The organism is Rhodococcus sp. H36-A4, assembly GCF_027158005.1.
Classification (GTDB): domain Bacteria; phylum Actinomycetota; class Actinomycetes; order Mycobacteriales; family Mycobacteriaceae; genus Rhodococcoides.
This window is the reverse complement of the sequence record NZ_JAPVLQ010000002.1, coordinates 287146-401660: the sequence shown is the minus strand read 5'-3', so window position 1 is coordinate 401660 and position 114515 is coordinate 287146. Positions and strand designations below refer to the sequence as shown.

The following is a 114515-nucleotide window of genomic DNA, read 5'->3' as shown; positions in this document are numbered from 1 at the left end:
GCCGAACAGATGCCCGCAGCCAGCACGGAGATCGCGGAGACGCAGAATGCGACGTTCATCAGCCACGAGGTGTCCGATGTCGTCGGCACCCCGAGATCGCTGACGGTGTCATAGGCGTACCGGTAGCCCTCGGATAGTGAGGCCGTCAACGCCTCGAGCAGCAGATACTGCAGCGAGGCGAAGGCGAAGAGCAGGCCTGCAGCGCGTGCGTTCCTACGTGGAATGTCGTACTCCTCAGGGCTGGGAAACGGTCGTCGTACAGGTGGGTACAGTCGGACCCGTTCGACACGCGGCTTGCATGCGGAACACGCCTTCGAGGAGCAACTGTGGCACGAGTACCTGCAGACCGCCGCGAGGTGGTGCGCTACGTCCGGCCCTCCCGAGTAGTCTGTCGGGTGGTTCGATGAGCAAGAGTCTCGCTCCGCCGCTGCGCCAGATCGGGATTCGTGAAGTTCTGCGTCTCGTCGTGATCGTTGCTGTTCTGCTCTCCTATCAAATTCTGGCGCTGGGCAAGTGGATCTTTCGGCCCCGCCGCGGCTGGGCAGCGCATGCCTCCGACGGGGTTGTCGACGCGTTTTTCGCACTCGGACCGACGTTCGTCAAGGTCGGTCAGCTGATGGGGTCCTCACCTGGACTCTTCCCGAAGGTACTGGCCAATACCTGTTTGCGCTGCCTCGACGAGGTACCTCCGTTCCCGGGGGCGCAGGCGAGAGCGATCATCGAAGCAGACCTCGGGCGTAGCGTCGAGGACCTGTTCGCCCGGTTCGACGACGTGCCGCTGTCGTCTGCTTCTGTCGCCCAGGTGCATCTCTGCGTGCTGAACGATGGCCGCGAAGCTGTCATGAAGGTTCAGCGCCGGGGCATCTACCACCGCATGAAGATCGATCTCCGCATCGCCTACGTCTTCGCTCGGGCATTGGAGAAGTACATCGCCTTCTTCGAGACTGCCAACGCCTCCGCCATCATCGTCGATCTACACGCCGCGACGTTCGCAGAGTTGGACAGCGTCGTCGAAGCACGGCGACAGGCGTCGTTTCGGGCCGCGATCTCAGCTTTCGGCGACAACACCTTCGTGACGGCGCCCGAGGTGATTGCGGAGTACTGCGGCGGCCGGGTCATCTGCATGGAACGTATGCGCGGATACCCGCTGGATCAGTGCACCCCCAGCGAGCAATCCGAGTTGATCGTCCGCAGGGCCGCCAAGGTATGGATGGAAGCCCTTGTCCTGCACGGGCTTTTCCATGGTGACGTCCATGCAGGAAACGTCTGGGTGCTCGACGACGGGCGGGTCTCGTTTCTCGATTTCGGCGTCATGGGCGAACTCGACGAGCAGTGGCGTTCGCTGCTGCAGGATCTCTTTCACGCCACCGTGATCGACGGAGACTTCACTCGGCTTGCCGGCAGTGTCAAACGGCTCGGCATCATCTCCGAGGATGTCGGCACGGACGCCGAGGTCGGCTCGATTCTGCAATCCGTGTTCGCACCGATGCTCTCGGATACGTTGGCGCACTTCAGCTTGACCGATTTCATCAGGGCGCTCGTGGGCATGGGGCAGCATTACCGAACCTCGAGCCCGGAGGAGTTGATCCTGGTGGGCAAACAACTCGGATACTTCGAGCGCTACGCGATCGAACTGGCCCCGAACTGGGCGCTCGGAACCGATCCGTTCGTCTTCAAGAACGTCTTCCCCGCAGAAGTGGCCGCGTTGGCGCACGCCCGCGAGGTCGATCTTCCTGACTAGCCGAGCGTCAGGACCACTTTGCCTGCAGCGGTTCGATTTTCGAGGGAGGCAATTGCCTCGCCCGCCTTCTCGAGCGGGGACACCGACGGCTCGGGCGCAGTCAGCTTGCCCGAGGCCAGCAATGGTTCGACCTCGGCCCACTGCTGCTTCAGGTAACCCGGTCTGCTCATCCACCATGCGCCCCAGCCCACACCCACGACGTCGACGTTGTTCAACAGAAGTCGGTTGACCTTGACCGTCGGGATCTCACCGCCGGTGAACCCGATCACCAGGATCCGACCCGACGGCGCAAGACTGCGAATGCTGTCGGTGAATCGATCACCGCCGACGGGATCGACGACGATGTCGACGCCTTTGCCTCCGGTGAGTTCCTTCACCGCGTCCTTCCATCCGTCCACGAGCACGACGTCGGTGGCGCCCGCGGCCCGCGCGGTCTCGGCCTTCGCATCCGAACTGACGACTGCAATGACCCGCGCAGCGCCCAGAACCGGAGCCATCCGCAGCACCGAGGTACCGATGCCGCCCGCGGCGCCGTGCACGAGAACCGTCTCGCCCTCGGCGAGACGTCCGCGCTCACGCAGCGCGAAATGCACCGTCAGATCGTTGAACAGCAGTCCGGCGCCTGCCGTCAACGAGACGGTGTCCGGGAGCGCGAAGACGGTCTCCGGGGACACGGCGGCAACCGAGGCCATACCGTCGGACAGTCCGGTCAGGGCGGCGACGCGATCACCTGCGGTGAACCCGGATCCCTCGGGTGCCGACCGAACGATGCCCGCTATCTCACTGCCCGGCACGAACGGCAACGCGGGCTTGTACTGGTAGAGCCCGCGAGTCAGCAGAGCGTCCGGGAAGGCGACCCCGGCGGCGTGTACGTCGATCAGCACAGACTTCCCGTCGTCGGCCGGTTCATCGACCTCGACGATCTCGACCGAATCCGGCCCATCCAGCTTCGTGATGTGCACCGCACGCATGAACTGTCCTCTCGTTGGGAAAAGTCCCTTTTCGGTCAGGGCGCGAAGCGCCGTGTGACCCACGGTACAAAACCGGCGTGAGGAGTGCCGACCCGGCTGGGGGAGGCCGGAGCGGAGATGGATCGGCCGAGGTGGTCCAATCGAGGTATGTCCACCCCCCTCACCACTGTCAAGCCTTCCGGAACCCCGCGCGGCGGTGTCGTCGTAGTTCAGGAAGCGTTCGGCGTCACCGACCACATCGTCGATATCTGCCAACGATTCGCCGAAGCCGGATGGGTCGCCACCGCGCCGCATCTGTTCCATCGACAACCAACCCAGATCATCGCGTACGACGACATGGACCCGGCCATGGCAGCCATCGGCGCATTGAAAGCAAGCGAGGTCGATTCCGATGTCGACGCCGGATTCTCGGCCTTGGCCGAACTCGGATTCGAGCCACGGCAGACTGCGATCGTCGGATTCTGCATGGGCGGATCGGTCACCTTCCAGACCGCTGCACGACGCGCTGTCGGTGCCGCAGCGACGTTCTACGGCGGCGGAATTTCGAAGGGACGCTTCGGATATCCAGCAATGTTGACGGTCGCCGATGCGTTGCAGACGCCCTGGTACGGGTTCTTCGGCGACCTGGACAAGGGAATTCCGATCGACGAGGTCGAACAATTGCGCACCGCGGTGGCGAAATCACAAGTGTCGACCGACATCACCCGATACGCCCAGGGAGAGCACGGGTTCAACTGCAACGATCGCCCCGCGGTCTACAATCCAGAGGCCGCAGTCGACGCCTGGACCAAGACGCTCGAATGGTTCGACGGCCATGTCGCCCACTGAAACCGAGCAGATTCGGTCTTTCTGGACAGGCCTCGGGTTGCCCGGACTCTTCGATGTACACACCCACTTCATGCCGAAGAACGTCATGGACAAGGTCTGGACGTATTTCGACTCCGCGGGCCCGCTCACCGGAATGGCCTGGCCGATCACCTACCGGGAGGATGAGGACACGCGTATCGAGATGATGCGCGAGTTCGGCGTACGGGGCTTCACCTCGATGATCTACCCACACAAGCCGGGCATGGCGGAGTGGCTGAACTCATGGGGCACGCAGTTCGCGCAGCGGGTGCCCGATTGCGTGCACACCGCAACGTTCTACCCCGAGGAAGGTGCCACGCAGTACGTCGAATCGGCGGTGGCATCCGGCGCAAAAATTTTCAAGTCACACATACAGGTCGGGAATTACCCGCCGAACGATCCGCTGCTCGACGGCGTGTGGGGGATCATCGAGGACGCGGCGATCCCCGTCGTGATCCATTGCGGTTCGGGGCCCGCTTCCGGACCACACACCGGACCGGAATCGATTGCCACGCTACTGCAACGCTTTCCGAGACTTCCGCTGATCATCGCGCACATGGGCATGCCCGAATATCTCCAGTTCCTTCAGATGGCGTTGCAGTATCCGAACGTGCGGCTCGATACGACCATGGCGTTCACCGATTTCTCGGAAGCGTCCTGGCCGTTCCCGAAATCGGGTCGATCGAAACTGATAGATCTTCAGGGCCGCATACTGTTCGGGAGCGACTTCCCCAACATCCCGTATCCGTATCTGGACGCACTGACCGCGGTGGCTCGCCTCGATCTGGGAGACGAGTGGGTATCGGACGTGTGCTACCGAAACGGGGCGAGCCTGTTCCTGTAGCGAAAAGGCTCGCCTGGCCGTGGGTAGAACCTACCGGCTCACGCGACTCTCGGCGACAGCCAGGCGATCAGGTCGTCGAGCACTCGATCTTGCTCCGGTTCGTTGAAGATCTCGTGGTACAGCCCGTCGTACACCTCGATGGTCAGGTCGGTCGATCCGGCGGATTCGGCGATCGAGCGACTGCCCGATACGTCGGCGAGCTTGTCGTCGCTGCCGTGCTGCAGAAGAACCGGGAGCGTGAGCGTATGCAGCCGCGCGGGGTAACTCTCCATGGCGCCGACCAATCCGCTGGCCAGCCCGGCTGGAATCTTGCCGTGGTAGACGAGCGGGTCGGCGTTGTACGCGGCCACGACGGCCGGATCCCGAGAGACCGCGGCCGAGTCGAGTTCCTGAACCGGCAAGCTCGGCGCGATCTTGCCCAGGATTTTGCCGATCGGAATCAGAATTTTCGGAGTGCTGTCACCGAGGACCACCGCGGGGGCGGACAGCATCAACCCATCGAGCTCGTTTTGGTACTCGAGCGCGTACGACAGGGCGATCGCACCACCCATGCTGTGGCCGAGCAGGAAACTCCGCATACCTGGGTACGCCGCATCGGCAATTCGAAAGACCTCGTGCAGGTCCGCGACGAAATCCGACCACTTCTTCAGTTCGAGCCGCTTGCCACCGGATCTTCCGTGCCCACGATGATCGGGCGCATAGACGACGAGACCGAGCGTCCCGAGACGTTCGATGACATGGTGGTAGCGGCCCGCGTGTTCACCTAGTCCATGCGAGAGCACCAGGATGGCCGACGGTTCGCGAACTTCCGGCGTCCAGACGTCGTACACGATCTTGGTTCCATGCACTCCACTGAACGATGCCTCGGTGCGTTTCACGTGTATATCTCCTCTGCTGCGACGCTGAACTTCAGCGATCTCGAAAGGCAGTCTTCTGCTCTGGGAAGACGGCGTACCCATCCGATCACGAAATGGCGCCGAATTATATGAGATCCGTCATGACATTTGCCGATAATTAGCTGTTACCGTTTTGTCGTCGATTGCTTCAAAGTTCGGTCGATCTATCGAGAGGGCGTGCTCCACCCCCTATGAATGCTCCCTCCGAGGCGATACCCGCTGCGCGGTGGCGAGACCCCAAGCGCTACCTCTGGCCGCTCGGTCTGGTCATTCCGCTGAGCCCGTTCATGGCCTGGGGGCTGGTCACGGTGCTGGGCCCAGGCGCATTCTGGCTCCTCGGCCTGTTGATCATGGGAATTGCCATCCCACTGATCGACGTCTTCGCCGGGGTCGACCGAAATAACCCACCGCTCGAAGCAGCGCGGGCCCTCGAGGACGACAAGTACTACCGCTGGTGCCTGTACCTACTGATACCGCTTCAATATGCGGGTTTGGTTGCAGCATGCTATCTCTGGGCCTACGGACCACTCGGGGTTCCCGAGCGACTCGCGCTCGCCGTCACCATCGGAATCGTCGGCGGCGTGGGCATCAATGCCGCTCACGAACTAGGACACAAGCGCGAGAACGTCGAACGCTGGTTGTCGAAGGTCACACTCGCACAAGCGTTTTATGGACACTTCTACGTCGAGCACAACCATGGTCACCATGTTCGCGTCGCAACCCCCGAAGACCCTGCCTCGGCGCGTTACGGGGAGAATTTCTGGAACTTTTTGCCCCGCAGCATAATCGGTGGCCTTACCTCTGCCTGGGCTCTCGAGCAACGTCGTCTACATCGGGTCGGTTCCGCGAAATGGTCCGCACACAACGACTTGTTCAATGCCGCCGCTATCTCGCTCGTTTTGTTCACGGTTCTCATCGGGGTTTTCGGCTGGCAGGTTGCGCCTTACCTCCTGATACAGGCCGTCATCGCCATCATTCTGTTCGAGGCCGCCAACTACCTCGAGCACTACGGCTTACTGCGGCAGAAGAAGAGCAACGGCAAGTACGAACGAACCGATCACCGGCACAGCTGGAACAGCGACCACCTATGGAGCAATCTTTTTCTGTACCACCTCCAGCGGCACAGCGATCACCACGCTCACCCGACCCGCCGCTACCAAGCCCTTCGGACCGTCGATGAATCACCGCAGCTCCCAGCCGGGTACGCGGTGATGATCTTCTGTGCATTGATCCCACCACTGTGGCGAAAAGTGATGGACCAGCGATTGATCGACTTCTACGACGGGGATATGACCCGGATCAACAGCTGACCCGTTACTCGTCGGTCTGAGCCCGCAGATACCGCCCGAAGTGCGGAACGGTGAACGCGATGGTCCCGCGCTCGGCGGAGTAGATCAGCCCCTTCTTGATCAATCCGTCACGAGCCGGCGACAACGACGCAGGCTTGCGCTTCAGCTCCGTCGCCACCGCTGATGTCGGTACCGAGGTGTCGTCGCTGGACAAATCGGCCATCGCTCGCATGTACTCACGCTCTGCAGGGGTGGCGCGCTCGTATCGAGACCCGAAGAATCCGACGGCAAGTTCCTCCTCGGCCGTCGGGGCTGCAACCCGCACGTCCTCGGCCGTGATCGGACTCTCGGGCGCCAAATCCCATGTCGCCTTGCCGTAAGCCTGAACGAAGTACGGATATCCGTCCGCTGCCTCGTAGAGCGCGTCGAGTGCCTCGGTCGTGAATTCCACGTCCTCGCGATCTGCAGGTGCGATCAACGCGAGGTCGGCGGCCTTCCGCTCGAGCCGCCCGATCCGGTGGTAGCTGAACAGTCTTTCGGAGTAGCTCTTCGACGCCGACAACACTGCGGGAAGATGCGGAAGACCTGCTCCGACGATGATGAGCGGCGCCGCATCTTGGCTGAGCTCATGGCAGGCCGCGCACAGCGCCGAGATGTCGGCCGGCCCCAGATCCTGCATTTCGTCGATGAAGATCGAGATGCCGACGCCGACATCACCAGCCAGCACCGATGCGTCCAACAGCAGTTCCACCAAATCGATCTCGATGTCCCCGGAATCTGCCCGGCCGCTGAGCGCGGGAACATCGATACCGGGCTGCCAACGTTCACGCATCCCCTTGTCGGCGGAGGCACGCAAGGCGAAGGCTTTGAGTACACCGAGGAATTCGTCGACTCTCTCTGGATCGCGATGCGCGGCAGCGATGCCGCGAACAGCCATGTGCAACGCAGACGACAACGGCCGACGCAATTCTTGATCCGGCCTTGCCTCGATCTTGCCGGTTCCCCAACCACGAGCGACCGCGGCCGAACGAAGATGATTGAGCAAAACGGTCTTACCCACGCCGCGCAACCCCGTCAGGACCACACTTCGCTCCGGTTTACCGCGAGTGATCCGCTCGAGCACGACGTCGAACGCGTCGAGTTGCTTCTCGCGGCCTGCCAGTTCGGGTGGGCGCTGGCCTGCGCCCGGGGCGTAGGGATTACGCACGGGGTCCATGGGGCCAAGATAACAACCGCGATAGCAAAGTATCGGCACATCTAGTGCGTGTCCTAGACGCCGGTATGGACGGCTAGCAACCCTCTCGGCATATATCGACAAGTCTTCACAATGTCCTAGATTTCGGTAGACTCGACTACACGGTTGCACGAGAGCGGAAACTGCGCCTACATTGGGCTCTGTGGAACACCTTCTCGTAGTACGCCGCCGTAGCGGGGTCTAATTCGGACCGACCCCTCGCTGCGGGTCGTCGTACTATCTCGGTCCTCCCTTCACTTTCGGAGAACCACCGACATGAACACTCTTACTTCCACCACCTTCCCCAACGACTGCTTCGCCGCCCGCTATGGCGCACCACTACCGCGTGACCTTCGTGACCAGGCCGCGAACATGAGCTGGGCCGCTTTCTTGCAGCGCTTCGGTGCACGTACCGGGCCCATCAGACTGGGCAGTTGGTCCGCCCGGCCCGGCCGCGGTGGACAGACGAGATTCGACGCGACCTTCGGCGTCGGGAACACAATCCACACGACAACGGCGACGTCACACGGCCCCATCGACGCCCTGACCTCGATGTTGTTCGACGCAGGCTTCCATATCGAAATCCTGGCCTTTCACCAGCAGAGCATTTCCGAAAACGGCACACACGACGCCAAGGTCGCCACCTTCGTCCTCTGCGAGTTCGATGGCCGCCGCGCGTGGTCCATGGCGATGGATGCGGACGGCACCAGCTCGTCGATCCGGGCCGTCATCGGTGCGGCCAACATGCTGTACGGGTGACTCTCGCGCCTTCTACCGCACTCTCGTCGACAAGCTAGATCTCGGTAGAAAGCGCTAGGGCATCTCGATGGTCTGCGAACGAGCTATCTCTTCGATCGCCCGCCGGACATACACCTCGCTCGACGTCGAGTCATGCCCATCTTTTCCGTCGGCCGTACGCCGGCCGGCACTGGACAGTGCGGCAATGATCAACAACGCATGACCAGCTCGGGGTCGCCGGCCTGCAGCCTCGGTATCCGCGACCCCGAGCGCACCCGTGAGCACTTCTACGAACCCCTCGACATCGAGCTCGCCGAACCATTCCGATGCCGAGCGCACGGTCAGCGCCAGTACTTCCTGAACATCTTCGCCGGTCAGCCCGTCGGGATGCAGTTCTTCGAGCAACGCTCGGATGATTTCGGCATGCACCAGACCGACTTGCGCCGCGTCCGCGGACTCCACGTCGGCCACGGCGTCGCGATAGGCATCCGCTGAGCGCGCACGAGCGGCAGCAAGCGCCTCCTCGGTAGAGGTCGCGATGGCTCGGGGTGTCGCAGGCCAGTCGTTGGGCCACATCTCGAGGGTTCCTTTTGTTCGGCGGAGAGGTTGTTCAATCCTCCCACCCCGCACCGACAATCCACTTACATGTAACCGAGGCTTATAGTAACCTTCGAGAAAGTGTGACGCCTCCGACCGAGACCGAAAAGGACGTACCACCCGATGCGTGAAGCCAGCACCCGCACAACCGTGGTCAACGAGGGAATGTCACTGGCGGTCTACGAGACCGGCAATCCGGACGGCGAGACCATCGTCCTCGTCCACGGCTGGCCGGACACACACGAAATGTGGAATCACATCGTTCCACGACTCACCGAGCGCTTCCGCGTCGTCAGCTACGACGCACGTGGCGCAGGGAAAAGTACAGTGCCACGCGAACGCTCCGCGTACCGACTCCACAATCTGGCATCGGACTTCTATGCCGTCGTCGATGCAGTCAGCCCGAACGCACCGGTCCACGTTCTCGCACACGACTGGGGCGCCGTCACAGTATGGGATGCAGCTGCCGAACCTCATGCAGTAGATCGAATCCGTTCGTACACTTCCATTTCGGGCCCGAACCTGGACCATCTCGGCAAATGGTCGCGGTCGCGGTTGACCAAGCCGAACTGGAGCAACGTCAAACAAGTGCTCGCCCAGACGCGCGCATCGTGGTACACCGTCACCTTCCACATTCCCGGTCTCTCGACTTTACGAATTCGACGCCAGTTCGCGAAAGGCTGGCCTGCGTTTCTGCAAGAATTCTCCGACGTCGACCCGTCGCTGGTCACCGAGAACCCCACACTGTTCTCCGACGCGACCAACGGGGTGAACCTGTATCGGGCAAACCTTCTTCCGCGCTTGATGAAGCCGCGGGAACGATTCATCGACATCCCAGTGCACTTGATCGTCAACACCGAGGATGTCGCGGTGCGGCCCGATCATTACGAAGACACCGGAAAATGGGTAAAAAATCTGACTCGCAACGATATTCACGCCGGTCATTGGTCACCGATCTCTCATGCTGTCGAGATCGCCGAGCTCACCGAGAAGTACATCGATTCGCTGAATATCTAGTTCGTCAGCTCCGCGTGCATCTGAAAGACGTTGTAGTCGGACCACGTCGAGATGTTGAAGTACAGATCGGTGCCGGTGGACCAGGGATGCATGAATCCTCCGTACAACTCGGGGTATTCGGCGACGCTGACCATCGGTGCTCCGTCGGACCACGCTCCTTGCGGAGAGTCGGACTCCCGCAGCGTGATAGCCGTTTTCGCGGTGTCGAGGTAGGTCATCTGCCATCTCTGTCGTGAATCGTCGTACCGCACCGAAAGTTCAGCTGCCGGGGCCGCCACGATCGTCGATGCTGCGCTATACCCTCCGACCGGTGTCCAGTTGCCCTCGCTCCAATACTGATACGCGGACTTGTTCAGCACCTGCCGCTTCGGGACGCGTGCGACGCCGACGTCGCCGAGTCTGGTGTTCGGGGTGCCGAACATGTACACGAAGTCACCCTGCGGGACCATCGACGTCACCTGGAACTTACTGATCCCGAAGATGTTGTCCCACTGCGCGTACGGATCCTTCGTCCAGGTGGAGCCGCCGTCGTCCGAGTAAGCGATCCCACCGTAGTTGGTCCACCAGGTTCCCGGGATGCTGTTCCACGTCCTGATGGACATGTAGCTCATGTATTGACGATCGTCGATCGCGAAGCCAGAGGTAGGAATCGTCGTGATCTCGACGTTGTCGAGCTTTCGACTGCTGAGGAGTTCGGGTGCGTGACAACGACTGTCCTGCACCATGCTGTCGTAGGTAACCCCGTCGGACAGATCGGTGTCGGAACTGAACGCGAGTACATTGCTGCGCCAATCCGGCCCCTGTCCTCCAGGTGGATGGAAGCCTTTGCCGACGGTATCGCCGAATACCGTCGCTATCTGTCCGGGGGCGCTCTCCCACATCATGCCCAGGTCCGTTCCGTAGACCTGCCACCGTTTGTCGGTGCGATTGATCGATCCCGCGCCTGTCTGTTTGGCAACACGGGTGACGTTGCCGATCTGCGGCATCGGCGGTGCAGAAGTTATGGCCGCCGGTTCGACGGGAGGTGACGCCGGATCGGGAGGAGGCGGAAGCTGCAATTCGCGACCGGGGATCGGGATCGGAATGGTGAACGGTTTGAACTCGAATCCGATCCGGGGAATGTCCAATTCACTCGAAAGCGTTGTGGGCTCGCGGGTCTCATCGGTCAGGTCCGGACACGGATCCAAGCAAGGGTCCGCCGGCAACGGTTCCGGGTCGATACGTGTCGGGGCCGTCGTCGGGGCTGGATACGGCACGGGTGCGAGTTGCGGAAATGGGATCGGAATCGAGAGATCCTCCGGGACCAGCGACCCGGTCTCGTTCGTCAGGTCGGCCGCGCATGCGCCGGGAGGGACGAGAGGTTCGGCGGTAGCCGGGACGCCATCCCCGAACACGATCACCACGGACCCGAGAACGACAACAGCTGTCACGACGGCCATTCGCTTCGACATACTCCCCCTTGTGCGGATGCACCACCCGTGCCAGCGCATCATGCCAGATTCTCGCGCAGTGAGCGCGAAGAATACTCCTTACGAAAGAGATCGCGTGACTGCAGAATTGGCACCACTTCGTCGACGAAGTCGTCGAGACTGTCCGGATACAGCGGTGGCATCAGATTGAAGCCGTCGGCAGCGCCTCTGCGCGCCCACTCGGAGATCTCGTCGGCGATCGATTCCGGCGTCCCGATCATTGTGGCATGCCCTCCACCCGCTGCGAGTGTCCCGAGAAGCTGGCGGACAGTCGGGGCGTCTTTGGCGATTATCCGCAGGATCGTCTCGTATCGACCGTGCGGTCCGGTGAACTCCTCGATCGGCGAAAGAGCAGGAACCGGTGCGTCGAGCTCCCAATCGCTGCAGTCCTGCTCCACGAACATCCCCAGTGTGCGCAACGACTGCTCGACGGGAAGCAGTGCATCGAGCTCGGCCTTCTTCGCACGCGCCTCGCTCATCGTCGACCCGACGTACGTCACCAAACCCGGCATGATTCCAACGGACGAGCTGTCGCGTCCGGCAGCATCTATGCGGCGCTTGACATCCGAAGAGTAGGCGGCGCCGGCCTCGGAATCGTAGGCAACGGCGTAGATCGCCTCCGCGTAACGAGCCGCAAGATCACGCCCCGGTCCCGACGCGCCTGCCTGGAACAGCACCGGACGTCCCTGCGGAGACCGGGGGACCGTCAACGGTCCGTCCACCCGAAAGTGCTTGCCGACGTGATCGATGGGATGCACCTTCGCCGGATCCGCATACATTCCCTCGCGATCCAGTACCAGCGCGTCCCGTTCCCAGCTGTCCCATAGCGCGAGGGCAACCTCGACGAATTCCTCTGCGCGTTCGTACCTTTCGACCCGTGCCGGAATGTCCTCGAATCCATGATTGCGCGCCTCGGCGTCGAACATCGAGGTCACGACGTTCCATCCTGCGCGGCCACCACTGATGTGATCGAGCGAGGCGAGCAACCGCGCAGCGTGAAACGGTGTGTAGAACGTCGTGGATATGGTGGTGACCAGGCCGATATGGGTGGTCGCTCCGGCCATCGCCGTCAGGGCTGTGATCGGTTCGAGAAACCAGGTGCCCGCGCCGGCCGGATCACGAACGGAGTGTCCGTCCGCGAAGAACACGGCGTCGAACTTGCCCCGCTCCGCGGTCTGCGCGAGTTCTTGGTAGTAGCTGATATCGCCGAGGTCCTCGACCCTCGAACTCGGGTGACGCCACGCTGCACTGTGATGCCCACAGCCGTAGAGGAATGCGTTGAGGTGCAGCATGTCAGTCCTTGACCAAGCCGCCGTCCACAACCAAATTCTGTCCGGTCACCGACCTCGACCACGGAGACGCGAAGAACAACAGGGCATCTGCGAACTCCTCTGGTGTCACCACTCGCTGCAACGGCGTCGACGCCGCGATGAGGTCGAATACTTCCTCTGGTGTAGCGGCACTGGCGTCGGTGGTCCGCAGTAGGCCACCCGACACCATGTTCACAGTGATACCGTCGCCGCCGAGATCCGCTGCGAGAGTTCGAGTCAGAGACAACAGCGCAGCCTTCGATGCCGTGTAGTCGTGGTACGGCACCACTGGGTTCTGGAAAAGATTGGTGCCCACGTTGATGATTCGGCCGAATCCTGCTGCGCGCATCCCCTTCAGCGCTCGCTGCGTAGTCGTCAGCGCACCACGCACAGTGCCACGGAACTGCGCGTCGAACTCGTCCCATGTGATCGAATCGGCCTTGCTGCGCGCGTCCCCGTTGAACGAGAAGTCGGCCAACGCGTTGTTGACCACCGTCGTCACGGAGGAACCGAAGTGCGCTTCGGCTTCGGTGAACAACGCGTCCACCTGCTCGGCGTCGGTGATGTCTGCTTGGATCGCTATCCCGCCGATCTCTGACGCCAGCGCCTCCGCCGAGACTCGGCTGTTGCGGTAGTTCACCACGACGCGAGCGCCTTCTCGCGCGAATGCCCTGGCCACCGCGGTGCCCAGACCTCTGCCCGCTCCGGTGACGACTACTGTCTGCTCGTCCAACTTTTTCGACTGGATGTTCATGTCAGGCCTTTCGCTCTTCCGGCCCACACCGCGCAGAGCATGCACGTATCCCACGTGCAGACATCCCTACGCTGGTGTTGACCAGATCAGGTTCGACGGGTGTGTTCTCAGCCGTTAGGCACCCCGTGTCGAAGAGGACTGTAACCTCTTGTCGAATATCCGTCTATCTAGGATCGATCGTAGAAAGCCTTATAGATACCGGACAAGTCGGGTTTGTACACGTCCGGACCCTTATTGACGCCCTGCGCCTAGCGCAGCACCACCCAGCCGTGGGGTGGAACCCTGGTGGATCCGCCGCCCACTTGTGCGTCGCCGGACAATATCTCACCGGCCACGCGGTACGTCACTTCCTCGTCGCCGAGGTTCAACGCCACGTGCAACTGCTCGTCACCCGAGTGGACGCGGTACAACATCGCGGTATTGGACAGCGCCACCGTCTCGGTGCGCGCCTCGACGAGCCAGGGATGCCTGCGGCGAAGCCCGATCAGCTGCTGATGCAGACGGAAGGTCGGCCAACCGTACGGGGCGAGTTCCTCTCTGCTGCTAGGAAACTCCGGCCGTACCTCGTCATCGCCACCGACACGTTCCTCTTTCGCGCCACGGAAGCCCTGTTCGTCGCCGTAGTAGATCATCGGCATGCCCCCGACCGTGAACAGGACCACGAGCGCATGCTCGAGATGGCGTTCGTCTGTGATGGTGCTGGCGATGCGGGCCACGTCGTGATTACCGACGAACGTAGCCGGAACGAACGTCTCGAGCCACTCGTTGTGACGCCCGAGCGCGTGCGACAACTCGAAGAAGTTCCTTTCCGAGATTGCACTCCACGACGCTTTCCACAGCTCGTACTGGGTCACCGAATCCAGTGAGCTCGCCTTCACGATGGCTGCATAATCACCGTGGATGACCTCACCGAGGAAGTAGGCGTCGGGGAACTTCTGTCGAACCTGCGGAATAACCGCGGCCCAGAACCGTGGCGGCACAGCGTATGCCGCGTCGAGACGCCATCCGTCTGCACCCCGTTCGAGCCAATGCGACATGACATCGACGACATACTGCTCGACCGCGGCGCTGTCATGGTTGAGCGTCACCAGTTCATCGTGGCCCTCGAAATTACGATGAATCGGTCCTGCACCGGACCAGTCGAGGTGGAACCACTCGGACTCCGGTGAATCCGGTCCTGCTTCGAGCGCCTGCACGAATCGCGGAAATGCCTGTGCCACATGGTTGAACACGCCGTCGAGCATGACTCGCAGTCCACGCGAACGCGCTTGGCCGATGACGTCGTCGAAGTCTGCTTCGGTGCCGAGCCGCGAATCGATGCGAAAATGATCGACGGTGTCGTATCCATGGCTTGCGGAGGCGAAGATCGGACCGAGGGCGATTCCCGACGCCCCGAGTTCCACGGCGTAGTCGAACCAGTCGACGATGCGGTGCAGTCGATGCTCGTCCTCGAGCGAACCGCCGTCCCAGCCATGGACCGGGGCACCGACGAATCCCAGAGGATAGATGTGCCACCAGATGGCGTGATCGACCCAGGCAGGTTGACCACTCATGCTCGGATCACCGACTCACGACCGAGCTCGGCGGCACCGGTATGACCCGACAAGCTGGTGACGAGATCGAATTCAGCGAGAAGGCAACGCAATACATGCGCCACACCGTCCTGGCCGCCGAGCGCCAAACCGTACAGAAACGGCCGCCCCAGCAGCACCGCGTCGGCCCCCAACGCTAGCGCCTTCGCCATGTCGGACCCGGTGCGCACACCGGAATCGAACAAGAGCGTCAGCTGATCACCGACGGCGTCCACGATATCCGGCAACGCGCTCAACGACGATCGAGCGCCGTCGATCTGGCGCCCACCGTGATTGGACACCACGATCCCGTCCACCCCGTGATCGACGGCTGCTCGGCCGTCGGCAACCGTGCAGATTCCCTTCAGTACGATCGGTCCGTCCCACTGCTCACGCAGGAACGCCAACTGGGACCAGTTCAAACCAGGGTTGGGGAACATCTGCGCCCAGTGCATAGCTGCAGCAACAGGATTCGCTTCGACCGATTGATCCAGACCCGCGAGAAATGCCGGGTCGGTCAGATAGTTCTCGATCCCGAGGTTCGCCAGGAACGGCAGGTATCCGCGGTCGAGGTCGGCCGGCCTCCAGCCGAGAAGCGTCGTGTCGAGCGTCAGTACAAGCGTCGTGAATCCCGATGCCTTGGCTCGCTCGAGAAAGCTGAGCAGAACGGATTTGTCTGTGGGCCAGTACAGCTGGTACCACCTGGGGGCGTCGCCACCAGCCTCGGCGATCTGCTCGAACGAATGGGAAGCTTGAGTGGAGTGAATGTAGGGCACCGAAAGCTCGGCGGCTGCCCGCACTGTCGCAAGCTCACCCTCCGGATGCGCGAGAGTCTGAACACCGACCGGCGCTATCAGCAGCGGCGCGGGCATGGAAGTGCCGAGCACTGTGACCGCGTGATCTCGCTCTGCTGAACTCCGCAACATGCGCGGGGCGATCCGCCACTCGTCGAACGCATTGCGGTTCGCGCGTGCCGTGGAACCGCTACCTGCGCTGGCGACGATGTACCCGAGAGCTTCCGGGCTGAGGGTGGCAGCGGCCTGCTCCTCCAGCCTGGCCAGGTTCGTGGTGATCTGCGGCCTCTGATCGGTGAACATGCCCTGGGCATATATACCGATTTGATGGTCACTGAAGTTCATGGTCACCACCGTAGTGCCGCCGCACACGATATGGCAGGACATCACCGAGCGCGCGGTCCGGAGAGCGTGCACCCTTGTTCGGAACCTCACCCCCGCGATCACGTCCTAGCGAGGGTGTTCGGTTTGCAAAAATGGTGCACGGTTCACACCGCCCAGGGATGTCGGTGCCGTCCTCTACGGTGTTTCGGACACCGTACGACAGACTGGATCCGATGCCACCTCGTAGACGCAAGCCCACAACCACCGCGAGAACCATCGGCGCAGGCAAGAGCGCCGCTGCGCGCAAGTTCAAGGAGTCGACGGCAGCACAGTCGACGACCAAGAAAGCCCCCGCGAAGAAGGCCGCTGCCAAGCGGACACCTGCCAAGCGGACCACGACGCGCAAGCGTGCACCCCGTAAGACCGTCGCGCCGGACCTACGGTTGCCGGACCCGGGTGAGCGAGTGTGGGTCCTCGACGTGCCGTTCGAGGATCGCGCTCTCGCGTCGGCCTCCGGCGCTCGGTGGCATCCGGGTCCGCGGGTGTTCGCGTTCTACGGGACCGAGCTGCCCGACGGTTTGGCGTCGTTCGAGTCGATGCCGTACAGCCTGCAGCGCTGGATCGAGGACGACGCCAACGAGGAGTGGCGGCCCGAGGAGATGCACGAGCGGTCGATGACGCCGCGGGAGACGCAGCTCGAGTCGGTGCGGAGGCATCTCGAAGCGTTGGACAACGGGTTCCCGTATTTCGCCCAAATGGACTCGACGGGACTGGGCAAGACTCTTGCCGTGTGCGAGGCCGTCCGCCAGATGGAGGATCCGAGCATCGGAACAGTGCTGGTGGTCGCCCCCAAAGGCGCTCTTCCCGGTTGGCGGCGCACCATCGCCGACACCGAGGCCGATGTTCATCCGTCCGAGCGTAAGCGCTGGCTACTGGTGACCTATCAGTCGACGAAGAAGCTGCTGACGGTCCCCGAGGATGTAGATCTGGGCAAACGCAAGCGAACACAGAACAAGAGGACCATCACGCTCGGCGAACTTCGATTCGACATCGACATCGTGGTGGCCGACGAGTCGCACGCGTTGATGAATATCGAGTCGCAGCAGTCGCAGATCCTCTGGCGTTACCAAGAGGCTGCACGCGCCGTCGTCTGGATGTCCGCCACCCCCGGTTATCAACCGATGCATTTCGCGTACATGGCCCGGGCGATCGAGCAGAGTCGTGCGCAGGAGCCGATCATCGGTGACGACGCAGGCCTCGGCCACGCAATCACCGCGCAATGGGCGACGTTCCTCGAGGAGTCGGGCTTCGCGCTCAAGGAAGGCAAGGCGACAACCGGACTGAAGACGTGGCGGTGGGAGCCCGAGGATGCTGCGCGACGCGAGCGCGACATCGGCACTATCCATCGGTGGCTGTCCGGTGGCGCTGTCCCGTGGTCGATTTCGCGACCGTCGCCGCCCACGCCGCGGGAGCCTCTCGGCCAGGAGCTGACGGCCGTGCAGAAGCGGCTCTATCACTCGGCATGGGTGGACTACCGCAAGGAGGTCGGGCTACCGAACTGGAAGACGGTGAGCGGTAGACGGGTGCTCCAGAAGAACCCGAGTACGCGAGCGGCCGCACTGCGATTACGCCAAAAGTGCTCGTACTTACGCATTCCCGCATCTGCTGACCAGGTCCGCGCATGGGTGCGTGACGGCAATCAGGTGTTCGTGTCGATGTTCTATCGCGAATCCGTCGCCGAGTTGTCGCAGTCCCTCCGGGAAGAAGGTCTCGATGTCGCAGTGGTCGACGGCAGTATGAGCAGCGCGGCCCAGGAGACCGAGATTCGCCGATTCCAAACCGGCGCTGCACGAGTCATCGTGTCGACGACGACCAGTGCGATCAACCTGCATTCCAACGAGTTGCTGCTGCCAGAGAAGACGGTGTCGACGGCCGCTCCTCGGATCACTCTCATTCACGACCCTCGGTGGACACCCATCGAGATCCGGCAGATCGAGGGGCGTGCGAATCGCATCGACAAGGACCACATCCACACCACTTCGACTTGCTATTACGGATATGCCGAGGGGACGGTCGAGGAGGAGATGGTCCTGACCGGCGTCGAACGCATAGCCGATCTGGGTTCGATCGTCGGTCAAGCGGATCTGATCGACCCTGAGGCGTTCCTGGCGGCACGAGCAGACGCCGATCAGTCCGTAGCACTGTTCGAGGTCGCCAGGGATGCCCTCTGAATCCGGAGGGCAGCCGCGTCAGCGCACGAAAGGCATGACCTGACGTACTTTCGGATCCCGGAGATACAGTGCACCCCACACCACGATCCCGACATACACCGCAAACAGCACGGTACTGATCAGCGGCTTGTCGACGCGCCAGTTGGTGAGGACCGCGCCACCGAGGTAACCGGTAAGCAGCACGGCACCGAGAAATGCTGTGCGCGGCAACAAGTACAGGATCAGCGATACGAGTAGAACGATGCCGACGACGGGCATCATCTCCTCCCGAAGGCCGAGATCCACGGTTGCGTCCTTCACCGCCTGCACGTTCATCAGCTTGGTGACTCCATCGAAAATCAGGAAGATCGCGATCAACGCGGTGAGCACCCAGCCGACACGAGCAGCCACGGGTGAGTTGGTGTGCGTTGCGGTGGTTGTGGTTGTGGTCATTGCATTCTCCGATGTTCGGCCCGGAAATTCGGTACTCACTTGTACCGACACCTCGGCACACGAAATTTCATCGCATACGCTCGTTACGAACATACGTTCGATTGCTGTGCTATTCTCATCGAGCCGTCCGGGAAGTCAACACTCGCGGACGGTCCAAAAACATTCGGCAAAAACGGGGCCTTCATGGCGATATCAGATCGACCCGACACTTCAGGAACGCTCCATCGATCGGGCGATCGATGGTCCGAGAATGCACCCTTGCGGTGCGCCCGCGGTCATGCCCTCGGCCCACGAACCGTGCTGGTCGGGTCGAGGGCATGCTCCTGCGGCCGCGGCCATCACCGCACTCATGCCTGTAGAACCTGCGGCGATGTCACCTTCACGCCGCCACTCGGAGATCGCTGCGGCGACGCGAGCTTCGATTCGCGGGCAGGCAGGCAAGACCCCAGCGCAGGGGCTTGACGCGTCGGTTCGGACATTGATGGACAATCGAGCTATGCAGAACAGCGATTCGGCCGCAGATACACTGGATACGACCGCCGCGCAGGTCGCTCAACTGCGGAACGACTTCACGCGGTTCATGATGGGGTACAAGTTCGGCACCGACGAACTGATGACCAAGATCAATATCCTCAAAGAGGAATTCACGCACATCCATCAGTATTCGCCGATCGAACATGTGACATCTCGACTCAAGACGCCGGAGAGCCTTCTCGAGAAGGCGCGGCGCAAAAATTGCCCGCTCACCTTCGAAGACATTCGCAAGAACATCTTCGACATTGCAGGCATCAGGATCACCTGCAGCTTCATCTCCGACACCTACCGCGTCGCCGACATGCTGACCGGGCAGAGCGACGTCGAGGTCATCGAGATCAAGGACTACATCGCCAATCCGAAACCCAACGGCTACAAGAGTCTTCACGTGATCGTCGAGATACCTGTATTCATGACGGACCGAGTCCAGCCCGTTCTCGTAGAGCTACAGATCCGCACCATCGCGATGGACTTCTGGGCAAGCCTCGAACACAAGATCTTCTACAAGTACCGGGGCGCTATCCCCGTCTCGCTGCTCGACGAGCTCACCGATGCTGCCGAAAGCGCGAACAGACTCGACGTGAAAATGGAACATCTGCACGACGAGATCGGTGAAATCAAGAACAGCAATCTCGATGCGCCGGACAGCATTCAGCTCAGCTCGATGCCGCCGCTGTCGTTGCCTCGCGAGCTGCTCGCGTCACTTCTCGAACGCGGCAGTATGGGACGGCTCTAGGCTCCTGCGGCAGAAAGCGCGTCGAACTCGTCGTCGGTGAGTTCTATGCTCGCGCCCGCGAGGTTGTCTTCCAGGTGCTCCACGCTCGAGGTTCCCGGGATCGGCAACACGACCGGCGAACGCTTCAGCAGCCAAGCCAGTGCAAGTTGCGACGGCGACGCGTTGTGCTGCTTCGCGAGCGTGGACAACGGGCTGCCCTCGCCGCTGAGCTTGCCTGTTGCCAGGGGGAACCACGGGATGAAGCCGACGCCGTTGGCTGTCGACCAATCCAACAGCTCCTCCGAAGATCGGTCGGAGAGGTTGTACAAGTTCTGAACGGAGACGATCGGCGCGATCTTCTGCGCGGCCTCCGCCTCGGCTACCGAAACCTGACTCAGCCCGATATGGCGGATCTTTCCCTCGTCCTGCAGTTTCTTCAGCTCGCCGACCTGGTCCTCCAGCGCCACCTCGGGGTCGATTCGGTGGAGCTGGAACAAATCGATCCGGTCCAACCCAAGACGTCGAAGACTCAACTCTGCCTGCTGGCGGAGGTAGGCGGGACGTCCGACAGGCGTCCAGATTCCGGGCCCCTGACGCGTCAGTCCAGCCTTGGTGGCGATGACGACGTCGTCACGGTAAGGATGCAGGGCCTCGCGCAGTAGGTCCTCGGCAACCTCGGGTCCATAGCTGTCGGCGGTGTCGAAGAAGTTCACGCCCAGCTCGACGGCCCGCTGAAGAACGCGAATGGCGGCGGCTCGGTCTTTCGGCTCTCCCCAGACACCTTCCCCCGGAAGCTGCATCGTCCCGTATCCGAGGCGGTTGATCTCGAGGTCGCCACCGAGACGGAACGTCCCGGAAGCGGCGGCGGGCGTGGCATTGTCCGAAGTAGTCATGCAGGTTCTGACGCTGCGCAGTCTCCGACTATTCCGTCTCGGTCGATCTACTAATATCTAGCCAGTATCCAATACGAGGGTAGAAACCGCTACAACCGCTCGATCAGCTTCATTGCATCGAACGGTGCGAACCCCTTCGCATCGTTGTCGAAGTACACGTGGACGTCGAGGCCCTGCTCAGTCCACTTTTTTATCTTCGCTGCCCAACCGTCGAGCGCTTCTTCGGTGTAGCCGCTCGCGTAGAGCTCGTCGGCGCCATGCAAACGTACGTACATCAATTCTGCAGTCGGCGTCTCGACGTACGGATACTTACCTGCACTGTCTGCAACGACGAAGGCAATACCGTTCTCCCTCGACAGCGAGACAGCTTCTTCCACCTGAAAGCTCGGGTGCCGAACTTCGAGTGCATGCCGCAGCGGGCGGTCTCCGTCGACGTCGAGATTCACTCGATCCTCGGCCAGCTTGTCGTCCCGTTGCTCGGCGAGTTCGATTGCTGCCGTTGTCGTTCGAGGAAGCACATCGAAGAATGCAGCGAGCTTGTCCGCATCGAACTGAAAATTGGGTGGAAGCTGCCACAGAATGGGACCAAGCTTGGAGCCCAGGCTCAACACCCCGGTGGCGAAGAAGTTCGCCAGCGCCACTTCGGCACCGACGAGACGCTTGACGTGGGTGATGTATCTGCCACCCTTGATGGCGAATACGAAATCTTCCGGCGTCTCCTCGCGCCACTTCACGAAACTCGACGGCTTCTGCATTGCATAGAAAGTGCCATTGATCTCGATCGAGGACAGGTGCGTCGACGCGTAGCCGAGCTCAGCGCGGTGCGGCAGGCCGGCTGGATAGAAGTCGCCTCGCCACGGCGCATACGTCCAGCCGGAGATTCCGATTCGAACCTCTGGCTCTCGCGTGCACCGTGGCATAGGAGGAGTATGCGCTTCGCTGCATTACACAGGAAGCGCGGCCTTTCCGGTCTCCCGGATTGTCAGCACGGTGGCTACGCCGATCGCACAGACGCCCATCACCCAATAGGCCGGGGACATACTGTTGCCGGTCGACTCCACCAACTGAGCCGCCACGTACGGTGCCGTTCCGCCGGCGGCGATGGTGCCGATGTTGAATCCGAGGGACACCCCGGTGTATCGAACCGATCGAGGAAAGAGTTCGGTGAACAATGGGAAAGCCGGAACCTGAACGACACCGTTGAGCACCATGTACACGAAGTAGACGCATCCAACAACGAAGATGCTTGCCGTCGCACCCAGAATCATGAACGCGGGCAACGCAATCACGATGTATCCTAGATAGCCGGCCAGTAGCACCGGTTTTCTGCCGTAGCGGTCGGTAAGCATCCCACTGACGGGGAATGTGGCGCACGCCAGCGCAATACTGATGGCCGACGTCCAATACACGGCATCCTTCGAGAACCCGAGATCATTGATCAGATAGACACTGAAGTAGGTGAGCCCGATGTATCCGGAACCGTTCATGGCGATCGCAATGCCGACCACGCGCAACACCGACTTCGGGTTCTTCTTCACCACGTCGGACAGCGGGCTCTTGGCAACCTGATTCTTCTCTGCCATCTCCTCGAACTCAGGTGTGTCCTCGAGCTTCAATCGGACGCGGAGACAGACGAATGCAAGCGGCAATGCCAGCAGGAACGGAATTCTCCAACCCCATGAGGACATCTGCTCGTCGGTGGTACCCAGTGCCACCAGGCCGACCACTGCGGCCGCGACGGCGAAGCCCAGGGTCGACCCGATAGGCGTGAAAGAGCCGAAGAATCCACGACGGTTCGGCGGTGCTGATTCGGCGATATACGTTGCTGCCCCGCCGATTTCACCTCCTGCCGAGAATCCCTGCGCAAGGCGGATGAAGACGAGGAGAATCGGGGCAAGCGCTCCGACCGAGGAATGCGTCGGCAGAAGCCCTAGAACTCCACATGCAATTCCCATGCACACGACGGTGATGACCAGCGCGGACCTGCGACCACGCCGGTCACCGAGACGCCCGAAGAAGATCCCACCCAGCGGACGGGCCACATAGGCAACTCCGAAGACGGCGAGGGTTGCCAGAATCGAGACCCCGGGGCTCGTCGACGGAAAGAACAGGGGCGCTATGACTACCGCCAGAAACCCGTAGACGGCAAAATCGTAGTACTCGATAAGCGTTCCGACGCCACCTGCGATCGCGGCGCGGCGCGCGGTTGTGGTCGACGCCGGCGGCGGGCCACCCGTGCCTGAGCGAGCGGGGGAATGTTCCACGTTCGTCATTGTGCCTGTCCTTGTGGTGTGAGGGAGCGTGAGTGTTCTTCGAGCAGAAGTTCGTACGACCCGCCTGCTTCGATGACCTGGACGGTTCGGGCGTTGGGTCGCGTACCGACGAGTTCGAGGCCGCCGACGGTCCGCAGCGTCGCCGCGCGCCAATCCAGCGTCACGGCATCCCCCGTCGTGACTGCGGCGGATATGCCGGGCACCGTGATGAGCGGCATCCCGTTGAACGTCTCGCCCCGCCAGAATCCGGGGGAGAAGGACTCGGCGACTATCGCGGCGATCCCGCAATTTCTGAGCGCGACCATGGGTGGATAGTGCGGGTGCCCGTATCCGAAGTTGCGGCCACCGACGATGATGTCGCCCTGCTGAACCCGGTCGACGAAATTACTGTCGTATGCCGTCATGCAGACCGAGCGAAGATGCACGGGATCATAGGATTTGATGTTGGATACTCCGACGACGAGGTCGATGTCGAAGTCGTCGCCGAACACCCAGGCGACCTCGCCGGTGATGACGTCGGAAGGTGGCGGGTAGGCGCTCATCGACCGACCTCCACCGGCTGCGCCGACTCCGTGATCGCACCGGCCAACGCGCTGGCGGCAACCGTGAAGGGCGACCCCATGTAGATGTTCGCGTCCGAGCTTCCCATCCGACCCGAGATGTTCAGCACGCCGGTAGAAATACAGTTCTCGCCGGCTTGGAGTGGCTTCTGGTATCCGAAACAGAAGTCACAACTCGACACCGCGATCGTGGCTCCGGCCGCGCGCAGCACGTCGAGGATGCCCTCACGTTCGGCCTGCTCGTGCACCTTCTGTGACGTCGGCACCACGTTGAGTTCGACGCCCGGAGCCACTCGACGCCCGTCGAGGACCAGTGCCGCCGCGCGGAGATCCTCGATTCGGCCGCTGGCGCACGAGCCGATGAAAGCCTTGGTGATCGGTGTACCGGTCAGCTCCTTGGCAGTCTTGGTATTGGCTGCCCGAGCCGAACCTGGCTGCACAACTTGGGGGACGACGGTGGCAAGATCGATCGTGTACCGCGCTGCGTAGGTCGCGTCGGCATCGGGATAGACCGGCTCGAATTCTCGCCGCGCAACATCTTTCGCGTAGGCCAACGAGATCTCGTCGGGTTCGAACACCGCGGACACGGCCCCGGTGAACATCGCCATACCGCACAGACCCTGACGATGATCGATCTTCATCGTCTTCGCACCCGGGCCGCCGAATTCCATGACCTGATGTGCGCAACCGTCGGCACCGACGAGATCGATGATGGTGTGCACCAGATCTCGGCTGTCGACGCCAGGGGCGAAGTCGCCGATCAGGTCGAACCTGGTGGTTGCCGGGATGTCGACGAACAGCTGGCCCGTCACCCAGGCTTCGATGAGGTCACGGCGAATTCCCCACCCGAGCGCACCGAATGCGCCGATGCCACTGATGTGTCCGTCGAAGTGCACGAGAAAGTCGCCGGGAATTGCGAGACCGAGTTCGGCGGTCAGCTGGTGACCGATACCGCGGCCTTCGTGGAGTTCGATCCCGTAGAACTCGCACCAATCGCGAGTGACCTTGTGAACTTCGGCTTCCTTGTCGTCGTTCCTGGTCAACATGTGGTCGATGAAGACGACGTAGCGGCTCGGATCCGACAGCTCGGTGATTCCGAAGTCCTCCCGCATTTGACGGAACATCACGTCGGTGTAGCCGGGGAAGTCGTAGGCGATCATGCGCGCTGGGCGCACGGCATGATTTTCCCCTGCGCGGACCGTCGGGCTGTCGCAGGTCCGCGCCAGTATCTTTTCCGTCATCGTGAATCCCACGTCGTTCACCGGTTCGATTCCGCGGGAAGGTACTTGCGTTGTTTCGCTTCCACCTCGGGAAAGCCGATCAGGTTCACGAAGTCGTGATGCGAGAGCGCGTCGGCACTCACCGCAGCCGGTGCTTCACCCCGAGCCAGCCGGCGCAACGCTTCCTGTGCTGCTCCCGTCGCAGCCATCAGGACCTGCGTCGGGAGCAGGGCAAGACGTACCCCGATTCGATCGAGGACTTCAGGCGTGAAGTCCCGTTCGGTCCACGTCGACGCCGTCAGGGTTGCCATGAGTGGTACTCCGACTTCCTGGTGACAGCGCTCCCACTCTTCGATGGTCTCGAATGTCTTGGTGACGGGCATGATCATGTCCGCACCGGCCTCGACGTAGGCCTGTGCTCGACGGATGGCGTCGTCGCCACGTGAATCCGTCCGTGCGATGAGCAGCACGTCGTCGGGAATCGAGTCTCGGACGGCATGAATCTTTCCGGTGGCCTCGGCGACGTCGATCAGATCTACGGGTTCGCCGACGCAGATCGGGCACGATTTCGGGGAAACTTGATCCTCCATGAACATGCCCTGTACGCCGGCGGAAACGAACTTCGATGCCGTCCGAGCTGCGTTCACCGCGTTGCCATATCCGGTGTCGATATCTGCGACCAGCGGAAGCTTCGAGGACTCGCGGATGGTGCGTACGGCGTTCAGATTCTCGGTCATCGTGTAAAGCTCGGCGTCGGGCAGCCCGAGCGCCGCGGATACCGCGAATCCCGACGCGCACAACGCGCTGAATCCAGCCTGGTCAGCGAGTCGCGCAGTCAGTCCGTCCCACACCCCTGGGGCGTAGACGAGGCCGCGCGAAGTGAGGTCTTTGAGAGTTGGAGCCGATTCAGTCATGTCACCGTCCGTTTCGTATTGCGGAACGCGTTCCGCAGATCACAATACCGAAGCTAGAGTGGTCGGAGTCACATGTCAAGGGATCGGCCCCGCACCATCTGTTCGTATGATGGCGATACCGACCACCCGCCGAAACGAAAGTGAGCACTTGTGGCTGCGCCTATCGAGTCCGAAGTACAGGTCGGCCGCGACATTGTCGGAGCCGTCCTCAAGGCGTGCAGTCTGCTCGAATATTTCGACGCCTCTCGGCCTGTCTGGACGCTCAACGAACTCACGTCCGCGAGCGGTATGAACAAGACGACCGTGCACCGACTGATGACGACCCTCATCCACGCGGGCTGGGTCGCTCGAACCGTCGAGGGCTCGTATCGAATTGCGATGCCGGTGTTCGAAATCGGCTCCGCCGCACTGGTGAATCTCGACATCCGCACCGCCGCAAGGCCGTTCATGATCGACCTGGCCGAGACGTTCGGCGACACCGCCTACCTCATGGTTCCCGCCGACGAGGGTGCAGTCTGTATCGATCGACTGGAAGGAAACAACCCCCTCGTCGTCGCGGGGATCAACATCGGATCGGTGATGCCCTACCACGCCGCGGCAGGACCGATCGTCATGCTGGCGTTCTCGGATATGTTGCGTAGCAGATGGATCGAGCGCGGGTTACCGTCGTTCACCGAACACACGTTGACCGATGCTGCCGCACTCGGCAAACACCTGGACTCGGTACGGGCCGCGGGGTACTCCGTAAGCAACTCCGACTACCTCCAAGGTGTTGCGGCAGTGGCGGCACCCATTCTCGGCCGAAACGGTTCGGTGATCGCGTCGATCAGCATCGGCGGTCGAGTCGAAGCCTTCACCGGGACAGCTCTCGAGAAGAAGATAGAGCAAGTTCGCGACGCGGCGAGCCGGCTCACCAGGGTCGCCGACGCCCTGCCGCAGTAACACTCGAGAAGTACCGACAATCACGCGGTAGTCTGGATGAAGTGAAGGCAGCGCCAACCATCGGATCTTTCGTTCTTGCCTGCCTACTCGTCGGAGCCGATGCAGTCGCCGTACCTTCGCGCATCCCCGTTCCCGCTGTTGCCGTGCCTGCGGTCGGGTTGACCGCCGACCCGCCACCGGTTGCCGCCGACATGGTCGCGGGCGTGAGCTCGATCGCCGAACCCACTGCACTGGTCGGCGGTGACGAGACTTCGGAGTCGACCGCCCGTACCTCCGGTTGGAACGACTATCCGTACGTGCGCTACACCGTCACATTCGCGTCGGATGTAGCAGTCGCCCAAATTGCCTGGCGGGGAACATCCGTCAACACCAATGATCTTGCATTGCACACTTGGAATCCAGATACGCGGTCCTGGGGGCAGTCGATCGCAACAGCGGCACCCACTGCTCCCGGCGGAACCATTGAGCTCACCGCGACAATCACCGCCATCGACGGCCCCGTGGAAGTCATGGTGATCGATACTCCGCGGGCGAATGATGCCTTTCAAGAGGACAACTTCGAACCCAACCGACAATTTGCAACGGCCGGCACTTACGACTTTGCCCTACAACACATCACAGACACGCAGTACATCACCCGGGACGACCCCGATGTGTACGACGAGATGACCCAATGGACGGTCGACAACGCGGAGAAGTACGGCATCGAATACAGCATGCACACCGGGGACATCATCCAGAGTTGGATCAGCCCCGGACGTCCGGATGCTCAGTCCCGCAAAGAATTCGAAGCAGCAAGCGAGTCGATGAAGGCCCTGGAAGATGCCGACATTCCACACGGAGTGCTACCGGGCAACCATGACAACATCTGGAACGTCGCAGGCAAGCTGGTCCCAGGCGAACACGAGAAGAACCACGCTCTGTACAACGAGTACTTCGGCCCGGACAGGTACCGGAACCAACCGTGGTGGGGTGACTCGTTCACCGAGGAGGATAATTCGGCGCACTACGACCTGATCGACCTCGCAGGCGCGAAGTTTCTGATGCTCTACATCGGCTACAACCCACCCGAAAAGGTCATGAAGTGGGCCGAACAGGTCCTCGTCGACAATCCCGACCGGAACGTAGTCATCGGCACCCATTACTACCTGGACGAGGATGGCGAACGAAAGATGATGGCCTTCGGCGATATCGGCGCCAGCTCCGGACAGCAGATATGGAATCGGTTGGTCGTCCCGAACGAATCGGTCTTCCTCGTCCTATCCGGTCATGTCGACGGTCAGGCAACGGTCGTGGACCGAGGAGTCGGCGATACGGACCGAACGGTCGTGCAGCTCCTCGCCGACTACCAATACTTCGAGGTCGACGGTGAACGAAGAGCCGGTTTCCAACGACTGCTGCAACTCGACCTCGACGGTGGAACCATGGCCGTAACCTCACACTCGCCGACGCTCGACGCCTTCGACGTCGAAAACTACGACCCCCGTCGACGCTTCCAGCCGAGCGACGGCGAGTTCGTCACCGACTTCACCTTGCGCGCCGATGTTCCAAGGGCCGTCAGCGCGCAGTAACCTGCCAACTTCCGACGAGACAGATCACAGCATTCCAGGGCCTCGCCCGAGCAGATCCGATAGCTTCGATGGCGTGCACACCTTTGAAGACCTTGTGGCAACGATCGAAGCATCCCCCGCCGCGGTCGCTGCCCACGACCGCGAAGCCTGGGTGAACCTGTACGCACGCGGAGGAGTGGTCAACGATCCCGTCGGCTCTCGACCGCATCAGGGCAGACAGGCGATAGAAAAGTTCTACGACACCTTCATCGCTCCCAACACGATCAACTTCCACGTCGAGAACGACGTGGTGGACGGAATGTCCGTCGTCCGGGACCTGTCGCTCGAGACCATCATGTCCACCGGAGCCACATTGAACGTCCCGATGCATATTCGGTACGACCTCGTCGACGAGGAAGGCGAGCTGAAGATCGCACGCCTCGCTGCGCACTGGGAGTTGGCATCGATGATCGGACAATTGCTGCGTGCGGGAACCAAAGGCTTGACTGCATCGGCGAAGCTGACACCTCAGCTGATCGGGAACCAAGGCCTCGGTGGCGTAGTTGGTTTCATGGGCGGCCTGCGTGGCGTCGGGAGCAAAGGTAAGCGAGCGGCAATCGAAGCGCTGGACGCGATCTCACAAGGACACGGCGCGGCCGTACGAACGGGCGCAGGCGACGACGTCGCTTCGGGTTCACTACGTGGAATGACATTCCGGAAGCTGATCGCCGCCGGCAATACCATCAGTGCCACAGTCGAACACCAGTCTCGACGCGGCGTCGTTCTCGTAGAGTTCGGCGACAAGTCGTTGCGAATCGATTCGATTACGGCATTCGGACTTCGACCGAACTCGTGAGCTAAAACACCGCCGGTCGACTACGGGAACATATGTTCGAGTTCTTGCCGGTGGCCGGGGTTACTCTGATTCCATGGTTTCGGGGGATGGTATTTCAGGGGTAGCCGGCTACCCGTCACCGCCGTCATCACGATGACTCTGTCCGACCTCGAAACAGCTACCGGCCACGCCGTCACTGCCACCGGATCCCTGATCCGCATGCGCGACGCCATCCGCATGGCCTCCCACGCGCACCGCTACCTTGCCCTCTTCGACGACCACGGACGACCCCTGCACCTTGGGCGAACCGAACGGATCGCCACCGCTGATCAACGCATCGTCCTCATCGCCGCCGACCGCGGTTGCACCTCCCTGGCTGTACCCGACCCGCGACCTGGTCACAGGTCCACCACATCGACGAATGGGCCACCGGCGGGAACACCGACATCGACACCCTCACCTACGGTTGCGACATGCGCCACCCACTCATCGGACCTGACGACACCGACTGGGCAACAACGAAAACCGGACCAGGCCACCCCTACCCTGGCCGCACCCTCTGGCATCCCCCGACCACACTCGACCCCACCCGAAAAGGCCACATCAACCACTACCACCACCCCAACGAATACATCTACCCAACGCCCGAAAACAGCACGCCCGAACACTCCACGCCCCCAACATAACCCGGGACACCGAGACGCGGCGGCCCCGATCCACACCCGCCACCCAGCTGACACCACCCGGGTAGCCGGCCACCAGTGACTGCCAGCGGCACAGAGCTCCACCTGTGCCGCCAACAGTCATGCCGCGCGCCGACAGCACCAGGCCCTCGACCGATGCGACTATCAGGCTCCACCGCACCCCGAAGCTCAGAGGGCACCCGTGCCCCCAGCCCGCGAATCGACCCATCCAGCGGGCACGCCGAGAAGACAGCCCCAGAACACCGCAGCCCAGAACACTGCATTCCGCAGCCATCGCAGCCATAATCTTTACTCATGCAGGCGGCAAGTCGGGCGGCGCTCCTCACGGTGCTGGTCGTCGCTGTCTCGGCTCTGCCGACGCCACTTGCACCCGGTGTGCGTGAGCCCCTCGTGGCTGCACCGGCCCCAGTGCTCACAGAGCCGCCACCTGCGCCGTTGACTCTGGAGGAGTTGTCCGCTCGAGTGAATCCGACGGTCGTGACCATATCGGCGGAATTCAGCTTCTACGGCGTCGCGGGCACCGGGTTCGTCGTCGATTCGGACGGCCTCGTGCTCACCAACTTCCATGTGGTCGAGGAAGCAACCGACGTCACTGCGGTCCATATGGGCAATGGGTTGATTTACGACGCGTCGGTTCTCGGTTATGACAAGACCCGTGATGTTGCGGTTCTCCGGTTGGCTTCTGCGGTCGACCTTCCGGTGGCCCCGATCGGGAGGTCTGCAGCCGTTGCCGTCGGTGATGGGGTTACCGCGGTAGGCAACGCGGACGGCGGGGGAGTTCTCGTCGCCGCGCCCGGACGTGTGGTTGCGCTGCAGGAATCCGTCATCGCCGAAAGCTCGGTCGATGGTTCGCGGAACGAACTGACAGACATGATTCGAATCGACGCCGACGTACGCGCAGGCGATTCGGGTGGCCCGCTGGTCGACGCGTGGGGCAACGTCATCGGCGTCGACGCGGCCGGGCTGTCCGAGAAGGCTCGGGCGGTATCCGCCCCCGAGGCATATGCCATTCCCATCGATACCGCGATGGCCGTGCTCGAACAGGTCCGTGACGGCAGATCCGGGGGCACTGTCCATGTCGGGCCGACGCCGTATCTGGGTATCGGCGTTCGCGATGTCTCGGCATTGCGTGACACGGGACCATCACAGGGTGCCGCGGTCACGTCCGTTCAATACGATTCTCCGGCCGAGCGGACCGGCTTGCTTCGCGGCGACGTCATCATGTCCTTCGATGGGAGGCCGGTGCGTACGTCGAAGGATCTGATCGAAGGGATGATCGAGAAGAGCCCGGGCGACGTCATCGAACTCGAGTGGGTCTCTGGACAGGGAGTCCGTCAACAACGATCGGTGACCCTCGAGCTGGGGACTCCGACTGCGTAGTCGCTCAGGCTTGCAGCACGGACAGGATGTTTCCAGCGGGATCGGTGAACCACGCGATCAGCGGGCCGCCGTGTCTGAAGATTCCACGCTCATCGGTCGCCATGTCGGGGTAGTGCTCGAACATCACACCTTTGGCGGTCAGGGCGTCGACAGCTGATTCGATGTCTGCGACGGGGAAGTTCAGGATGGTGTACGCCGCCGGCACATGATTCGGCCGGGGATAGATCAACACTTCGTTACTCTCGCTGAGCTGGAGATTGATCAGCCCCATCTCGCCTTCGACGATGGTGAGTCCCAGTACGTCGGAGTAGAAGATGCGGGCGGCCTCGATGTCGTCGACAGCGAATCCGGTGAAGGGTGCGCGGGTCAATTCGATAGTGGGCATACCTCATCGTGCCCCTTTCGAAGTCGGTGCGAGGCGGTATCGAAGCCCACGTCGCGCCTAGGAACGGGCCACCGACGGGAGTACCGTTGAGCGGGTGACTATCCGTCTCGGTTATCAGATGCCCAATTTCAGCTACTCAGGCTCCGTCGCAGAGCTGTTCCCCAAGGTCATCGCGCAAGCGCGCGAAGCCGAAGCAGCAGGATTCGACACCGCGTTCGTCATGGACCACTTTTATCAACTACCTGGAATCGGTAAGCCCGACGAGCCGATGCTCGAGGCGTACTCGGCGCTGTCGGCTCTAGCCACCGCTACCGAAACGATCCAGCTCTCGGCCCTCGTCACCGGAAACACGTACCGCAACCCGGCAATCTTGGCGAAGACCGTCACCACGCTAGACGTCGTGAGCGGAGGCCGCGCGATCCTGGGAATCGGAGCCGGCTGGTACGAGCTCGAACACCAGAGCTTCGGTCTGGAGTTCGGTACTTTCACCGATCGATTCGAGCGTCTCGACGAGGCACTGCAGATCATCGAGCCGATGCTCCGCGGGCAACGGCCGAGCTTCGACGGGTTGTGGTACCAGGTCGAGAACGCCATCAATGAGCCACGTATGCGCGACGATCTGCCCATCATGCTCGGTGGAGGCGGAGAAAAGAAGACCTTCGGTCTCGCTGCCCAATTCGCCGATCATCTCAACATCATCTGCGACGCAAGCGAATTGCCCCGCAAGATGAAGGCAGTCGAAGCTCGGTGCGAAGAGGTAGACCGTGATCCGAAGGATCTCGAGACAAGTTTCCTGGCCTTCGTCATCCTCGACGAGGACGGTGACAAAGCGCGCAAGCTGCAAAGCGACTACTTGTTGTCGAACGGAGTCGACTTGTCCAACCTCTCCGACACCGACAAGGCGGCAGCAACCGACCGCCAGTTCTGCGGCACACCCGACGACGTCGCCGAACAGGTGCAGACGCGTGTACTCGATCAGGGTATCGACGGCATCATCATCAACTTGATCACCAACGGTCACGAGCCCGGCATCGTCGAACTCGCAGGTAAGACACTGCGCCCGCTCGTGTAATTCGAACCGACTTCAGCTTTGGCACGGGGGAACGTTGCGTGGGATAGTTCCCCTGTGGCTCAGCTGACAATGAACGGGCACAGGGTGCTCGTTGCGAATCTACTTCAGGGATCACCGCAGGGCGATTCGTTACGTGCGATGTCCGGTTCCATGGTTGCGTACGAGGGTGACGTCGCCTTCAAGAGCGCAGGAATGGGCGGAGGCGGCGGACTACGCGCGGCTCTGAAGCAGAAGGCAACCGGTGAATCTCTTTCTCTCATGGAGGTTTCCGGCAAGGGCACGGTGTACTTCGCCGTCGACGCTCAGGACATCACGATCGTCGAACTCGCGAACGACACCATGCACGTAGAGGCATCGCAGTTGCTCGCGCTGACCGGCCAACTGAAGACCGAGGTCAAGTTCGCCGGCCTCCGCGGAGCATCCTCGGGCCAGGGCCTGTTCACGACCGTCGTCAGCGGTTCGGGTTCGGTGGCCTTACTCTCGGCAGGCGGACCCTTGATCGCGCTCGCCGTCGACCCGACGTATCCGCTCGTCGTCGATCCAGATTCCTTTGTGGCACATCGCGGCCAACTCAACCAGAGTTTCGTCACCGATGTCACCTGGCGATCCGCCGTCGGTGGTGGGAGCGGTGAAGCCTTCTCGCTCCGTTTCGACGGCCAAGGCGTCGTCTACATCCAACCCGAGGAACGCTGACATGCCGCTCGAGCTCGTCAACAGCAAAGTCGTCAAATCCTCTGTGGCGGCCGGGCAGAACGTCTTGGCTCGTAAGGGTTCGATGCTGTATTACACCGGTGACGTCCACTTCATTCCACATTCGATGGGTGGGAGCAGCGGCGTCGCAGGAATGGCCGGACGAATGATGTCGGGCGAGCATGTTGCCATGATGGCCGCCGAGGGCCAGGGCGAGGTGTTCTACGGCCACGCCGGCTTGTACGTGGAAGTGATTCACCTCGACGGATCGTCGATGCTCACCGTCGAGGCAGACCGACTGCTGGCCCATGACGGCTATTTGTCGAGTTCCATTGTTTCCCTTGGCTCTCAGGGCGGCGCAGTGCGGGGTGCCGTCCGGGGTGCGATGACCGGGCAGGGACTGTTCACGACGCAACTTACCGGCCAGGGCAGCGTCGCAGTTCTGTCGCACGGTGGAGCGATTGCGCTGCAGGTCGGTCCGGAGCACCCCCAGGTCGTCGTGGATCCACAGGCATACGTCTGCCACCTCGGCAACATCACCGTCGACATCTCGGCGAACGTCGGCTGGCGTGACGCGGTGGGGCGTGGCAGCGGCGAGGCCGTTCAGCTGAGGATGACCGGCACGGGCACCGTATGGGTCCAGGCCTCCGAGAAGAAGTTCTGAGGGCAAGTATGACCATCGAGATTCACACCCCCCATACGCTGCCCATCGATGACAACGTCCCCGGTAACGATTACGCGTTCTGCGTCGAACTCGCCGGCCAACCCTGGTTCACATCCAAGGGCGCGATGATTGCGTACTACGGCAATATTCGATTCGAGCCACTCGGTCAGACGTCGATGCCTGCCATCGTTGCCGCTCGATTCTCGTCGCCGCTGTATTCCAACGACTGGGTGCTCGCGCAGGGACAGGGCAAGTTGATCCTCGGCGACCGTGGATTCAACATCAATAGCTACGACCTCGACGACGGCAACCTGACCATCCGAGCCTCGAACCTCCTGGCCTTCGAACCAACGCTCGACCTGAAGCAGTCGATCGTCCCCGGGTTCCTGACGCTGCTGGGCACGGGCAAGTTCCTGGCGTCGTCCAACGGGCCTGTCATGTTCGCCGAGCCGCCGTTGCGCATCGACCCCGAAGCACTGGTCGGCTGGGCCGATTGCCCGTCGCCGTCGCACCACTTCGACGCCGGGTGGATGCAGAACTTTCTGGGCGCCGCTCGCGGATTCCTCGGGGCCAACACTGGCGAAGAGCGTCAGTTCGACTTCACGGGCGCAGGAACAGTGCTCATTCAATCCAGTGAGAAGGTTCTCGACGACGGCCACCTGCTGCGCCACATCGAGTCGCAGACCGTCTCGCTCGGACAGGACAGCTTGCGGACGCTGCACGGCACGATCGGTTCGCGATTGCAGTAGCACCGACTCGACTCGAAAGCGCACTATGGAGTGATGACAAACAACGGACCCTTCGGCGTCGACCCCGAGGACTTCGATCGCTTCGCCAAAGAAGCGAGCGAAGGACTCCGCGACGTCGTCGATCAGGTAGGCAAGTTCATCGGGCAATCCGGCGCAGGCGGTTCTTGGGGCGCGTTCTTCGGAGACACATCGGCACAGAAGAAGCCAGAGCAGGCTCCTGCTCCGGAAACCACCGGCGAGACCGGCGATGGGGTCTGGGCGATCTACACCGTCGACTCCGACGGCTCTGCGCACATCGACCAGCTGTACGCGACCGAGCTGGATGCTTTGCGCGCCCACAAGGACAATGTGGATCCGTCCAGACGCGTCCGCTTCCTGCCCTACGGTGTCAGCGTCAGCGTGCTGGAAGTCTAGATTCCACCGCAACGGCCGCACGCTTTCGGATTCACGAATGTGCACGAGCACCTCGCCCAGGTCTTCCTCGTATCCGTCCCAGGCGACGTAGGTCGGCGAAAGTTGCACGGCCGGAACGCTGTATCGCCTGCCCAGGACAGGCGCCGCTAACCCACCGATGTCGTAGAGCAGTAGATCCGGCCTGTTGTCGTCGTAGAAATCGGTCAGAACAGGGAAGGCATAGGTGGCGCCTCGTCGAGAAGTACCCGCATCGCCGACGCCGGGTCCTCGGGCCAATTCTCTTCCCCGTGAGGCAAGATCGAGGTGAATGAAACAAGCTCGACGCCAGCGGGTTCGGCGACGAGGCCGAGTGAGGGATAGATGCGACTAGTGGCCGTGCAACCGATCATGCCGATGTGCATGGGTGTCAGAATAGAACTGCAGTGCGCAGGCACGCCAACGGTTTTCTTTCGGATGGTCATTAATCGAATCGGGCCTCGATAATCTCAGTGCTCGGCGTCGGCCCGCTCGCGTATCGTCCCCAGTGTGAGTTTTCTGCAGCCGGTAACCCTGTCGAACGACATCGTGACGCTCGAGCCGCTGAGCCACGATCATCTCGAAGGATTGTGCGACGCCGCCCGTGACGGTGAGCTGTGGAACCTCTGGTACACCTCGGTTCCGCCCCCCGACGATATGGCCGCAGAGATCGATCGACGATTGGGCTTGCAGCAGACGGGGTCGATGTTGCCGTTCACCCTGCGACAAAACGACACTGGCCAGATCCTCGGGATGACGACGTACATGAATGCCGATGCGGCGCACCGACGGGTAGAGATCGGGTCCACCTGGAACGCTGCATCTGCGCACCGCAGCGGGACGAACGCGGCGAGCAAGCTTCTACTTCTCGGCCACGCGTTCGATGAATTGGATTGCATTGCAGTGGAATTCCGGACTCACTGGATGAATCTCCAGTCACGAACGGCGATTGCGCGACTCGGGGCCAAACAGGATGGGGTTCTCCGCAACCACACCCGCATGCCAGATGGGTCGCTCCGCGACACAGTGGTGTTCTCGATCATCGAGTCGGAGTGGCCCGCCGTACGAAACGAACTCGACCGCCGGCTCACGCACCGTCGCGGCCCCGCGCGGTAGGTTTGCCAATAGCGTCGGCCGGCGCGCACGGGTTCGATCGAAAGTACTGATAGCAGCATGCGGGTTGACGGGCGCGACATACCGGTGACGGGCAGCCTGCTGCAACCGCTGGTACGACGCACCAGCGACATCATGCGGGTCGTTCTGGCACTGCTCCTGCTGTCCACGGTCATCGCCGGTTCGCTCATCACTCGAAATCAATGGGACGCGCTGGAGAACTCGGTCTCGAACATCGTCGGGGTGCTCAGTCCGGACAAGTCGAATCTGGTGTACGTGCTGTACGGCGTGGCGATCTTGGCGCTGCCGTTCGGAATTCTGATCGGACTGATCGCCGGCCGGGAATGGAAGCTACTGGCCGGGTACGGCGCGGCTGGTCTGCTCGCCGGTCTGGCGTTGTCGATTACCGGGAGTGGAATCTCGACGCCCGCCTGGCACCTCGAAGTGCCCGATCGACTCGACACATTTCTTTCCCAGTTCCTGGACGATCCTCGCTGGATCGGCATGCTCGCCGCGGTGCTCACCGTGTCCGGGCCGTGGCTACCGAAGCGCTGGCGTCGCGTCTGGTGGTTCCTGCTCCTGGCATTCGTTCCGATCCACCTGTTCGTCAGCACTGTCGTGCCCGCCCGCTCGCTGCTGGGTCTGTCGGTGGGCTGGCTCATCGGCGCATTGATCGTGCTGGTCGTCGGAACACCAGCCCTCGAAGTGCCGCTCGACGATGCGGTACGTCTGTTGTCCAAGCGCGGGCACATCGTCAACTCATTGCGTGTGGTGAAACCTGCAGGTCCGGGGCCCCTCGTCCTGTCGGCGTCGACAGGGGGTACGGAACCAGATCTTATGGTCGAAATGTACGGGCAGAATCAGCGCAGTGGAGGTGCGTTGCGCCAACTGTGGAGATGGTTGTCCTTCCGCAGCGCAGAGTTCGTTCCATTGCATGGCTCACTGCACCGAGCCGTAGAGCACCGGGCGTTGATGGGCATAGCGATCGGGAACCTGTCCATCGCGAGCAGCCGCCCGCTGGCAGTATCTGCACTCGAACGTGGGTGGGCGATGTATGCACATACCGCGCCCATCGGAGTTCCCGTCGACGACACCTCCCCGGACACCCTGGTCAACAGCATCTGGAAGGGACTGCAGACTCTGCACGGGTTCCAGATCTCCCATGGCGACCTACGCACCGCAGAGATCAGAAACGACGACGGTAAAGCACTCTTCGGCGGATTCGCGAACGCCGAACTAGGCGCAACCGACGCGCAGATGCAGTCCGACATTGCGCAGTTGCTGATCACCACTGCGGCGCTGTTCGGTAAGGAACACGCCGTGCGCAGTGCCATCGAAGCCCTCGATGCCGACACTGTTCTCGCGGCATCGGGCAGGCTGACGAAATCGGCGGTACCCAAACGTGTCCGCGGATCGGTTCCCGACGGCAACGAGGTCATGAAGGCCGTACGTGACGAGGTCGCGAAACAGACGGGTGCCGACAAGATCAAGGCCGAGCAGGTCACCCGATTCTCGCGGAGTCAGATCATTCAGCTGGTCCTGCTGATCGGCCTCGTCTACGTCGCCTACCCGTTCATCAGCGCGGTGCCCACATTTCTGACAGAGCTGCAGTCGGTGAACTGGTGGTGGGCGCTACTCGGACTCGTTGTATCGGCGCTGACCTATGTCGGCGCTGCCGCAGCATTGTGGGCATGCGCTTCGGGCTTGGTGAGTTTCCGCAACCTGACGATCATGCAGCTCGCCAATACTTTTGCAGCGACGACGACCCCTGCAGGTGTCGGCGGCCTCGCACTGAGCGTGCGTTTCCTGCAGAAGGGTGGCCTCGGCGCCGTTCGAGCGACGGCCGCAGTTGCTCTGCAACAGTCCGTTCAGGTGATCACCCACGTCGGATTGTTGATCCTTTTCACCTTTGCTGCCGGGACGTCGGCGGATCTGGCGCATTTCGTGCCCGACCCGACTGTTCTGTACCTCATCGCCGGGGTGGCACTCGGCGCCGTGGGCACCTTGCTGTTCGTACCGAAACTACGCCGATGGCTGCGGAACGACGTACGCCCACAGCTCAAGGAACTGTTCGGCGAACTCGGCGAACTCGCGCGCGATCCGAAACGTTTTTCGATCATCGTACTCGGTTGTGCTGCAACTACTCTCGGAGCTGCACTGGCGCTATGGGCGAGCATCGAGGCATTCGGGGGTGGGACCACGTTCATCACGGTGACCGTCGTCACCATGATCGGGGGAACGTTGGCGTCGGCGGCCCCGACACCGGGCGGGGTCGGGGCCGTCGAAGCAGCCCTGATCGGCGGCCTCGCGGCATTCGGCCTTCCCGCCAGCATCGCCGTTCCATCCGTACTGCTCTACCGGGTGCTCACGTGTTGGCTACCGGTGTTCTGCGGTTGGCCGACCCTTCGATGGCTGACCGAAAAGGACATGGTCTGATACAGCGTCTCGTATGCACCATCCCGGCGGTCACTCACGATGCCTTGCCCCAGGGAAACCCGTCGTGCATTCACTTTCACGGGCCGTAACCAGCAGCCGGATTTGGTTTCGGCCGTCGAGCAGCCCACTCACTGGTACCGTTCCTTGGCAGGGTCGGGGACCTGAGAATACGAACGATCGGCCGTTACATGGACAAGAAAGTTCTCGAGTACCGGCAGGTCCCGCATGAAAGGCTGTCGATCGGTGACCGGCAAGCTCGCGTTCCACGAAGAGTCCCCTGACTACTGGGCTTTACGCACAAAGGACGCCAACCCAGCGGACGCCAACCCAGTAAATACCGATGCAGTGCACTCTCGTGCGCTCGAACCTCGGGCACTGAAGGCTACTGACTATTCGTTCCGGGTTCGCCCTCCGAACAGTGAGCGGTGGGCCAAGGCCCTCATCGGTTCACTGACATTGTCGTTCGGACTGTCCGGAATCCTGCTGGTTCCATCGGGGCAGTTGGCCCTTCCCGCAGCAATCTTCTTATCTCTCGCCTGTGCGAGCACGGTCCCCGTCGCACTCCGCTGGTTTCTCGGACCATGGCCTCGTCCGATCCTGATCAAAGCGTTCATCATCTGGGCCGACCTCGGGATCCTGGCGGTGATGCTGCTACCCAACTCGCCGTTGCTCGCGATGTCGAGTTCGGCTATGTTCGCCATCGTCGCTCTCTTCGCCATCATCGGGACGTCGTCGAGGGTGCTCGGCATCCATCTCACGTGTGCTGTCACAGCGCTGTTGCTCACCGCTGGAATGGCGATACTCGACGGGGCCGACCCCTGGGCGGTTTCCTCGCGCGCCGTCACCGTTGCTTCGATGTTCGTGATGCCGTTCGCTCTTCGTCCTTACATTCGCTATCTCCGCGAACGCGCAGCCGGAGCTTTGAGGGATCCGTTGACCGGGCTGTGGAACCGTCGTGGATTGTTCCATGCGGTGGGCTACCTCAACACCCTCAACGCCTCGCCGATACACGAGATGCGCTACATCGGCGTAGTAGTGATCGACATCGACAGGTTCAAGGCCATCAATGCCCGATTCGGGCATCCCTCGGGCGATGCGGTGTTGACGGAGGTTGCGAGCCGGTTGCTACACGCTGCGTCCGCAGATGCGGTGGTGTCACGGCTGGGCGGCGACCAGTTCGTGTGTGTACACATCGGCAGCCGCAACAAGGTCGACGATGCCGAGACTCGAATCCGCGCGAGACTCGAAGAATCGTTCAGCGGGCCGCCGTTCACCACCAGTATCGGATCGGCCGGCGACAGCCTGATCTGCGGAGACAGCACGGACGCACCCATGCGGCGGTTGATTGCACTGGCCGATATCGAGATGTACCGCGAGAAAGCAGATCCGGCTGCGGCGGCCAACCACCTTCGCTTGGATCCTCTCGGCATACGGGATCGAATCGACGCGCTCATCGACTCCGGTGGACCCTCGATCGTGTTCCAGCCGATCTGCGACACCGTCACCCGAGCCGTGGTGGGGTACGAGGCACTTTCCCGCTTCCCGTTCGGTCACGGTTCGCCGTACATCTGGTTTCGCGACGCGACATGTGCCGGTGTCGGTCCGCGTCTCGAACTCGCTGCGATCGATACGGCACTACGCGCAATGGCGGGCCTTCCCGCCGATGCGTTCGTCTCGGTCAACGCCTCGGCCGAAACCATCCGGACGACCGACATGCTGGCCCGCCTGCGACCGCACATAGGCACGCGCACAATATATTTGGAAATAACCGAGCATGAACGAGTCGACGACTACCGTGCTGTCGCCCGGTCCGTCGAAGACCTCAGGGCCGCCGGCGTCAAAATATCCGTCGACGATGTCGGAGCAGGATTCGCCGGACTCCGCCAAGTCGTCGAACTCAAACCTGACACGCTGAAACTGGACTATTCACTCGTCCACGGTGTGGACCTGGATCCGACTCGCAGGGCGGCCGTGGCGTCGCTCACCGCGTTCGCACGAGAAGTCGGCGCGACGCTGATCATGGAGGGTGTCGAGACCGACGGCGAACTGCGCGTCGCCGTCGAACTCGGCATCGACATGGTGCAGGGCTATCTCACCGGCCGACCGGCATCGGTCGAACCACCGGACTCGAGCAACTACCTAGACTGAGTCCGCGATCGTGTACTTCGTCAGACTCGGGGCGCCGGCAAGAAGTGGGGCCAGGTCGGCAATCTTGCCTGGACCGGCGCGGAAATCGCGGTACTTCGCGTCCGCTTCGGCGGAATCCCAGCGCTCGTACGCGATCCAGTGCGTCGGGTCGGCTTCGTCGACGAGAACGTCGACGCCTAGACATCCGTCGAATGCCCTCGTCTCGGCGAGCACACGGGTGAGAACGACCTTCGCGTCGTCGAGTGCTTCCGGCTTGAACTTCAGATCGAGCAGGGCGATGAGCGCCATTCGGTTCTCCCAAATCGACAGTAAAAACGTATGAGCTTCGAACTACTTCCCCAGCCTACCGATCGCTCATACGACATCCCGTAGGACTTTCGCGTCACCGCTGAAACTCCGCACCCTCTCATCGAGCCATACCTGCGCAGGCACTCCTCCGCCGAGCAGTTCACGAGCCAATGCCGGGTCCTCACCGATTGGTGCATCGCTACCGGCGATGACGACGTTCCCGTAACGGCGCCCCTTCAACATCGCCGGATCCGCGATGATCACCGTGTGCGGAAAGACCTGTCCGATAGTGGCCGCCTCGCGACGGGTTCTCGTCAGGTCACGGGTGTCGCCGCAGTTGACGACATAGATGCCGCTCGGGGCGAGTACGCGTCGCACATGCTCGGTGAATTCCAGAGTCGACAGCGGTTCCGGCGTCGCACTTCCGGCAAAAACGTCGCGGACGATCACATCTCGACTGTCCTCGGTCAGCGTCTCGGTCACCGCACGAGCCTCACCGACTCTGATACGCAGCATCGGCGCGCGGGGGAGGTCGAACCATTCGCGTACCAACTCGGCCAGCTTGCCGTCCAGCTCGACGACAACCTGTCTTGCATCGGGATACTCCGCAGCGAAATAGCGTGCGAGAGTGCAGGCGCCACCACCGAGATGCAAAGTGCGCAGCTTGGAGCTCGAAAATGTATGGTAGCGAACAAGTCCCGCCATCCAGCGCATGTACTCGAAATCTAGTTGCGACGGGTCGTCCATATCGATGTGCGAACTCGGCACACCGTTGACATGCACCATCCAACCGTCCGCGGTCAGAGTGTCGCGCACCAGTTCACAAGTGCCGGTGTCGATGTCGTAGACCCCAGCCTTCGGCCCTGTCTGTTTTTCCGGCCGTGTCTTCTTATTGGCCATGCCCTGCCTTCTTCTCGAAAATACTGCCTGCGATCACGTCGGCCACCACGCGTACCGCCCTGTCATGGATGCCCTCGATGTCACCGGGGAATCCGAGAACGCGGACCGCGGCGGTTGCAATGAGCGGAGCGTGATGCAGACCCGCCGAGCCTCGACCGTTTTCCGAATCGGCACGGCCGTTCACTATCGTCTCGACAAGTCGAAACGGTAGCTCTTCGGTGCCGGTGGGCACGTCGGACTCCAGCTCCAGCACGACCCCACCAGCGATGGTGGCATACAGATTCATCAGCGTGAAGCGGCTTTCCCTGAACGAGCCGAACCGATCGGTCCGAAGCTCGGGCAACAGATAGAGCGCACCGAGGTTCCAACGGGAACGGCTGAGCTGATCGGCATCGAACCAGGCCATCGCGTACATCTTCACTACCGCCGCCTCCTCCACACCCTGAATGCCCTGTCCGACGGCGAGTGGCTCGTCGACGGTCCCGCTGAGCAGCGAATCGAGGATGTCGTCCTTGTTCGAGAAGTGGTGATAGAGCGAGGCCTGCCGCAGTCCAACAGCGTCGGCGATCATGCGTGTCGAGGTGTTGGTGTACCCACGGGTGGTGAAGAGCTCGGCGGACGCGTCGAGTATTTCTTCACGGGCCGTGTCACCCGGACGTTTCTTGGTGGCAAGCCTCGGCCTCCCGGCACCGGTAACGGACATAGGTCCATCCTGTCAGCAATCCGCGCCCGTGAGATTCCTGTCATCTGATCGAAATAGACGAAACAAACTCGTTTCACAACGGTCACCAGCCGGGCACAACGGCGCGGAAAACTATCAACTGACAGAAACCGCACCGGCACTCCCGCACCTGTCGACGCAGACGGGCGGTCCTTCTCACCTCTTGTACGGAGACAAAGACATGAGCTCGACTACTCTGCCCTCGCCCGGGGAAAAGGCACCGCCGTTCGGCACCGACCACGTGGACCTCGCCGAACTCGGGTACGACCAGCAACTGCATCGCAGCCTCGGCAAGTACGCGTCGTTCGCCGCCGGTTTCTCGTTCGTGTCGATCCTGACCACAATCTTCCAGCTCTTCGGCCTCGGCTTCAGTTTCGGCGGCCCGGCATTCTTCTTCACCTGGCCGATGGTGTTTCTGGGCCAGTTCATGGTCGCACTCAACTTCGCCGAACTCGCTGCGCGATATCCCATTTCAGGTGCCATCTACCAATGGTCGAGGCGCATGGGCGGTGAAATCATCGGATGGTTCGCCGGATGGTTCATGATCATCGCGCAGATCGTCACGGCCTCGGCCGCCGCAATTGCGCTGCAAGTAGTCCTGCCCAGCATCTGGAGCGGATTCCAGTTCGTCGGGGAAGACACCGCACTGACCTCGGCCGACGGCGCCGCCAATGCCGTCATTCTCGGCTCGATACTTCTGGTCCTCACCACCACGATCAACTGCATCGGCGTCAATTGGATGTCGCGGATCAACAGCATCGGTGTCACCTGCGAGATCGTCGGCGTCATCGCGCTCGTTCTCGTCTTCTTCACGCACGCCGAGCGCGGACCTCAGGTCGTCTTCGACACCGGCGCTCCCGGCGCCGATCCCGGATACATCTGGGCCTGGATCGTCTCCGGGCTCATGGCTGCATACGTCATGGTCGGCTTCGGCTCGGCCGGCGAACTCGCCGAAGAGACACACAATCCACGACGCGTCGCACCTCGCACGATCCGGCTCGCACTCTCCGCATCCGCTCTCGGCGGAGGCTTGATGATCGTCGGTGCATTGATGGCCGCACCTTCTCTCACCGACGGCAACCTTGCGACGCAGGGACTTCCGTACGTCATCGACTCCATCCTCAGCTCCCCGTGGGGCACGGTACTGCTGATCGACGTGGCCATCGCCGTCTTCATCTGCACCCTCGCGATCCAGACAGCGGCATCGCGGCTGATGTTCTCGATGGCTCGCGACGGCCGCCTACCCGCGTCGACCATTCTGTCGAAAGTGAACTCCCGCACCGGCACCCCGATCGCACCCTCGGTCCTGATCGGATTCGCCTGTGTGGCAATCCTTGCCGTCAACGTAGGGAACTCAGCGATCTTCACCACCTTGTCGAGCGTCTGCATCGTCCTGATCTACCTGGCCTACTTGATGGTGACCGTGCCACTGCTGGTTCAACGCCTCAAAGGATGGCCGCACGTCGGTCGGCAAGCAACGCCCATCTCGGCAGAGGAGAAGCTCTTCACCCTCGGTAAGTTCGGCATCCCGGTGAATATCGCCGCCGTACTCTACGGCGGGCTGATGGTGATCAATCTTTCCTGGCCACGCGCCGAGATCTTCAACCCCACCGGCGAATTCCCGCTCCTGCAGTGGGCGGCACCACTCACGGTGATCGCGGTAGTGCTGGCCGGAATCGCCTGCCTTCCGCGCGGCAGAACACACCCCAAGCCAGTCACGATCGGAGCCTGAAGACATGAGCACCGCAACCACTCTCGCCGCCAGGAAACATGCTCGGAGCCAGGCAGCGAAAGTCTCCGCCCCGGTTGCCCCGGACGGCGTCACCGAACTCACCTGGGCCGAATCGGTACCCGGCGGTCGTTACACCACCAGAGTTCTCGCTCGCGGTACCCGAGTACGGCTGCGCGACGTCGACGGCGCCGCATGCGCCAACCTGCTGCTGTACCGCGCGGACGCCCCGTGGGAGCGATTGAATGCCGCGGACACCGTCAAAGTTCCGTGGAACGCATACCTCGGAATCGGGCACCCCCTGCTCTCGGATCAGGGACGAGTGCTCGCCACGATCGTCGCCGACAGTTCATCCCGGCACGACGCACTCTGCGGTACAACATCTCTGACCACCAATCGCACCAAGTACGGTGACGGATCGTTGCACGGGGCATCGCCTGCCGGTCGTGAACTGTTCACGGTGGCAGCTGCCAAGAACGGCCTCCGACCACGCGACCTACCACCGTCGATCTCGTTCTTCCACGGTGTACGCGTCGAAGCCGACGGACACCTGCACTCGACCGGCAATGCGGGATGCGGCACCGAAGTGGACCTGCTCATTCACCTGCCGGTAATCGTGCTGCTGGCCAACACCGCGCACCCGCTCGATCCGTCTCCGAGTTTCGACACAACGGCACTGGAGGTTCTCGCTTGGCAGGCACCGGGAGACCTCGACGACCTACCCAACACCGACCCTGAGTATCTGCGCGCCGTTCTCAACACCGAAGACGCTTGGAACGCCGAACACGCGAAAGGTGCACGATGACACTCACTCTCGAATCCGGCACGATCGTGCTGGACCAGATCGCCGAAGCCTTCGGCCCATGGTCCGCCGTCGTGAAGGCCGGAGACCTGCTGACCATCGTCGATCTGTACGGCAACCAAGCCGTCGACACACTGGTCTACGCGGCCCACGATCACACCATCCGCTATAGCGCGGCCGCAACCGTGGTCGCGCAGCAGAATCTCTTTCTTACCACTGGCAGCGTGCTGCGCAGCGATGATTCGACAGCGTTGATGACGATCGTCGCCGACGAAGTCGGCAATCACGACACGGTGGGCGGTGCCTGCTCACAGGAATCGAACACGCTGCGGTACGGGCATCACACGCAGCATCAACACGCTTGCGTCGAGAACTTCCTGGCCGAAGGATCCAAGTGGGGCCTCGGCAAGCGGGATCTGGTGTCCAACATCAACTTCTTCATGAATGTGCCCGTCGACGCCGATGGAACACTCGGAATCGTCGACGGACTATCGGCGCCAGGTAAGTCGCTGACGTTGCGAGCCGAGATCGACACCCTGGTACTCGTATCGAACTGCCCGCAAATCAACAACCCGTGCAACGGATTCGACCCCACCGCAGTCCGCATGATCGTGACCCGACCATGATGTCGACCGACACCACGCGAGCAAAGATGACGGTACTGCGGCCGGGGATGCTGACCACGGTTCAGGACTGGCCCGGACGCGTCGGATACTGGAAGGTCGGGGTGCCGCCGTCCGGGCCGATGGACGACCTCTCGTTCCGCCTCGGCAACGTCGCCCTCGGCAACCCGCAGGGCGCACCTGGACTCGAATCTGCCATGGCTGGACCAGCACTGACCTTCGACGCAGATACCTGGGTGTGCGTCACCGGTGCCGACGCTCGGGTCCGCGTCGACGGTGTCGACGTCGCGCAGTGGCGTCCGGTATTGGTGCCGGCCGATACGACGCTCGATGTGGGAACGACGACAGGGGCCGGCTTGCGCGTGTACGTGCTCATCCAAGGCGCCATCGACGTCGAGCCGTACCTGGGCAGTGCATCGACGTTCACACTCGGCAAATTCGGTGGACACCGAGGTGGAACTCTGTGCGAGGGAGACATTCTGGAGATCTCGACACCGCCCGATGCCGCCGACCGCATTACGTGCATTCCTTCCGAACACCGACCGGCATTGACGACGAGGTGGTGCATCGCCGTCACCGAGGGACCGCACGGGGCACCGGAATTCTTCACGCGCGCAGACATAAACACGTTGTTCGCCACCGACTACGAGGTGCACTTCAACTCCGACCGCACCGGCGTCCGTCTCATCGGGCCGAAACCGGAGTGGGCGCGCACGGACGGCGGCGAGGCGGGGCTTCACCCGTCGAACATCCATGACAATGCCTACTCGGTCGGCGCACTCGACTTCACCGGCGACACCCCTATTCTGCTCGGCCCGGACGGCCCCAGCCTGGGCGGATTCGTCTGCCCGGTCACCGTCGTCGCCGCCGAAAGATGGAAGCTCGGGCAGCTCAAAGCTGGAGACACGATCCGGTTCGTACCCGTGCGCGCGGCCCACGCGGCTCCGCTCGGGGCGCTCGGTGTCGCACGTCGCGCATCATTGCCGTTCGTCTTCTCGAGCGGAGGCGACGGCGACGACGGCGTCCTTGCCCGGCGTGAGGCAGAGACCTGCGTGACCTACCGCCGCTCGGGAGACGACAACGTGCTCGTGGAGTACGGCGATATGAAACTGGACCTCGCGCTCCGTGCCCGTGCACACGCACTGCATCAGCGCATCGAGGCGATCGCACCGAAGGGATTGCTGGACTTGACGCCCGGTATCCGCTCGCTGCAGGTCAAAGTCGATCCGGACGTTCTTTCGATCGACATGGTGATGGGTCTACTGGCCGAGGTGGAGGACGATCTACCTGCCGCTTCGGAGCTCGTGGTCCCGAGCCGTACCGTTCGGATGCCGTTGTCCTGGGACGACCCGTCGACCCGCGAAGCAATTGCGCGCTACATGCACGGAGTGCGAGCCGATGCACCGTGGTGCCCGTGGAACATCGAGTTCATCCGACGAATGAACGGACTCGATTCCGTCGCAGACGTTTTCGATACCGTCTTCGCGGCCGACTACATGGTTCTCGGTCTCGGCGACGTCTACCTGGGCGCGCCAGTTGCGACTCCGCTCGATCCGCGGCATCGGCTGGTCACCACCAAGTACAACCCGGCGCGGACCTGGACACCGGAGAACGCCGTCGGGATCGGTGGGGCATATCTGTGCATCTACGGCATGGAAGGGCCCGGCGGCTACCAGTTCGTCGGCCGGACGACGCAGGTGTGGAATCACCGCTATCCAGAGCAGTCCGGACCGTTCGAACGCGAGTCTCCCTGGTTGCTGCGTTTCTTCGATCGAATCTCCTGGTACCCAGTCGAACCCGAGGAGCTGCTGGACCTTCGCGCCGACACCGCAGCCGGACGCGGTGGAGGTGTCGAGATCGTCGACGGGGAATTCTCACTAGCCGAACACGAGCAATTCCTCGCGTCGAACAGTTCCTCGATCGAGAAGTTCCGGGCCTCGCAGGCAGTCGCCTTCGACGCAGAACGCACGGCATGGTCCGCGGCAGGCGAGTTCACGACAAGGGGCAATTCCGATGCAGCAGCATGACATCTCGGAGCGAGTACGGCAGGCGTACAAGCGCATTGCCGAGGTAGACCGTCCCGAAATCTGGATCACCCTACGCAAGGATGACGACGTACTGGCCGAAGCGGCAACCGTCGACACTGCCCTCCCGCTGGCCGGGTTGCTGGTGGCCGTCAAGGACAACGTCGATGTCGCAGGTATGCCCACCACCGCAGCGTGCCCGGAGTTCGCCTACATCCCCGATCGAACCGCGACGGCCGTAGCGCGACTGGTGGAGCAGGGCGCGCTGATCCTCGGCAAGACCAATTTGGATCAGTTCGCCACCGGTCTCGTCGGAACGAGGAGTCCGTACGGCGCGGTTCGGTGCGCCTGGGATCAGGATCGGGTGTCCGGTGGATCCAGTTCAGGATCGGCCGTCGCCGTCGCTCTCGGAATCGCAGACATCGGCATCGGTACCGACACAGCAGGTTCCGGCCGGGTTCCGGCTGCATTCCACGGCCTCGTCGGCGTCAAGACAAGCCCGGGAATCGTCCCGACGACCGGCGTCGTCCCAGCCTGTATCGACTTCGATTGCGTGACAGTACTCGCTGTCGACCTCGAGACCGCGACCCTGGCCACGCAGTTGATGGCCGGTTACGACGACGCCGACCCACGTAGCCGGCGTTGGCCCGCGGACGTGCGGTTGTCTGCAAACGCTGTTCCTCACATCGCCGTTCCGCGAGCAACTGATCTCGAGCAACTTTGCCCAGAGTACCGAGAGGCATTCGATCGCCAGGTGTCTCGTCTGGAAGCGAAGGGATTCACGCACTCCGAGATCGACATTTCACCGTTGCTCGATGCGGCCACCCTGCTGTACGACGGCGCCATCGTCGCGCAACGATTCTCGGCCGTCGGAAGTTTCGTCGAAAGGAACAAGTCCAGTTGCGATTCGACCGTTGCACAGATCATCCTGAACGCCGCCGAGCCGTCGGCACACCGCTACGTCGACGATATCTCGATTCTCCAACACACCAAGCGGCTCGCGGTAACGTTGCTCGACGGGTTCGACGGACTGCTACTGCCGACCACTACCGAGCATCCGACACTTGTTGCGGTTCAAACTGATCCAGTGTCCATCAACCGGCGAATGGGCACCTACACCAACTTTTGCAACCTGCTGAACATGGCCGCCGTCGCTGTTCCCGGCACCCCCACGAGCAGTGGCGAACCGTTCGGGGTCATGTTCGTCGTGCCCGAGTTTCAGGACCAGATCGCCATCGACCTTGCTGCGCGACTCATCGGAACACCCTCGCAGCCGCTCGTCATCGACGGCCATGACGTACTCGTTGTCGGTGCACATCTAGAGGGCTTTCCAGTTCACCATCAACTGACCGATCGCGGCGCACGATACCTCGGTGAGGTCCGCACGTCCGACGCGTACCGCATGGTCGACCTGGGAACTACGCCCGCGAAACCGGGCTTGGTGCGCCACCACCGGGGGAAGGGTTCGGCAATTGCCGGCGAGCTCTACCGAATGTCCGCCGCCGGACTCGGAACCTTCTTGGCCGCTCTGCCCGCACCGATGGGTCTGACGTCGGTCGAGCTGTCCGACGGGCGCTGGGTCACCGGATTCTGCTGCTCACACGAAGCGGGCGAAGCAGGCATCGACATCACCGAGTTCGGTGGTTGGCGGGCGTACATGGCTTCGGCAAGTGGTGGCTTGCCGGACCGCGCACCCTTTTTGTAAACCGAACGGCCGCGCTCGGACGCGAATGTAGCGCGCAGCTTTGGAAAAAGGGTGTGCGCTCTCAGCGTGGACGGCCAGGGTCGGCCTAAGGTTGCCAGCCCTCCTCGGACCGTATCGCCGTCATGATGCGCCGACTGATTCCGCCGAGCTGACGGGCCTGGACCTGCGTCAACGGGTCGAAGACGAGCCGGTTGACGACGTCCACGTGCCCGGGGGCTGCCTGGTCGACCTTCGCCGACCCCGACTCGGTCAGGGTGGCCAGGGTGTAGCGGCCGTCCGCAGCATCAGGAGCGCGTCGTACCCAGTCTTTCGTCTCGAGGCGCGCCACTGCACGCGAGAGCCGTGAGAGAGAGCTGTTGGAATAGCTTGCCAACGTGCTCATGCGGAGTGTGCGGTCGTCCGCTTCCGAGAGAGCGAAGAGGATGCCGTACTCGTAGTGGGTCAGGCCTGCGTCGCGTTGGAGTTGTGCGTCGAGAGCGGTGGGCAACCACTCCAGCAGGGTGGCCAGGGCGGCCCACGTCTGGAGGTCTTCGTCGCTGAGTGCTGCTCGCTCGCTGGGGTCCGACATTGGAGCAGACTACTCGATACTGCACCCGATGACTTGACTGAGAAAGTCAATCGTCATAGTTTTACTTGACTGAGAAAGTCATTTGATGCCCGATACGGCATCGATCGAGCACACCAGGAGAGACATGGATCTGCAGCTGCAAGGTAAGTCGGCTTTCGTCAGCGGTTCGACGCAAGGAATCGGCTACGCGATTGCACGAGCTCTCCTCCAGGAGGGAGCGTCGGTTGTCATCAACGGACGCAACGAGAGCAAGCTCGACGAGGCCGTCCGGCAATTGGGGCTGGAGGTTCCGGGCGCAACGATCTCCGGGGCCGTTGCAGACTTCGAAGATTCAACAGACGTCGGCAGGCTTCTGGAATCGTTCGGCGATATCGACATACTCGTCAACAACGTCGGTCTTTTCGAGCTCGCGCCGTTCGAGCAGATTTCCGACGAAGAGTGGCAACGCTACTTCGACATCAACGTCATGAGCGGGGTCCGATTGTCGCGACACGTCTTGGGCAAGATGCTCGCAACCGGGTGGGGCCGGATCATCTTCGTCGGCAGTGAATCGGGGGTGAACATTCCAGCCGACATGGTGCACTACGGGGTCACGAAGGCCGGGATGCTCGCGCTGAGCAATGGCCTCGCCAAGCTCACACGCGGAACCGCAGTGACCGTGAACACGATCCTCGGCGGGCCGACCTACTCCGACGGAGTCGCAGACACTGTCACCCAGATCGCGCGGGCTCAGGCAATGCCCACCGACGACCTCAAGGCTGCCATCATCGGCGGCAATGCGACCTCACTGCTACAGCGGTTCATCGAACCTACCGAGATCGCCAACCTTGCTGTCTACCTGGCAAGTCCACTGTCCGCCGCCACGAACGGTGCAGCACTGCGTGCCGACGGTGGTGTCCTGACGACCATGGTGTGAGGCCACCTCTCCACTCCGGGCCGCTGCATTCTCACGCAGGAACAGGTCGAGAGGGATCGGCTGCAAGCCGGACGGCCAACAGCCCGAGAACCGTGCCAATCACGTAACGCTGCAGCTTGATCCACGACGGCCGCGACGACAGAAACATCGCGATCGATCCTGCAGCAAGCACGATCAAAGCATTGACGGTCAGCGCGACCAGAATCTGTACGCCTCCGAGCGCCAGTCCTTGCATCAGGATCGATCCTGCTGCAGGGTCGATGAACTGCGGAATGATCGAGATGTACATGACCGCCATTTTCGGGTTCAGCAGGTTGGTCAGCAGCCCCATCGTGAACAGACGAGTATTCGAATCATGCTGCAGTCCTGTAACTTCGAACACCGATCGGCTTCCACGCAATGCCGTCCAGGCCAGCCAGGCGAGGTAGCAGGCGCCGGCGATCTTGATGACCGCGTACAGCGTCGGGACCGCAGCGAACATCGCTGCCAGCCCGAGATTGGTCGCCACCACATAGACGACCAACCCCACCCCGACGCCGCCGAGCGAGACCAGTCCAGCGACCTTGCCCTGAGAAATACTGCGCGACACCAAATACACCATGTTGGGACCGGGGGTCAGAACCATCGCCATAGCGACGGCGAACACCCCCGCAGCGGCCGTCATTGTCACCATGGTCCAACAATCGCACCGGGCAACGACGTTGTATCGGGCCAGTTCTCGAGTCCTGGACCTCCACCCGCACTACTTCTTTCCGCCCCCGAGCAATCCGCCGAGCAGATCGCCGATACCGCCACCGGAACCACCGGAGCCGCCGCCGAGAATGCCACCGAGGAGTCCGCCCAGTCCGCCGCCGGATCCCGAACCGCTGGTTGCCCCGCCGAGGACGCTGCCCAGTAGATCACCGAGACCGCCGCCACCCGAGCCACCCGCACTCTGACCGCCGGTGTATTTCTTTGCCAGATAAGCCAATACGATCGGCGCGAGGATCGGTAGCACTTTGCTCACGAGGCCGCTGTCCGCGCCGCCGCTGATTCCGCCTAGCGCGCTTGCTACGTCGTTCTTCTTGTCTCCGAACACGTTCGACACGATCTTCGCACCGTCTGTCTCGTCCACCTGGTCGATGTCGACGCCGCCATCGAGCAATCCTGAAGAACTGTGCTGCTGGAGCGCATTCTCCAAGGACGCAGCACCTGCTGGATCTCGAGCATTGGCTTCGAGGCCGCCGACCAATGTGGGCAGTGCACGAGTGACAGCGGATTTAGCCGTCTCCTCGTCGACACCGAGTTTCGATGCAATCTGACCGATGGGAATCTGTGCGAGAAGTTCGTCGAGCGATGCCATGAAGTCCACCTACCGAGCGTGGGCTCCCCCCGTTGGGAGCCGCGGTCAGTTCAGCGTAAGCGAATCCTCTATCACCTGGGCGAATGCCGCCATTCCTGCTGCAGTTGGGTGTAGTGGTGCCGCTCGGTTCAGTGGGAACACACCCTCGAGGTAGCGCTGATCGCCTGCTGCGCACGCGTCGTGGCCGACACTGACGGGCCTGGTGTCGACGAAACTCGCACCGTGCAGCTCGGCCTGCTCGGCGAGAGCGTCGTTCATCGTGTCGATGCTCTGCTGCAGGTAGTCGGCGTCTCGCGCCCACACCGGCTGTACGCCATAGCAACCGCCCGGTTGTACATAGGTTCCGTAGCCGACTACGACGACATCCGCGTTCGGGGCGCGTCCCTTGATGTCCTCGAAGACCTGCCCCCAGCGTGGGGCCGCCGCGGAGATCGCGTCGCCGAGCTTGTCCGTGCCGCCCTCGGTCAGAGCATCCTTACACGATCGCCCTGTCGGCTCAGATGAGAAGTTGATGCACTGACGCGCCGCCGACACCAGATCCACGTCGTTGCCGCCGATGGTGATGGTCACCAGATCCGTATCCGAAGAGAGTGCATCCAGCTGGACAGACACCGACCCGGTGTCGGTGATCTGCTCTACCGTCGTGATGTTCTCGGACTTCGCGCCCGAACACGACACATCGGCGAACGCCGCGGCCCCGATCAAGCCGGCCAGTACGTGCGGATAGTTCTCGTCGGATTGCAGGCAACCTGCGAATCCCACCTGGTCCGGGATCAGCGGTCCCGAAGCCGCAGAGTCGCCGAGTGCGACGTAGTCGATGGCCGGGGGCAGTTCGACAGCCTGGTCCAGATTCTGTTCGGTGGGGTTCTGGGCGCAGCTCACCAGCGCGAGAGCTGCCAACAGACCCACCGCCACTCGCCGCATTGGATCGAGGCTACGCCGGTTCGACGCCATAGCCGGGCTCGGTTCACACGGACCCCACAGCGTCGCCCTCTGCCGCTGGGACCGAATCACCGGTAGCCTCGACCGGGTTCATCGTCATCTCTATGGGAGGAAAGAACTCACATGATCACGAATTTCATCAATCTCATTCTCGGCGGCGTCAGCTCGGCCTCCGCCGGCAGCAGCGGCTTCGAACTGGCTCCGGGCGTGCTCCCTTTCGGTCTGTAACCGCGCAGACCTGTAGACCGGGAAGAAAAGATTGTCTCGTTCTTTCGGTGACGACTACCCGATCTGCGTGACCTGCGGCGTTCAGTACCCGCTGAACGCCGCAGCTTCGCTCGACACAGCGACTGATCAATGCTTCATCTGCGAGGACGAGCGCCAGTACGTGGGCTACGGCGGTCAGCAGTGGACAAGCCTCGGCGAACTCGGACTTCAGGGCTACACAGTCGAGATCCGGGAAGAAATACCCGGACTGTGGGGTATCGCGACGTCTCCGCATCTTGCCATCGGTCAAAGAGCGCTTCTGGTGCCGGGAGACGACGGCAACGTGCTGTGGGATTCCACCACGTACATCGACGATGCCGCCGTCGAGCGGGTCACCGAACTGGGAGGGATCGCGGCGATAGCACTGTCGCATCCGCATTACTACAGTTCGATGGTCGAGTGGAGCCGAGCATTCGGGGATGCGCCGATCTACGTGCACGAGCGCGATGCGCAGTGGGTCCCGAGGAACGACAACGTCGTCCTGTGGTCCGGTGACACACATGAGGTGCTTCCTGGACGCACCCTGATCAATGCCGGAGTTCATTTTGCCGGTGGCACGGTCATGCACTGGCGTGACGGCGTCGATGGCAGTGGCGCCCTGTTCGCCGGGGACATCTTCACTGTGGTGGCGGACCGTCGCTGGGTCGGATTCATGTACAGCTATCCCAATCTGATCCCCGAGCATCCCGAGACCATCAGGAAAGCTGTCGATCTGGTTCGGCCCTTCCCGTTCGGGTCTCTCTACGGTGCCTGGTGGGATCGAATCATCACCGCCGATGCCCACGATGCCGTCATCTGCTCGGCGCGAAGGTACTTCGAACACATCGGAGCACCGTTGGACGGTATGCACCTCTAGCTCCTGGTGGCAGGTGCTGATCGCTGTCGGGACGGCATCCGACACCGAGCGCCTGCGGGACATCGTGCCGAGCTGAGCAGCCGGGAGTTTCAACCTTTCTGACGCGGGTACGAACTCGTAATGACTGGAAAACACGCAAAGACGCCACATACCGAGACCACCGACAAGGGTGCCGAAGGCGCTCACACGGACGTGCAGTCGGATCCCGCGGCCGGCCTGGATTCAGGTGACTGGTCGGGTGAAGGTGGCGCAACCACCGACGGCCCCGCCACCGACACCGAATGAATTGACGTATCAGCCCCGGTGACGGTCGGCGCGTTGTACCAGCCGAACGTCGCCGGGCGCGACGACCTTCTCGACCTCGGTGGGTTCGGTGAACCAGCTACCGTCGACGTCGAATACCACGAAAAGGTCGGTGAGCCAGTCGACCTCGATGACCGTGCCCACCGATCCCGCAGGCACGCCGCTGCGCCACGCTCGTATCCCCAAGTCCTGCATCGCGACTACGGTGTCGCCTTGCATGAACTCACCCTGATTGTCCTCGCTGCGGTCTACCGAACTATTCATGGCCCCCCGACCCGAAATGCGCAGCCCCCGTTGGCAGTGACCGACTATGCCGATAAGTCAACAGCAACACCACACACTCTTTCAAGCAGTGAGCGCCCCGCCGAATCAGGCATTTACTTACGGCAAGCCCAGTTGATAGATGCAATCAAGTTCCATGCCGCTTATTTCGGATGTACCGTGCGTTGAGACTTGGCCCGTCCGCACGAGGGCACGCTCCCGCTGTTCGGGCGAGAACAAACTTGTGGCCATTACTTTCGATGCGACCAACTTCTTGCCATTTCAGCAAATTTACTTGCCGATCCGTGCCGAGCGCTACAACATGAGTGCATGACAACTCGACTGAAGTACGACGCACTCATCATCGGTGGGGGCGCTGCAGGCCTTGCCGCAGCGGTGGCACTAGGACGCTCACGTAGAACCGTCCTCGTCATCGATGCTGGTAAACCCCGTAATGCACCCTCCGCCCACGCCCACAATTACCTCGGCCGCGAGGGTGTCCCACCACTGCAACTACTCGAGATCGGGCGCACCGAAGCGCGTTCCTACGGCGCGGAAATCGTCTCGAACACCGCGGTCTCGGCGACGAAGGTAGAGGGAGGATTTACGGTGACGCTCGGCGACGGCACGTCGGTCACCGGCCGCAGCTTGCTGGTGACGACCGGGCTGACCGATACATTGCCGGACATCCCCGGCATAGCCGACCGTTGGGGCCGCGAGGTCCTGCATTGTCCCTATTGTCATGGCTGGGAAGTCCGCGACCAGGCCCTCGGAATCATCGGCGGCAAGTTCGGTGTCCACCAGGCACTGATGTGGCGTCAGTGGACCGACGACATCGTGCTGTTCACCCAGGATTTCGAGCCTTCCGAGGAAGACCAGGTGAAACTGGACGCGCGCGGCATCCGAGTGGAGACGGACAAGATCGTCGAGCTCGTGATCGAAAACGACACGCTCATCGGCGTTCACATGACGTCGGGTAGAACTGTGCCCGTTCAGGCGGTGGTCGTGAAACCGAAGTTCGAGGCAAATGCGGACATTCTCCTCCAACTTGGTCTCGAGACAACGGAACTGATGATGGGCGACGTTCCCGTCGGCGCCACATCGGTGGCAACCGACCCCACCGGAGCCACGTCCGTGGCGGGAATCTGGGCGGCCGGCAACGTGACCTCGCCGATGGAGATTCTGATTGGTTCGGCTGCAGGCGGTGTTCGTGCGGCAGGCGCCTTGAACGCGTACCTCATCGACGAAGACGTGCGCAGCGCAGTCCGGGCCGCGACCGACGAAGCCGGGGGAGGAACACAACGCTGACGCAAACCCTTCGTGACCGATGAAATTCGGTCGCAGCAGTAGTGTTCCGCGCGCTCTCGGGCGATCCTGGGCTAACCTCGCAGTCGGCGGAACGGCCGATTGCCTCCGCCGCGTCGGCGCCGCACACGAAAGGGGAAGCCTTCGCATGGACTCGAAGGTTCTTCCGATGCACCAACTGCTGGCCGGGGTACCCAAATTGGTGGGCATTTCTTCAGCGGTCGTCGCCAGTAGCGTTCTCTTCTTCCGCGGCGACTCCTCGGTTCGCTCGATCGTTCTCGCTACTTTCGCGTTGTCGGCGATCATCGCCATCAGTGTCGGTATTCGTCGATACAAACCTGCCGACGCCACGTCGTGGTGGTGCCTGTTCGGCGCATCTGCACTTTTTCTCGTCGGAGTCGGTCTCCGCGGCGACCCGACGGTCTATCCGGACGGTGTCACCGCACTGTCCAATTCACTGACGCTGGGTGGCTACTGCCTGATCGGGACGGCGCTGGCAAGATGGGTCCTCGAACGACGGTCCAGAGACGACATCACTCCGCTCATCGATGCCGGGCTCATCTCGGTCGGCACCCTCTTCGTGTCGTGGGTGGTGCTGATATCCCCGTTGCTCGACGGCACTGTCAGTACGGCTGCTGCGATCGGCAACGGCGTGTATCCCGCAATCGACGCAGGCATGATCACGCTCGTGACGTATCTGCTCGTCTCGTCGACGCATCGCAATCATGCGCTTCGCCTTCTTCTCGTAGCCTTGCTCGCAATATTGGTCGGCGACCTTGCATACGCCCAGTCCCTCTCTCGCACGGTTCCGTTGTCGCCGGGACTTCTGGACGGCATTTACCTCTTCGCCTACGCAGCACTGGCCCTTGCTGCTCTCAATCCGCAGATGGCGACGATGTCGCATCGACAGAATTCCCCTCCTCGGCACAGTCGCCGTCGGGTGCTGTTCGTCGTCGCACTCCTGGCGGTGTGCGCGGCCACGTTGGTGCTCGGATCCTCGATCTCGACAGTCGATCTCGTGGTGCGGTCGGCGTTGCTCTCGGTATTGCTGATCGGCACGTTCTTGCGCGGCGAGCGCGCCATGAGCCTCGTCGAACGCAGTGAAGACGACGCCCGATACCGCGCGGCCCACGACGTGCTCACAGGGCTACCGAACCGAACGATGCTCGACGAGCAGTTTGCGCGATTGGCTCTCGCAAGCGGACGCGGGCGAACCTTCGTCCTCTTCGTCGATCTCGACAACTTCAAGACCGTCAACGATTCCTACGGTCACCGGGTGGGTGACGAGATGATCGCTGCAGCTGCCCATCGGATCCGCGCGACAGTACGATCCTCGGACACCGTGGTGCGGTACGCGGGTGACGAGTTCATCGTCATCGGTCGCTGCACTCGTCCCGAGATGGAGGAGGTGGCGCGTTCGGTGATCGAGCGGATCTCCGAGCCGTTCGTACTCAGCGTTGCCACCACGTACATCACTGCGTCCGTCGGGATCGCTGCCGCCGACAACCGCCCGGGCGATCTGGACGATCTCCTCCGCGAGGCCGATATGGCGATGTATCACGCGAAGTCGCTGGGGGCCTCCCGCTTCTCCTTCTTCGACGAGTCGTTGCGCGCGTCCTCGATCGCGGCGATCGAAACGGCCACTGCCCTACGAGGGGCGACCCGACGCGGTGAATTGGTCGTCCACTATCAGCCGATCGTCTCGACCTCCTCACGGAGCACCGTCGTCTACGAGGCGCTGGTGCGATGGAACCGCGACGGCTGTTTACGGTCGCCCGTCGAGTTCGTTCCGATAGCGGAGTCCACGAATCTGATCGGTGAGATCGGGGCCTTCGTTCTGCGCACCGCCTTGCGGGATCTGAACGCGCTTCGGGCAGCCGGGCAGAACGTCACAATGTCGGTCAATATCTCTTCTGTTCAACTCCGCGACGACTCGTTGCCGAAATTGGTCTCCGACATGCTGGAAGAGTATGGCCTGTGCGGTGCTGACCTTGCTCTCGAAGTCACCGAAACTGCACTCATCGACGACGTCTTCGCTGCCAAGAAGATCCTCGACGAACTGGCGGCGATGGAAGTGTTGATCGTTCTCGACGACTTCGGCGTCGGATACTCCTCGCTGAGCCGACTCCGCGAACTTCCCATCGCCTTGCTCAAGATCGACCGTTCCTTCGTCGCCGAGATCGGCACCAGTGAGTCCGCGGACTCACTCGTCACTGCCATCGCGGCGATGGCGCGGGCGCTGCCTGTGTCCATCGTGGCGGAGGGCGTGGAAACCGAGGAGCAAGCGCGCGCGGTGGAGGCTCTGCATTGCCGGTTCGCGCAGGGATACCTCTATGGGCGGCCTGCGCCACTGGAGCACTGGCTGCAGACCACGCCCACCTCGGCGCACCCGGTCGATGTCGACTTGTCGAATAGCGTCGAATGAACCACCGCTGCGTGCGATGACCTTCAGACGAACCGGTAACCCATCCCGGTCTCGGTCATCAGGTGGCGCGGATGCGACGGGTCGTCCTCGAGCTTGTGTCGTAGCTGACCGAGATAGATTCGGAGATAGTGCGTTTCGCGCCCATGGTGCGGGCCCCACACGGTCTGCAGAATCTCCTTCTGGGAGACCAGTTTCCCCTGATTTCGGACGAGGAGTTCGAGCACACCCCATTCGGTCCGAGTGAGATGAATGTTCGCTCCGTGTCGCGTCACAGTTTTGGCGGACAAATCGACGGTGAACGAGTCGGTGACCACAACGGCCGCTTCCGCCACATGAGGTCCACGTCGCAGTGCCGCGCGCAGACGCGCGAGCAATTCGTCCATCCCGAACGGCTTGGTGACGAAATCGTCCGCACCAGCATCGAGTGCCTCGACAGTGTCGACGGAGTCGGTACGAGCCGAGAGAACGACGATCGGCACATCGGTCCATCCGCGCAAGCCGCCGATGACGTCGATCCCGTCGATGTCCGGCAAACCAAGGTCGAGGATCACGATCTCGGGATGGAAGTTGGCGGCCACTCGGAGCGCCTCGGCCCCCGATGCTGCCGTCACTACCTCGTAACCGCGCACGTTCAGATTGATTCGGAGTGCTCGCAGGATCTGCGGTTCGTCGTCCACGATGAGAACTCTGACCCGCGGCGTCGCCATCGAATCACCGCCTGCAGTGACCTCGACAGACACACCCTTGCGCATCCGTCGTTCCCCTCGTCGCTCGTTAGGCCAGCCGCTACGGATACACCGTACTTCGGGCCGGTGCTCAGCTGCACGCGCCTGTGCCGGACGACCCGAAAGTGAATGCTCTCCAATCATCCGACGGTGGTCGATTCTGAGATCGAAATGTGACTTTCGGGACACTGCTCTCAGGTTGACGCTCTACAGTCGGACCCAGAAATCAAGTCTGTGCCGACAGAGAGTTCCGCCATCAGCTATCCACACCACGCCGACACATCTCACCGAAGCCACAACCTGAGCCACGCCGCTGCAGGAACTGCATGGATTCTCTCGTTCGCATATTTGTTGGCGGAGGTGTTCACGGCTGCTGCGTGGAACACGCCCTACAGCTTTGCCCAGAATTCGATCAGCTCGCTGGGTGTGACGACCTGTGACGTAGATTCGTGCTCTCCGATGCACGACGTCATGAACTCGACGTTCGTAGCGCTCGGGGTATTGACCCTCATCGGCGCCCTCTTCTTGCATCGACACATCCGAAATGGTCGGTCGAAGAAGTGGATTCTCTCGCTGGCGGTTGTCATCGCAGTGAGCACTGCGGCCACCGGACTGTTCCCGGCGAACGACGGAGCGCTCATCCATTGGTCGGCGGTGATGCCGGGGTTCGTGGCAAGACATGTCGTGCTAGTCCTGATCGCATGGCATCTGTGGCACGAGAAGCGACTGGTGGCGATCTGGTCGGCGCTGTGCGCTTTCGTCGGAGTGCTCGGAGCAGTCCTCATGCTGGCGAAAGCACTGCATTTCGGTCTGGGCGAGCGCCTTGCGCTCTACCCCTTGCCGACGTGGATGGCAGTCACCGGCACCGCAGTGTTGCTGGCCTTGGCACGACGCACGGTCCTGCGAAACGTCGAGTTCTCGATGCGCGCGTTCGACCCGCGAATATGGCCACGCGTCTGGATCGCCCCCACTGTGGATTGCCGTCGTGACCCGCGTCCGGTGAGCGGCAAGCTCACGGTCCTGGCGCCACCCAGTCATTGACAAGTGCCTGTCGATTTCACGGCAGCTCGATCGTCATCTCTGTGCAAGACCGCGTAGTGCGGTGACAATCGAAGCAGACGTGGACTAGACGATCGGGAGCACACCATGAGATACGCACTTCTCCTCAGCAACGAAGAGCCCGGTGAGGGCGTCATTCCAGATGAAGCCAGAGTGCAGATGCAGGAGGCGTTCGGCACCTACGGCAAAGCCCTCGAATCAGCTGGAGTTCTCGTCGCGGCCGAAGTTTTGACCAGCGCATCGGCGACAACCACGGTCACACTTCGAGGCGGTTCGCTTCGGATTCAGGACGGACCGTTCGCGGACACCAAGGAAGCGCTCGCCGGTGTGTTCGTCCTCGACGTTCCCGACCTGGACGCTGCGCTGATGTGGGCCGAGCGTTGTCCGGGCGCACAGTACGGAGTGATCGAAGTACGGGCCGCCGCGACGTCGTTCATCGACGGATCGTGGACCTGAAGGCTCGAAATTCTGCCGAGAACTCTGCTCGTGGTTCGTACGGGCGGCTTCTCGCGCTCCTCGCGTCGGCGAGCAGGGACATCGCCGGCGCCGAGGATGCGCTTGCCGACGCGTTCGAACGAGCATTGACGACGTGGCCGAGGGACGGGGTCCCGGCGAACCCCGATGGGTGGCTACTGACCGTGGCGCGGAATCGGCAGCGGGACGTCTGGAAGTCCTCAGCCCACCGGATGCACGACCCACTGACATCGGCGCCGGACACCTACGGCCATCTCGCCGAACTCGATCCGGAAGCGATCGAAGACAAGCGGTTGCAATTGATGCTCGTCTGCGCGCACCCGGCGATCGACCCGGCGGTACACACGCCCCTGATGCTCGACGTCGTGCTGGGCTACACGGCGAGGGACATCGCTCGTGCATTCGCGCTGCCGTCGTCCACACTGGCCGCACGCCTCGGACGGGCCAAACGACGGATCCGCGAGGCCGGAATCTCCTTCGAGCTACCCGACAGATCGGTGTTACCCGAGCGGGTCGACGCGGTGCAGGCAGCCGTGTACGGCGCTTTCGCCATCGACTGGCACACCAGCGGGACCGAGATGCGCGACGGCCTTGCCAGTGAAGCCCTCCATCTCGCGGAGACGCTCTGCACACTTCTGCCCGAGGATCCGGAAGCGCATGGACTTGCGGCACTCGTTCTGCTGAGCACCTCACGCCTACCGGCACGCCAGCTCGACGGCGTCCTGATCCCGATTCAGGCCCAGGACGTGCAGAGATGGGACGAGGCGACTATTGCGCGCGGTGAGTCGCATCTACGCCGAGCACATGCGTTAGGTGCTCTCGGACGGTTCCAACTCGAGGCAACGATCCAGGCCGTGCACTGCGCGCGCCGACACACTGGATTCACCGACTGGGCCACGCTGCGAGCACTGCACACCACACTCGACGCACTGGCGCCGACGCTCGGCGGCAGCGTCGCGTTGGCCGCCGTCACTGCCGAAACCGACGGCCCCGAATCCGGGCTCCGCATGCTCGACGAGCTCGACGGTGCCGAGCGCTTCCAGCCTGCATGGGCGGTACGCGCCCACCTGCTCGACCGGTTGGGCCGCGTCGAGGAATCGGTAGTCGCCTACGAGAAGGCAATCTCACTGTCCGCCGATGCACCGACGCGGCGGTACCTCCGCGGGCGGGCCGACGCATTGCTGACGAGATGAGCATGTCCCGCTACGAAACCCGCGTCTGGTCGGTCGAATAGGTACCACGGACTCGATGCTCATACTTCGCTCGCAGCCGGTGGAATCAATGCTGCTCTGTCGACGATGAATCCCGAGGACTCGTGGCAGCAGCATGCTGCAGACACGGTGAAGGAAAGCTACTTTCTCGCCAATCCGCACACCGTCCACATCGTCGCCGAAGGCGCCGAGCGGGGTATCGCCGACCTGGTTCGCTACGGAATGCCCTTCGCCCGTGAGGAAGACAGCCGGATTCGACCTCACAACCTGTACGCGCTACCTCATTCACGCGGATGCCGTCATTCTCGCTGCCGGTGGTCACAATGCTTTCGACCTGAAGTCGGCAGCACTGGCTGCGCGGGCGACACTCGAAGCTGCGCAAGATCGCACGCGAGGCCATCCCGCCGATCCCTTCGGAGATCGGAGCTCTCATCCGCACGGTCGATTCCACCGGAAAGCTCGTCGAGTAACCCCGTCGTTGCGGGCGTCAGGCTGCCGCTCGCTCCACTTCGGGTTCGACCAGTTCGATCTGATCTATCCATTTGTCGGTGTACTGGAAATGTGGGCGTCGGTCGCCGATGTAGGAGCTGAGCCACGACACGACCGCCACATACCGGTTCCGAAAGCCCACCATGTACATCAGATGCACTGCCAGCCACAGAACCCAGGCGATCGGCCCCGCAATGTCCACCTTGCCGAACAGACGCGCGACGGCACTGAATCGACCGACGATCGACATACTGCCCTTGTCGACGTAGCGGAACGGTGTTCCTGCCTTCACCTTTCCGGTGATCATCTTGGCCGCATGCCTACCCTGCTGCATCGCGATAGGAGATTGACCGGGAAGGCTGTTCAGAGACGTGACGTCGCCGATGGCGAAGATGTCCGATGCCGAGCCGACAGTCAGGTCGTCGTGAATCAGTAGGCGTCCGGCGCGATCGGTTTCGCACCCTGTTCGCTCGGCGATCGTCGCGGCCAATGCGCTTGCCTGAACGCCTGCCGACCAAATGACAGTCTTGGCGGCGATGGTGCGTACGTCCTTGGTATCCACGTCTTTGATTGTGACGGTGTCATCGGCGATGTCGGTGACCATGGCACCGGTCACCACTTCCACCCCGGACCGTTCCAGTTTGGCGCGCGCATACTTGCTCAACCGCCCACCGTAGGCAGGCAATACATCTTTGACCCCGTCGACCAGCGTGACCGCGACGTCGTCCGGGGTGATGTCAGGGAACGAGGCGGCGAAATAGCGGTGTGCGAGATCGCGGATCTGACCGGCAAGTTCGACACCGGTCGCGCCGGCGCCGACAACGACAAAGCTCAGAAGCTCACGCTTGGCGTCGATGTCCGAGGTCAGATGCGCTTCTTCGTAGCAACTCAGGATCTGCTCGCGGAGGGCGATGGCGTCGTCCACGGTCTTGAGGGCGAAAGTGCGGTCCCTGAACTCGTCGTGACCGAAATATGCCTGCGTAGCGCCGGTAGCGACGATGAGGCGGCCGTACCGGATCGAACGGGTGGAGCCCGCTGCTGTGTAGGTGAGAACATGCCCCTCGGGATCTACGTCGACGACCCTGCCCAACCGGACATCGGCCGAGTCGTACTCGGCGAGGATGCGCCTGATCGGCGGGGCAATTTCTCCCGTCGAGATCATTCCGGTTGCTGCCTGATAGAGCAGCGGCTGGAACAGGTGCTCGGTAGTGCTGGAGATAAGCGAGAACTTCACGCCAGCCTTGCCCAGAGTCTTGGCGGCAGCCAAAGCTCCGAATCCTGATCCGACGATCACGACCTCGTACTCATCCACGACAAATCCTCCTACTCGAAAGCTGTTAGTTACATGCAACGCTTGTATTCGGTCGCTATCAACGCGAAAGATCGCATAGCATCAATGAGCAGAACTCATGGATGGAGAAAATATGGAACTACGACAGGTGAAATACTTCCTCGCCGTCGCCGAGGAGTTGAACTTTTCGCGGGCCGCCGAGCGCTTCTACATCTCCCAGTCCGCAGTCAGCCTGCAGATCGCCAAACTCGAACGCGAGATGGGCGAGCCCCTATTCGAACGGACATCACGGTCCGTCCGATTGACCACTGTCGGAGCACAATTGGTATCGATCGCCCGACACATGATCGAACTGGAACAGTCCGCACTCGCACTGACTGCGCGAAAACGCAACCAACTCAGACTGACCGGGAACATGACCTTCGCCGCGAACGCACTGGCCGCAATCGTTCGTGTGCGTGAGCAACACCCCGAGGCAGAAATCGACTTCGTACTCAAACGATTCGCCGAACAGATCGAAGCAGTCACGGCGGGGGATTGTCAGGTCGCACTCATCCGAGGCAGCGTCGAGAGGTCAGGATTGCAAGCAAAGGAGCTATGGACCGAAGACCTCGTAGTGGTCCTGTCGGAGCGGCACCCATTGGCCGACCGAATCGAACCGAGCCTGGAAGACCTCGCCGCGTACCCACTCCTGCTACCCAAGCGCAGCGAACAAATACTGCTGCACCGCGTCGTCGAAGGTGCGATGAAACGGAGCGGCCTGCGACTGACATTCGGCCCACCCGTAGCCCTCGACCACACCGCAAGCGCTGAACTGCTCAATCGCCCGGACTGCTGGTCGATCCTCTACGCCAGCACCGCCGCAGGCACCCCCACCAGCGGCCTCGTATTCCGACGGGAAGCAAAGCGTCGGTTACAACTCGCCGTATCTGCAGTCGTCGACGGCACAGTACCCGCCACCGATATTCAGCGAGACCTCGTTGCGGCACTGGCGGAAACGGCGCCCGAACCGCAGGAGAAGTGACCGGCACAGAATCACTGCGGTACAGCAATGACCACGCCCGAGGAGAGCGCTATCTGCTGCTCTGAAACTTCGGCCACGCTTTCACGCAACACCAGGTAAGCCTCGTCCAGCGATACGGCTGCGGACACGCTGGTTCGGTCGGAGAACTCGACGGTCGACTTGTCTCCCACTGTAATTCGGACGACCGTGGCTCCGACGGAAGGCAGCGCGATGACTGCAGGGATTGGTGCCGGGGGATCCGTAGGACCCGAGAGGACCTCGATGTCGCCACCCGCGAGACAGACCACCGTAGAACCGTCGGAACCTGTGTATTCCCAGGACTCGACCTCTTCGCGTGGGGCCGCTTCGACAACGGTTCCGTCGTCGAACAGGATCGTTAATTCACCGGAATCCGCGGACCCGACGCGCTCGCACAGACGACCGACGAGAGCAGCGGCAAGTCGCAGCCCTTCGAACTGATTGTCCTCGTCCACCAGCACGTCACCGATCACGAACTCGCTGAACGCAACGGTAGCGCCGCCGGCGAACTCGATACTCAGATCGAAGTCCAACAGAACGCGCGTGACGCGTCGGGACCGCAGTGCGAGTTCCATCGTTGCCAGTGTCATCACCGACGACTCCAATCCAGTGAGAGTTTCATTCGCCCGTTCGGTAGAGCCGCCAGAACCACACTGCCGTCACCGCCAACATGACAATGCCCGACCCCAGTGCGCCGACGACGAGAAGCATCGTTCCTAGAGCAGCGAGGCCGATGATCCCGGCCAGCTGAAGTCCGTCGCCGATGTGCACTAGAACCGTCCTCTGTCCTGGTCGGGGGTGCAACCCTATCGCTTGAACAATGCCGATGGCGGGAAGCGATGACCGTCAATTCTCGCAGGGAGCAGTTCGGCGGACCCGACGCGCTAGTGCGCTTTCGACCGCTTGGAAAGAACGCGGGTGATCCCGAGCTGGCCGCCGACGATTATCAGACCAACGATCAAACCGAGAATCGCGGACGCGATCGTATTGACGATCCATGCCAACACCCCTCCGATGCCGGCGATATCACCGACAGCGTCCTCGAGGTGGTGAACCAGCTGATAGATCGGATGAAAACCGAGATCGTCGATTCCGATGAGCAAAATGTGTCCACCGACCCACAACATGGCAGCGGTTCCCACGACGGACAGTACGGACATGACGTGTGGCATCCCACGCACCAGTCCGCGCCCAACCTTCTCCAACAACCCGGTCGAGTTCTCCGCAAGCTTCAGACCGATGTCATCCATTTTGACGATAAGCCCGACGACGCCATACACGACAATGGTAATCACGACTGCGACGACTGCAAGGACGACCAAGCGGTTCCAGAAACCCTCGCTCGCAATGGTATCGAGCGCAATGACCATGATCTCCGCGGACAGGATCAGATCGGTACGGACAGCCCCGGAGACGACGCTATCCTCATCGCGCGGCTCGTCTGCCGCCGCCTCATCATGCTCACCGTGGCCGAAGAGCACGCCCCAAATCTTGTGCACTGCTTCGTAACTGAGGTAACAACCGCCGAGCATCAGAATGGGGGTCAGCAGCCACGGAAGGAACTGACTGAGCAAAAGCGCGATGGGCAGAATGATGATGAGCTTGTTGCGCAGCGAACCGATGGCGATCCGCTTGATGATGGGCAGCTCACGCTCGGCGGCGAGGCCACGAACATACTGCGGCGTCACGGCCGCATCGTCGATGACTACACCGGCGGCCTTGGCTGTCGCTTTCGCGGTCGCCGCCCCGACGTCGTCGATCGATGCAGCGGCCAGACGAGCAAGCGCTGCGACGTCGTCGAGAAGAGCAACAAGTCCACCAGCCATCACAGACCTCCAAAAAATCAGCGCGTAGAGCATGTAGACGGTCGGCTCCATGAATGCGTCTGATCTCATGAACGTCGTCGTCGGCATCGGTCGTACAGCACAATACCGGCACCGGCCCGCCCCCTATGATCGGCGACTACCGGACAACACGGACACCCGGCTGCCCTTGATCCCTGAACAACCCGGGTACCCAGTCCAAGACCCCCCGATCAGGCTCCCGGGCTGTCTCCGAACATAAGCTCGCGGCCGCTGATCTCCGTAGGGACGATTTCGACGATGTTGTATTTGGTGGTGGGAACCCAGGAGACAAGGTCGAGAGCTTCGGCTTCGGCGATTTCCGCGGAGGTACTCAGGGTGCGGGCCGTGCCGTGCACGACAACGCTCCAACCGGAAACGCCGGGATTTATGTGATCGACTTCGAAGACGACGCGGTTCTCGATACTGAGCTCGACAAGTTTGGTGCCCTCCGCAGTCCGGAACAACAACCGACCGGCGTCGGCCAGGTAGTTGACAGGGACCACGTCGATACGACCGCCGACCGAGGTCACCAAGCGCCCCAGTCTCTCCGAACGCAGTGCATCCCAACTCTGCTCCTCGGTGAAGACACGAACCGGCCCAGCAGGGGTATGCGCATCAGGTGCGGTCATGACCCGATTCTCTCACTCCGGGAGCGTTATTGTCTGCCGTATCGGCAACACGTTCGGGGAGTGGCCGCCCGCGCGCCAACTGAGGTCAATGATGTTGTCGGCATGTCATTTTGGGTGTCGGTTCCGTTGCTCACACACTGCCCTTCGACGTCTGTTACACGTTGCTGTGGGGTTAGGGTCAAAGTGTCCGAGGAGTACGCGGCCGCCGTGTATCAGGGTTTTACGAGTGTCAATACGGCAGCAAACGGAAGAGGCAAGCAATGAAGGTTCGTGATCTGATGACCCGCGAAGTCGTGACCGCGCAACGCGACACACCGGTGCGGGAGGCGATCATGCTGTTGACCAGTAAGCGGTTCGCAGCGCTACCGGTCGTCGACCGGAAGGGCGCGCTGGTGGGGATCGTGTCGGAATCGGATCTGTTGGCGTTTCAGACATCGAATCCGAAAGCGGTGATCTCGCCGGCAGTGGTCAGCGAGGTCGAAACAGCAGAACCACAGTGGGAAGCGTCGACCGCCGCAGCGGTTATGTTGGATCGGCATGTGCGCTCGATGCCCGTCGTCGAGTCCGGGATTCTGGTTGGCGTCATCGCCCGCAGCGACGTATTACGAAGCCTGATCATCGGCGACAACGAGGTCATCGCCGCGAAAGTCCGCGCACTGCTCGACGACTACTCCGGCAGCACCCGTCGATGGGTGATCGCAGTCCGCAGCGGTGGTGTGGTGGAGATCGGAGGAGGGTTCGACGACGACACCGAACGGCATGTCGTGCATAGGTTGCTCTCGACCATCGACGGTGTCACCAAGGTGAACCTCGATACTCGTACTTCGGATTGAACTCGTGGCGTCGCACACGTCGGGCGGATGATTCGTGTGGCGTCTCGGAGTGGATGTGGGGAGCGTTCGGGCGGCCGTTGCCGTCCGAACGAGAAGACCATGGGGAAGAACCGACGAGGAGTGTTCTGGTTACCCAGTCTCGTTGCCCCTAAGCTGAATTCATGAAGTTGACGGACGATGCATCACGAAACTTCGACATCGGCCAGAAAAGTCTCTCACCTCGTCCGACACATCTGCGCCCTCGGCAACCATGAGACAGTATTCGCATGACCCAGTTTCAGATCGCCAAGACCGACCCGGCACGCACTCGGCTCATCGAGATGACTCCTGAGGACTATGCAGCGAGCATCGGTGAGGGCGATGTCCTGGTACGGGTCGATCGGTTCGGCCTGTCGTCGAACAACATCACCTACGTGGTGCTGGGTGATCGCTTCGGCTACTGGAAATTCTTTCCCGCCGCCCCCGGGCAGGACGACGGTGGTGGTGAGGGTCCCGAAGAGTGGGGCGTAATGCCGGTGTGGGGCTTCGGAGACGTGGTGGAGTCTCGTTGCGACAATGTCGAGGTGGGGGAGCGGCTGTTCGGCTACTTCCCGCCGGCCACGCATCTGGTGATGCACCCCGACCCTTCGAGACCGTCGGAGAGCCCGGTGCTGGACGCGTCTGCGCATCGCGAAAATCTTCCCCTCAGTTACAACACCTACGAGAGGGTGCTGCAGGAGCCGAATTACGACCCGGCCGACGACAACCTGCGGATGTTGCTCAACCCGCTGCAGATCACCGCTTGGGCGCTCTGGCAGGCAATGCGGGAAGCGGAATGGTTCGCCGCTGAACAAGTCGTCATCGTATCGGCGTCCTCCAAAACCGGCCTCGGCCTCGCCCAGGCGTTGAAGCGAGATCAGACTTCACCAGAGATCGTCGGGCTCACCTCGTCGAAAAACCGCGACTTCATCGTGAGCCTCGACCTCTACGACCGGGTCGTAACCTACGACGAGATCGAGGAGTCACTCCCCCCGCGGCCCAGCGTCGTCGTCGACATGGCGGGTAGCGGCGCAGTACTCGGACGAGTGCACCGTCATCTCGGACAGGCGATGCTCCGTTCGCTCAACGTCGGCCTGACCCACTGGGATGAGGCCGGTGGTGGGACAGACATCATCCGTGAGCGCAGCGAGATGTTCTTCGCACCCGGAGTCATCGAAGAACGAATGAAGCAGTGGGGCGCCGCAGAGTTCACTCGGCAGACCCGGGAATTCCTGACACGCGCCTTTGACGAAAGTCGAGGCTGGCTCACGATCGAGACCGTGCAGGGCCTCGATGGCATGGAAGCAAAGTATGCCGCCGTTCGCGACGGATCACTGGCCCCTGACCGCGGGATCATCGTTTCCCCTGACCAGGGCCTCGACGCAGCGCTACAGTAACGGCTCGATTCGAATCGAATACGGCCCCAATCTCGAACTCCGTTTCGCTGCAGCGAGTGACCACCCGTCGCGAGTCGTCAAGTCCAGATCCGCGGAAGTTGGACACTGCACCCAACTGAAGCGAAATCCGCAGATCTTCGACCTGGAGGTAAAGAGAACTACCCCCGCGCCATATCCACGAACCTGGACAGGTGAAGCTGATGCGCCACAGTGATTGTCGCGGTCGGACCGTTACGGTGCTTGCCTAGTATCAGGTCGGCCTCGCCGCCGCGGGGATCGTCACGCTCGATTGCATCTGGACGGTGCAGCAGGATGACCATGTCGGCGTCCTGCTCCAACGAACCGGACTCACGGAGGTCGGACACCATCGGCTTCTTGTCCGTTCGCTGTTCCGGGCCACGGTTGAGCTGACACACCGCAACCACGGGGCATTCGAGTTCCTTGGCCAGCAGCTTGAGCTGACGGGAGAAGTCCGAGACTTCCTGCTGCCTCGACTCGACCTTCTTGCCGGACGACATCAGCTGAAGGTAGTCCACCACAATGAGTTTCAGGCCGTTGCGCTGCTTGAGGCGACGCGCTTTGGCGCGGATCTCCATCATCGTGAGGTTCGGTGAGTCGTCGACGAACAACGGCGCTTCACTGATCTCGCTCATACGACGCGCTAGACGAGTCCAGTCTTCGTCGGTCATCTTTCCGGAGCGCATGTCGCCGAGCTTGATACCGGCCTCGGCCGACAGCAGTCGCATCACAATCTCGGTGCGGCTCATTTCCAGCGAAAAAATGACACTTGGCATGCCGTGCTTGATGGAGCACGAACGCATGAAATCCATCGAAATTGTTGAGTTGTGCGTCGGGATCATCGACTCACTGGCCAGGTAGAGGTGATCGGCATTGTCGACCTCGACGCAACGCACTGGAACGGAGTCGACCTTGCGGACGTCGACGATGAAGCGAGATCCGGAGCGTACAGACGAGCTCGCTGCGCGACGCTCCTTGTGCAGGATCTGCTTTCGATGCAAACCGAATACCACGTCATCAGTCGCGAAGGTCAAGGCATAGGCCGTCGACGCCTCGCTACGCCCCTTTACTCGTTTCGTCGACATCTGCACGCGATAACCGAGGCTGGCGACGAGTTCGCGAACACCCTGGACAAAACGCTCACTGGTCACGCAGAACTGAACCGACCCGCCACCCGTCACCGTCCCGTCGGTATCGAGCAGGCCCGCGAGGAGTGCTCGACGTTGACCTTCGGAGCCACGCAGGTACTCACTCGGGATGTGCTTGTCGCCGAGTACACCAATAGTCCGCAGGTAGAGATCAGCTTTCGTCACCTCTAAGCCTTCACCCTCGATACGAGTGATGATCTCGGGATCAGCGCTCGTGATTTGAGCGCACGCAGAGGTACCGTCGCCGAGCCAAGCGCCCAACGTATACGGCGGCACCATCAGTTCACGCTCGGGGAGCTGCAAGGCCTCGGCATTGACCACCGAGTGGTTGATGCGAGCGTCTTTGGTGTTGCAGCGAACCGTCCGCGCAATCTCTTCGGTCGTACGTACTTCAGCAAAAGTGCGCTGATTGCGAGTGCGGTTGTATCCGACTGCAGCGGCCTGGGCGGACTTCCGCGACGCGCGAGTATCTGTCAGCCACTGATGCTGCGCGTCCGCAACGATCACTGTGCCGTCGGAGAACTCGAGCTCGAAGCACGGGCGGTCGACCATGACGTCGGTGGCTGCAACAACGCGGGTGGGCCTGCCGTTGGCATCGATCAATTGGTCACCCACCATCACTTCACCCATGGTGGTCCAGCCATCGGGCGTAGGCAGGGGAGTATCGAGCGCCAGTGCCTTTCCCACACCAGGCCTGGCCGCAACGATGATCATCTGACCTGGGTGAAGACCGTTGGTGATCTCGTCGAGTTCCGCGAATCCGGTGGGGACACCGAGCGAAATTCCTCCGCGGCTGGCGATCGAGTCGATCTCGTCCATGGTCGGCTGGAGTAGCTCTTCGAGGGGGATGAAGTCTTCCGAAGTGCGACGCTCGGTGACCTCGTAGACCTCGGCCTGCGCCCGGTCGACCACTTCGGCCACATCTTGGCCGTCGGCGCCGGCGTAGCCGAACTGAACGATGCGAGTGCCGGCCTGAACGAGCCGCCGCAAAATCGACTTCTCCGCGACGATCTCCGCGTAGTAGCCGGCGTTGGCCGCCGTCGGCACGGTCTGAGTGAGCGTGATCAGGTACGGCGGGCCGCCGATCCTCTTCAGTTCGCCACGTCTGTCCAGTTCGGCCGAGACGGTGACGGGGTCGGCGGGCTCCCCGCGGCTGTAGAGGTCGAGAACGGCGTCGTAGATGTTCTGGTGAGCCGGACGGTAGAAGTCGCCGGGGCGCAGCACCTCGAGGACGTCAGCGATGGCGTCCTTGCTCAGGAGCATGCCGCCCAGTACCGACTGCTCTGCAGCCATGTCCTGCGGGGGCTGCCGACCGAAGTCCTCGCCTGGGGCCTCTCGTGGTGCCTCGGAGGAGTAATTCGATTGACCTCGATCATCTACAACAGCCACCGAATTCGACCGTCCTTCCTGTCGGAAATCACCATCGTCGTTTTGGCCCGGCGACGTACTGCAACAAGACGTACTGCAACAAGTTGTACCCCTCGACTACGACACCCCCGGGTACTGAGCGCCGCCACCGAACACACCCACCTTGTGCGGTGGAGAGACGCTCGAGGGACGTTAGGTGTTCTCGTCGTCAGTCACAACACGGCCTGTGGATGAACCTGTGGAGTAATTGTGGATAGTTCATACGAACCGTGTTGACCACCTGGGGATAACCTGGGTATAACTTTTCCAATTTTGGCCATATCACCAGCTCAGAGGATGTATATAAAGTTTCTCTCCTGTGCATGGATTATTTCGCGGCGTGTCGTCCGAGTTGACAACTCGGGCGTGTTGAATAAACAGCAAGTGAATTAAAAAGTGAATTAGGTCACAGTGACTGGGAACACTCACTAAAACCGGCAACAGGATTGGTCTGCGTCACTTTTGCCGATCTCACCCATGAATCCGGGCTCGAACGTTCAGCGACTCGGCTCTCCTGCGCGTCACCGAGGCCCTCGCCATTCGGCAAGATCCGCCGATCTCGACCCAGGCGTTACAGATTCCGACCGCCGCCTCGCCCGCCCAGTCGGGACCTCACGACACCAACCCCTCCGCAGCGATGAACCGGGCCGCGTCCGACTGCACAACGGCTCATGCGCAACCCCCGGCCCTTCCGCGTCCACGCCGCGATACAGCAGACCATCGGGACAAGAAAAGGCCCCACGAACCTAGAGTTCATGGGGCCTTTCTCAGCCGATACGGCCGAAGCTACGAATCAGCTTCCGACGACGTCCAGCTTGAACTTTGCGGTCACATCGGGGTGCAGGTTGACGACGATGTCGTGGCCACCCGTGCTCTTGATGTGGGCCTTCGGCAGATCGATGCTGCGCTTGTCGACGATCGGGCCGCCCGCTGCCTTGAGAGCAGAAGCAACGTCCGCAGCCGTAACCGAGCCGAACAGCTTGCCCGAATTGCCTGCAGTCTTCACTGCCAGCTTGACGGACTCGAGTCCTTCGATTGCCTGCTTGAGCTCGTTGGCGTGCTCGAGGCCGCGGACGGCACGAGCTTCCTGAGCGCGGCGAATGCCCTCTACCTGCTTTTCGGCTCCGCGAGTGGCCAGGATGGCCAACTTGCGGGGCAGCAGGAAGTTGCGGCCGTATCCGTCTTTGACCTCGACGGTGTCGCCGGGCGTACCGAGATTGTCAACATCAGCGGTGAGGATCAGCTTCATGAGTGATCTCCCTTTCTATCGTGCCGTCGCGGCGTAAGGAAGCAATGCAACCTCACGCGAATTCTTCACGGCAACGGCCACGTCGCGCTGATGCTGGACGCAGTTGCCGGTGACTCGACGCGCGCGGATCTTGCCGCGGTCGCTAACGTACTTACGCAGCAGCGTCGTGTCCTTGTAATCGATCGACGCGTCCTTTTCCTTGCAGAAGGAACACGCTTTCTTCTTGAGCACCTTGTCGCGCAATGGCGGTTTTGGCATGGTCTTTCTCCGTTACATCTGGGTGTTCTCGATCTTTCAAGGATCTAGAACGGGGGTTCGTCGTCTCCGCCGCGAGCTCCACCGAACGAACCCGACGCCTGAGGCGCACTGCCCCAAGGGTCATCTCCGCCGGTGGGTGCCGAGTTGGCGTTCGACGACGAGCGTCCGCCGCCTGATCCACCTGAGGAACCGGAGCCGCCGCCGCCGAAGCCGCCGCCTGCTCCACCACCACCGCGATTGGCCTTGTTGACCTTTGCGGTTGCGTAGCGCAGGGATGGGCCGATCTCATCGACCTCGAGCTCTACGACAGTCCGCTTTTCGCCCTCACGCGTTTCATATGAACGCTGCCTGAGCCGTCCGGTCACGACTACTCGCGCACCGCGGGTCAAGCTCTCGGCCACATTCTCCGCAGCTTCACGCCAGATGTTGCAGCGCATGAAGAGTGCGTCTCCGTCTTTCCATTCGTTGGACTGACGATCGAACGTGCGGGGAGTGGACGCAACGGTGAAGTTGGCCACGGCCGCGCCGGCCGGGGTGAAACGAAGCTCTGGATCTGCCGTCAAGTTCCCGACGACGGTGATGACGGTCTCGCCTGCCATGGTTCCTCTTTCAGTAGAAAGTCATTGTTGATGCCAGCCTAGAGGCGAGCAACGACAATTACTTGCCCTGTCGCAGGACCTTCGTGCGCAGCACGGACTCGTTGAGTCCGAGCTGGCGGTCGAGTTCCTTGACAGTCGCAGGCTCGGCGTTGATGTTCACAACGGCGTAGATGCCCTCGGCGTGCTTCAGGATCTCGTAGGCCAGACGACGCTTGCCCCAGACATCGACCTTGTCGACGCTGCCGCCGTCCTTGCGAACGACGTTGAGGAACGTATCGAGAGACGGAGCGACAGTGCGCTCGTCCAGGTTGGGGTCGAGAATGACCATCAATTCGTAATGACGCATAAGACCTCATCACCTCCTGTGGACTAGTGAAAACGGCCACGGACTATCCGTGGCAGGAGGGTCGTTGCGTCAGCAACCCTTGGAGGGTACACGGCTATACCCTGACCTGCGAAATCAAACGACGGTGCCAGAGCACTGTCGGTGGCGACATAGGCTTGTCTCCATGCGATCAGGGCAACGCACGTCGATGGCGACCATGGTCGCAGTGGTGGCGCTGTGTGCCGTGACCCTGGCGCTCGGCTACTTCAACAAGGCCCGCTGCGCCGTCGCTCCGTTCCTCGACAACGGTCGCAGTACCGCGTTCGACACAGTCAAGGACAGTTGGGTCTGCTATTCCGACATCCAGTTCTTGTGGCTCGGACGCGATATCGACAATCACGTCTTTCCCTATCTCAGCGGTGCCATCACGCCCAACGGAATTCTCACCGGCGGAACCGTCGAATATCCGGTCTTGAGCGGTCTTTTGATGTGGCTCGGTGCGATCCCATCACATACCGATGCAGAATTTTTGCTCTATTCGAGTGCGCTGCTCGCACCGTTCGGCCTGTTGACGGCGTGGATGCTCGGGCGTCTCGCGGGCAAGCCTGCACTGTTGTGGTCGGCTGGTCCTCCGTTGGTGCTCTACGCATTCCACAACTGGGAACTACCGGTGGTCGCAACGGCCGTCGGCGCCGTATTCGTCATGGCCTTCCGAATTCCGTTGCGCACGAGAGGGATGCTGGCCGCAGTTCTACTCGCGATCGGATTCTGCCTCAAGTTGTACCCGGGCGCATTCGTGCTGCCACTACTCCTCTACGTCGCCTACGGCGGGAACGGTGGTCGCGAACTGCCCCACACGGTTCGAGGTCGGTTCGACATTCAGGGTGCGATCGGCGTTGCCTTGGCAGCGATCGGCACCGTCGTCGCAATCAACCTTCCCTTCGCCGTACTGGGCTACGAGGGTTGGCGGGCCTCGTTCGCCTTCCAAACTCTGCGCCAAGCCGATATCACCACCAACTCCATTTGGTATTGGGGAGTACGTCACCTCTACATGAGCGATTCCATGACGCCGGAGGACTATCTGCGCGCCGAAGCGTCGTTCCAGGACACCGTCGATGTGTTGTCACCGCTGCTAGTTTTCGCAGCATTCGGGTTGGCACTGTGGCTCGGTCTGCGGAGGATGAAGGTCGAACACGCCTACCCCTGGATCGCCGTCAGTGGCTCGATGCTCTGCGGATTCCTACTCCTGCACAAGGTGCACTCACCGCAGTACACCCTCTGGCTTGTTCCGTTCTTCGTTCTTCTCCGCGTGCCATGGGCCCTGGTCGGTGCGTACTTGGTGGCAGACCTCTCGATGGGCATCGGGGTATTCAAGTACTTCGGAGCGCTGGCGGAGGGGTCGGACAGCACGACCGAGAAGTTCTTCGTCGAGGTGGGCGTGTGGGGACGCGCGGTGCTGCTCGTGGTCTTCTTCTTCGTCTTCCTCCGCGCCCGCCTACGAAACCCTGGCCAGACGCATCCAGCAAACGCCGATGACCTCGTCGGTGGCTCCGACACTGCGACGTCGACAACCGAAACACGACGCAACTCGCCGACCCGGTAACAAACCGACCCCTTGTTCCGACTAGTCGGTAGGCAGCCGAAGTAGTTGTCGTGAGGCTGGGCGGAGGCGGAGCATGACGCAGGGCTCGGGGGGATCGATGCCGACCGAAGGCAATGTTCGCCGCAGGATCGGTTTGGTCGAGGATCACGAGTCGGTTGCGCTTGGCCTTCGATCGATTCTCGCCGACCAATCGGATCTGGATCTGGTGGCTGTCGCTGCCACTGTCGACGAACTTCTGGTCTCGGGTCCGAAGCTGGACCTCGTCGTCCTCGATCTTCGTCTCGGCGACGGGTCTTCACCGCGTTCGAATGTCGAGAAGTTGCACGCCGCAGGTGCTCGGGTCCTGGTGTACACCGGTGCCGAGAATCCGTTTCTCGTTCGGTCCGCCGCGAGGGCGGGAGTTCTGGGCGTCGTCCGCAAGTCCGAGCCCGCCGCAGCGATCGTCTCGGCTATCCGACGCGCCGCCGCCGGGGGCCAGGTCGTCACCACTGATTGGGCTGCGGCTATCGACGGCGACCCGCAACTGCCCGATGTCGGCTTGAGTCCACGTCAACGCGAAGTACTGGCGTTGTATGCGTCGGGAGAGAAGGCCGGCCGCGTCGCGCGTCTGGCTGGGCTGTCGGAGCAAACCGTCAACGACTACCTGGTTCGGATCAGAAACAAGTATGCCCAGGCGGGGCGCCCTGCGCCGACGAAAACCGATCTCTACAAGCGAGCTGTCGAAGACGGATGGCTTCCGATGCCGGAAGTGCCGCCGGTGAACTGAGGGCGTTCGGGGTGAATTGCCCAGGTCGGTAAGGATTCAATGCCCCTAGTTTTGAGGGCAGACAACCTGCCCGCCACCTGTGAAACTCGAGTCAACGGTTAGTAAAGGCCACAGCCGCACCAGTACGGGGAGAACGCCATGTCAACAGGTTTCGATGCGACAGCTATCTGTATGTCCGGTCTTTCGGCACCGATCGTCGAGCGTCCTTCACGCCCACAGATCAGCCTCGCGCCGCCGGTTCAGGCTCGTCCTGTCGCCGGAATGTCGGGCTCGTTCCTGCCCAAACCGGCGTTGACCGGACGCGAAATCCAGGTGCTTACCGGTTGGATCCGCTGCGACTCCAAAACCGAGGTGGCCAAGTCTCTGTTCCTGTCATTGGGCACCGTCAACACACATCTGACGCGAATTCGGGCGAAATACGCGGCGGTCGGCCGCCCGGCCTCGACCAAAGCATCGCTGGTGGCGCGGGCTCTGCAGGACGGGATGATCGATATCGCGGAGCTGTAGGTACTTCAGCGCCGACCGACGTATTGATTGTGTACAGATTTCGGTACACCCCTTCTCAGATGCCGGTTGCGCGCGCAGTATCGACGGGGGCGGTCGGGCGCTCGGCATGGGGGGAAGAACGTCTCTGGTGCTGGATTTCTTACTGCAGGAGGTACACGTTGTCGAGTTCGCCACGTCCACCCACGATTGCGCGGGATACAGGAGCGGAGTCTGCACGTTATTCGGTGTCGACCAGCGAACTCGATGGATACCTGTATCGCAGACCCGCGCTCAGCGCCCGCGAAGTCGAAGTCATGCTTGCGTGGTTCTCATCGGATTCGAAAGCCGACGCCGCATCTACGGTCCGCATTTCTGTCGGCACCGTCAACACTCATCTCACTCGCATTCGCCACAAGTACGCGGCGGTAGGTAGGCCTGCATCGACGAAGGCCGCCCTGTTCGCTCGCGCGCTACAGGACGGCCACACCAAGCTCAACCATTGGTGACGGAGGGATTTCCCCTACTCGTTACACCGTGAGTTTCGTGTCCTCACCCTGCTCGACCAGCTTCTTGTTGCGCCTGATACTGCTGATCAGAGCAGCGCCGATGAACAGAATGCCGACGAAGCCGGTGATCAGCTCGTTGATCTCCACTCCGATCGATACCAGCAGAATTATCGCCAGTGCTCCGATGGCCCAGTGCGCACCATGCTCGAGGTAGACGTAATCGGACAGCGTGCCCTTGCGGACCAGGAACACCGTGATGGATCGGACGAACATCGCACCGATGAATCCGAGGCCGAGGGCGATGATGATCGGGTCCGCGGTGATCGCGAAAGCGCCGATGACACCGTCGAACGAGAACGAAGCGTCGAGGACCTCGAGGTAGAGGAACAGGAAGAACCCGGCCTTGCCGGTCGCCTTGGCCAGTTCGCTCGGACCACTCGATGCCTCTTCGCCCTCTTCGTCGGTATGGAACAACTCACCCAGTCCGTTGACGGCGATGTAGGTGATCATGCCGAGCACGCCGGCGACCATGACCGTGGAAATCTTGTCGTCGTCGGCGAGGAACTCCGCGCTGAGCACCAGCAGCAGACCAGCCACGACGACAGCGAGCTGATCGAGCTTGCCGATCTTGGCCAACGGCTTCTCGAGCCAGCTCAACCAGGTGATCTCACGGTCTTCGAAGATGAATCCGAGGAACAGCATCAACAGGAACATGCCACCGAACGCAGCAATCTGAGGATGCGCATCGGTGAGGAGGGTCTCGTAGCTGGGACTGCCGTCGGGGAATGTCGCAGCACCGTTCTCCGGCGGATTGAGTGCAAGTTGAATCGCTGCGACGGGTCCGAGACCGGATGCGGCCCAGACGATGACGAGCGGGAAGAGCAACCGCATACCGAACACTGCGATGACAATGCCGATGGTCAAGAATATCTTTTGCCAGAATTCGCTCATTCGGCGAAGCACGGTGGCATTGATGACCGCGTTGTCGAACGACAAAGACACTTCGAGGACACCAAGAATCAAGACGAGAATCATCGCCTCGAGGCCACCGTAGAGGAAGGCGACGATCACCGAAACAATCGTGACTCCGATGGACCATCCGAATATCCGTAGAACCACTGTCGGTGGCCTTTCTCTTGGCAGCAATAAAAACAAATAGGGGAGAACCCCGATACATCATGAATGATGCGGCGGGATTTTCCCCTATCGAAGTTCGACTTACGAACCTTAGACGTTCACGCCGAAGTCACGAGCGATTCCGGCGAGGCCGGAGGCGTAGCCCTGGCCCACGGCACGGAACTTCCACTCGGCACCGTTGCGGTACAGCTCACCGAAAACCATGGCGGTCTCGGTAGAGGCATCCTCGCTGAGGTCGTAGCGGGCGAGTTCGGAATTGTCGGCCTGGTTCAACACGCGGATGAACGCATTGCGCACCTGCCCGAACGACTGCGACCGCGCGTCGGCGTCGTAGATCGAGACGGGGAAGGTGATCGTTTCGATCTCCGGCGGGACGGCAGCAAGATCGACCTTGATCTGCTCGTCGTCGCCCTCGCCCTCACCTGTGGTGTTGTCGCCGGTGTGCTCGATCGAGCCGTCGGGGGACTTGAGGTTGTTGAAGAACACGAAGTGTCCGTCGCTCAATGCCTTCTTCGTCGAGTTCAGCGCGATGGCGCTGGCGTCGAGGTCGAAGTCCGTTCCGGTCGTCGTTCGAATGTCCCAACCGAGTCCGACCGTGACCGCGGTCAGGTTCGGAGCTGCCTTGGTGAGTGAAACATTGCCGCCCTTGCTGAGGCTGACGCCCATGTCTGTCCTTTCGTGTGGATTCCGCTACGACTTTCCACCGTAGTGGTCATCTGTCCGATTTGTGAGGAGCTCGCGGTCACACCGCAGGCCCGATCCTGTTTGTCGTAGTTGCACTACGGCAACGTGCACACCACGGCGGGAAGTTCCCGTCAGTACTATCGAGCGGGTGACAAGTCGCTGGCCTGGGACCTTCCGCCGCGGAGGTGGATCGGAGTCTGCTGCGCGCGCAGCACAGGAGAGCGCCGTCGCTGCCTTCCTCGACATGGACAAACGACAGTCGATCGCGTCCACGGGTGTCGACGCAATCCGGGCTCTCACTCCCGCACGCGACATCACGTCCTTGTGGCACGACACCGAAAAGAAGTGTTTCGAAGCCGGCGCTGCCTACTTGGCGGCGGTGGATCAGTTCGACGGCATCACCACCCCTGCGGCACAGCACGCATTCGACGCCGCGACGCAAGCGCTGGGCGAAGCATGTCGCGCCGTCGACGAGTTCTACCAAGCGCACCGAATCGACCTCGAACAAGCACGTTCCACGCTCGCCGCTACCCCGCGCCTGGCTCAGGATGCCAAGGCTCTTGCCGAGAAGGCCCAGTTGGCCGTCGCGGCCGCCGATGACAGCTTTACCGACTACCCGTCGATACGAGCTGCATGGCAGACACTCGACGCCGGCGTTGCCACCCTCGACGGCGCCACCGCGTCAGGTGACGCTCTGGGCGTCCGAAATGCCGCCGCCGCAGTTCGTGAGGCCGCAGCAGCGCTGGAGGCTGCTCTCGAAGCCGCTCCGGCCCGAGCGAAGGAAGCGCGCTCGGCCCTCTCGTCGGTCCGCACACGCCTCGAGGCTGTCCGCACGCGCTTCGAACGACTCGCACCTGCCTTCTCGACGTTGCTCCGCGAGTTCAATGTCGCCAGCTCCGCCGACCTCTCGGCCAACGAGCACATGAGCGCCCGCTACATCGAGCAGGCCTCGGAAGACCTCGCCGCCGCGCGGGCGGCCGCCGACGCGAGTAACCCCGAACAGGCTCTCGACTACATCGCACAAGCTCGCGCTCGCCTTGCCGACGCCGAGGCCCTCGTCGATGCCGTCACCGATCGAGTCGAACTGCTGCGTGCGGTGAAGGCAAACCCACGGGAGAAGGAACGGGCGGTACGTTTCACGTTACGAGACGCACAACAGTTGGCCGTGAACCGCGGCCTGGTTGCAGAGTGGGGATCGGTATTGGATGCTCAGCTGGCTCGAATCGAGAGAGCAAGCAATGCACTATCCGGAACTCACCCCGATTACTGGTCCTACCTGCAAGATCTGAATACCATTTCGGGCTTCATTTCCGGGGTTGTCGACAGGATGCGAGGCTCGGCTCGCTGATTGCCGAACTCCACAATTCATTTGCTCACGAACGCTAAGGACGCCCGGTGCAACACTTTCGACATCTCGACCCCGCAGTGCACGACGCACTGTTCTTCCGGCCACCCAAGAACATTGCCGTCGATGCGGACATCGTCAGTGTCGCAACGGCACTCGGCGCGACACTGTACATGCCTGCGACACGGACCGACCTGACCGCGACGTTGATCAAACGCAGCCGCATGGGCGTCTGCTCGTTGGTTATCGATCTCGAAGATGCCGTCGCCGATCACCATCTCGAAGAGGCCCTCGCCAACACCGTGCGGACACTCGACGAGCTGGCCACGGCCGAGGACTTCACCGCGCTGGCGTTCGTTCGGGCCCGTACTCCGGAGCACATTCGCAAGATCTGTTCCGAGATCGCTCACGGTGCCGCCGGCCTCGCCGGTTTCGTGGTGCCCAAGTTCACCGCCGCCAACGGCGCCTCCTTCCTCGACGCCATCGCCGCGGGTTCCAAAGATCACGGCAAGCGACTGTTCGCAATGCCTGTTCTCGAATCCGCCGAGGTCGTATTTCGAGAGACTCGCGACACCGAACTCGTCGCGGTACGCGAACTGCTTCTCGCACACAGTGACCTAGTACTCGCGGTGCGTATCGGCGCCACCGACATGTGCGGCATGTTCGGTATCCGCCGCGACCGAGATCTGACCATCTACGACGTCCGAGTCGTCGCCGACGTCATCAGTGCCATCGTCAACCACCTCGGGCGCAACAACGAAACCGGATTCGTCATCACAGGACCGGTATGGGAGTACTTCGCCGATCACGAACGCATGTTCCGGCCCATGCTCAGACAGACCCCGTTCGTCGAACCCGGGGCAGTTCGATTTCGGCAGCAGCTCGTAAGCAGTGACCTCGACGCCCTACTTCGCGAAGTCGCATTGGACCGCGCCAACGGGATTCAAGGAAAAACGGTAATTCATCCATCTCACGTTCCGGCCGTACATGCACTGTCTGCAGTCACACACGAGGAGTACCACGATGCGCTCGACATCTTGGAATCCGACGCAGGAGGCGTCCGGGCATCGGGCTACGGTAACAAGATGAACGAGCTTGGACCACATCGTAACTGGGCGAGCCAGACATTGCTGCGTGCCGATGCTTTCGGCGTCACCAATGAAAAGATCACGTTCGTGGACGTACTCACCGCTCTGGCGGACCGATGAACAACCCGACCGACGGCATCAAAGTCACCGGCACCGGCACGTCCTCGGAGTGGTCGGTAGAGCAACTCGTCCGCCCCGGGTTGCGTCGAAACCCCAGGCGTGCGCATCTGTTGGTGTCGGAGGTACTCGGAAAACACATACCGGTCGACCCCGAACTCGTGACCGCCGCAGCCGACCAGCTCGGGACGCTCGTACTCGACGCGGTCGGTGGATCGGACGTCGTCGTGCTCGGGTTCGCCGAAACAGCAACTGGTTTGGGACATGGCGTGGCGGCGCGACTCAACGCGTATTCCTACCTGCATTCGACGCGTCGCGACGTGCCCGGCCTGGAGGTGTACGGCGAGTTCCAAGAAGGTCATTCACACGCGACGGATCACAAACTGCTGCCGACGTCCGCGGACGTCATGGCCGTTCCGCTTCCCCTCGTCTTGGTCGACGACGAGATATCCACCGGGAAAACGGCACTCGAAGCAATCCGCTCCGTCCACGCCGTCACTCCGCGTGCACATTACGTGATCGCCTCGCTCGTCGACATGCGAAGCGAGAAGCACATTCTCGAGACAGAAGCCGTCGCGACCGAACTCGGCGTCACCATCGTCAGTGTCAGCCTCGCGCAGGGCAGCGTCGAACTGGCCGAAGGACTCGTCGGTGATGTGACCGGACTACCGGACCCGACATTCAATCCCGCCGCGGAGACTGCGGGCACCGTGGCCCGCCTCGATGTGGAGTGGCCCGCAACCGTTCCCGACGGCGGCCGTCACGGCTTCCTTTCCTTCGACACTCCGGCCTTCGAGAACGCGATCGCTCACGTTGCCGCCCGCGTCGAGACCGTCGTGCCCGTCGGCAGGCCCGTAGTGGTCCTCGGCCACGAAGAATTGATGTACTTGCCGCTTCGCCTCGCGTTGATTCTCCGTGCGGGTGGTCATCCGGCATTGTTCCAAACCACCACTCGGTCACCGGCTTACGTACTCGATACACCGAATTATCCGTTGCGTCGTGGCTTCCAGTTTCTGGCGCCGGAGAACGGCGAACTCGAGGCTCGGTACGTCTACAACGCGGACGGTCCCGAGAATGCGTTGCTGATTCTCGTGGTCGACGAGCCTGCGGACACCGACCGTCTGTTCGGCGAAGGTGGTGCCGCTCGCACTCTCGCCGCTTCCGGCTCCGATGTCCTCGTGGTCGTCATCACCGGTGCCGATCCGGTAGCCCTCGCGGTGTCGCGTCGCGCGGTGCCCCTCACCGGGCCCGCATTCGGCTCCTACGCCCCTGGCGAGGTGACGTGGCTGCTCAAGGACCTCTCGGGGGTAGAGCTCGAAGCCGATGTCGGTGAGCGAGAGAAACGAATTCAAGCCGGCACAGCGCACTACGCCGAATCGCTGCCCGTAGAGTTTCAGCCCGATCTCGCGTACCGAGAATTGTTCGAAGAAGTTCTGCAGGACAGTGCTTCTCGACTAGCAGTCGCAGTCGGTACCGTCACCGAACTCGTTCTGGCCGAGCGCGGGCACGACATCGTTCTCGCATCGTTGGCTCGAGCCGGCACACCGATCGGGATACTGATGCGCCGCTGGGCACACCACGCGCATGGACTCGAACTGCCGCACTACGCCCTCTCGATCGTCCGTGACCGTGGAATCGATACTGTCGCACTGAAATACCTCGCGGACAATCATGATCCCCGGTCGGTCGTCTTCGTAGACGGCTGGACGGGAAAGGGTGCCATCGCCAGCGAATTGACGGCTGCGCTAACAGCATTCGAGGGCGCAGAATTCAACAGCGATCTCGCAGTTCTGGCCGACCCTGGCCACTGCGCGCGGACCTACGGCACGCGTGATGACTTCCTCATCGCATCTGCTTGCCTCAATTCGACGGTCTCCGGTCTCGTCTCCCGGACGGTCCTCAACCGCGACCTGATCGACGACGGCGAATTTCACGGCGCCAAGTACTACGCCGACCTTGCACCGGACGACGTGTCCAATCATCTGCTCGACACCGTGTCAGCACAATTCGACTCGGTGCGCGAGGACGTTGCCCGCTCGGTCACCGCAGTATCGAACTCGGATCGCACCCCGACATGGACCGGATGGGCTTCGGTGGAGAAGGTCCGTGAAGAGTTCGGGATCTCACATGTAAATTTCGTCAAACCCGGTGTAGGGGAAACCACGCGAGTACTTCTCCGTCGAATTCCATGGCGGATTCTCGTGCGCGAACTCGATGCCCCCGAGCACCGACACATCCGAATGTTGGCTGCCGCCAGAGATGTTCCGGTGATCGAGGTGCCCGACCTGGCATATTCGTGCATGGGCCTGATCAAGGATGTCACATGAACAGCCTCGTAGCGGTCGACCTGGACCGTACGATGATCTTCTCCGCGGCCGCGCTGGGGTTCGAGGTCGACGACAGCGTGGTCTGCGTCGAAATGTTCGACGGAGCGCCACTGTCCTACATGACCACCACCGCCGCCGAGTCGCTGCGCACCCTCACCGCCGATGCCGTCGTGGTGCCGACGACGACACGCACGATCGAGCAATTCCAGCGAATCTCACTGCCCGGCGCGCCCTGGCGGTTCTCGATCACGAGCAACGGCGGCAACATCCTCGTCGACGGTGAACCCGACCGTGCATGGCGTTCCAGTTTCTCGGACATCGATCTCGACGGAGTCCGTGAGGAACTGACGCGTCGAACCCGCGGCGACTGGGTTCTCAAGCGTCGGACTGCGGACGACCTCTTCTGCTACCTCGTCGTCGAGCCCACAGCGGTTCCGCCTGAATTCCTCGCGGACTGGTCTTCGTGGTGCGCCGCGCGTGGATGGAACGTCTCGCAACAGGGCCGCAAGATTTACACGATGCCCGACGTCGTCTGCAAGAGTCGCGCCGTCGCCGAAGTTCTCACCCGCTGCATCGACGACGGCATTCTCGACGACGGGGCCCTCACGCTTGCTGCGGGTGACGGCGCACTCGATGCAGAGATGCTCATCGCCGCCGACCGGTCCATCAGGCCGCGGCACGGCGAGTTGGAGGCGAAAAACTTTCGGCACGACGGGTTGGTGGTCACGACGGCGGCGGGTGGGCTCGCGGGCGAGGAGATTCTCACCTGGCTGCATGCCGAGTCGGCTCGAGAAGTCGATGGAACCATCCGTGCGTCCGCTGCGTCGAACAAGGCAAGGGGTTGACGCACACACGGGGGTACAGGCATGGGCTGGGGAAGCACGGGCTCGCAAGGTAGGCCCTGGACGGGCGCAAATCGTGTCAGATCCGCAGAATCGGGTTCTACGCCGACTCATGATCCGGAGCATCAGGCATGAGCCCTGATCCCTCGCAAGAACTGCAGCAGACCCTGCGCTCACTCGAGAGCATCAGCGGGTTCGGCGACATGTCGGTGCAGGAGTTCGGCGACCTGACGCGCGCCGTCATCTACCAAGAGCGGGACAGTTACGCCTACGGCGGAGGCTACGAGCCCAAGGCAGTGTTCGACGACGACCCGTTCGAGGCAATGTCGCATGGAGAGATCTTCGGGAAAGTCGAACAGTTCCAACCTGAACGGGCCGAGGAGTCCTCCAAAAACTGGCGAGCGATCGGAGCCCATGCAGCCGAGGGCGCCGATCAGTTCGCTCAGGCAATGGCCGCGGTGAACAGCACCAGCTGGCAGGGCCCATCAGCCACCGCCGCAGTCGACGGTGTTCACGCGTACACGAAGTCGACCGCAGAGTTGAAAACGACTGCACATCTTGTGGCGAACAAGCTGCTCGAGGCATATACGGGGCTTCAGCAAACCAAGGCGAGCGTTCCGCCTCCGCTGGCTACCGGCCCGTTCGAGAAAGTGCTCGACGCCGTTCCGGGCTTTATCGTGCCCGGTGCGTTGAAGCAGGCCCAACACGCACGTGAAGAGGCGGAAGAAGCTGCGCGCCAGGTCATGCGCAGCGTGTACATGCCGGTCGTACATCAATCCGACGACCAAGTTCCGATTCTGCCGACCGCGCTCGACCCGGTCACCGACGGTGGCGCAGGCGATGCCGCCAGGCATCAACCGGGCACCAAGGGCCCCGGCTTCAACGCGCAACCTTTCCCCCGAGCAGACGCATCGGCCACTGGGCCCGAATCCGGCAATGATGCTTCGGGGCAGACCGGTTCACCTGCCTCCGACGGCGGCGCTCTTCGGTCTCCTGCATCGGATGCTCAGGACATCGGGACAGAGGCGTCGAATTGGGCGCCCGGTGAGGCACCACAGTCGCCGCAGCCGCCCACCGGTCCGGCCGGGGCACAGCAAGGGGCGAATGCCCCCTCCGGCTCACCACCAGCGGGGTCCTCACCCGGTGGCTCGGTGCTCGGCAGTCCACTCGGTGGTCCCGGCGGTTCAGGTGCCGGGGGTTCAGGTGCCGGGGGTTCAGGTTCCCGGAGCAGTGGTTCAGGCGGTACCGGTTCTCGGTTCGGCGGGGGCTCAGGTGGTTCTGGCTCGGGTAGTTCGGGCTCGGGTGGTTCGGGGTCGGGTGGTTCGGGGTCGGGCATCGGGGGGTTGAGTCGCCCCGGAGTCGGCGGCTCGGTTCTCGGAGCTCCTGGCCAGGGCGGTGCCTCGGCTGGGGGCCAAGGATCGACCGGAGGGACGGGTACGGCCGCAGGCCGTGCCGGTGCCCCTGGAATGGGCGGAATGTCGCCTGGCGCAGGTCGCGGTGGGCCGGGGGGTGCAGACGACATCCACAAGACGCCCGGCTACCTGGTCGATGCCGTCAATGGAGACGAATTGATCGGCACGCTCCCACTTGTCGTTCCACCGGTGCTAGGCGGGTGAACGAGCGCGAATGGAGCATGACCGGCCTCGAATTTCGGGTCATGATGGAACAGTTCGGGCGCGATCGATTGCCGTTCCCACTGCAAATTCGTGCGACCGCACGCTCGGCGGCCGAGTATCACCGTCAATGCCACGAGGCGTCCATCGGCGTCGCGACTAAGATGGACGAGGACCTGCGCGAGGCCGGACGGATCCTTCTCGACCCGCGGCTTCGAATCGAAGTCGTCGGCCATACGAGGAGCACGAGTGCAGCCGACGGCTCCGCCGACGTCAAGATCCGTGGCCATGCCGCGATCGGACACGACAGTGCAGTGGTGCTGATCCAACAACCCGGACTCGATGATTCCTCTGGCGGTCCGGTGACGGTTCGCTTGGCCGCCTCGTATCGAGCGGTGAATGGAGTGCTGGGCGCACTGCCCGAATCCCCGAAGGGCACCAACCCTCGCATCGACATTCCGCGGCCTTCTCCGATCGGCCGATCGACTGCGAATTCCGTCGTGTTCGACAGCGCCACAGGGTCGACCTCCAGGGAGCACTTCGACCGTCTCCTCGGCCGACGTCGAACCAGCGCTGGCGAAATCCTTCTCTGCCCTGGCAAGACCACCGACAATCGAGTGGAAAAGAACTTGGCTGGTTTTCACTGGGTGGACAACGCCGATGACGGTCGATACCTGGTCCGGTCAGGTTCCACTGTCAGCGTCATTCCCGCCTCCGATTCCGACGTGGACGCGGAAGTCCGAAGGCTCGCCGCAGAGTTGGCAGCCGAGAACTGAAGCCGGCGACCGGCACCGGTGGTGGAACTTCGTCCACAGCATTCGGACATTTCGACCCAGTACATTGGTGTTCGCACTTCACGACCCGCTCTCATCGAAAAGGACACACATTGTCTGCTCCAGCCGGTCAGCCCTTGGCGAAGGGACAAAACGGTCCGATCACCGTGAACAATGTGGTCGTATCCGTGCAGCTCAGCGCTCCTGCCGACCTGTCGGCACTCCTGGTAACCGGGGACGGCAAAGTCCGCACCGACGCGGACTTCGTCTTCTTCAATCAACCGACCGGGCCTGGTGTTTCTCTGGCTCCCGGCGCCACCGGACAACCCGGACAGTTATCGATCGCACTGACCGAAATCCCCGCCGATATCGAACAGATCCGCGCAGTCATCACCCTCGACGACGCGTCGAGCAGCTTCGGCCGAGGCGCACCGCCCACTGCTCGCATCGCCGACGCGCAGGGCAACGTGTTGTACAAGTACGTCATCGACGGCCTGAGCAGCGAGTCCATCGTGATCGCAATCGAGGTGTATCGACGCTCGGGCACCTGGAAAGTTCGCGCGGTAGGACAGGGCTACTCCGGCGGTTTCGCTGCACTCGTCACCGACCACGGTGTGTCCGTCGACGACGCTCCCGCCGCGCAACCGGCAACCCCGACTCCTCCTCCCGCACCGACTCCTCCTGCACCCACACCCCCGCCCGCACCGACACCACCGCCGTCCGGCCCATCCGAGGTCAGTTTGACGAAGGCCCGTCCGGTCAGCCTGACCAAGGGTCAAAAGGTCACACTGCGCAAGGACGGTGGCGTCGCGCTGACGAAGATCCGGATGGGTCTGGGATGGGACCCGGTGGCGGCGCCCAAGAAGACCGGCTTCTTCGGCGGTGGCGGACGCAGCGGGGACATCGACCTGGACGCGTCGGCGATCATGTTCGCCGGGCGCAACGTGGCAGATGTCGTGTATTACGGCCAGCTGAAGGCCAAGGATGGGTCGATCCTGCATCAGGGCGACAACCTGACCGGCGCCGGCGAAGGCGACGACGAGGTAGTGAACGTAGACCTCACGCGTGTTCCCGCGAATGTAACCGCGATCGTGTTCACGGTGACCTCGTACCGAGGGCAAACTTTCGAGCAGGTCGAGAACGCATTCTGCCGCCTCGTCGACGACACCAACAACACCGAGCTCGCCCGCTTCACTCTCCAGGGCGGGATGCCGTTCACCGGACTCGTCATGGCAAAGGTTTACCGCGAGGGTGGAAACTGGAAGCTTCAGGCCATCGGTGACGGCATCGCCGCCAAGCACGCAGGCGAAGCAGTTCCGCATCTCGGCAAGTACATCTAGTCCACGCGCATGGGCACGGAAACCGCCTGCGGTGCGGTGGTTTTCGTGACCCGATGCGCATCCGGCGCATGGTCGAGCACTCCTCCCACCGGATCGTCCACCCCGCCCAGTCTCACGAGATCCTCGTCCGGGCGATAGATCTGCCGAACTATCAACGCACACAGTGCGATCACGGCGATGTCACGCACGACGACGGCCGCGGTGAACCATTGCTCCGGGATGCCCTTGTCAGCGACACCGAGGTAGTAGTACATCCGGGGGAACCAGACGAAGGCGTCGATCACCATCCACGCCAACAACAATCTTCGATGCGGTAGTGCGAGCACAGCCAGGGGCACGAGCCACAGTGAGTACTGCGGACTCCACACCTTGTTGGTCAGTAGGAAACCGGCGACGACGAGGAAGCTCAACTGTGCCAATCGCGGACGCATCGGAGCATTCATCGCGATGTAGGCAATACCGGCGCACACGGCAACGAACAGCACCATCGTGACGGCGTTGAGGAACAGCGGTTTGTCACCCGGATACATGGTTCCGTCGAATCCAGTCCATCCGGTGAACGACGAGATGACGTTGTAGATCGAATCCGGGTCGGCAGCGCGCATGGAGTTGAGCCGAAAGAACTCCGACCATCCGCTCGGAAACAGGAGTGCAATAGGAAGATTGACGGCCAGCCACGCTCCGAGGGCGGCGGAAGCGGTCAGGAACCATTCGCGCATCTTCCCGGCGCGCCAACACAATACGAGGAGCGGGCCCAAGAGAAGCAGGGGATACAACTTGGTCGCGCCGCCGAGACCGAGCAGGACACCGGCCAGTACGGGTCGCTTCCTCCCCCAAGCCAAGATTCCCACGGCGGCGAAAGCTGTTGCCAGCGCGTCGAAGTTGGTAAAACCGTGCACGATGACCAGCGGTGAACCTGCCACGAGCGCCGCATCCCAGATGCGCCGGCCGGCCGACATCGCTGTCGCCCAGACGGTGACCAACCATGCAAGGGCCAACCCGATCGCGACGACGTTGAAGTAGATCACCACCGAGAGCGCCTGCGGCAGCCAGGAGATCGAACTCCACGCCTTGGCCACGACCATCGAGCCGTACTGATACATCCCCGACAGGACCGGATACTCCATGTAGCGAATCTGCGTGCTTCCGTCTGCGGCCACTTCTTCCCACGACTTCTTGTACGGGAAGGCGCCCTGGTCCAAGCGCTCTGCGCCGTACAACGGAACGGTGTCGGAATAGCACATTGCAACGTACTGACGGCTACCACTCCAGTCGAGACCCAGCGATCCCTCTGCTCCGTTGGGTGCCTGTTGAATACAGCCGGCCTTGGCGAACCAACCGAAGCTCAGGAACACTACGGCGAGGAGCAACACCACCCGAAGCGGCGTCAGAAATCGCTGGCGGCCGATCAGTGCGTGCTTGCCCGCCGACCCACCGATGACCGCAGCGAACTCTGCGGTCATCGGGTCGTTCGCGCCCGGGAGGTCTCGGGCCACGTTCGAGGATCGGTCGGGTGCCAACGGTCCCGGACTCGCGACGACTTTCCTCGCTCCGGGTTCGAAGGCTCCGGGTTCGATGGATCTGTCGTCGCTCACCCGGTCACGCTACCGAGCCGGAGCAGGTTCGAGCTCTTCTTCGGGCGTCTGTGGTGTGGCGGATTCGGGCGACTGCGCCGGCGCCGGAGCGAGGCCCGGTAGCGGAATCGTCACCCCCGGAAGGATCTCGACCTGGCGCGGTGTGATCACGACGGGCGGCGAAATCTCCGTTGGGATCGGCAACGTGATCGGTGGTGGTGGCGTCACCACTGCTGCTGCGCTGGGTGTCGTGGCCGGGGCTGCGGGAGCCGAGTACTGCGGCACACCAGCCTGACCGGCGATCGGCTCGGGAGTCGGGAAGTTCTCGTTGGACGTTCCTTCCAACGAGTCGTCCATCGTGTCCTTCCAGATATCCGACGGGAGTCCAGAACCGTAGATCGATCCGCCGTAGCTGTTTTGCAGAGGAAGTCCCTGCTCGGTTCCCACCCATACTGCCGTCGACAGCGAGGGGGTGTAACCGACCATCCAGGCGTCCTTGTTCTCGCCGGTATCGCCGAGCTGTGCAGTGCCCGTCTTCGCGGCGGATTGACGGCCGCCGGCCAGATTGTGGCCCTTGGAGTATCCGGCAATCGGCCGCATCGCAGCGGTGGTGTTGTCTGCAACAGCGGCGGAGGTGACCTGTTCGCCTGCCTCGGCACCCCGATCCAACAGGACCGTACCGTCGGCCGTGACGACGCGCTGCACGAAGTGCGGCGCGTGGTAGACACCCGACGCAGCGAGCGTCGCATAGGCGGAGGCCATGTCGATCACGCGAGACTGGTACTGGCCGAGCACGATTCCATTGTTGGGTCCGGCACCGTTCGGCTCGGTCAACGTGGGACCGACGCCCGGGATCTCCTCAGGGATTCCGAGCTTGTGTGCCATGTCTGCAATCGCCTGCGAACCGTTGTCCATCGACAACTGCAAGCGATAGAAGCTCGTGTTGAGCGAGCGTTTGAGCGCCTCTGCGATGGTGCAGGTTCCGCAGGATTCGCCCTCGACATTGCTGATGGGGATGCCGTTGACGGTAAGCGGCGAGCTGTCGAACATCTGCGAAAGCGGAATGCCCTGATCCAGTGCCGCCGCAAGGCCGAAGACCTTGAACGAGGACCCCGTCTGCAGACCCGACTGAGCGAAGTCGAATCCGCCGCCGTCCGAGCCGCCGTAGTAGGACTTGACCGCGCCGGTGCGTGGGTCGACCGAGACGGATGCCGCACGCAGCTCGGAGGGCTCGCCCTCCATGTTCGAGTCGACCGCATCGATCGCTGCGGCCTGCGCCACGGGATCGATCGTCGTGGTGATCTGCAACCCCTCGGTATTGAGGTCCTGTTCACTGACACCGGCAGCTGATAGTTCACGCAGAACCTGGGACTTGATCAGCCCGTTGGGGCCGGAGTCACTGTCGCCGGTTTCGGCTTGTGAGGCGGGAACCCAACGTGGGTACTGCATCGCTGCACGCTGCGCCTGCTCCAGATTTCCTTGCGAAACCATACCGTCGAGCACATAGTTCCACCGCGTCTGAGCACCGGTCGGATTGAACTCGGGGTCCAGGCCGGACGGCTGCTGAATGGTGGCCGCCAGCACGGCACCTTCTTCGACAGTCAACTGGTCGACCGGCTTGCCGAAATACGCCGTCGACGCGGCAGCGATCCCGTACGCACCTCGGCCGAAGTAGATCGTGTTCAGATATGCCGCCAGGATGTCGTCCTTGGACCACTGACGAGCCATCTTCGACGAGATGACGAGCTCGCGCATCTTTCGCGTCAAGGTGCGTTCGGATCCGACCAGGGCATTCTTGACGTACTGCTGGGTGATGGTCGAGCCACCACCTGCACTGTCGCGTCCGAGAACGTTGTCACGCAATGCGCGTCCGAAGCCGGTGACCGAGAAGCCGGGATTGGAATAAAAGTCCCTGTCCTCCGCTGACAGCACCGCGTTGCGCACGTGCAACGGCACCTGCTCGATCGACACATCGGTGCGATTGCCCTCGGGGGGCACGACCCTACCGAGCACACTCGAACCATCGGACGCCAGAATTGTGGCGACCTGGTTGGTCTTGATGTCGCCCGGGCGTGGGACGTCCTCGACCGTGTAGGCGACCATGAATGCGAGAATTGGAATGATCATCCCCAACGCGATCAGCGCATACAGCGTGCGACGGACGGGCCGCCACTTGGACTTCTTCTTCGTGTTCGCGGCGGAACCTCTCTCGGGCGGTTCGGGCGGTTCATTGCCCGAAGAACGTGGGGGCGGGTTGTCCGGCGGTCCGGTCGGCGGAAGCCCACCGGCACCGCGTGCAACCGGTGGGCCCGTTTCGGGGCCGCGGATGGGTAGCGGAGGGCGCCCGGGAGGTGGACCAGCCGGGCCGTTGCCTGCAGGCGGACGGCCTGCAGGCGGACCGCCTTGCATGGGTCGGCGGGTCTGCGGCGGGGGGCCCTGTGGTCGGAGCGGCGGATCGAGAGGACGTCCCGGCGGCGAACCCTGTTGGCCTCCTGCCGGTGGGCCTGGCCGACCCGGAGGCGGACCCTGCGGCCGACCCGTCGGTGGACCCTGCGGCCGACCCGTCGGTGGACCCTGCGGCCGTCCCGTCGGTGGACCCTGCGGCCGACCCGGAGGCGGACCCTGCGGTCGTCCTGGCGGGGGACCGAGAGGCCGACCTTGCGCGTCGCGTCGAACGCCCGGGGGTGGGCCCATCGGCGGACGACCGGGGGGCGGGCCGCCAGCGCCTGGGGTGTTGTCGCTGCCGCCTGGCGTGTTGTCGCGGCCACCAGGCGTGTTGTCGTAGGGGGAACTCACGTACAGGTCTCCAGTGGTTGCGGCAGGCACATCCGTATGCCGACCGGGATTGTCAGCGACGCGGTGTGTCTCACTCGCTCGCTGTTCGACGGTTCGGTTCGCGAGATCCCGATCGGAGCCGTCGCGGTTGCTTCGGGGCGGGAACTGCACCTAGTACATAGGATTGGACCAGGTGATTCCAACTGCAGGAACGGCAGACTTCGACAACGTGGACAGAGAACTCCTCCTGCGTTGCCGCGAGGCGAACGAGTTCGTCCGACGTCCGCGCCGAACCCGAGAGTGTCCCCAGCTTCTCGCCGAACACCCACGAGACGAGGGTGAGCTGCTCCTTGCGGCAGATCGGGCACGCCACGTCGCTACCGCGGCCGTGGAACTTGGCCGCACGTAGTAGATAGGGATCGGCATCACACACCGCAGCCACGCCGGTCCTGCCCGAATAAACTTCGGCGAGCAGTGACCGTCGCTGAAGGGCGTAGTCCACCACCTGTCGCTGAAGTCGCACGAGGACCAGAGTACGTGCGGCCGCAGACTTGCGAACCTGGCATCCCGACTCTGATGTGACAACGGCGCGCCACCTCTCGCTGAAATTGGCTCCGCCCACGGCGCTTCACCTCTGCCGGAGCGTTCACCACTTGCGAGCGCCTAGGTCTCGCACGCGAGCTTCGGACTGCATTTTCGGCTACCCGAAGGCCCAGATATGTCCAAACTTATATCGGGTCGATACATTTTGTGTATATGCTTGGCAATCGCATCAACAATTGCGGTACAGACATCAGAGGAGGAGGGTCGCATGCTCGAGCTCGCAATCCTCGGTTTGCTCCTCGAAGCGCCGATGCACGGATACGAACTCCGCAAGCGTCTGACCGGACTCCTCGGTGCATTTCGAGCCTTCTCGTACGGCTCGTTGTATCCAGCCTTACGCCGCCTACAGGCGGACGGGCTGATTGCCGAGGATGCGGGGCCGGACACCCTCGTGAAACGTCGGGCACGGCGTGTGTACGAGCTCACTCCGCAAGGTAAGAAGCGCTTTGCAGAGTTGGTTGCCGACACCGGACCACAGAACTACACCGACGACGGATTCGGCGTCCACCTCGCCTTCTTCAGTCGCACACCGGCAGAAGCCCGGGTGCGCATCCTCGAAGGCAGGCGACGCCAGGTCGAGGAGCGCCGTGAAGGACTCCGCGACGCCGTGGGGCGAGCCAACGGGACGCTCGACCGGTACACCAGTCAGCTTCACCAACTCGGCCTCGAATCGAGCGATCGCGAAGTGCGGTGGCTCAACGAAGTAATCGCAGCCGAGCAGGCGGGCCCGTCCGTCACCTCCACCACGAATCCGAACAATGTTTCCAAGACAGAAGGAGAACCCGACCATGGGTGAGAACAGCAACGCCATCCGCGTGGCCATTGTGGGTGTGGGCAACTGCGCCTCATCCCTGGTCCAGGGCGTGGAGTACTACCGGAACGCCGACGAGAACACCACCGTTCCCGGCCTCATGCACGTCAAGTTCGGCAAGTACCACGTCCGCGACGTCGAGTTCGTCGCCGCGTTCGACGTGGACGCCAAGAAGGTCGGCTTCGATCTCTCCGACGCGATCTTCTCCAGCGAGAACAACACGATCAAGATCGCCGACGTACCGCCGAAGAACGTCCAGGTACTCCGCGGACCGACCCTCGACGGACTCGGCAAGTACTACCGCGAGACCATCACCGAGGCCGACGCCGAAGCAGTCGACGTTGCCCAGGCCCTCCGCGACGCGAAGGTCGACGTCCTCGTCTCCTACCTTCCCGTCGGATCCGAAGAAGCCGACAAGTTCTACGCGCAGGCATCGATCGACGCAGGCGTCGCATTCGTCAACGCTCTGCCCGTCTTCATCGCCAGTGACCCGGTTTGGGCCAAGAAGTTCGAAGACGCAGGCGTCCCCATCGTCGGCGACGACATCAAGAGCCAGGTCGGCGCCACCATCACGCACCGCGTCATGGCGAAGCTGTTCGAAGATCGCGGCGTCCAGCTCGACCGGACCATGCAGCTCAACGTCGGTGGCAACATGGACTTCCTCAACATGCTCGAGCGCACCCGCCTCGAGTCGAAGAAGATCTCCAAGACCCAGGCAGTGACGTCGAACCTCCAGAAGGAGTTCAACGCCAAGGACGTTCACATCGGACCCTCGGATCACGTCGGTTGGCTCGACGACCGCAAGTGGGCCTACGTCCGGCTCGAAGGCCGCGCCTTCGGCGACGTGCCACTGAGCCTGGAATACAAGCTCGAGGTTTGGGACTCGCCCAACTCGGCCGGCGTCATCATCGATGCGGTTCGCGCAGCGAAGATCGCCCTCGATCGTGGCATCGGTGGACCGGTCATCCCGGCGTCTGCCTACCTGATGAAGAGCCCGCCCAAGCAGCTCGCCGACGACGTCGCGCGCACGCAGCTCGAAGCGTTCATCATCGACGCGTAGTCAACCCTGCAGGTGAGTGGAAATACGTCCTTCAGGACGTGTCTCCACTCACCTGGGCAAGTCGGTACCTTCTTTTGTGGCACATCCCTCCACGTCGGCGACGCGTGTGAGAAGGCACCCACCGTTCCAGTACCGTGGACCGACAACAAGATTCAGCAGATCCGTGCATTCGAGCCGGGGACCTGTCCGGTTCACATTGTGGCAGCGGTAAGCGGCAATTTTATGGAAAAGCTGTTCCGGTAGAAGTCGATCAGCCCTTCATGCTTCATTCGCATCAACTCGCGGGAGAGCGCCGTGCGGTCCACGTTGAGGTAGTCCGCCAATTCTGCGCGTGAGAAGATCACCGTGAACTGCGAGGACGCGGTTCTTTCTTGTTGATCGCCGAGAAAAAGAACGATTCGCTCGCGCAATGACTTTCGCGAAACCATCGACAGCTTCTCGTGCAGCATTCGATTCTTCGTCGACATGACACGAAACAGGTTTTCGACGACGCGACTCCTGAGGTGGCACAAAGGGCCCGGTGCGCGGACGATCTTGTCCATTCCGAGGAATAGCGCCCGGCCGGGGATTGCCCCGGTCACAGTATTTTCGGTGTGATGCAGCTCATGGGCAAGCATGTCCTCGGCGAACACGTCCTGAGCCTCGACGGCGCTGACAAGATTACGTACTCCCTTGCCGTCGATAGTGCTGGCGAAGACCGATCCATCGATTACGAGTCCTACGACGTTGGTTTGTGAGTTGCCGCGCATCAGAACTTGGCCGTGATCGAAAGAGATCAAACGGGCGCCCAAGCATTCGGTCACCATCGTGATTTCTTCCACCGTAAATCCTGCGAACAGCTCACTGCCCATGACATCCGGCAGCCAGGCGCGGTCTTCGATGCCTGAATCGAACATGAGATGTACCTCTCCCGTCGAACGTTGCCATGGCAACCGACATCGAGTGCCGATGATGCGAGTATTACTTCGCAAGTAAGGCAAGGCTAACAGTACCTAGGCTCCGATGTGCTGTTCAGCTGTATCGATTTGTTCCGCCGTTGCCAACGAGGACTGTCCTCCATGCACGGTGAACCCCGACGAGAGTGAAAACAATGTCCGATCGGTCATCAATTCTCGTTTCCCACGGTTTGGCCGCACTATCTGAACAGAACCCGATTCGAGAAGGTGGTGTTTCACCGCATCGAACCTTCGACGGTCCGGGTTTTCGCATTCGCCACCTCGCTTTCGACGAGGGCGCCGTGCTGGCGGAACACCAGGCACCGGTCCCGATCATCGTTCAGGTGGTGCAGGGATCGGTGAACTTCGCTGTCGACGGCGAAGTTCACACGTTGCTGACAGGTGCAATCCTGCACATTGCTGCAGAAAATCCGCATGAAGTCACGGCGATAGAACGCGCCCGGTTGATCATCACGCTGGTCGGTTAGAGCACGTGACGCTCCCATCATGCCGACCGGCACCCCCAGCGTTCCTGCTAGTTCGAAGGAAGTCCGCCCATGTCACGTAGGTTCCCCGATCTCATCCTCGCCGGCGCGACGACCCTCGCCGTGGTCATGGCCGTGGTCGGGTGCACGGCGAATACCGACTCCTCGACGCTCGACAACGACACCACAGCTGATGGTTCCGCAGCGGGCACCGTTTCGATCGTCGACCACACCGGAAACGAAGTAAGTATTCCCTCGGACATACAACGGGTGGCCTTCGACGAGATCCCCCTGGCCTCGACGTACGTGGCGTATCAGGAGGGCAGCGCCCCGCATCTCGTCGGAATGTCGGATGCGGTGGTTCGATCGCTGGAGAACACGGTAGTTGCGCAGATGGCGCCAGAAATTCTGGATGTGGACACCAGCTACTACGACAACGGCGAGCTCAATGTCGAGACACTGCTCACTCTCGAACCGGATGTGGTGTTCTACAACGCCAATAACACCGAACACGCTCAAATGTTTGCAGCCGCCGGAATTCCCGCAGTCGGATTTTCCACCAGCGGTAATCCCACTGTGGTGTACAAGGACTGGCTCGAGCTACTCGAGAAAGTGTTTCAAGAGCCGGGGAAGATGGACTCGGTCATCGCTCGAGGTGAACAGACGGTGGCCGACACGCTCAGTAGGACTTCCAATATCGCCGGCGGTGCGAAAAAAGACGCACTGATCGTGTACAACTATGCAGCTGGAACACTTCGGGTAGCGGGTGAAACTCCTTTCTTCGGCTACTACTGGCTTGAAACGGCCGGCGCAGACAATGCCGCAGTAGGTGCCCAAGGCGGGCTTGCTGCCGTGACCGCCGAGCAAATTCTGGCGTGGGATCCTGACGTGGTTCTGATCGGGGGATCGGGACCCGCCGGCATTACCCCCGATCAAGTTCTGTCCAATTCCGTTGACGGATTGAACCTTTCGTCCCTACGTGCGGTGCAGGAGAAGAAGGTCTATTCCACCGATCTGGGAATGTGGAGTTGGTTCACCCCGAACCCGGACGCGCCATTGGTGACCAGCTGGTTAGGTAAGGTCATCTACCCCGATGAGTTCAGCGACGTCGATTTGGTTGCCGAGACGCAGGACTACTACCGGCAGGTATACGGATACGAGTTGAGCGGGGACCAGGCGAACGCGATCTACCAGGGTCTCTTCTCGAATGAATGATTTTGTCGTCAGCGACGGGCGCCTGCGGTGGTGGGTGCCCGTGGCCCTCGTAGTCACACTGGTGATCTCTGCGACAGCATGTGTGGCGATGGGGCGCTTTCCACTGTCGCTACAGGAAGTCTTCGCGGCAATCGGATCGAGACTGGGTGGCGACGCGGTGAGCCCTGTCTTGGATTCCGTGGTTTTCGGGTTGAGGTTGCCGCGCATCGGACTTGCGATCATCGTTGGCGCTGGGCTTGCCTGCGCCGGCGCGGCATTTCAAAGTATCTTCTCGAATCCACTTGCTACACCAGACACTCTCGGCGTTACGGCAGGGGCCTCGGTAGGTGCTGTCCTTGCTCTCGTGGCAAGTCTTCCGATGATCGGTGTTCAGCTGGTCTCGTTGGTAGGTGGTTTGGCGGCCGTTGCCTTCACTACTGCGATCGCGAGAACGAACGGCCGAAGCAACGTGGTCATGCTGATTCTCTCGGGGGTAGTGGTTGCGGCAATCGCTAATGCGTTGCTCTCGATTCTCAAGTACACCGCCGATCCCAACGATAAACTGCCACAAATCACCTATTGGCTGATGGGAAGCCTCGCGGGTGCGAGTGCTCAGGGACTTATAGTCGGGGGCCCGCTGATACTTTTCGGCGTCGTCATCATCGTCCTACTTCGGTGGCGCCTGAATATTCTCGCTCTCAGTGACGATGAGGCACGGGCGTCGGGAATGAACATTCGTGGGACGCGCGGTGTCATCATCGTCGCAGCAACGCTCATCACAGCCTCATGCGTCTCGATGTGCGGTCAGGTGGGATGGGTCGGGCTGCTCATCCCACATTGCGCTCGGATGCTGTGCGGCAACAACAACCGTTTCGTCGTTCCCGTGAGTATTTTTCTGGGAGCCATCTTTCTGGTCGTCATCGATACTCTCGCACGCACCGTCTCAGCATCGGAGGTACCGATTTCGGTATTGACCGCAGTAGTCGGTGCCCCATTCTTCATCGTGCTCTTACGTAGGACAGGAGGAAAATGGGTATGAGACTGGCTATCGAATCCGGCACTTTCCGATACGGACCACAGCTGCCAATTCTCGACGGTATCTCGTTGGCCCTCGACCCAGGCCAGGTCCTGGCGATTCTCGGACCCAACGGTGTCGGGAAAACCACGCTCCTTCGGTGCATGGTCGGGTTACTGCGCTGGACGTCAGGATCGAGCACGCTCGATGGAACCGATATCAGCACGATGCGTCCAGCCGAACTGTGGCGGAACGTCGCTTATGTACCCCAGGCGCGCAATGCCGCCTCCGTGTCATTGACAGGAATCGACATGGTCACTATTGGGCGCAGCGCTCACCTTTCGACCTTCGCTCAGCCGAGCACGCGCGAGACGTCGATGGCCGAGCGGGTGATGGAGGAGATCGGCATCATCCATTTGCGCGACGTGCCCTGCGGACAAATGAGTGGGGGGCAATTTCAGATGGTGCTCATCGCGCGGGCTCTCGTTGCCGAACCGTCCGTGCTCGTGCTCGATGAACCCGAGACGGGACTGGATTTCAAGAATCAGCTAGTGGTGCTCGATCTACTCGATTCTCTCGCTCACACACACGGCATTGCAGTGGTCATGAACACGCACTACCCGACGCACGCTCTGCGTATCGCGGACACAGCGCTGCTCCTGAACGCACATCACGAACCGCGTCACGGACCGACCGACGAAGTCATCACCATCGATCACATGAGGGAGGTGTTCGGCGTGGACGTGCATCTTGCTCGCATCGAGATCGATGGCCGGAGCCACCAGAGCGTGCTGCCACTTCGCGTCGCAGCGCAGACCGACCGCTGAACATCCCAACCGTTGAAAACCAAGAAGGGACCACAAAAGAATGAACGCCGAAGAGCGCAGTGACAACCACGAGAATCGAAACGAGAGCAACACTCTTCCCTTTTCCGAACGCAAGATCGCAGACCTGCCGGGTCACTGGTTGCTCGCGCGGCTGGGCAAACGTGTACTGCGTCCCGGAGGTAAGAAACTCACCGAGCAGATGCTCGATGCTGCGTCCCTACAAGATTCCGATGTCGTGGAACTCGCCCCAGGACTGGGTAAGACGGCGAAGTCGATCCTTGCTCTGCACCCATCCAGTTACGTCGGTGTCGAATCAGACCCCGATGCGGCCGAACTGACGCGCTCCGCGATCGGCCACCAGGGTGATGTAGTCAGCGGCGACGCTAGCTGCACCGGACTCCCGGACAGCAGCGCCGATGTGGTCATCGGAGAAGCGATGCTTACCATGCAGACCGACCGCCACAAGATCGAGATAGCAGCCGAAGCCTTGCGCGTGCTGCGCCCGGGCGGCCGATACGCCATTCACGAACTTGCCATCGAGCCGAATGATCTCGATGACTCGATCAAGAACGAAATCCGAAAGGATCTTGCCCGGTCGATCAAGGTCAACGCTCGGCCGCTGACCCCGACGGAATGGACCAACCTTCTCAGAGCGGCCGGATTCGAGATCGAACACGTGGGCTTCGCGCCGATGGCCTTGCTCGAGCCACGGCGCATCTTCGCCGACGAGGGGCTGTTGCGAACGCTGAAATTCGTCGCGAATGTCGCGCGGGAGGGGGATGCCCGACGCCGGATCCTGTCTATGCGAACAACATTCACCAAATATCGTGACCATCTTTCAGCGATCGAAGTGATCGCCGTGAAGCCAGACAGTATCGACGCACTAGGTTCGGGAGACATCGAAAGGTCCTGAAGTCCAGAATCGAGAATTGGCCGTGCGAAAGGTCAGCTTTGGACCCTCAGCTTGCGGACGACGAAGGCAAGGGCGACAAGCAGTCCGAGCAGGACGACCGACGCCCATACGCTCGGATCGCCACCGACGATGCCTGCCACTGCAGCCACGAACGCCATCAGCGCGAAGAACCCCAGAATGCCCGCCAGCATCTGGAGGTGATCGCCCGCAGTCACGACTTGACTCCGCCTGCAGTCAGGCCCGAGATGATGCGACGCTGGAACAGCAGGACCATGATCACCAGCGGGATCGCGACGATGGTGCCCGCCGCCATGATCGCCGCGTACGGAACCACATGCGGGTCGTTGCCGGAGAACCGGGCGATAGCCACCGTCACTGGTTCGGTCTTGTCGCTGGAGAGCTGACTCGCCAGGAGATATTCGTTGACTGCCGCGATGAAGGCGAGGATGGCAGTGGTGAACAGCGCCGGTGCTGCGAGCGGCAACATGACCAGTCGGAACGCCTGGAAGCGTCCTGCGCCGTCGATACGGGCGGCTTCTTCCAGCTCCCAAGGCAATTCGGCGAAGAACGCGGCCAGGGTGTAAATGGTCAGCGGCAGTACGAACGAAATATTCGGGATGATCATCGCCTGGTAGGTACCGATCCACCCGATGTCGGTGAAGAATTGGAACAGCGGCGTCACCAATGCCACGACCGGGAACATCGAGGCGCCGAGCACGATACCGACGACGATGTACTTGAACCGAAAGTCGATCCGCGAGAGGGCATACGCGGAGAATATGCCTATGACGAGGGCAACGAGAGTGGTTGCGCCGCCGATGATCAGGCTGTTGATCACCGCTCGAACGAAGTTGTTGCCGTTACTCGTGGACAAGGCGTTGGAGAAGTTCTCCATCGTGACATGCGTCGGCCACGGCGTAGTGTCGAAGGTGTAGCGCGGATCTCGTAACGCGGTCACGACCATCCAGTAGAACGGTGCCAGGCCCCAGATCAGGATGATCGCAACGCCGAGATAGATGCGAGCAGTTTTCATCGCAGTACTTTTCATCGGACCACGCCCTTACGCTGATTCTCCTGCGTGGCAACAGCATTGGCCCCGAGAAACTTCACCAGAATGAACGCGACTATGAAGATCATGATGAACGAGATGGTCGAGAGCGATGCGGCACTGTTGAATCCTTGCCGTATCTGCTCCACCACCAGAATGGAAATGGTTCGGGTGGCCGGGTTGCCCTCGGTGAGAATGGCAGGCAGGTCGTACATTCTGAGCGCATCCATCGTGCGGAACAGGATCGCCACCATCAGGGCCGGCTTCACCAGCGGCAAGGTGATCTTCGTCAGCCGCTGCCACGCCGACGCACCGTCCACTCGGGCAGCCTCGTAGACGTCGGCCGGAATCATCTGCAAACCGGCAAGAATGAGTAGCGCCATGAACGGCGTCGTCTTCCAGACGTCGGCGATGATGACTGCGAAGCGCGCGGGCCAGGCATCACCGGTCCACAGAATGTCGGTTCCGAGAAGTTTGTTGGCGATACCGTCGTAAGCAAAGATGAAGTACCAGAGCTTCGCTGTCACAGCCGTCGGGATAGCCCACGGAATCAGGATCGCGGCGCGCAGCAGTGCGCGTCCGCCGAAAGTCTTACCCATGATGACAGCCATCCCGAAGCCGATGACGACCTCGATGGATACCGTCACCACCGTGAAGAAGGCGGTGTTGCCTACCGCTCCCCAGAACTGGGAGCCGAGCGTACCGGGCGGGCACGGAACCAGCGTCCCCGACGCGGAAGTGCACTGCTGCAGAATCCAATGCGTGTAGTTGGAGAACCCTGCGCTGCCTCCCTTGACGAACATGCCGGTCGCCGGGTCGAGGCCCGCGTCCTTCTGGAAGGACATGATGACGGCACGTACGACGGGGTACGCGATGACTATGGCCAGGATGACCAGCGTCGGCGCTATCAGTAGCCACGCTCGCCCACTGGAGAGCCCGAACTTTGCCTTCTTCTCGGTGCGTGTATGCCGACCGCGGCCGGGGGATTCTCCCCCGGCCGCGGTCGTGTCTACAGCCCCACTGGTTTGACCAGTAGGTACAGCCATCGTGTGTTCTCCTGTAGTGCTTCGAAAGAACGGTCGGGAACGGACGGGCTAGTTGGAACCGGCGGACTCGATGCCGGCCTGCATGTCCGCGATGGCCTGATCGACCGACTTCTCACCCTTGATCGCAGCAAACGTGTTGTCCTGCACGGCCTTCGAGACGGCCGGGTAGAACGGGCTGACGGGACGAGGAACAGCGTTCTCGATCGACAGCTTCAGCGCCGGCAGGTACGGCATCTCGGCGATGAGGGCCGGGTCGTCGTAGAGCGAGCCGAGCACGGGCGGAAGTGCACCCTCGGCGATGATGCGCTGGGCCTGCTCACCCTGAAGGAATCGCAAGAAGTCGGCGGAAGTTGCCTTGTTCTCGGAGAATTCGCTGATGGCAGCGTTGTAGCCACCGAGCGTCGAGGTTCCGACGCCGGTTGCGCCGGGCAGCGGCGCTACGGCGTACTTGCCTGCAACGGCGGAGCCTTCCTTGGCTGCAGTGCCGTAGACGTACGGCCAGTTACGCAGGAACAGGGCCTTTCCGTCCTCGAAGGCCTGCTGGCTCTCGGGCTCCTTGAACGTGGTGTCCTGCTCCGGGATTACTCCGGTCTCGAAAGCGGTGACGAGAGCCTGCAGACCCGCCTTTGCTTCCGGGCTGTCGACGGTCGGGGTCTTGCCGTCTTCGCCGACGAACGATCCGCCGTATGCATTGATGATCTCGGACGTGTTGACCGTCAGGCCCTCGTACGATGCGAACTGACCTGCGTAGCAATCGATGTTGTTGGTCTTGGCGACCGCACAGTCGTTGGTCAGCTCGGCCCACGTGGTGGGCGCCTTCGGCAGCAGGTCGCTGCGGTAGAACAGCAGACCGCCATTGGTGTTCTTCGGAGCGGCGTACTGCGTGCCGTTGTAGGTGGCACTCTTGACGGTCGAGGGCAGGATGCCCGCATTGTCGAGCGCGAACTCGCCTTCGAGCGGAACGAGCCATCCCTTGGCTGCGAACTCTGCGGTCCAGATGACATCGAGCGCCATCACGTCGTAGTCGCTCTGCTCAGCCTGAAGATGCTGGACCAGGTCGTCGTGAGCCTGGTCGGCGTCGTTGGACTGCTCCTTGAACGTGACCTGCTCGTCCGGATGGGTCGAGTTCCACTCGTCGATGATCTGCTTGACGACACCGGTTTCGGTGGTGTCCTTGCCTTCGACGTAGGTGATGGGGCCGCGGCCGTCGGTGTTCTCCGACGCGGAATCGCTGGAACCGCTGTCACTGGAACACGCGGTCAGCGTCAGTAGCGTTGCAGCTGTTGCCAGCACCGCCACCTTCGAGATCAAAGACGCCATTGTTTGTCTCTCCACTAACTTCGTACACGTTGGTATGCGTCGGGGAGATCACAGTGAGTTCGAACACAGTGACGTACCAACTGTGCTGCCCCCGACGCACATGTCGATACGCACTCTGGCACACAACTCACCCGATAGGTGTTATTTCGCCCCACCTGAATCGGTCAACTGAGTTGTCGGTGGGGCGTTGTAGCGTCCTACCGGTGAGTTCGGACAAAATGTTGACCCGCATCGGCGGACTGCTGCGCCAAGCTGAGTCCACCGACAATCCGCACGAGGCGGAGGCGTTCATGGAGGCCGCCCAGCGGTTGGCCACAGCGACGTCGATCGACCTTGCGGTGGCTCGGTCGCACAGTGCCTCGCGCGAGAAGCAAGCGGCACCGACGCAACGCGTCATCAGGATCGGCGAGCCGGGCAAGAAGGGGCTTCGCACGTTCGTGAAGCTGTTCCTCGTCATTGCGTGTGCGAACGACGTCAAATGTGACATCTCGCAATCCTCGACTCAGGTGTTCGCATACGGTTTCGACTCCGACATCGACACCTGTGAAGCGCTGTATTCGAGCCTGCTGATCCAGATGGTCCGCGCTTCGGACGCATACATCAAGTCAGGTTCTTACCGGAACGAAACAGCCGTACGCACTGTCACGGAAACCATCGGTCGTAAAAAGTACAAACGTCAAGAAGTTGTCGTCGTTGCCGGCGTCACCGCCCGGCTCAACTTTCACACTGCATTCGCCGAGCGCATCGGCAAGCGGCTCGCGAGCGTCAAGAAAGAGACCGAGGCAAAAGCGATCGAAGAGGAGAGTCGCGACGCCGGGACCGCAGTGGTGTTGCGTGACAAAGCAATCGAACTGAAGGACTTCTACACCTCGACGTCGAAGGCGCGAGGGTCGTGGCGTGGGCAGTCCGCTAATGCCGGATACTCCCGCGGTGCACGTGCCGCCGGAGACAGAGCGGGACGCGCAGCACGCTTGGGCGGCGAGCCCGAGTTGGGGCGCGGTTCGACACAACTCGGCAGGTGATGGAGCATCTCGTCGACGGCAAAGACACCGTGTGGGTCGTTGCGGACGGCGTTCGTGCGATCGGGCCCCACTCGATGGAAGAGCCTGCAACACTGGATGTTGCCACTCTCCTACCACCGGAGGATTGACGCCGATGTCCTACGACGAACAGCTCGCGGAACGGATTCGCTCGGCGCTGGCCTCGGTACCGGTCGTGGAAAAGAAGATGTTCGGTGGACTGCAGTTCATGATCGACGGAAAGATCGCCGTCGGCGCCACAGTAGACGGTGATCTACTGGTCAGATGCGACCCGTCGCGCACCGAGGAGCTCATCGCCCGTCCGGGAGCCCAGCGTGCAGACATGCGTGGCCGCAAGATGAGCACCGGGTGGATCACCGTCTCGCCAGAGGAAAGCCGGGGCGCCGACTTGCAGTTCTGGGTCGCGGTTGCGTTGGAGAACAGGGCACTGGACCACAGGGCATAAAATCGCATCGGTGAAGAACAGGGACTCACAACGATCGAAGGTCTACGACGCCGAGGCCATGGTTCGCGTCATGTTCGATCGTGCAGACGAGCGCGGACTACGCACCGTCGAGATGTTCGGATCGACCATCACCCTGCCGATCGAACGGAAGTTCGCGTCGATCGAGTCGGTGCAGATCTATGTCGACGCGGTCTTGATGCTTGACTGGGTTCGTGAAACCTGGCCGCATGCTGGATCGGTCGTGCAGGTCCGTGAACGTTCGGGCACCGGCGCTTCGCACTACGAGCGGGATACCCACACCATTGCGGTGCCTCTACACCGCAACAACGAGGCGTGGGCGCTGCGCGAACTGGTAGTCCTGCACGAACTTGCGCACCACTTGCAATCCGAAGGATCCGATCTTGCCTCCCATGGCGGGGAATTCGTCGATCGATTCGTCACCCTGGTCGGGGAAATCATCGGTCAGGAAGCTGGTTTCCTACTGCGCGCCACCATGGCCGAGAACGGTGTGAAGATCGGTTGAAGCGGGTTCGCTGCGAGGAAGCGCATCATGGAAGTCATGACTATCAAGATCGGCGTTCAACTCCAGCCCCAGCACGCACCCGACTACCAGATCATTCGCGACGCGGTTCTGCGCGCGGAGGACGCCGGCGTCGATATCGTCTTCAACTGGGATCACTTCTATCCGCTGTACGGCGACCTCGACGGTGCCCACTTCGAATGTTGGACGATGCTGGGCGCTTGGGCGGAGCAGACGTCCAACGTGGAGATCGGAGCACTGGTCACCGGCGGTGGTTACCGCAACCCGGATCTCCTCGCCGATATGGCCCGAACCGTCGACCACATCAGTGGCGGCAGGTTGATCCTCGGCATCGGCGGCGGCTGGAACCAGAAGGACTACGACAACTTCGGCTACGACTTCGGCACCGCAGGGTCGCGCCTGAAGTTGTTGAACGAGAACCTCGCTCGAATCAGCAATCGCCTGGCGGTAGGTAATCCCGCCCCTACCCGCGAGATCCCCATTCTCATCGGTGGGGGCGGGGAGAAGAAGACGCTCAAGATGGTCGCCAAGTATGCGCACATCTGGCACAGCTTCGCCGACCTCGACGAGCTGAAGCGTAAGTCCGGGATTCTCGCCGAGCACGGGGTCACCGTCGGGCGCGATACCTCGGTGATCACGAAGTCGGTGCCGTGGCCCGGAGCTGACAAAGCACCGGCGTTTCTCGATGCCGGAGCCACCTTGTTCACCGTCGGAATCGGCGGCCCGGACTACGACATGACGGATCTGCACGACGCCATCGGGTGGCGCAACAGCCAGCAGTGAGCACCGGTCGGGAATGGACTGCGCCGAGTGCTGGTTGAGCTTGGCGGCAATCTGATTTCCGGGTGCTCGCGGCTTCGCGATAGCCTCGGACGTCATTTCACTTGTTTTCCGCACCGAGGAGTTCACTCTTGACCAGTCGACGTTTACGCGGCCGCACCCTGGCCGCAGTAGCTGCCACGCTCGCTCTCACGCTCGGCGCCGTCGCATGTTCGAGTGACAACAGCTCGGGCGGAACGGGCGAGGACGCCCTTGCCGGCTCCGACCAGACTTCGCTCGACAAGTACACGACGGACGATGTCACCCCGCTCGATCAGATCGATACCTCGAACATCGGTCTGATCGAGCCGGGCAAGCTGTACGTCGGCACCTTGTCCGACGCTCCGCCGAACATCTTCATCGACCCGTCGGGCAAGTTCACCGGCTTCGACAACGAGCTGCTCCGGGCCGTCGCCGCCAAGTTGAACCTGACCGTCGAGTTCTCGGCCACCGAGTTCTCCAGCTTGCTCGCCGCGGTGAACAACAAGGTCTACGACGCTGGTTCCTCGTCGATCTCCACTACCGATGCGCGTCGTCAGACCGTCGGGTTCACCAACGGATACGACTTCGGCGAGATGGCGCTTGTCGCCAAGAACGACTACGCGATCAAGACCATCGCCGATTTGGACACCGAGCAGCGTATCGGCGTGGTTCAGGGCACCGTCCAGGACGACTACGTCACCAACACCCTCGGTATCGAGCCCGTGCGGTTCCCGGATTACAACACCGCGTACGCGAATGTGAAGTCCGGCCAGATCGACGCATGGGTCGCGCCGTCGCAGCAGGCTTCCGGTCAGGTCAAGGCCGAGGACGGCGTCGCAATCCTCGAGAAGACGATCAACACCACCAACTTCACGGCGTACGCGGTGAACAAGGACAATCAGCCGTTGATCGACGCTCTCAACTCCGGTCTCGACGCCGTCGTCGCCGACGGGACGTGGAATACCCTCGAGAACGAGTGGTACCCCGAACGCCAGGTTCCCGCCGACTGGAAGCCGGGCAGCAAGGCTTCCGTCCTGCCTGCAAGCTGATATGAGCACACTGTCGAATCTGTACGACACGTTCTTCGATTGGGACCTCATCTGGGACACCGTTCCCAAGCTGATCACCGTCGGATTGCCCAACACCCTGATTCTCGCTGCTTCGTCAGGGGTGATCGGCACGGTGATCGGGATCGGGTTGGCGGTAGCGGGCATCTCCCGCTCCCGCTGGCTCCGATGGCCGGCGCGAGTGTACACAGATATCTTTCGTGGCCTCCCTGCGGCGGTCGTCATTCTTCTCATCGGTCTCGGTTTCGGTCCGACGCTGACCCAATTGACCGGCAGCCGTAGCCCTTTCCCGCTGGGCATCGCGGCACTGGCGTTGATGTCGGCCGCGTACTTCGGTGAAATCTTCCGTTCCGGTATTCAAAGTGTCGATTCGGGTCAGATGGAGGCCTCACGCGCACTGGGCTTCAGCTATCGCCGTTCGATGGCCCTGGTAGTCATGCCTCAGGGCATCCGACGCGTCCTGCCTGCCACGGTCAATCAATTCATCTCGCTGATCAAAGACAGCTCACTGATCTACTTCCTCGGCCTGCTGGCCTCGCAACGCGAGTTGTTTCGAGTCGGGCAGGACACCGCAGCACAGACCGGTAATCTCTCACCGCTGCTGGCGGCGGGCGTGTTCTATCTGATCCTGACCATCCCGCTGACGCACCTCGTCAACTTCATCGACAAGCGCATGCGCTCCGGTAAGGCCGATACTTCGGGCACGCTCGATCCCTTGGAAGTATCAATCGTGGTGGAGAGGTAAGTAATGGCTGTTTCGTTGACCGGCACCGACATTCATCTCGCTTTCGGTACCAACAAGGTGCTCAGAGGCGTGAACATTCACGTCGATGCGGGCCGCACCACCACGGTGATCGGGCCTTCGGGGTCAGGCAAATCGACGTTGCTCCGTGCGCTCAACCGCCTCCACGAACCCGACCAGGGCGACATCCTGCTCGACGGCAAATCCGTGTTGAAGGACAATCCGGACGAATTGCGTCAGCGCATCGGCATGGTGTTCCAACAGTTCAACCTGTTCCCGCACAAGACGGTCGCGGACAATATCGCGCTCGGCCTACGCAAGCTCAAAGGGCAGTCGAAGGACGAGGCGCGCGCTGGAGCGATGGAGCAACTCGAGCTCGTCGGTCTGTCGAACAAGGCAGATTCGCGCCCAGGCAACCTCTCCGGTGGTCAACAGCAACGCGTCGCCATCGCTCGGGCACTCGCCATGAAACCCGAGGTGATGTTCTTCGACGAGGCCACATCGGCGCTGGACCCTGAGCTGGTCAAGGGTGTGCTCGCACTGATGGCCGACCTCGCCTCCGGTGGTATGACGATGGTCGTCGTCACGCACGAAATGGGTTTTGCGCGTTCGGTGTCGAACAAGGTGCTGTTCATGGATCACGGTAGTGCCATCGAAACCGGTACCCCGGAACAACTTTTCGACGACCCGCATACCGATCGCCTGAAGCAGTTCCTCTCGCAGGTCCTGTAGGCAACTGCGCGGCACTTCGATATCGCCTGCCGTTCACCTCGGCGTTTCCCCGCTTTCGTTTCGACCTGTCACCGTTCGCGGCATGAAGCTTCTTCCGATCCTTTCGGTCCACGACGGCAGCTCCGCGCGTTCTTCCTTGACGTGCAAGTACAAGTGTGGCGACGCCTGCTTCCACGAGATCCCGAACACCTCGAAGGGCCAGTACTTCGGCGACATCGTCAAGACTGCGATGACGCGCCGCGGCGTCCTCCGCGGAGGAGCGATGGCGGTCGTGGCGGTCGGGGCCGGAAGCATCCTTGCCGCGTGCAGCACGGACGAGGCAAGCCCGACAGCTTCGAGCGGCGAGATGAGCACACCACCGGTCGACGGTGTCGACTTCATCGCCGTCGAGCCCAACACCGAAGATGCCGTCGTGGTTCCTCAGGGCTACGAGCAGGGGGTCATCATTCGCTGGGGTGATCCGGTTCTAGAGGGTGCCCCCGCGTTCGATTTCGACAATCAGACCGCGGCCGCGCAGAACATGCAGTTCGGGTACAACAACGATTTTGCCGGGCTGTTGCCGATCGAGGGCACGCCGAATGCCTACCTTCTCGTGGTCAATCACGAGTACACCACCGAGCCGTTCCTGTTCAAGGGATACGACGCGGAGAACCCGACACGTGAGCAGTTCGATATCGCTCTTGCCGCACATGGGCTTTCCGTAGTCCAGGTGGCGGGTCGATCCGGTTCCGGAGCACTGACGCCGGGGCTCGGTAAGTACAACCGTCGCATCACCGGCACGACGGAGTTTCTGCTGACCGGTCCCGCAGCGGGCAGTGACTTTCTCAGGACGAGTGTTGATCCGACAGGCACCAAGGTCTTCGGAACGTTCAACAACTGTTCCGGGGGTCTCACCCCCTGGGGCACCGTGCTGTCCGGTGAAGAGAACATCAACCAATATTTCGGCAATGCCGAATCCGTCACCGATCCTGTTGCCGCGCAGCGACTTGCCCGCTACGGGATAGAGGGTGCGGCCAGTGATCGCAAGTGGGAGCGTTTCGACAAGCGGTTCGATCTGGCCCAGGAACCCAACGAGGTCAACCGGTTCGGCTATGTCGTCGAGGTCGACCCGTGGGATCCGACCGGGGTTCCGATCAAGCACACGGCACTGGGTCGGTTCAAGCACGAGGCCGCAACCATCTACGTCACCGCTGACGGCACCGTCGTCGCGTACAGCGGTGACGACGAGCGGTTCGACTACGTGTACAAGTTCGTCTCCAGCCGAAAGATGATGCCCGGCAACGGTCAAGCAGCGATGCGTCACAATCTGACGATTCTCGATGCGGGCACGTTGCATGTCGCTGTGCTCACCGGTGACGCCCCCGACGCGATCGACGGCACCGGCACGCGGCCGGAGGCCGGTAAGTTCGCCGGAAAAGGCGAGTGGATTCCGCTCCTTCGTACCGGCGACGACGGCCGTGGCGAATCGCTGGTCGACGGCATGTCCGCCGAAGAGGTGGCGGTGTTCACCCGCCAGGCCGGTGACAAGGTCGGCGCGACGAAGATGGACCGACCAGAGGATTTCGAGCCGAACCCGGTGACCGGGAAGGTGTACGTGGCCCTGACCAACAACACCAAGCGCGGCACCGATGGAAAAGCAGCCGCCGACGAGGCCAACCCACGCGAGAAGAACAAGAACGGCCAGATCCTCGAGATCGACGACGACCATGCAGGCACCACGTTCGTGTGGAACCTCCTCATCGTCGCCGGCGATCCGAACGAGGCCGACACCTATTTCGGCGGCTTCGACAAAACTCAGGTCAGTCCCATCTCGTGCCCGGACAACCTGGCGTTCGACTCCAAGGGCAACCTGTGGATCTCGACGGACGGCAACGCTCTTGAGTCGAACGACGGCTTGTTCGCGGTGGTTCTCGACGGCGAACGACGTGGAGAGACGCGTCAGTTCCTGACCGTCCCTGCCGGGGGCGAGACCTGCGGTCCGATCATCTCGGACGAGCGCGTCGTCGTCGCAGTCCAGCATCCGGGTGAGTTCGACGAGGCATCTGCCGACAATCCGATGTCGCACTGGCCCGACGGCGGTGATTCTCAGCCGCGTCCCGCCATGGTTGCGGTCTGGAAAACCTAGTCGCCGGTGCCCCTGAGGCCCGCATAGCTGCTGGATGGCGGCTGTGTGGGCCTTCGTCACTAGTAGTCGTAATCGTGGCCGACGTTGGAGCGTGCGCTGACCGGCTAGCGAAGGTAGTCGCTCGGCGTTACCCCGATCAGCTCGGTGAACTCACGAGTGAAATGCGCCTGGTCGAACCAGCCGTACCGAGCCGCCAAATCGGCCAACGAACCGGTGAACCCGCCGTCCAGGTCACTGACGGCGTCATGGATACGGTACCGCCCGAGGACCCACTTCGGTGTCACCCCGACGTAGCGTTCGAACAATCGCTGCAGCCGCCGAGCGCCGATACCGCACCGCTGCTCGACGTCACCCACACGCACCAGCGATCGGTCGTGAAGCATCACCGAAACGATGTCCAGAACCTCCAGGTAGTCGGAGTCGGCCGGCTGTTCGTAGGGTGCCAGGACCGTATCGACGGCGGTTCGGCAGTGGTCCGGATCGTGGTGCGGCCCCAACTCTGCGAGTGCGGCGACCGTGCCTTTCCGAAATGCGGTCGGTGAGGCGACCGGCACGTCGCGCAGCGTTCGAGCGGAGGTGTCGGTCAGGCTCGCGTATCCACCGGGTCGAAATTTGATGCCGAAGACCCAACCCCGTTCTGCGAGTGTGACATCGAAGCGTTTGGTGAGTACTCCGGTCACGACTACGGGATCGGTGACACCGGAGCGTCGATGACCGTGCTCGATACTCAACGTGCAGGCCGGGTGCGGCAGCGTCGAGCTGCTGTGGGTCGTACCGGATGGCAACTCCCACCGCAGCAGCCAGTAGTTCTCGACCCACGGGGCCAGTGACGGTGCGCAGGGCAAACGCATCAGGTCGACGTGCTGCGCCAACTCTTCGGGTCGGAGCACGCCCGCATGTGTTGCTGTCGCGTTTTTCCTATCCACCACAAGCCGAGTCTAGGAGTCTGGACCGACACACCGTTGGCAGGAGAGAGCAAATGACAAAAACACCTATCGCGACGCTGAAGATGGTCACCTTGGACTGCCCCGACCCGCCGAGCAGCGCGAAGTTCTGGTCTGAACTACTCGGCTGGAGCGTCGTCCATTCCGAGAGGGACTACGCGATGCTCCAAGGCCCGAGCAGTGCACTCGGATTCGGCCGCGTCGAAGACTACGTCGCGCCGGTGTGGCCCAATACGCACGGCAGCAAGCAGTATCACTTCGATCTCGCGGTGACGGACCTCGACGATGCTTCGAAGAAAGCCGTCGACCTCGGCGCGAGTCTGCCCGAGGACCAACCGGGCGAGACGTGGCGGGTGCTGCTGGACCCGGCCGGTCATCCTTTCTGTCTGACGAAGGCCGAGAACTGGGGCAGTAGCTAACCGAGCCAGTCCAGTACCGCTGCCGCCGTCCACGACTGCTGCATGCTGCCGAGCGGTTCACCGGTGAACGGCTCGTAGTACTCCGCGAAACTCCCGTCGCCGGCCTGCCGCAGGCCTTCCTCACGCAACGTCAACGACCGCTCGGCCCACCCGCGCCTCGAAAACGCCC

115 protein-coding genes, 1 pseudogene and 1 riboswitch (2 of these 117 only partly in view) are annotated in these 114515 nt (G+C 61.9%); of the genes and pseudogenes, 65 read left to right on the top strand and 51 right to left on the bottom strand.

Annotation, left to right across the window (positions count from 1 at the left end; all coding sequences use genetic code 11):
- Positions 1 to 173 carry the 5' portion of a DUF998 domain-containing protein gene (locus O1W68_RS06740; protein ID WP_269302855.1) on the bottom strand. The gene continues 364 nt to the left of window position 1, outside the view, so only the first 173 of its 537 coding nucleotides appear in the window; its start codon is at positions 171 to 173; its stop codon lies beyond the left edge, outside the window.
- A gap of 230 nt (positions 174 to 403) precedes the next feature.
- Between O1W68_RS06740 and O1W68_RS06735 the strand changes: the two genes are divergently transcribed.
- The gene (locus O1W68_RS06735; RefSeq protein ID WP_269302106.1) at positions 404 to 1741 is read left to right on the top strand and encodes an ABC1 kinase family protein; all 1338 of its coding nucleotides are present in this window, start codon (positions 404 to 406) and stop codon (positions 1739 to 1741) included.
- On the opposite strand, the gene O1W68_RS06730 is transcribed toward O1W68_RS06735, so the two are convergent.
- The gene (locus O1W68_RS06730; RefSeq protein WP_269302105.1) at positions 1738 to 2712 is read right to left on the bottom strand and encodes an NADPH:quinone oxidoreductase family protein; all 975 of its coding nucleotides are present in this window, start codon (positions 2710 to 2712) and stop codon (positions 1738 to 1740) included. The two genes, O1W68_RS06735 and O1W68_RS06730, sit on opposite strands and share 4 nt — an antisense overlap.
- A gap of 147 nt (positions 2713 to 2859) precedes the next feature.
- Here O1W68_RS06730 and O1W68_RS06725 point away from each other — a divergent pair, with 147 nt between their 5' ends.
- Both O1W68_RS06725 and O1W68_RS06720 read left to right on the top strand, forming a co-directional pair.
- Complete coding sequence (locus O1W68_RS06725; RefSeq protein ID WP_269302104.1) at positions 2860 to 3540, top strand: dienelactone hydrolase family protein; 681 nt, start codon at positions 2860 to 2862, stop codon at positions 3538 to 3540.
- Positions 3527 to 4402 (top strand): amidohydrolase family protein, encoded by an 876-nt coding sequence (locus tag O1W68_RS06720; RefSeq protein WP_269302103.1) that lies wholly within the window; start codon positions 3527 to 3529, stop codon positions 4400 to 4402. The genes O1W68_RS06725 and O1W68_RS06720 overlap by 14 nt, the downstream gene beginning before the upstream one ends.
- 38 nt (positions 4403 to 4440) lie before the next feature.
- Here the strand turns inward: O1W68_RS06720 and O1W68_RS06715 are convergent, their stop codons facing one another.
- Positions 4441 to 5280: an alpha/beta hydrolase gene (locus O1W68_RS06715; protein WP_269302102.1), complete on the bottom strand. Its 840-nt coding sequence runs from the start codon at positions 5278 to 5280 to the stop codon at positions 4441 to 4443.
- 209 nt (positions 5281 to 5489) lie between these two features.
- On the opposite strand from O1W68_RS06715, the gene O1W68_RS06710 reads away from it, so the two are divergent.
- Positions 5490 to 6608, top strand: a complete 1119-nt coding sequence (locus O1W68_RS06710; RefSeq protein ID WP_269302101.1) for an alkane 1-monooxygenase — start codon at positions 5490 to 5492, stop codon at positions 6606 to 6608.
- A gap of 4 nt (positions 6609 to 6612) precedes the next feature.
- On the opposite strand, the gene O1W68_RS06705 is transcribed toward O1W68_RS06710, so the two are convergent.
- Positions 6613 to 7803 carry an ATP-binding protein gene (locus O1W68_RS06705; RefSeq protein WP_084345769.1) on the bottom strand — a complete coding sequence of 397 codons (1191 nt, stop codon included), beginning with the start codon at positions 7801 to 7803 and terminating at the stop codon, positions 6613 to 6615.
- Positions 7804 to 8097: 294 nt separating this feature from the next.
- Here O1W68_RS06705 and O1W68_RS06700 point away from each other — a divergent pair, with 294 nt between their 5' ends.
- Positions 8098 to 8580: an alpha-isopropylmalate synthase regulatory domain-containing protein gene (locus O1W68_RS06700; RefSeq protein ID WP_269302100.1), complete on the top strand. Its 483-nt coding sequence runs from the start codon at positions 8098 to 8100 to the stop codon at positions 8578 to 8580.
- Positions 8581 to 8634: 54 nt separating this feature from the next.
- On the opposite strand, the gene O1W68_RS06695 is transcribed toward O1W68_RS06700, so the two are convergent.
- Positions 8635 to 9135, bottom strand: a complete 501-nt coding sequence (locus tag O1W68_RS06695) for a hypothetical protein (RefSeq protein ID WP_269302099.1) — start codon at positions 9133 to 9135, stop codon at positions 8635 to 8637.
- 144 nt (positions 9136 to 9279) lie between these two features.
- Here O1W68_RS06695 and O1W68_RS06690 point away from each other — a divergent pair, with 144 nt between their 5' ends.
- Positions 9280 to 10173 (top strand): alpha/beta fold hydrolase, encoded by an 894-nt coding sequence (locus O1W68_RS06690; protein WP_269302098.1) that lies wholly within the window; start codon positions 9280 to 9282, stop codon positions 10171 to 10173.
- Here O1W68_RS06690 and O1W68_RS06685 read toward each other — a convergent pair.
- The 5 genes from O1W68_RS06685 to O1W68_RS06665 form a co-directional block, all read right to left on the bottom strand.
- On the bottom strand, positions 10170 to 11624 hold the full coding sequence (locus tag O1W68_RS06685; protein ID WP_269302097.1) for a DUF4185 domain-containing protein: 1455 nt from the start codon (positions 11622 to 11624) through the stop codon (positions 10170 to 10172). The two genes, O1W68_RS06690 and O1W68_RS06685, sit on opposite strands and share 4 nt — an antisense overlap.
- 38 nt (positions 11625 to 11662) lie before the next feature.
- Entirely contained in the window at positions 11663 to 12934 is a 1272-nt protein-coding gene (locus O1W68_RS06680; protein ID WP_269302096.1) for an LLM class flavin-dependent oxidoreductase, read from the bottom strand.
- Between the two features lies 1 nt (position 12935).
- A complete protein-coding gene (locus O1W68_RS06675; RefSeq protein WP_136170690.1) occupies positions 12936 to 13706 on the bottom strand; it encodes a 3-oxoacyl-ACP reductase in 771 nt (256 codons plus the stop codon).
- Positions 13707 to 13752: 46 nt separating this feature from the next.
- Positions 13753 to 13842, bottom strand: a riboswitch (TPP riboswitch).
- A gap of 112 nt (positions 13843 to 13954) precedes the next feature.
- Positions 13955 to 15259: an alpha-amylase family glycosyl hydrolase gene (locus O1W68_RS06670; RefSeq protein ID WP_269302095.1), complete on the bottom strand. Its 1305-nt coding sequence runs from the start codon at positions 15257 to 15259 to the stop codon at positions 13955 to 13957.
- A complete protein-coding gene (locus O1W68_RS06665; RefSeq protein WP_269302094.1) occupies positions 15256 to 16416 on the bottom strand; it encodes an alpha-hydroxy-acid oxidizing protein in 1161 nt (386 codons plus the stop codon). The genes O1W68_RS06670 and O1W68_RS06665 overlap by 4 nt, the downstream gene beginning before the upstream one ends.
- 212 nt (positions 16417 to 16628) lie before the next feature.
- Between O1W68_RS06665 and O1W68_RS06660 the strand changes: the two genes are divergently transcribed.
- Positions 16629 to 18626, top strand: a complete 1998-nt coding sequence (locus O1W68_RS06660) for a helicase-related protein (RefSeq protein WP_269302093.1) — start codon at positions 16629 to 16631, stop codon at positions 18624 to 18626.
- Between the two features lie 18 nt (positions 18627 to 18644).
- On the opposite strand, the gene O1W68_RS06655 is transcribed toward O1W68_RS06660, so the two are convergent.
- A complete protein-coding gene (locus O1W68_RS06655; protein WP_269302092.1) occupies positions 18645 to 19058 on the bottom strand; it encodes a DoxX family protein in 414 nt (137 codons plus the stop codon).
- Between the two features lie 210 nt (positions 19059 to 19268).
- Positions 19269 to 19409: a hypothetical protein gene (locus O1W68_RS06650; RefSeq protein WP_269302091.1), complete on the bottom strand. Its 141-nt coding sequence runs from the start codon at positions 19407 to 19409 to the stop codon at positions 19269 to 19271.
- 145 nt (positions 19410 to 19554) lie between these two features.
- On the opposite strand from O1W68_RS06650, the gene O1W68_RS06645 reads away from it, so the two are divergent.
- Positions 19555 to 20328, top strand: coding sequence for a GTP pyrophosphokinase (locus O1W68_RS06645; RefSeq protein WP_442972309.1), 774 nt, complete (start codon positions 19555 to 19557; stop codon positions 20326 to 20328).
- Here O1W68_RS06645 and O1W68_RS06640 read toward each other — a convergent pair.
- The 6 genes from O1W68_RS06640 to O1W68_RS06615 all read right to left on the bottom strand — a co-directional run bounded on the left by O1W68_RS06640 (position 20325) and on the right by O1W68_RS06615 (position 26167).
- Positions 20325 to 21200: an aldo/keto reductase gene (locus O1W68_RS06640; protein ID WP_269302090.1), complete on the bottom strand. Its 876-nt coding sequence runs from the start codon at positions 21198 to 21200 to the stop codon at positions 20325 to 20327. The two genes, O1W68_RS06645 and O1W68_RS06640, sit on opposite strands and share 4 nt — an antisense overlap.
- Before the next feature lie 89 nt (positions 21201 to 21289).
- Positions 21290 to 22120, bottom strand: coding sequence for a DUF72 domain-containing protein (locus tag O1W68_RS06635; RefSeq protein WP_269302089.1), 831 nt, complete (start codon positions 22118 to 22120; stop codon positions 21290 to 21292).
- A gap of 24 nt (positions 22121 to 22144) precedes the next feature.
- Entirely contained in the window at positions 22145 to 23473 is a 1329-nt protein-coding gene (locus O1W68_RS06630) for an MFS transporter (protein ID WP_269302088.1), read from the bottom strand.
- Positions 23470 to 24015, bottom strand: coding sequence for a 3-isopropylmalate dehydratase (locus O1W68_RS06625; RefSeq protein ID WP_269302087.1), 546 nt, complete (start codon positions 24013 to 24015; stop codon positions 23470 to 23472). Before O1W68_RS06625 ends, O1W68_RS06630 begins: the two co-directional genes overlap by 4 nt.
- Positions 24012 to 25274, bottom strand: coding sequence for a 3-isopropylmalate dehydratase large subunit (locus O1W68_RS06620; RefSeq protein ID WP_269302086.1), 1263 nt, complete (start codon positions 25272 to 25274; stop codon positions 24012 to 24014). Before O1W68_RS06620 ends, O1W68_RS06625 begins: the two co-directional genes overlap by 4 nt.
- Before the next feature lie 17 nt (positions 25275 to 25291).
- Positions 25292 to 26167: an isocitrate lyase/PEP mutase family protein gene (locus O1W68_RS06615; RefSeq protein WP_269302085.1), complete on the bottom strand. Its 876-nt coding sequence runs from the start codon at positions 26165 to 26167 to the stop codon at positions 25292 to 25294.
- A gap of 150 nt (positions 26168 to 26317) precedes the next feature.
- Between O1W68_RS06615 and O1W68_RS06610 the strand changes: the two genes are divergently transcribed.
- The 5 genes from O1W68_RS06610 (at position 26318) to O1W68_RS06590 (ending at position 31578) form a co-directional block, all read left to right on the top strand.
- Complete coding sequence (locus O1W68_RS06610; protein WP_269302084.1) at positions 26318 to 27109, top strand: IclR family transcriptional regulator; 792 nt, start codon at positions 26318 to 26320, stop codon at positions 27107 to 27109.
- Between the two features lie 41 nt (positions 27110 to 27150).
- Positions 27151 to 28680 carry a metallophosphoesterase gene (locus O1W68_RS06605; protein WP_269302083.1) on the top strand — a complete coding sequence of 510 codons (1530 nt, stop codon included), beginning with the start codon at positions 27151 to 27153 and terminating at the stop codon, positions 28678 to 28680.
- A gap of 73 nt (positions 28681 to 28753) precedes the next feature.
- A complete protein-coding gene (locus tag O1W68_RS06600; protein ID WP_269302082.1) occupies positions 28754 to 29515 on the top strand; it encodes a nuclear transport factor 2 family protein in 762 nt (253 codons plus the stop codon).
- Between the two features lie 132 nt (positions 29516 to 29647).
- Positions 29648 to 30259 carry a DUF222 domain-containing protein gene (locus tag O1W68_RS06595; RefSeq protein WP_331283577.1) on the top strand — a complete coding sequence of 204 codons (612 nt, stop codon included), beginning with the start codon at positions 29648 to 29650 and terminating at the stop codon, positions 30257 to 30259.
- A 233-nt stretch (positions 30260 to 30492) separates the two neighbouring features.
- A complete protein-coding gene (locus O1W68_RS06590; protein WP_269302081.1) occupies positions 30493 to 31578 on the top strand; it encodes a S1C family serine protease in 1086 nt (361 codons plus the stop codon).
- A 4-nt stretch (positions 31579 to 31582) separates the two neighbouring features.
- Here O1W68_RS06590 and O1W68_RS06585 read toward each other — a convergent pair whose 3' ends face one another.
- Positions 31583 to 31963: a VOC family protein gene (locus tag O1W68_RS06585; protein ID WP_269302080.1), complete on the bottom strand. Its 381-nt coding sequence runs from the start codon at positions 31961 to 31963 to the stop codon at positions 31583 to 31585.
- A 94-nt stretch (positions 31964 to 32057) separates the two neighbouring features.
- Here O1W68_RS06585 and O1W68_RS06580 point away from each other — a divergent pair, with 94 nt between their 5' ends.
- The 5 genes from O1W68_RS06580 to O1W68_RS06560 all read left to right on the top strand — a co-directional run bounded on the left by O1W68_RS06580 (position 32058) and on the right by O1W68_RS06560 (position 35552).
- Complete coding sequence (locus tag O1W68_RS06580) at positions 32058 to 33035, top strand: LLM class F420-dependent oxidoreductase (protein WP_269302079.1); 978 nt, start codon at positions 32058 to 32060, stop codon at positions 33033 to 33035.
- Positions 33036 to 33104: 69 nt separating this feature from the next.
- Positions 33105 to 33728, top strand: coding sequence for an AIM24 family protein (locus tag O1W68_RS06575; protein ID WP_269302853.1), 624 nt, complete (start codon positions 33105 to 33107; stop codon positions 33726 to 33728).
- A 1-nt stretch (position 33729) separates the two neighbouring features.
- Entirely contained in the window at positions 33730 to 34389 is a 660-nt protein-coding gene (locus O1W68_RS06570; RefSeq protein WP_269302078.1) for an AIM24 family protein, read from the top strand.
- Between the two features lie 8 nt (positions 34390 to 34397).
- Entirely contained in the window at positions 34398 to 35138 is a 741-nt protein-coding gene (locus O1W68_RS06565) for an AIM24 family protein (protein WP_269302077.1), read from the top strand.
- 33 nt (positions 35139 to 35171) lie between these two features.
- Positions 35172 to 35552, top strand: coding sequence for a hypothetical protein (locus tag O1W68_RS06560; protein WP_269302076.1), 381 nt, complete (start codon positions 35172 to 35174; stop codon positions 35550 to 35552).
- Between the two features lie 203 nt (positions 35553 to 35755).
- Here O1W68_RS06560 and O1W68_RS06550 read toward each other — a convergent pair whose 3' ends face one another.
- Entirely contained in the window at positions 35756 to 35953 is a 198-nt protein-coding gene (locus O1W68_RS06550) for a hypothetical protein (protein ID WP_269302075.1), read from the bottom strand.
- A gap of 124 nt (positions 35954 to 36077) precedes the next feature.
- Here O1W68_RS06550 and O1W68_RS06545 point away from each other — a divergent pair, with 124 nt between their 5' ends.
- From O1W68_RS06545 to O1W68_RS06535, 3 genes are all read left to right on the top strand, one after another.
- The gene (locus O1W68_RS06545; RefSeq protein ID WP_269302074.1) at positions 36078 to 36683 is read left to right on the top strand and encodes a GNAT family N-acetyltransferase; all 606 of its coding nucleotides are present in this window, start codon (positions 36078 to 36080) and stop codon (positions 36681 to 36683) included.
- Positions 36684 to 36740: 57 nt separating this feature from the next.
- Positions 36741 to 39116, top strand: a complete 2376-nt coding sequence (locus O1W68_RS06540; RefSeq protein ID WP_269302073.1) for a lysylphosphatidylglycerol synthase transmembrane domain-containing protein — start codon at positions 36741 to 36743, stop codon at positions 39114 to 39116.
- A 243-nt stretch (positions 39117 to 39359) separates the two neighbouring features.
- Positions 39360 to 41264: an EAL domain-containing protein gene (locus tag O1W68_RS06535; protein ID WP_269302072.1), complete on the top strand. Its 1905-nt coding sequence runs from the start codon at positions 39360 to 39362 to the stop codon at positions 41262 to 41264.
- Here O1W68_RS06535 and O1W68_RS06530 read toward each other — a convergent pair.
- The 3 genes from O1W68_RS06530 to O1W68_RS06520 form a co-directional block, all read right to left on the bottom strand.
- Complete coding sequence (locus O1W68_RS06530) at positions 41256 to 41552, bottom strand: putative quinol monooxygenase (RefSeq protein ID WP_269302071.1); 297 nt, start codon at positions 41550 to 41552, stop codon at positions 41256 to 41258. The two genes, O1W68_RS06535 and O1W68_RS06530, sit on opposite strands and share 9 nt — an antisense overlap.
- 66 nt (positions 41553 to 41618) lie before the next feature.
- A complete protein-coding gene (locus O1W68_RS06525) occupies positions 41619 to 42452 on the bottom strand; it encodes a spermidine synthase (protein WP_269302070.1) in 834 nt (277 codons plus the stop codon).
- Entirely contained in the window at positions 42442 to 43155 is a 714-nt protein-coding gene (locus tag O1W68_RS06520; RefSeq protein ID WP_269302069.1) for a TetR/AcrR family transcriptional regulator, read from the bottom strand. The genes O1W68_RS06525 and O1W68_RS06520 overlap by 11 nt, the downstream gene beginning before the upstream one ends.
- A 199-nt stretch (positions 43156 to 43354) precedes the next feature.
- On the opposite strand from O1W68_RS06520, the gene O1W68_RS06515 reads away from it, so the two are divergent.
- The 5 genes from O1W68_RS06515 to atzF are packed head-to-tail and all read left to right on the top strand — an operon-like array spanning position 43355 to position 50056.
- A complete protein-coding gene (locus O1W68_RS06515; protein WP_269302068.1) occupies positions 43355 to 44905 on the top strand; it encodes an amino acid permease in 1551 nt (516 codons plus the stop codon).
- A gap of 4 nt (positions 44906 to 44909) precedes the next feature.
- Complete coding sequence (locus tag O1W68_RS06510; RefSeq protein WP_269302067.1) at positions 44910 to 45707, top strand: urea amidolyase associated protein UAAP1; 798 nt, start codon at positions 44910 to 44912, stop codon at positions 45705 to 45707.
- Positions 45704 to 46330, top strand: coding sequence for an urea amidolyase associated protein UAAP2 (locus O1W68_RS06505; RefSeq protein WP_269302066.1), 627 nt, complete (start codon positions 45704 to 45706; stop codon positions 46328 to 46330). The genes O1W68_RS06510 and O1W68_RS06505 overlap by 4 nt, the downstream gene beginning before the upstream one ends.
- The gene (locus tag O1W68_RS06500; protein ID WP_269302851.1) at positions 46330 to 48354 is read left to right on the top strand and encodes a 5-oxoprolinase/urea amidolyase family protein; all 2025 of its coding nucleotides are present in this window, start codon (positions 46330 to 46332) and stop codon (positions 48352 to 48354) included. The genes O1W68_RS06505 and O1W68_RS06500 overlap by 1 nt, the downstream gene beginning before the upstream one ends.
- Entirely contained in the window at positions 48341 to 50056 is a 1716-nt protein-coding gene (gene atzF / locus O1W68_RS06495; protein ID WP_269302065.1) for an allophanate hydrolase, read from the top strand. Before O1W68_RS06500 ends, atzF begins: the two co-directional genes overlap by 14 nt.
- Before the next feature lie 85 nt (positions 50057 to 50141).
- Here atzF and O1W68_RS06490 read toward each other — a convergent pair whose 3' ends face one another.
- Entirely contained in the window at positions 50142 to 50624 is a 483-nt protein-coding gene (locus tag O1W68_RS06490) for a MarR family winged helix-turn-helix transcriptional regulator (protein ID WP_269302064.1), read from the bottom strand.
- Between the two features lie 85 nt (positions 50625 to 50709).
- On the opposite strand from O1W68_RS06490, the gene O1W68_RS06485 reads away from it, so the two are divergent.
- Positions 50710 to 51540: an SDR family NAD(P)-dependent oxidoreductase gene (locus O1W68_RS06485; protein ID WP_269302063.1), complete on the top strand. Its 831-nt coding sequence runs from the start codon at positions 50710 to 50712 to the stop codon at positions 51538 to 51540.
- A gap of 31 nt (positions 51541 to 51571) precedes the next feature.
- On the opposite strand, the gene O1W68_RS06480 is transcribed toward O1W68_RS06485, so the two are convergent.
- The 3 genes from O1W68_RS06480 to O1W68_RS06470 form a co-directional block, all read right to left on the bottom strand.
- Positions 51572 to 52213: a LysE family translocator gene (locus tag O1W68_RS06480; protein ID WP_269302062.1), complete on the bottom strand. Its 642-nt coding sequence runs from the start codon at positions 52211 to 52213 to the stop codon at positions 51572 to 51574.
- A gap of 69 nt (positions 52214 to 52282) precedes the next feature.
- Positions 52283 to 52882, bottom strand: a complete 600-nt coding sequence (locus O1W68_RS06475) for a DUF937 domain-containing protein (RefSeq protein WP_269302061.1) — start codon at positions 52880 to 52882, stop codon at positions 52283 to 52285.
- A gap of 45 nt (positions 52883 to 52927) precedes the next feature.
- Positions 52928 to 53806 carry an SGNH/GDSL hydrolase family protein gene (locus O1W68_RS06470; protein ID WP_269302060.1) on the bottom strand — a complete coding sequence of 293 codons (879 nt, stop codon included), beginning with the start codon at positions 53804 to 53806 and terminating at the stop codon, positions 52928 to 52930.
- A gap of 277 nt (positions 53807 to 54083) precedes the next feature.
- Here O1W68_RS06470 and O1W68_RS06465 point away from each other — a divergent pair, with 277 nt between their 5' ends.
- Positions 54084 to 54947, top strand: a complete 864-nt coding sequence (locus O1W68_RS06465) for an MBL fold metallo-hydrolase (protein WP_269302059.1) — start codon at positions 54084 to 54086, stop codon at positions 54945 to 54947.
- 120 nt (positions 54948 to 55067) lie between these two features.
- Positions 55068 to 55232 carry a hypothetical protein gene (locus tag O1W68_RS06460; protein WP_269302058.1) on the top strand — a complete coding sequence of 55 codons (165 nt, stop codon included), beginning with the start codon at positions 55068 to 55070 and terminating at the stop codon, positions 55230 to 55232.
- A 9-nt stretch (positions 55233 to 55241) separates the two neighbouring features.
- Here O1W68_RS06460 and O1W68_RS06455 read toward each other — a convergent pair whose 3' ends face one another.
- Positions 55242 to 55514 carry a hypothetical protein gene (locus O1W68_RS06455; RefSeq protein ID WP_269302057.1) on the bottom strand — a complete coding sequence of 91 codons (273 nt, stop codon included), beginning with the start codon at positions 55512 to 55514 and terminating at the stop codon, positions 55242 to 55244.
- A 327-nt stretch (positions 55515 to 55841) separates the two neighbouring features.
- On the opposite strand from O1W68_RS06455, the gene O1W68_RS06450 reads away from it, so the two are divergent.
- Both O1W68_RS06450 and O1W68_RS06445 read left to right on the top strand, forming a co-directional pair.
- Positions 55842 to 56819, top strand: a complete 978-nt coding sequence (locus O1W68_RS06450; RefSeq protein WP_269302056.1) for an NAD(P)/FAD-dependent oxidoreductase — start codon at positions 55842 to 55844, stop codon at positions 56817 to 56819.
- A 145-nt stretch (positions 56820 to 56964) separates the two neighbouring features.
- Positions 56965 to 59241, top strand: coding sequence for a putative bifunctional diguanylate cyclase/phosphodiesterase (locus O1W68_RS06445; protein ID WP_269302055.1), 2277 nt, complete (start codon positions 56965 to 56967; stop codon positions 59239 to 59241).
- Positions 59242 to 59264: 23 nt separating this feature from the next.
- On the opposite strand, the gene O1W68_RS06440 is transcribed toward O1W68_RS06445, so the two are convergent.
- Complete coding sequence (locus O1W68_RS06440; RefSeq protein WP_269302849.1) at positions 59265 to 59948, bottom strand: response regulator; 684 nt, start codon at positions 59946 to 59948, stop codon at positions 59265 to 59267.
- Positions 59949 to 60314: 366 nt separating this feature from the next.
- On the opposite strand from O1W68_RS06440, the gene O1W68_RS06435 reads away from it, so the two are divergent.
- The 4 genes from O1W68_RS06435 (at position 60315) to O1W68_RS06420 (ending at position 63301) form a co-directional block, all read left to right on the top strand.
- Positions 60315 to 61007 carry a DUF998 domain-containing protein gene (locus tag O1W68_RS06435; RefSeq protein ID WP_269302847.1) on the top strand — a complete coding sequence of 231 codons (693 nt, stop codon included), beginning with the start codon at positions 60315 to 60317 and terminating at the stop codon, positions 61005 to 61007.
- Between the two features lie 105 nt (positions 61008 to 61112).
- A complete protein-coding gene (locus tag O1W68_RS06430) occupies positions 61113 to 61481 on the top strand; it encodes a YciI family protein (protein ID WP_269302054.1) in 369 nt (122 codons plus the stop codon).
- Entirely contained in the window at positions 61469 to 62692 is a 1224-nt protein-coding gene (locus tag O1W68_RS06425; protein WP_442972308.1) for an RNA polymerase sigma factor, read from the top strand. Before O1W68_RS06430 ends, O1W68_RS06425 begins: the two co-directional genes overlap by 13 nt.
- A gap of 105 nt (positions 62693 to 62797) precedes the next feature.
- A complete protein-coding gene (locus tag O1W68_RS06420) occupies positions 62798 to 63301 on the top strand; it encodes an FAD-binding protein (RefSeq protein WP_269302053.1) in 504 nt (167 codons plus the stop codon).
- On the opposite strand, the gene O1W68_RS06415 is transcribed toward O1W68_RS06420, so the two are convergent.
- Positions 63198 to 64511 carry an NAD(P)/FAD-dependent oxidoreductase gene (locus tag O1W68_RS06415; RefSeq protein ID WP_269302052.1) on the bottom strand — a complete coding sequence of 438 codons (1314 nt, stop codon included), beginning with the start codon at positions 64509 to 64511 and terminating at the stop codon, positions 63198 to 63200. The genes O1W68_RS06420 and O1W68_RS06415 overlap by 104 nt on opposite strands.
- A 97-nt stretch (positions 64512 to 64608) precedes the next feature.
- Here O1W68_RS06415 and O1W68_RS06410 point away from each other — a divergent pair, with 97 nt between their 5' ends.
- The gene (locus O1W68_RS06410) at positions 64609 to 65514 is read left to right on the top strand and encodes a LysR substrate-binding domain-containing protein (RefSeq protein ID WP_269302051.1); all 906 of its coding nucleotides are present in this window, start codon (positions 64609 to 64611) and stop codon (positions 65512 to 65514) included.
- Between the two features lie 11 nt (positions 65515 to 65525).
- Here O1W68_RS06410 and O1W68_RS06405 read toward each other — a convergent pair whose 3' ends face one another.
- From O1W68_RS06405 to O1W68_RS06390, 4 genes are all read right to left on the bottom strand, one after another.
- A complete protein-coding gene (locus O1W68_RS06405; protein ID WP_269302050.1) occupies positions 65526 to 66122 on the bottom strand; it encodes a DUF6188 family protein in 597 nt (198 codons plus the stop codon).
- Between the two features lie 28 nt (positions 66123 to 66150).
- Complete coding sequence (locus tag O1W68_RS06400; RefSeq protein WP_269302049.1) at positions 66151 to 66303, bottom strand: hypothetical protein; 153 nt, start codon at positions 66301 to 66303, stop codon at positions 66151 to 66153.
- Between the two features lie 113 nt (positions 66304 to 66416).
- Positions 66417 to 67358 (bottom strand): DUF808 domain-containing protein, encoded by a 942-nt coding sequence (locus tag O1W68_RS06395; RefSeq protein ID WP_269302843.1) that lies wholly within the window; start codon positions 67356 to 67358, stop codon positions 66417 to 66419.
- Between the two features lie 209 nt (positions 67359 to 67567).
- Positions 67568 to 68005, bottom strand: coding sequence for a pyridoxamine 5'-phosphate oxidase family protein (locus O1W68_RS06390; RefSeq protein WP_136170650.1), 438 nt, complete (start codon positions 68003 to 68005; stop codon positions 67568 to 67570).
- Between the two features lie 278 nt (positions 68006 to 68283).
- Here O1W68_RS06390 and O1W68_RS06385 point away from each other — a divergent pair, with 278 nt between their 5' ends.
- Positions 68284 to 68838 carry a CBS domain-containing protein gene (locus tag O1W68_RS06385; RefSeq protein WP_269302048.1) on the top strand — a complete coding sequence of 185 codons (555 nt, stop codon included), beginning with the start codon at positions 68284 to 68286 and terminating at the stop codon, positions 68836 to 68838.
- A 266-nt stretch (positions 68839 to 69104) separates the two neighbouring features.
- Positions 69105 to 70253 carry a DUF2855 family protein gene (locus O1W68_RS06380; RefSeq protein WP_269302047.1) on the top strand — a complete coding sequence of 383 codons (1149 nt, stop codon included), beginning with the start codon at positions 69105 to 69107 and terminating at the stop codon, positions 70251 to 70253.
- 158 nt (positions 70254 to 70411) lie between these two features.
- Here O1W68_RS06380 and dnaB read toward each other — a convergent pair whose 3' ends face one another.
- The 5 genes from dnaB to rpsF form a co-directional block, all read right to left on the bottom strand.
- On the bottom strand, positions 70412 to 72808 hold the full coding sequence (gene dnaB, locus O1W68_RS06375; protein WP_269302046.1) for a replicative DNA helicase: 2397 nt from the start codon (positions 72806 to 72808) through the stop codon (positions 70412 to 70414).
- Positions 72809 to 73619: 811 nt separating this feature from the next.
- Entirely contained in the window at positions 73620 to 74075 is a 456-nt protein-coding gene (gene rplI, locus O1W68_RS06370) for a 50S ribosomal protein L9 (RefSeq protein WP_186627378.1), read from the bottom strand.
- A 15-nt stretch (positions 74076 to 74090) separates the two neighbouring features.
- Positions 74091 to 74333, bottom strand: coding sequence for a 30S ribosomal protein S18 (rpsR, locus tag O1W68_RS06365; protein WP_084345822.1), 243 nt, complete (start codon positions 74331 to 74333; stop codon positions 74091 to 74093).
- A 44-nt stretch (positions 74334 to 74377) separates the two neighbouring features.
- Complete coding sequence (locus tag O1W68_RS06360; RefSeq protein ID WP_269302045.1) at positions 74378 to 74932, bottom strand: single-stranded DNA-binding protein; 555 nt, start codon at positions 74930 to 74932, stop codon at positions 74378 to 74380.
- A gap of 58 nt (positions 74933 to 74990) precedes the next feature.
- A complete protein-coding gene (gene rpsF, locus O1W68_RS06355) occupies positions 74991 to 75278 on the bottom strand; it encodes a 30S ribosomal protein S6 (RefSeq protein ID WP_186627379.1) in 288 nt (95 codons plus the stop codon).
- Between the two features lie 163 nt (positions 75279 to 75441).
- On the opposite strand from rpsF, the gene O1W68_RS06350 reads away from it, so the two are divergent.
- From O1W68_RS06350 to O1W68_RS06335, 4 genes are all read left to right on the top strand, one after another.
- Positions 75442 to 76860 (top strand): glycosyltransferase family 87 protein, encoded by a 1419-nt coding sequence (locus O1W68_RS06350; RefSeq protein ID WP_269302044.1) that lies wholly within the window; start codon positions 75442 to 75444, stop codon positions 76858 to 76860.
- Positions 76861 to 76933: 73 nt separating this feature from the next.
- Entirely contained in the window at positions 76934 to 77626 is a 693-nt protein-coding gene (locus O1W68_RS06345; RefSeq protein ID WP_269302043.1) for a response regulator transcription factor, read from the top strand.
- Between the two features lie 138 nt (positions 77627 to 77764).
- Positions 77765 to 78133: a response regulator transcription factor gene (locus tag O1W68_RS06340; RefSeq protein ID WP_269302042.1), complete on the top strand. Its 369-nt coding sequence runs from the start codon at positions 77765 to 77767 to the stop codon at positions 78131 to 78133.
- A gap of 224 nt (positions 78134 to 78357) precedes the next feature.
- On the top strand, positions 78358 to 78618 hold the full coding sequence (locus tag O1W68_RS06335; RefSeq protein WP_269302842.1) for a helix-turn-helix transcriptional regulator: 261 nt from the start codon (positions 78358 to 78360) through the stop codon (positions 78616 to 78618).
- 21 nt (positions 78619 to 78639) lie between these two features.
- Here O1W68_RS06335 and O1W68_RS06330 read toward each other — a convergent pair whose 3' ends face one another.
- Entirely contained in the window at positions 78640 to 79737 is a 1098-nt protein-coding gene (locus O1W68_RS06330; RefSeq protein ID WP_269302041.1) for a DUF475 domain-containing protein, read from the bottom strand.
- 108 nt (positions 79738 to 79845) lie between these two features.
- On the bottom strand, positions 79846 to 80421 hold the full coding sequence (locus tag O1W68_RS06325) for a TerD family protein (protein ID WP_084345828.1): 576 nt from the start codon (positions 80419 to 80421) through the stop codon (positions 79846 to 79848).
- Between the two features lie 262 nt (positions 80422 to 80683).
- On the opposite strand from O1W68_RS06325, the gene O1W68_RS06320 reads away from it, so the two are divergent.
- The 7 genes from O1W68_RS06320 to O1W68_RS06290 all read left to right on the top strand — a co-directional run bounded on the left by O1W68_RS06320 (position 80684) and on the right by O1W68_RS06290 (position 89884).
- Entirely contained in the window at positions 80684 to 81787 is a 1104-nt protein-coding gene (locus O1W68_RS06320) for a hypothetical protein (protein ID WP_269302840.1), read from the top strand.
- A 47-nt stretch (positions 81788 to 81834) separates the two neighbouring features.
- Positions 81835 to 82992 carry an HpcH/HpaI aldolase/citrate lyase family protein gene (locus O1W68_RS06315; protein WP_269302040.1) on the top strand — a complete coding sequence of 386 codons (1158 nt, stop codon included), beginning with the start codon at positions 81835 to 81837 and terminating at the stop codon, positions 82990 to 82992.
- Positions 82989 to 85316: a phosphoribosyltransferase gene (locus O1W68_RS06310; protein ID WP_269302039.1), complete on the top strand. Its 2328-nt coding sequence runs from the start codon at positions 82989 to 82991 to the stop codon at positions 85314 to 85316. Before O1W68_RS06315 ends, O1W68_RS06310 begins: the two co-directional genes overlap by 4 nt.
- Positions 85313 to 86161 carry an HAD family hydrolase gene (locus O1W68_RS06305; RefSeq protein ID WP_269302038.1) on the top strand — a complete coding sequence of 283 codons (849 nt, stop codon included), beginning with the start codon at positions 85313 to 85315 and terminating at the stop codon, positions 86159 to 86161. The genes O1W68_RS06310 and O1W68_RS06305 overlap by 4 nt, the downstream gene beginning before the upstream one ends.
- Before the next feature lie 128 nt (positions 86162 to 86289).
- Positions 86290 to 87774 (top strand): hypothetical protein, encoded by a 1485-nt coding sequence (locus O1W68_RS06300; RefSeq protein ID WP_269302037.1) that lies wholly within the window; start codon positions 86290 to 86292, stop codon positions 87772 to 87774.
- Positions 87775 to 87791: 17 nt separating this feature from the next.
- Positions 87792 to 88547, top strand: a complete 756-nt coding sequence (locus O1W68_RS06295; RefSeq protein WP_269302036.1) for an ESX secretion-associated protein EspG — start codon at positions 87792 to 87794, stop codon at positions 88545 to 88547.
- 134 nt (positions 88548 to 88681) lie between these two features.
- Positions 88682 to 89884, top strand: a complete 1203-nt coding sequence (locus O1W68_RS06290; RefSeq protein ID WP_269302838.1) for a TerD family protein — start codon at positions 88682 to 88684, stop codon at positions 89882 to 89884.
- Here O1W68_RS06290 and O1W68_RS06285 read toward each other — a convergent pair.
- The 3 genes from O1W68_RS06285 to O1W68_RS06275 all read right to left on the bottom strand — a co-directional run bounded on the left by O1W68_RS06285 (position 89881) and on the right by O1W68_RS06275 (position 94756).
- Positions 89881 to 91479 (bottom strand): glycosyltransferase family 87 protein, encoded by a 1599-nt coding sequence (locus O1W68_RS06285; protein WP_442972290.1) that lies wholly within the window; start codon positions 91477 to 91479, stop codon positions 89881 to 89883. The genes O1W68_RS06290 and O1W68_RS06285 overlap by 4 nt on opposite strands.
- 9 nt (positions 91480 to 91488) lie before the next feature.
- Positions 91489 to 93585 (bottom strand): transglycosylase domain-containing protein, encoded by a 2097-nt coding sequence (locus O1W68_RS06280; protein ID WP_269302834.1) that lies wholly within the window; start codon positions 93583 to 93585, stop codon positions 91489 to 91491.
- 739 nt (positions 93586 to 94324) lie between these two features.
- The gene (locus O1W68_RS06275) at positions 94325 to 94756 is read right to left on the bottom strand and encodes a DUF5318 domain-containing protein (RefSeq protein ID WP_269302832.1); all 432 of its coding nucleotides are present in this window, start codon (positions 94754 to 94756) and stop codon (positions 94325 to 94327) included.
- Positions 94757 to 95044: 288 nt separating this feature from the next.
- On the opposite strand from O1W68_RS06275, the gene O1W68_RS06270 reads away from it, so the two are divergent.
- Both O1W68_RS06270 and O1W68_RS06265 read left to right on the top strand, forming a co-directional pair.
- Positions 95045 to 95632, top strand: a complete 588-nt coding sequence (locus tag O1W68_RS06270) for a PadR family transcriptional regulator (RefSeq protein WP_084345956.1) — start codon at positions 95045 to 95047, stop codon at positions 95630 to 95632.
- Positions 95625 to 96707 carry an inositol-3-phosphate synthase gene (locus O1W68_RS06265; protein ID WP_269302035.1) on the top strand — a complete coding sequence of 361 codons (1083 nt, stop codon included), beginning with the start codon at positions 95625 to 95627 and terminating at the stop codon, positions 96705 to 96707. Before O1W68_RS06270 ends, O1W68_RS06265 begins: the two co-directional genes overlap by 8 nt.
- A gap of 191 nt (positions 96708 to 96898) precedes the next feature.
- Here O1W68_RS06265 and O1W68_RS06260 read toward each other — a convergent pair whose 3' ends face one another.
- Positions 96899 to 97603, bottom strand: coding sequence for a Crp/Fnr family transcriptional regulator (locus O1W68_RS06260; protein ID WP_269302034.1), 705 nt, complete (start codon positions 97601 to 97603; stop codon positions 96899 to 96901).
- 194 nt (positions 97604 to 97797) lie between these two features.
- Between O1W68_RS06260 and O1W68_RS06255 the strand changes: the two genes are divergently transcribed.
- The 5 genes from O1W68_RS06255 (at position 97798) to O1W68_RS06235 (ending at position 102076) form a co-directional block, all read left to right on the top strand.
- Entirely contained in the window at positions 97798 to 98130 is a 333-nt protein-coding gene (locus O1W68_RS06255; protein WP_269302033.1) for a cupin domain-containing protein, read from the top strand.
- A gap of 69 nt (positions 98131 to 98199) precedes the next feature.
- Positions 98200 to 99342, top strand: a complete 1143-nt coding sequence (locus O1W68_RS06250; RefSeq protein ID WP_269302032.1) for an ABC transporter substrate-binding protein — start codon at positions 98200 to 98202, stop codon at positions 99340 to 99342.
- The gene (locus O1W68_RS06245; RefSeq protein WP_269302031.1) at positions 99335 to 100360 is read left to right on the top strand and encodes a FecCD family ABC transporter permease; all 1026 of its coding nucleotides are present in this window, start codon (positions 99335 to 99337) and stop codon (positions 100358 to 100360) included. The genes O1W68_RS06250 and O1W68_RS06245 overlap by 8 nt, the downstream gene beginning before the upstream one ends.
- Positions 100357 to 101163 (top strand): ABC transporter ATP-binding protein, encoded by an 807-nt coding sequence (locus O1W68_RS06240; protein WP_269302030.1) that lies wholly within the window; start codon positions 100357 to 100359, stop codon positions 101161 to 101163. Before O1W68_RS06245 ends, O1W68_RS06240 begins: the two co-directional genes overlap by 4 nt.
- A gap of 40 nt (positions 101164 to 101203) precedes the next feature.
- The gene (locus tag O1W68_RS06235; protein ID WP_269302029.1) at positions 101204 to 102076 is read left to right on the top strand and encodes a class I SAM-dependent methyltransferase; all 873 of its coding nucleotides are present in this window, start codon (positions 101204 to 101206) and stop codon (positions 102074 to 102076) included.
- Between the two features lie 32 nt (positions 102077 to 102108).
- On the opposite strand, the gene O1W68_RS06230 is transcribed toward O1W68_RS06235, so the two are convergent.
- Genes O1W68_RS06230 through O1W68_RS06215 form a run of 4 tightly spaced genes read right to left on the bottom strand, consistent with a single transcriptional unit; the run spans position 102109 to position 105490 of the window.
- On the bottom strand, positions 102109 to 102291 hold the full coding sequence (locus tag O1W68_RS06230) for a hypothetical protein (protein ID WP_269302028.1): 183 nt from the start codon (positions 102289 to 102291) through the stop codon (positions 102109 to 102111).
- A complete protein-coding gene (locus tag O1W68_RS06225) occupies positions 102288 to 103109 on the bottom strand; it encodes a carbohydrate ABC transporter permease (protein WP_269302027.1) in 822 nt (273 codons plus the stop codon). The genes O1W68_RS06230 and O1W68_RS06225 overlap by 4 nt, the downstream gene beginning before the upstream one ends.
- An 11-nt stretch (positions 103110 to 103120) precedes the next feature.
- Positions 103121 to 104170: a carbohydrate ABC transporter permease gene (locus O1W68_RS06220; protein WP_269302026.1), complete on the bottom strand. Its 1050-nt coding sequence runs from the start codon at positions 104168 to 104170 to the stop codon at positions 103121 to 103123.
- Positions 104171 to 104218: 48 nt separating this feature from the next.
- Entirely contained in the window at positions 104219 to 105490 is a 1272-nt protein-coding gene (locus O1W68_RS06215) for an ABC transporter substrate-binding protein (RefSeq protein ID WP_269302025.1), read from the bottom strand.
- Between the two features lie 203 nt (positions 105491 to 105693).
- Between O1W68_RS06215 and O1W68_RS06210 the strand changes: the two genes are divergently transcribed.
- From O1W68_RS06210 to O1W68_RS06175, 8 genes and pseudogenes are all read left to right on the top strand, one after another.
- Positions 105694 to 106512 carry a DUF2786 domain-containing protein gene (locus O1W68_RS06210; protein ID WP_269302024.1) on the top strand — a complete coding sequence of 273 codons (819 nt, stop codon included), beginning with the start codon at positions 105694 to 105696 and terminating at the stop codon, positions 106510 to 106512.
- The gene (locus tag O1W68_RS06205) at positions 106509 to 106640 is read left to right on the top strand and encodes a hypothetical protein (RefSeq protein WP_269302023.1); all 132 of its coding nucleotides are present in this window, start codon (positions 106509 to 106511) and stop codon (positions 106638 to 106640) included. The genes O1W68_RS06210 and O1W68_RS06205 overlap by 4 nt, the downstream gene beginning before the upstream one ends.
- Before the next feature lie 5 nt (positions 106641 to 106645).
- Positions 106646 to 106975: a TfoX/Sxy family protein gene (locus O1W68_RS06200; RefSeq protein WP_269302022.1), complete on the top strand. Its 330-nt coding sequence runs from the start codon at positions 106646 to 106648 to the stop codon at positions 106973 to 106975.
- Between the two features lie 10 nt (positions 106976 to 106985).
- The gene (locus O1W68_RS06195; RefSeq protein ID WP_269302021.1) at positions 106986 to 107498 is read left to right on the top strand and encodes a TIGR04338 family metallohydrolase; all 513 of its coding nucleotides are present in this window, start codon (positions 106986 to 106988) and stop codon (positions 107496 to 107498) included.
- A gap of 36 nt (positions 107499 to 107534) precedes the next feature.
- The gene (locus tag O1W68_RS06190; protein WP_269302020.1) at positions 107535 to 108299 is read left to right on the top strand and encodes an LLM class F420-dependent oxidoreductase; all 765 of its coding nucleotides are present in this window, start codon (positions 107535 to 107537) and stop codon (positions 108297 to 108299) included.
- Between the two features lie 128 nt (positions 108300 to 108427).
- Positions 108428 to 110129: pseudogene (locus tag O1W68_RS06185) on the top strand (ABC transporter substrate-binding protein/permease).
- A gap of 3 nt (positions 110130 to 110132) precedes the next feature.
- Entirely contained in the window at positions 110133 to 110858 is a 726-nt protein-coding gene (locus O1W68_RS06180) for an amino acid ABC transporter ATP-binding protein (RefSeq protein WP_269302019.1), read from the top strand.
- 82 nt (positions 110859 to 110940) lie between these two features.
- Positions 110941 to 112983: a PhoX family protein gene (locus O1W68_RS06175; RefSeq protein WP_269302018.1), complete on the top strand. Its 2043-nt coding sequence runs from the start codon at positions 110941 to 110943 to the stop codon at positions 112981 to 112983.
- Between the two features lie 104 nt (positions 112984 to 113087).
- Here O1W68_RS06175 and O1W68_RS06170 read toward each other — a convergent pair whose 3' ends face one another.
- Entirely contained in the window at positions 113088 to 113912 is an 825-nt protein-coding gene (locus O1W68_RS06170; RefSeq protein ID WP_269302017.1) for a helix-turn-helix transcriptional regulator, read from the bottom strand.
- A gap of 50 nt (positions 113913 to 113962) precedes the next feature.
- Here O1W68_RS06170 and O1W68_RS06165 point away from each other — a divergent pair, with 50 nt between their 5' ends.
- The gene (locus O1W68_RS06165; RefSeq protein ID WP_269302016.1) at positions 113963 to 114346 is read left to right on the top strand and encodes a VOC family protein; all 384 of its coding nucleotides are present in this window, start codon (positions 113963 to 113965) and stop codon (positions 114344 to 114346) included.
- On the opposite strand, the gene ggh is transcribed toward O1W68_RS06165, so the two are convergent.
- On the bottom strand, positions 114343 to 114515 hold the 3' end of the coding sequence (gene ggh, locus O1W68_RS06160; protein ID WP_269302015.1) for a glucosylglycerate hydrolase. The gene runs 1165 nt beyond the window's last position; only the last 173 of its 1338 coding nucleotides appear in the window; the start codon falls outside the window, past its right edge — the gene reads right to left on this strand; it ends in the stop codon at positions 114343 to 114345. The genes O1W68_RS06165 and ggh overlap by 4 nt on opposite strands.

Coding starts and splice junctions, on each gene's coding strand:
- O1W68_RS06735 (WP_269302106.1), top strand. CDS start 404: ATGAGCAAGAGTCTCGCTCCGCCGCTGCGCCAGATCGGGATTCGTGAA.
- O1W68_RS06730 (WP_269302105.1), bottom strand. CDS start 2,712: ATGCGTGCGGTGCACATCACGAAGCTGGATGGGCCGGATTCGGTCGAG.
- O1W68_RS06725 (WP_269302104.1), top strand. CDS start 2,860: ATGTCCACCCCCCTCACCACTGTCAAGCCTTCCGGAACCCCGCGCGGC.
- O1W68_RS06720 (WP_269302103.1), top strand. CDS start 3,527: ATGTCGCCCACTGAAACCGAGCAGATTCGGTCTTTCTGGACAGGCCTC.
- O1W68_RS06710 (WP_269302101.1), top strand. CDS start 5,490: ATGAATGCTCCCTCCGAGGCGATACCCGCTGCGCGGTGGCGAGACCCC.
- O1W68_RS06705 (WP_084345769.1), bottom strand. CDS start 7,803: ATGGACCCCGTGCGTAATCCCTACGCCCCGGGCGCAGGCCAGCGCCCA.
- O1W68_RS06700 (WP_269302100.1), top strand. CDS start 8,098: ATGAACACTCTTACTTCCACCACCTTCCCCAACGACTGCTTCGCCGCC.
- O1W68_RS06695 (WP_269302099.1), bottom strand. CDS start 9,135: ATGTGGCCCAACGACTGGCCTGCGACACCCCGAGCCATCGCGACCTCT.
- O1W68_RS06690 (WP_269302098.1), top strand. CDS start 9,280: ATGCGTGAAGCCAGCACCCGCACAACCGTGGTCAACGAGGGAATGTCA.
- O1W68_RS06685 (WP_269302097.1), bottom strand. CDS start 11,624: ATGTCGAAGCGAATGGCCGTCGTGACAGCTGTTGTCGTTCTCGGGTCC.
- O1W68_RS06680 (WP_269302096.1), bottom strand. CDS start 12,934: ATGCTGCACCTCAACGCATTCCTCTACGGCTGTGGGCATCACAGTGCA.
- O1W68_RS06675 (WP_136170690.1), bottom strand. CDS start 13,706: ATGAACATCCAGTCGAAAAAGTTGGACGAGCAGACAGTAGTCGTCACC.
- O1W68_RS06670 (WP_269302095.1), bottom strand. CDS start 15,259: ATGAGTGGTCAACCTGCCTGGGTCGATCACGCCATCTGGTGGCACATC.
- O1W68_RS06665 (WP_269302094.1), bottom strand. CDS start 16,416: ATGAACTTCAGTGACCATCAAATCGGTATATATGCCCAGGGCATGTTC.
- O1W68_RS06660 (WP_269302093.1), top strand. CDS start 16,629: ATGCCACCTCGTAGACGCAAGCCCACAACCACCGCGAGAACCATCGGC.
- O1W68_RS06655 (WP_269302092.1), bottom strand. CDS start 19,058: ATGACCACAACCACAACCACCGCAACGCACACCAACTCACCCGTGGCT.
- O1W68_RS06650 (WP_269302091.1), bottom strand. CDS start 19,409: ATGAGTGCGGTGATGGCCGCGGCCGCAGGAGCATGCCCTCGACCCGAC.
- O1W68_RS06645 (WP_442972309.1), top strand. CDS start 19,555: ATGCAGAACAGCGATTCGGCCGCAGATACACTGGATACGACCGCCGCG.
- O1W68_RS06640 (WP_269302090.1), bottom strand. CDS start 21,200: ATGACTACTTCGGACAATGCCACGCCCGCCGCCGCTTCCGGGACGTTC.
- O1W68_RS06635 (WP_269302089.1), bottom strand. CDS start 22,120: ATGCCACGGTGCACGCGAGAGCCAGAGGTTCGAATCGGAATCTCCGGC.
- O1W68_RS06630 (WP_269302088.1), bottom strand. CDS start 23,473: ATGACGAACGTGGAACATTCCCCCGCTCGCTCAGGCACGGGTGGCCCG.
- O1W68_RS06625 (WP_269302087.1), bottom strand. CDS start 24,015: ATGAGCGCCTACCCGCCACCTTCCGACGTCATCACCGGCGAGGTCGCC.
- O1W68_RS06620 (WP_269302086.1), bottom strand. CDS start 25,274: ATGACGGAAAAGATACTGGCGCGGACCTGCGACAGCCCGACGGTCCGC.
- O1W68_RS06615 (WP_269302085.1), bottom strand. CDS start 26,167: ATGACTGAATCGGCTCCAACTCTCAAAGACCTCACTTCGCGCGGCCTC.
- O1W68_RS06595 (WP_331283577.1), top strand. CDS start 29,648: ATGACTCTGTCCGACCTCGAAACAGCTACCGGCCACGCCGTCACTGCC.
- O1W68_RS06590 (WP_269302081.1), top strand. CDS start 30,493: ATGCAGGCGGCAAGTCGGGCGGCGCTCCTCACGGTGCTGGTCGTCGCT.
- O1W68_RS06585 (WP_269302080.1), bottom strand. CDS start 31,963: ATGCCCACTATCGAATTGACCCGCGCACCCTTCACCGGATTCGCTGTC.
- O1W68_RS06575 (WP_269302853.1), top strand. CDS start 33,105: ATGAACGGGCACAGGGTGCTCGTTGCGAATCTACTTCAGGGATCACCG.
- O1W68_RS06570 (WP_269302078.1), top strand. CDS start 33,730: ATGCCGCTCGAGCTCGTCAACAGCAAAGTCGTCAAATCCTCTGTGGCG.
- O1W68_RS06565 (WP_269302077.1), top strand. CDS start 34,398: ATGACCATCGAGATTCACACCCCCCATACGCTGCCCATCGATGACAAC.
- O1W68_RS06560 (WP_269302076.1), top strand. CDS start 35,172: ATGACAAACAACGGACCCTTCGGCGTCGACCCCGAGGACTTCGATCGC.
- O1W68_RS06550 (WP_269302075.1), bottom strand. CDS start 35,953: ATGCACATCGGCATGATCGGTTGCACGGCCACTAGTCGCATCTATCCC.
- O1W68_RS06540 (WP_269302073.1), top strand. CDS start 36,741: ATGCGGGTTGACGGGCGCGACATACCGGTGACGGGCAGCCTGCTGCAA.
- O1W68_RS06530 (WP_269302071.1), bottom strand. CDS start 41,552: ATGGCGCTCATCGCCCTGCTCGATCTGAAGTTCAAGCCGGAAGCACTC.
- O1W68_RS06525 (WP_269302070.1), bottom strand. CDS start 42,452: ATGGCCAATAAGAAGACACGGCCGGAAAAACAGACAGGGCCGAAGGCT.
- O1W68_RS06520 (WP_269302069.1), bottom strand. CDS start 43,155: ATGTCCGTTACCGGTGCCGGGAGGCCGAGGCTTGCCACCAAGAAACGT.
- O1W68_RS06515 (WP_269302068.1), top strand. CDS start 43,355: ATGAGCTCGACTACTCTGCCCTCGCCCGGGGAAAAGGCACCGCCGTTC.
- O1W68_RS06510 (WP_269302067.1), top strand. CDS start 44,910: ATGAGCACCGCAACCACTCTCGCCGCCAGGAAACATGCTCGGAGCCAG.
- O1W68_RS06505 (WP_269302066.1), top strand. CDS start 45,704: ATGACACTCACTCTCGAATCCGGCACGATCGTGCTGGACCAGATCGCC.
- O1W68_RS06500 (WP_269302851.1), top strand. CDS start 46,330: ATGTCGACCGACACCACGCGAGCAAAGATGACGGTACTGCGGCCGGGG.
- atzF (WP_269302065.1), top strand. CDS start 48,341: ATGCAGCAGCATGACATCTCGGAGCGAGTACGGCAGGCGTACAAGCGC.
- O1W68_RS06490 (WP_269302064.1), bottom strand. CDS start 50,624: ATGTCGGACCCCAGCGAGCGAGCAGCACTCAGCGACGAAGACCTCCAG.
- O1W68_RS06485 (WP_269302063.1), top strand. CDS start 50,710: ATGCCCGATACGGCATCGATCGAGCACACCAGGAGAGACATGGATCTG.
- O1W68_RS06480 (WP_269302062.1), bottom strand. CDS start 52,213: ATGGTGACAATGACGGCCGCTGCGGGGGTGTTCGCCGTCGCTATGGCG.
- O1W68_RS06475 (WP_269302061.1), bottom strand. CDS start 52,882: ATGGCATCGCTCGACGAACTTCTCGCACAGATTCCCATCGGTCAGATT.
- O1W68_RS06470 (WP_269302060.1), bottom strand. CDS start 53,806: ATGCGGCGAGTGGCGGTGGGTCTGTTGGCAGCTCTCGCGCTGGTGAGC.
- O1W68_RS06460 (WP_269302058.1), top strand. CDS start 55,068: ATGACTGGAAAACACGCAAAGACGCCACATACCGAGACCACCGACAAG.
- O1W68_RS06455 (WP_269302057.1), bottom strand. CDS start 55,514: ATGAATAGTTCGGTAGACCGCAGCGAGGACAATCAGGGTGAGTTCATG.
- O1W68_RS06450 (WP_269302056.1), top strand. CDS start 55,842: ATGACAACTCGACTGAAGTACGACGCACTCATCATCGGTGGGGGCGCT.
- O1W68_RS06445 (WP_269302055.1), top strand. CDS start 56,965: ATGGACTCGAAGGTTCTTCCGATGCACCAACTGCTGGCCGGGGTACCC.
- O1W68_RS06440 (WP_269302849.1), bottom strand. CDS start 59,948: ATGGCGACGCCGCGGGTCAGAGTTCTCATCGTGGACGACGAACCGCAG.
- O1W68_RS06430 (WP_269302054.1), top strand. CDS start 61,113: ATGAGATACGCACTTCTCCTCAGCAACGAAGAGCCCGGTGAGGGCGTC.
- O1W68_RS06420 (WP_269302053.1), top strand. CDS start 62,798: ATGAATCCCGAGGACTCGTGGCAGCAGCATGCTGCAGACACGGTGAAG.
- O1W68_RS06410 (WP_269302051.1), top strand. CDS start 64,609: ATGGATGGAGAAAATATGGAACTACGACAGGTGAAATACTTCCTCGCC.
- O1W68_RS06405 (WP_269302050.1), bottom strand. CDS start 66,122: ATGACACTGGCAACGATGGAACTCGCACTGCGGTCCCGACGCGTCACG.
- O1W68_RS06395 (WP_269302843.1), bottom strand. CDS start 67,358: ATGGCTGGTGGACTTGTTGCTCTTCTCGACGACGTCGCAGCGCTTGCT.
- O1W68_RS06390 (WP_136170650.1), bottom strand. CDS start 68,005: ATGACCGCACCTGATGCGCATACCCCTGCTGGGCCGGTTCGTGTCTTC.
- O1W68_RS06385 (WP_269302048.1), top strand. CDS start 68,284: ATGACCCGCGAAGTCGTGACCGCGCAACGCGACACACCGGTGCGGGAG.
- O1W68_RS06380 (WP_269302047.1), top strand. CDS start 69,105: ATGACCCAGTTTCAGATCGCCAAGACCGACCCGGCACGCACTCGGCTC.
- rplI (WP_186627378.1), bottom strand. CDS start 74,075: ATGAAGCTGATCCTCACCGCTGATGTTGACAATCTCGGTACGCCCGGC.
- rpsR (WP_084345822.1), bottom strand. CDS start 74,333: ATGCCAAAACCGCCATTGCGCGACAAGGTGCTCAAGAAGAAAGCGTGT.
- O1W68_RS06360 (WP_269302045.1), bottom strand. CDS start 74,932: ATGGCAGGCGAGACCGTCATCACCGTCGTCGGGAACTTGACGGCAGAT.
- rpsF (WP_186627379.1), bottom strand. CDS start 75,278: ATGCGTCATTACGAATTGATGGTCATTCTCGACCCCAACCTGGACGAG.
- O1W68_RS06350 (WP_269302044.1), top strand. CDS start 75,442: ATGCGATCAGGGCAACGCACGTCGATGGCGACCATGGTCGCAGTGGTG.
- O1W68_RS06345 (WP_269302043.1), top strand. CDS start 76,934: ATGACGCAGGGCTCGGGGGGATCGATGCCGACCGAAGGCAATGTTCGC.
- O1W68_RS06340 (WP_269302042.1), top strand. CDS start 77,765: ATGTCAACAGGTTTCGATGCGACAGCTATCTGTATGTCCGGTCTTTCG.
- O1W68_RS06325 (WP_084345828.1), bottom strand. CDS start 80,421: ATGGGCGTCAGCCTCAGCAAGGGCGGCAATGTTTCACTCACCAAGGCA.
- O1W68_RS06320 (WP_269302840.1), top strand. CDS start 80,684: ATGGACAAACGACAGTCGATCGCGTCCACGGGTGTCGACGCAATCCGG.
- O1W68_RS06310 (WP_269302039.1), top strand. CDS start 82,989: ATGAACAACCCGACCGACGGCATCAAAGTCACCGGCACCGGCACGTCC.
- O1W68_RS06305 (WP_269302038.1), top strand. CDS start 85,313: ATGAACAGCCTCGTAGCGGTCGACCTGGACCGTACGATGATCTTCTCC.
- O1W68_RS06300 (WP_269302037.1), top strand. CDS start 86,290: ATGAGCCCTGATCCCTCGCAAGAACTGCAGCAGACCCTGCGCTCACTC.
- O1W68_RS06295 (WP_269302036.1), top strand. CDS start 87,792: ATGACCGGCCTCGAATTTCGGGTCATGATGGAACAGTTCGGGCGCGAT.
- O1W68_RS06280 (WP_269302834.1), bottom strand. CDS start 93,585: ATGATCATTCCAATTCTCGCATTCATGGTCGCCTACACGGTCGAGGAC.
- O1W68_RS06270 (WP_084345956.1), top strand. CDS start 95,045: ATGCTCGAGCTCGCAATCCTCGGTTTGCTCCTCGAAGCGCCGATGCAC.
- O1W68_RS06265 (WP_269302035.1), top strand. CDS start 95,625: ATGGGTGAGAACAGCAACGCCATCCGCGTGGCCATTGTGGGTGTGGGC.
- O1W68_RS06260 (WP_269302034.1), bottom strand. CDS start 97,603: ATGTTCGATTCAGGCATCGAAGACCGCGCCTGGCTGCCGGATGTCATG.
- O1W68_RS06255 (WP_269302033.1), top strand. CDS start 97,798: ATGTCCGATCGGTCATCAATTCTCGTTTCCCACGGTTTGGCCGCACTA.
- O1W68_RS06250 (WP_269302032.1), top strand. CDS start 98,200: ATGTCACGTAGGTTCCCCGATCTCATCCTCGCCGGCGCGACGACCCTC.
- O1W68_RS06245 (WP_269302031.1), top strand. CDS start 99,335: ATGAATGATTTTGTCGTCAGCGACGGGCGCCTGCGGTGGTGGGTGCCC.
- O1W68_RS06240 (WP_269302030.1), top strand. CDS start 100,357: ATGAGACTGGCTATCGAATCCGGCACTTTCCGATACGGACCACAGCTG.
- O1W68_RS06235 (WP_269302029.1), top strand. CDS start 101,204: ATGAACGCCGAAGAGCGCAGTGACAACCACGAGAATCGAAACGAGAGC.
- O1W68_RS06225 (WP_269302027.1), bottom strand. CDS start 103,109: ATGAAAACTGCTCGCATCTATCTCGGCGTTGCGATCATCCTGATCTGG.
- O1W68_RS06220 (WP_269302026.1), bottom strand. CDS start 104,170: ATGGCTGTACCTACTGGTCAAACCAGTGGGGCTGTAGACACGACCGCG.
- O1W68_RS06215 (WP_269302025.1), bottom strand. CDS start 105,490: ATGGCGTCTTTGATCTCGAAGGTGGCGGTGCTGGCAACAGCTGCAACG.
- O1W68_RS06200 (WP_269302022.1), top strand. CDS start 106,646: ATGTCCTACGACGAACAGCTCGCGGAACGGATTCGCTCGGCGCTGGCC.
- O1W68_RS06190 (WP_269302020.1), top strand. CDS start 107,535: ATGACTATCAAGATCGGCGTTCAACTCCAGCCCCAGCACGCACCCGAC.
- O1W68_RS06180 (WP_269302019.1), top strand. CDS start 110,133: ATGGCTGTTTCGTTGACCGGCACCGACATTCATCTCGCTTTCGGTACC.
- O1W68_RS06175 (WP_269302018.1), top strand. CDS start 110,941: ATGAAGCTTCTTCCGATCCTTTCGGTCCACGACGGCAGCTCCGCGCGT.
- O1W68_RS06165 (WP_269302016.1), top strand. CDS start 113,963: ATGACAAAAACACCTATCGCGACGCTGAAGATGGTCACCTTGGACTGC.